Origin of the sequence: Jeotgalicoccus marinus DSM 19772 (genome assembly GCF_000425825.1) — a bacterium.
GTDB lineage: Bacteria > Bacillota > Bacilli > Staphylococcales > Salinicoccaceae > Jeotgalicoccus > Jeotgalicoccus marinus.
Window position 1 is genome coordinate 1 of sequence record NZ_AUEE01000005.1, and the last position, 115343, is coordinate 115343.

Here is a 115343-nt window from a genome sequence, read left to right on the forward strand (position 1 = left end):
TCTTTTACAATATGTAAAAGGCACCTATTGACATAAAAGGTCCGAGGGGGAAGGTTCAGCGTAGTTGTTATGCGTTGAAATCTTTCTCTTCGGCTCTTTTTTTATTATTTAGGAGGTATTTATCGTATGAAAAGGATCGATGATTTGAAAGCTGGTGTTGCAGTTATTATTTTGAATGAGGAGAACCAAGTTTTGTTGCAAAAAAGGTCCGATGTAGGACTTTGGGGTATTCCTTCAGGACATATAGAAATAGGGGAAACAGTTTCTGAAGCAGCTATTAGAGAAATAAAAGAGGAAACCAATTTAGATATTAGAATTAAAAAGCTTATAGGTGTGTACTCTGAGCCTGATTCTCAGGTTTTTACTTATCCAAATGGAAGAGTAGTGCATTTTATAACAACTTGTTTTCTTGCTGAAATTACTGGGGGTGAACTACGATGTAATTCTTCTGAGTCACAAGAAATTCAATTTTTTGAACAACAAAGTTTACCAAGAGACTTATTGAAAATGCATCCTCAATGGTTAAATGACGCCCTTGCCAATGATGACTTAGCTTTTATTCGTTAAAAAGTAAATCCTTGTTAAGTTAACGGGGGGGGAATAGTAAAAAGAGGGGTTCAGATAAAAAATTCCACACTATTTTCCGATTACCCTATTTTAAAAACATTTCTATGCAGATACAATATATGGCTTGAACAACCATAAAAACCGCCGGAGCTCATCGCCTGGCGGTTATACATAATTTAATTTATTGAATATCTATCATTTAACTTATCAGTATGAGCTTTGAACACTTCTTCTAAAGAAATATCGTATTTATTTGCGATTACAGATACATTCGCGAGGACATCACCAAGCTCTCCAATTAATTCGTTTCTATTTTCTGCGTAGGACTCTTTCTCTTCATCCGGTCGATCTCGACCGATTTCTAAAGAGCGGATGGCTCTAGCAACTTCTCCGGTTTCTTCAGCAAGAAAGCCAATTCTTATAAAAATATCTAGATCTGACCATCCACGACTTTTATAATATTCTTCCACCCATTGTTGAAATTCAGTAGCGTTCATCTGTATTCCTCCCAATAATTATTCGATTGTTATTATAACAAAAGAGAGATTATAGATAATATTTAACCTGAGTCATTTAGGAAGAGGGGTTATTTTTGTTTCTGTATCTAAACAACAGAATACATGTTCCGTCTTACAAATTTTTTACATATACATTAAATTATATGTAAGGAGCTGTAGTGAGATGGATAAATTTATTTTTATTGACGATTCAGGTCAATTATCTAATAACGAAAGACATGAATATTTTATATATGGATGCTTGTATGTAGATGGTCCTGATGCGATTCAAGAAGCAAAAAACAAGGTAAACGCATTCTGTAGAAAAAGAAAAATTAAAGGCGAAATTAAAGGTTTCCATTTAAGTGGTAAAGATAGAAAAAAGTTACTCCAAATCCTCGGTGAAATTGATGGGATAAAACAGTATTTTGTTATGACAAAAAATAGTGAATTAAAATTCGTGAACTTCAAAGATCCAGCATCTGTTAAAAGGCATAAACAATATTTAATCAGAAGAATGATTGAAAAAGTCTTTAGAAAAGAAACATTCACAAAAGAAGATGTGGTGCATTTAAGGATAGATAATGAAGTGTTTAATAGTGAAGCAGGATTGGTAGATTTTGAACATTATTTAAACAAGTATTGGTCAAAACTGGGTGAATTTTATAGTCAGCAATTTTATTGGGATTTTATGCCATACATATTATCGCAGTTCAAAGTAAAATATCTAGATTCAAAAGATGACAGGATGATTCAGTTAGCAGATTTGATAGCTAATACAAAATACAAAAGATTTAAGGATAATCCTAAGTGCGGGTCAGAATACTTAAAAACAAAATATTGCTTAAAACTTCCAGATAAGGCAGTATATAATAGTCCTAAAACCAGAAGAAGAAAGATAGAAAATTGATAAAAATACAAAAGAGTGATATTATTTAATTAACGGCATGATGTCCGTTTTAACAGTAAGTAGGTCGAAAAGATTCTAAGCGTATGTTAAGTACGTGACCCTTATTGGTAAGCCTCTTCGGAGGCTTATTTTTTATCTTTACACATAGAACATACGTTCGATATAATTACTCAAGAGGTGATTATATGGACTATCGTGAGTTCCCACAATCTGAGCTGAACAGTAACATTCCACAAGGCAGAACTATGGTAAAGTGGGCACCATTTGCGACCATGCCTGAGCAGTATGAGAATGTAGACAAGATGATTGAGTCACAACTCCACATGCCAGAACCTTCATTAACCGAGGACTTAATGCAGGAGTTAGAGTTGAAGCTACGTAACTTATTAGACTGTAATGTTGTATTGCGTTACTGGAGTGGTGGTTATGAGCACCAGATCGAGTGCAAGGTAGAGCATATAGACGACTGGAGTAGAGTGGTTACAGTGAGTAAAGGGGCTAACTTAATATATGTAGAGTTTAAGCATATATACGAGGTTAGAAGGTATGATTGGATATAAAAAGACCTGCCTACTCAGACAGGTCTTTACTAATTCATCTGTTACAATTAAAACTTTAATATTCTTTTGAGGTTTGATTCATCAGCTTTTCAAAATCAGTATCACTAATATTTGATTGTGTAAGTGTGATTAAATGCCCGTCAGGATCTTTAACAGTCATTTCTTTTGCATTCCATGGTTTCTCCTCTAATTGAGACACAATAAATTTCTGTGAAATACTTTGTGCTTTATCTTCAATGTCGTTGATTAATATATTTAAATATATTGAATTACCAACTTCAAAATCAGCACTAGAAATTAGCATTAAGTCCTGATATTTCTCAAGTCTTAAATGATTCATAAGCACTTCGTTTTTGTCGTTTCTAAATTTAAAGACACTTTTAAAACCGAGTGTTTTCTCATACCATTTCTCCGACTTCTCCATATCTTTTACCAGTACTTTGTTAAACATTGGCATTTGATAAAATTCCATTTTTATCACCTCCTCATAAATTGATTATAGAGGCTGACGTAACGTAAAGGTCAACGCAGAAATTGAAATTCACCTAATTTATCGAATTCTTTAAAATTCGTTTATATGAGCAAATGTGGTATAATGAAGATGTAAACGATCAAGCTATTTATCTACTCGGTTTATAGCTAAGTTGCAAGTTACTTTAAAACTTGATACTAATGTAAGACATAAGGGCTTACCAGTTGGCAGGTAACAGAAAAACCTGACGTTTAAATTGGAGAGTCCCTACCATAAGTGGGAATTGTAAAATATACAAAAATAGTGTACATGAACAAAAGCCACCTGGGAAGAGGTGGCTTGATCATTATATATTCATTTATGTTAGAATGTTCTATAAATTAAAAGAATGAAATGATAAATATTAATGAAGAAAGTAGAGGCTTTTAATGATTCAATCAATTAATCACGTTACATATTCTGTATCAGATATTAATCAATCTATTATCTTTTATAAAGACATTTTAAAGGCAAAAATTTTAGTAGAGAGTGATAAAACAGCCTATTTCATATTAGGTGGCTTATGGTTAGCATTAAATGAAGAAAAAGATATACCTAGAAATGAAATCCAATACTCGTATACTCATATGGCTTTTACTATTGAAGAAAGTGAATTTGATGAATGGCACCAATGGTTAAAAGATAACAATGTGAATATTTTAGAAGGACGTAAAAGAAATACAAGAGATAAAAAATCAATATACTTCACTGATCCAGATGGACACAAGTTAGAACTACATACAGGTACATTACAAGATAGGTTAGATTATTATAAAGAAGAAAAGCCACATATGAATTTTTATGAATAGAATGAAAGATATAGAAGAAACAATTCAAGAAATAAACTCCATGTCAATATTATGTCAATCTAGCCTTAGAAACGTTGATATGGTGGGAAAGAATAATCCCTCCCAGGACGCTAATTATAAATCAGAAAACCCTTACGCCCTTAGTGGACGTAAGGGTTTTTTGATTTATAAAATTACTCCTGTAAATTTTCATTAATTATTGACCTGTTGTATAATTAGTTACATAAGCTGATATAAAAGAGAGTGGAGGGATTTTGGTGAAAACTGCAAAACTGTCAGATATACGTAAAAGAAATGCAGAAAGAAGAGAGCGTGGACTTCAAGCAGCCAAACGTGTTAATCCTAGCTACTACCCGGGAATGCGTGCATTCGATAAACCACGAAATAATCCAGAGAAACAAAGAATTCTCGAAGAGCTGCAGGAGAGAGAATATGACCTACAGCATAAGTGAGGCAATGAAGGTGGAGAACAGAATGGGAATAGAAACAGGTACCGGTAAGGCATGATTTAATGAATCACGAACAAAAAGGTACTTCATAGAAAGAAATTGGAAATCAGGCGATAAAATTTTGGGGTCAATACTAATGAACCCTAGTCGTGCTGATGCAATAAAAAATGATGCAACTATAGAGTTGTTAATAGACTATGCAATAAATAACCACTATGACGGAATGTGCGTTGTAAATATCATACCGATAATAGAACCAGACTCAACAAAATTATCTGATGTTCAAGTCGTTTTTGAAGCAGTAAAAGATGATGAGCAAAAAGAGGCTTTCATGTATATGTTAAATAAATGTGAGGATGTATATGTAGGTTGAGGTGGTAAAGGAAATAAATATTTCCACTATCTATTTGAAGGCAATAATTCAGAAGAAATTAAAGAATTAAAAGCAGTCTTTAATAAAAGTAAATTTTTTGCGACATATTTGAGTGCAAAAGGATATCCATTCCATCCCAAACAACGTAATAAAAACACACTAAAAAATAATTCAGACCTCATTGACGTAACAACTCAAATAAAACACATGATTCCTTAATTTATAATGTCAATTTGAGTATCTTATTAACAAACAAAGTATCATTATACAATCAGATATAAATAAGACCTGCTTACTCAGTCAGGTCTTTACTAATTGAGAATGATACAAATTATACACTAATACTCCTTTGAAGTTTGATTCATTAATTATTCAAAATCAGTATCAATAATGTTTGATTGTGTTGTAGGTATTACGAAAAATACTGGTTTTTTGTATGCGAATGAAGGCATTCGTTGTAATGGTATCGCACCCGGTGGTGTGGAAACCAATATTGGCTCATCAATGAAAAATATTGATGAATTTGGAGCTAGACGTCAACAACTCACAGGTGCATTGATGCCTCGCATGGATAAATCAGAAGAAATTGCAAATGTTGCTTTATTCTTAGCATCAGATGAATCAAGTTTTGTAAATGGTACAGTGATAACAGCTGATGGTGGTTGGGCCTCATCATTTTAATACTATAAAAAGTTAAGTATAAAGCCCTGTTAATGATTATCTTGTTTAACAGGGCTTTAGTGTTTCTATTGAATTTTATATTCTACATAAAAATTAATTGTAATTAATGTCTAATCTTATATCTTTCAATAGGTGAGCAATACTTTTAGAGAAATATAATCAAGAAACTTTGACTGATCATTAATAATAGTGATATTTATATTATCAATCAAAGAGTGTGGATATTGATAAAACTACAAAACTGTCAGAGATACGTAAAAGAAGTTCAGAACGAAGAAATAGTGATCTTCAAGTAGTCAAACGTATTAACCCTAACTACTTTCCGGGAATAGTACATTCGAGACAAAACTTGTAAAAATCCAAAGAAACAAAGTGTACTCGAAGACTTTAGACGCGAGGACATGACTTACAAAGTAAGTAAATTTTGAGTTAGAAAAAGATACTAAATGAAAATATAAATTTATCAGTTCTTTTTAATATATAATTAATTAAAAGATAGAGTCAATTATTTCAAAACTTTTATTTGTACTATTTAGTTTGAATCGACTTGTAGACACATTCATATGATCTCAGTATACTTACGAAACCATATTTTACAGATTGATAGTTACTTTATTACTATTTTGGTGGTTTAACATTTAAATTTTCGATTCTAATGATTATTTTACTTTTCAGAGTTATTCCATTCATTGGAAAGTTATATCTATTTTCCACATTGACTTTATATTTATTGTAATATGCTCTTCTAATAATATCTTCCGACTGTTCTACTGGAATGACATCATCCTTTATGCTTGGATAAGGAAGTTTTAATTCGAAATACATTCTGAAAGGTTCCTCAGGTCGACCTAACATAAAGAAGCGTGTTGGATTAACATGATAAGTTTCTTCTTGTTTTATTTTATCAACGAAATATCCTCTTACTGTTGTTCCTACAACAGCTTTTTTAGTTAATAACCACCATCTCTTCCTCAGAAATTGTAGTAAATTCTCTTCAAAAGGAATCAGCAATATAGCTGATGCAAAGGCTCCTAAAATAAAAGAAGCTCCAGCAACTGAAAACTGAATAATTATAATAAAGAAATCTTGCTTCATATTCATACTCCCTTTTACTCACAAGATAATATGAGACTCTTTAAATAGCATTTAATATGAAACTACAGAATTGCGTTTAGTTGTTTTAAACATTATTAAGAACTTAACGATTCTATAAGTTTGATGCTTTCTCTATACTGATACGCTTCAGCTTCCATTTCAAATCTAACTGTATCATTGTGTTCTTTCAGTACTACATCTTTGATATCTTCTAAAGAAACATTAAAGAATTCTTTTCTAGGATTAATTCTGTTAACTTCTTGTTCTTTAAAGTGTTTGTGCAAAGTATTTTCTAACTTTGGTGCATCTTCACTGAATATAATTGCATGTATATCAAACTCGAATGGTACAGAAGCACTACTTAATTCTTTGATTCTATCTCTTGGTTCTAGCCTACGAGTAACACCTATCTTATAAATATTTTCTCCGAAAGAACCAACATTACTAATGATATAAACATAACCTGCACGTGTATTTTCTAGGCGTTTATTAATATTAACTTTATCGTCCTGTAAAGCTTTGAGTTGTTCTTGTAATTGCTTGATTTTATCAGCATATATTGCTTTCTCTACATCGTTACTTGTACCTTGCATATATTTTGTGAGTTTCTCAGTTTCGTTTTTAAATTGATTTTCTTCTTTTTGTAACTTTGTCAGAGCATTGTTTAATTCTTTTTCAGCTTTTTGTTCTTCTGCAATTCTTTCTCTTTCTTCTTTACGTATTTGTTTTTCTTGTTCTAAAGCAATATTGTATTGCGCAATCAAGCTTAATTGATCGAGCTTATTCAACAATATTTCTTCGTTGATTTTTACGTTATCTATCTCAAATAACTTATTCAGTTGCTCGTAACTTTTAACAAGTTTATTGTGACTACTTTCTATATTCTTATGTGTCATTTTACTGAAAATATAATCACATTCTACATTGAAGTTTCTCAGTATCTGTCGCTGCTGAGACTTGTGTTCTCTCTTATTAAGTATTTCGTCATCATTAATTAGTGGCATTACATCTTTGATTTCTTTTTCTTTAAGTTTCAATAAGCTAAGTTGAGTTTTCAATTCATGTGAAGAGGGTATTTCTTCATAATCAGAAAAAGGCATTATTAATTTTTCATTATACTCCTTCAAAATTGGACTTGCAGATTCTTTTGTAGAATCTATTATGCCTCTATAATAATTGTATTCTTCCTTTATTTTATTTAAATAATATCTTTCTTCTTCAATATTTTTTTCTATTATACTTTGATCTCTCTGTAATTCTTCTAATTTTCTGTTGTATGTACTTGCTACTTTGCCAAATTCTGTCTCATTAATATTGATGATGTTATTTCTAATATTTTCCACGAATCTAAGTAGATTTTCTGGGCCATTTACAGAAGAAGAAACAAGCATATGGCCACGTTTGTATACTAAACTTAGGGTAGCGAAATTATTGTTCTTAACAATTTTCATATTTTCAATAACTTCATATGAAAAAATCTCTTCAATGTGTCCCAATAATTTTTTAAATACTAATATTACCCTTTGATCTGTGGCGCATATTAGTCCATCTTTATATCTAACTACATTTCTATCTGAAGTAAAGGAACCAATTATATTCGTATATGACTTTATTACTTCATTTGGTCTAAGTATTTTGTTGTTTACTATAGTCATCTCTTTGGAAATAGATGAAGACATAACACAATCCTCCTATAATTCTAATATTTGTAAGTTGATACCATAAATAAAAGGCATTAGCCCTGATTAATTAACACATTCCAAGAGTTTTAAAGATTAAGTATCATGATTAACTATTTTAAAAATACAATATCTAAACTTACTTTTACTCCTCCTAACATGTATCGTTTATACTTATATTATAAAGTATTTAAACAATAAATCTATATATTTCGAAAAGTAAATATTTTTAATGAATAGTATTCATTATAAGATACGATAAAATATATATAAGTAATGTCGAGTGATTCCAATTGTATATGAGTAATATATAGAAAGAAGGTGATGGAAATGATATTAAAGCAGCTGAATGATTCCATTGATTATATAGATGAGAATTTAACATCCAATTTAAGTTTAAGTGAGATTTCAAATTTTGTGGGATTGCCCGGACAGCATTATAAAAAATTATTCATTTTTCTTAGTGGCATGAGTTTATCTGAATATATAAAGAAGAGAAAACTGCATTTTGCAAACATTGATTTATTAAACAATGAAGCAGTAACAAGTGTAGCAACTAAATATAGCTACTCAGTTGATGGGTTTACAAGAGCTTTTAAATCCTGGAGTGGGTATCTGCCTTCTCAAATAGCTGAGGAACAAGTTTTAATTTCATTTCCTAAGCTTTCCTTTTCAATAAGTACAAAAGGAGGAACAGACATGAAAACGAGAATTGTCGAACAACCTGCATTTAAAATAGTGGGTGTTCAAAAACGCGTACCTATGCAATATGAGGGTGTTAATAAGGAAATAGAAAAATTAGCACAGAGTATTACGGAATCACAAAGGAAAGAAATGCATGATGTACAGAACATTGAACCGAAAGAAGTGGTGAATGTTTCGTATGATGCAGATGAAGATTTTATCAAAGAAGAAGGCGATTTAGCCCATATGATCGGTGTCTTGACGACAGTAGATAATATAAGCGATCAGCTTGATGTCATTAATATCGATAAAAGTAAGTGGATCGTCTTTGAAAATGAAGGTGAATTTCCAAAAGTTCTACAAGACACTTACGCAAAAATTTATTCAGAATGGCTACCAGAATCAGAATATGATTTAGCTGATATACCGATGTTTTCTTTCACTAAATTTAATGAAGATAATAAAAATGTCGCTTATAGTGAAATATGGGTAGCAGTTAAAAACTAAGTATAAAATCTCTGACAGGGCGTATAAAAACGTCCTGTTTTTCTTTTGAAATACAACGAATTGTGATGAATGTATGATTTAATATCTTGATTTTGATGTATGATGAGTGTGGTTAATATATATAAATGACCATTAGAAGGAGATATGAAATAATGGTTGAATCTGTATTATTTACGAAAAAAATTATAGAGACAGTGGGATTACCAGAAATAAATACGATTGAAACTGAACCATTTAATACTGAATATGAAAGCTGTAATTTTTATATTGGGGAACAAAAATATAGAAACAGAATGGCTAAAAAGACAGAAAATAAAAAAGGTTACTTTGTAGTATTTTGGACGAAGGATAAGAATAACAAGAATCGACCATATACTTGGGAAGAAACCCCTGAAAAGTTAATAGTGACAGTATTGGATCAAGATAAAAAAGGACAATTCATTTTTCCTAGAGAGGTGCTACTAGAAAAACAAATAATTAGTAAGGATAATATTAAAGGTAAAATGGCCATGAGAGTATATCCTTCATGGGAAGATGAATTAAATAAAACTGCTATGCGAACACAGAACTGGCAAAATGATTACTTCATTGATTTCAATAGTTATGTTAATGAGGAGAAAATAAATATATTATACTAATTTATCTCCAAAATTTAATTACCTAAATTTACACTATTAATCTAAATCTACATGAATATTTCGCTTTCTAAATAAATTTTCAATGGTATAATAATATACATTATATTGAAAATGAGGGAGCAGATTGTTAGGATTTTTTCTGTTTTTAGCAGTTTTAAGTTTTATTATTTCATATGTGGTTTATGGAGTGTATCTGGCTACATTGTATGAAAACAAAGAGCCATATATGGAAAATGGTCAACTTAGAGATGACAAAAAGTTGATGTTAGGTGCATCTATTTTTTGCATTAGTTTTAGTATTATTTTCCTATTATTGATCACTTTGATTTCATCAAGCGTAGGAATGCAAGATTTTTGGTTAGCTTTATTACTATTTGTTTTAATCAGTTACATAACGAGTCTACTTACTGCTAGACGTCAAAAGAATAAGCAAAAACAAAATAATTTTAAGAGAATTAACCGCAATAGTTTAATTCTGTTAGTCACATTATTCATATTCTTTGGTGTGACAGACGACTCAATCGAAACTTCTTCAAATGAGTCAACAGCTGGTGAAAAAGTAGAGAATACAGAAGGTGTCGATGATGAAGTAACACAAGAAGATAGTGATGATGAACAAGAAAGACAACGAGAATTAGAAGAGAAAGAAAAGGAAGAAGCTGAAGCACTCGCAGCTAAAGAAAAAGCTGAGCGTGAGCAAAAAGAGAAAGAAGAACAGCTTGCTAAAGAGAAGGCTGATAAAGAGAAAGCCGAGAAAGAAAAGGCTGAAAAAGAAGAACAAGAACGATTAGCTGCTGAGAAAAAAGCAAAAGAGCGAGAAGAAAAGGAACGACTTGCAAAGGAAAAAGCTGAAAAAGAGACAAGTAAAGAAGGATTAATTCCTGTTACCCTTTATAGGGTAGTGGATGGAGACACAGTAAATGTACTAAATGAACAAAATGAAGAATTGAAATTAAGACTGTTGCTTATTGATACACCTGAAACTGTGCATCCAAATAAACCCGTTGAACCATTTGGTCCAGAAGCTTCAGCTAGGCTAACTGAACTACTCAATTCTGGAGAACAATTATATATCGAGTATGATGAAGGTGCAAAGACGGATCATTATGATCGAGAATTAGTTTATTTATATGTTGGGGATACTAATGTTCATGAAGTTCTGCTAGAAGAAGGATTGGCAAGAGTCGGTTACATTTATGAACAACAAAAATATTTAGACGAATTTAGAGCTGCTGAACAAATTGCCAAAGATCAGCAAATTGGTATTTGGTCTATACCAGGCTATGTCAATGAAGGTGGAGAAGGGTTTAACTCAGAAAGTGAAGAGGAAGTCGTGAGTGAACCTGCTGTTGAAACTAGTCCAAGCAATAGTGATTCGACGACAAATAATGCGATAACAGCACCACCAGCAGATACTGGCGGCGGACAGTTCTTTAATAACTGTACTGAGTTAAGGGCAGTTCATCCGAATGGCGTTTCAAGTGATCATGCAGATTACCAACCGAAGATGGATAGAGATAAAGACGGCTGGGCATGTGAAAGATAATTAGTAGGAGAAGTTTGAGGATGGTAATCTACAAAATTGTAGAAATGCATCCTCATCTTTTTGTTATTCACAATATAATATATAATGAATGTTTATTAAATATATAAAATCTAGAATCGAGGAAAATCATGTTAAGACCTGTCTTATATATATTAGCAATCGTTATCGCTAACTTTATTACCGCTTATTTTGCACCATTAGTTTTAGGCATATTCATCATACCGTGGGGGACAGTTTTCGTAGGACTGACATTCGTCTTTAGAGACTTAGTACAACTACAATTCGGACGAAGAAAAACATATTACATCATTGCTATTGGATTAGGTATATCCATACTGATGTCCATATTTTACGGAGATATGTTACCAATCACGATTGCATCAAGTTTGTCATTTGTTTTATCAGAAGTGGTTGATACAGAAATCTTTACAAGATTTAAACTCAGCTTCTACAACAGAATTATGTTATCTGGAATATTAGGTGGACTCGTTGATAGTGTTGTGTTTATTTTAATTGGACTATCACCATTGTTTACAGGCATCCTAACTTGGGAGCAAGTGCCATATGCAATGCTCGGTCAATTAGTATTTAAGACGTTGTCACAGTTAATCACACTGGCTATTATTCATTTTGGATTTAGAGGCATTAAGAGAGAAGCGGATGAAAAGCTTTCTTATTCATAGTTAGATAAGCCCTTGAAGTAAAACTTCAAGGGCTTATCTTTATATGTTTAGTATTGAGGTTGAGAATAGCTGAGCCTGACCTGAAATTTCAACAGTATCTTCATAATTAAGTACAAACTAATGTCCCACCGCGTTTTGATGTTTGATAAGCTACAATATCTTTCTTTCCTAATTTATGTGCCCATAACGGTACGAGATGACAGTGCCCTGATCCACACACCGGATCTTCTGCTACACCAAGTTTTGGTGCAAAAGTACGAGACACACATTATGACAAACGGACTGTCATTATACATGACGACCAATACAAAGAATCAATCCAAATCACCTACCAGGGTCTCCAAGAGGATCTCGATAAATACCTAAACTCATAACAATCGCAATAAGGGTGTGACTTTTTACGACATTAGTGTTATTGTATATAGCTCGTAAGCAATATTGAATTGTGTTATTATAATTGTCGAAAATGATGAAAAATATATTCATTATGATTCAACTGTGAGGAGACTTATCATGAGTAAATTTGATGAACAAATACTAGTCGTAAATAGAAATACTTTATTTGATAACGAAGAAAATGCGTTTAATGGTTTTATCTCTAAGGATGATAATCGTTATAAGAATATCGTTAAACAGTTCTCAGAATTCCAAGTAAAACGCCGCGGGGATATGGAAGAGGATCCGTCTTACAAGCAGTTGATCAGCTATTGTATTATTGCCAATCAAGGCGAAACCCTTGTCTACAAACGCTTAACGGGTGGCGGTGAAGAGAGACTGCACGGCTTGTTATCGATTGGTGTTGGTGGCCACATGAACGATGTTGAAGATGTTTCTACTATTGAAGATAAACTTCGCATTAACGCGTCACGTGAGTTAAACGAAGAGGTTGGTTTAACTGAACAGGATGTAAAAAACATTGAAATTCACGGTTTAATCAACGATGATGATAACGAAGTAGGCAAGGTCCATATTGGGTTAGTTTTAAAAGTTGAAGTGGATAAGGAAAAAATCGTCAACAAAGAGGCGGATACGATTGAATTGAACTGGGTAGAAAATGATTTGTTGGAAACGATGTCTCCATATGAATCATGGAGTGAATTAATTATACGTGATGCCTATGGACAATAAGATATCGACACACAAACGTTTTATTTCAAAGTTCGAGCGTGATTTAAAGTCTTATTTTGATCAAGGTGAAGATAATCAGTACGTCCAAACTTATCGGAAATATATTGAATTGACAGAGCCTAGTGATTACTTAGAAGAGTTATATTATGAGGCGCTATTAAACTTAGATGCTTATCACAGTGTCATTGATCATGCACTTATGAGAATGAACCGCGGCTTAGGAAATTATGAAACTCACATGGATTTCATGCTAGAGGCACTGACAGGTATGGGACGATTCCAAGAGGTTATTCAGTATTGTGAACAGCTTTTAAAGGAAGACTTACCACATGAGTTTAGACTCTTAGTTCAACAGCGTCTCGGTCATGCGCGTCATGAATTAAATGTCTTCTACCGTGAGCCTGTCAAAAGAGATAAGGTAACAAAAAAAGAATATCAAGGTTATGATTTCATCGATAAGATTGAGTTTTTAGAGGATATTACTGAACTTACTGATATCTCATATAAATCTTTAATCTTAGACGAGATAAAAACCGAAACTGAGCCGATGGTCTACACTCAAATGCTCTTATATTTGCGGAGCATAAACGACAATGATAAGCTGAAAGTTAAGAAATTTAATATTTCAACCACTGTCGTACCAGCGAAACTACCGAGCTTAGAAGATTTTTACTTGGTGAATGAAGTTTTAGACGAACTATATGATATATTGGATGCCACAAATCCATCTATTAAGGATGCAGCAGAAAACATGCTGTATGGACATCTCTTATATATCTATCCGATTAAACCAAAATTCACAAACCACGAACTGGCGCTTGCTTACGCGCAATATCTACAGGAAATGCTTGGTCAAGAGAGTGTAGAACAGGCAGAGCAAAAGGCGATAGAGTGGATTGAAAAAATTGATAGATTTATGCTTGAAAATGAGCAGTAATTCAATGATTTGAAACAACTTAAGTATATGTTATAATATACTGGTTAATTGAAAATAACGACTTGATGGAGGAAATTGTATTATGTCTCAAACATGGGAAAAGCAAGAAGGAAATGAAGGAATTTTAACAATCACGATTCCTAGTGAAGAATTAGACACTGCTTTAGATGCAGCATTTAAAAAAGTATCCAAGGATATCTCTATCCCTGGTTTCAGAAAAGGTAAAGTACCACGTCAAATGTTCGAAAAACGTTTTGGTGTAGAATCACTTTACCAAGATGCTTTAGATATTCTTCTACCTGAACACTACACTAAAGCTGTTGAAGAAGCTGGAATTAACCCAGTTGCTCAACCAGATGTAGATGTAGAGCAAATCGAAAAAGGTCAAGACGTTATTCTTAAAGCGACAGTTACAGTTGAACCTGAAGTTAAATTAGGTGAATACAAAGGTCTTGAAGGTGAAGAAATCGACACTGAAGTAACTGACGAAGAAGTTGACCACCAAATCGATCACATCTTAACTGAGTACTCTGATTTAGTAGTTAAAGAAGAAGGTACTGTTGAGAATGGTGATATCGCGACAATCGACTTCCACGGTTTCGTTGATGGTGAGGCTTTCGAAGGTGGACACGCACACGATTACGAACTAGAAATCGGTTCTAACTCATTTATCCCTGGCTTTGAAGAGCAAATGGTAGGTATGGAAATCGGTGAAGAGAAAGACGTTACCGTGACTTTCCCTGAAGAATACCATGCTGAAGAGTTAGCTGGTAAAGAAGCTGTCTTCCAAGTTAAAGTCAGCGCACTTAAACAAAAAGAAACACCAGAATTAACTGATGAATTTGTGAGCGAATTAGAAGGTCGTGACGCAAACACAGTTGACGAATTAAAAGCTGAACTTAAAGAACAAGTTCAAAAACAAAAAGAAGAAAATGCTGAAGTAACATTAAAAGAAAGCTTAGTTGCACAAGCTGCTGACAACGCTGAAATTGATGTACCTGATGCAATGGTAGATACTGAAACTGATCGTATGCTACAAGAATTTGAAGCTAATCTTTCACAACAAGGCTTAAACCTTGAACTATACACTCAACTGTCTGGTCAAGATGAAAACGCCCTACGTGAGCAAATGAAAGAAGATGCTTTAAAACGCGTTCGTACGAACTTAACGCTAAGACAAATCGCTGAAGATGAAAACATTGAAATCACACAAGAAGATGTTGACAACGAAGTGAACCGTCTTGCAGAACAATTCGGTATGCCAGCTGATGATGTTAAAAAAGCTTTAGGTGATGCATCTATGATTAAAGAAGATGTCAAACTACAAAAAGCATTAAACATCTTAGTTGATAACCGTAAACAAGCTGAGTAAATTCTAATATAAAAATAGAAAGAGAAGCTCTGCACTTTAGTGTGGAGCTTTTCATCAATGTGCAAGTCAATTGATTTACCGCTATTTTTCTAGTATATTTACTTGGAACTTAAGAATGAGGTGTATATAAATGTTTAAATTTAACGAAGACGATACTGATCTTACTTGCTCATTCTGCGGTAAAGATCAAGAACAAGTCAAAAAGTTAATTGCTGGTAGTGGTGTGTACATTTGTAACGAATGTATTGAACTCTGCTATGAAATCATACAAGAGGAATTGAAGTTAGACGATACAGCGGTCTTCGACTACATTCCAAAACCACAAGAAATCTTAGAAGCATTAGATGAGTACGTTATTGGTCAAGTTAACGCGAAACGTGCCTTAAGTGTGGCCGTGTACAACCACTACAAACGTATCAACAATGCGAGTGAAGAAGAAGTGGAAATCCAAAAGTCTAACATTGCTTTAATTGGTCCAACAGGTAGTGGTAAAACCCTACTTGCTCAAACACTTGCACGTACTTTAAACGTTCCATTTGCCATCGCAGATGCAACAAGTTTAACTGAAGCAGGTTACGTCGGCGACGATGTTGAAAACATTCTACTTCGTTTAATTCAAGCTGCTGACTTTGACATTGAGCGTGCTGAACAAGGGATTATCTATGTCGATGAGATCGATAAAATCGCGCGTAAGAGTGAAAACACATCAATCACTAGAGATGTTTCTGGTGAAGGTGTACAACAAGCCTTACTTAAAATTTTAGAAGGCACAACAGCAAGTGTGCCACCACAAGGGGGCCGTAAGCACCCTAACCAAGAGTCTATCCAAATTGATACGACAAATATCCTCTTTATTTTAGGTGGAGCCTTCGATGGTATGGAAGATATCATTAAACGCCGCCTTGGTGATAAGGTAATTGGTTTCGGCGGAGCATCTGAAGATTTTTCTGATAAGGATGCACTCTTAGCTAAAGTAAGACCAGATGACCTACAAGCTTATGGTCTTATTCCTGAATTCATCGGCCGTGTACCGATTATTAGTAACTTAGAAGAACTTGATGTTGAAGCATTGAAATCAATTCTTACTGAGCCTAAAAATGCCTTAGTTAAACAGTACACTCGTATGATGAATATCGATGATGTGGAACTAGAGTTTGAAGAGGATGCGCTCAACGCAATCTCAGAACTTGCGATTGATAGAAAAACTGGGGCTCGTGGTCTTCGTTCAATCATCGAAGAACGCATGGTCGACATTATGTTTAAAGTACCTTCTAATGATGACATCAAGAAAGTTGTTATCACTAGAGAAACGATAACTGATGAAAAAGAACCAGAAGTATATGATGAAAATGGTAAGGCCATTGAATCAGATAAGAAAAGTGCATAAATAATTTGAGGCTGTCGTCATAGACAGCCTTTTTTAAAGGAAGTGAACACATGAAAATTAATCCAGCTAATGTTGATATCATTATTTCAGCAGTGTCTAAGGCACAATATCCAGAAACTGGACTCAAAGAAATCGCACTTAGTGGCCGTTCTAATGTTGGTAAATCTTCATTTATTAATGCAATATGCGGTAGAAAAAATGTCGCAAGGACATCTTCAAAACCAGGTAAGACAATCACCTTAAACTTTTACAATGCAGATAATAAGTTCGTCTTTGTTGACGTTCCAGGTTATGGTTATGCCAAGCAGTCTAAGAAAGAGCGTGAAAAGTGGGGCGGAATGATAGAAGAATACCTCACTGAGAGAGAAAATCTCAGCTGTGTCGTGCAACTCATCGACCTCCGTCATCCACCGACACAAGACGATATTTTAATGTATGACTTCTTGAAGCATTATGAATTACCTGTGGTTATTGTGGCGACAAAATCGGATAAGATCGCCAAATCACGTCTGCAAAAACATATTAAAATTATTAAAGAAGACCTAGAATTAGAAGATGGGGATACAATTATTCCATTTTCATCTGTAAATAAAGAAAAACTACCTGAAATTATGACATCTTTAGAAAACTTCATCTAGAAGACTTGAAATATAGGTAGATTAGAATTATTGTAAATAGTGAGATGATTTATTCGTAAAACTGTGTATATACATTTTTACTAGAGTTTTGAGGGGGCAAGACCGTGCATATTATTGCATTAAGTTTAAACTATAAACAAGCGAGTGTAGAGGACAGAGAAAAAGTAACGTTTCAAGATAATGAAGTCGTTGAAGCATTACATGCACTACGAGATCAAAAAAGTGTCTTAGAAGCGACGCTTTTATCGACGTGTAACCGTACAGAACTTTACGTTGTAAGTGATCAGGAGCATACGGGTGCTTATTATACGAGAAAATTCCTTGCAGACTGGTTCGGTGTGGACTATGAGCGCATTAAAAATATGACTGAACTAAAAGTTCAAGATGATGCTGTTAGACATTTGTTTAATGTAACAGCAGGCTTAGATTCGATCGTACTCGGGGAAACTCAAATCCTTGGGCAGATTCGTGATGCCTTTTTAAGAGCGCAAGAAGAACATACGACAGGTACAATCTTTAACAAGCTATTTAAAGAAGCGATTACGGTTGCTAAACGTGGACACAGTGAAACAGATATTTCTAAGAATGCTGTTTCTATGTCTTATGCTGCAGTGGAATTAGCAAAACGTATCTTCCAAAATGTTAAAGAGAGTAAGGTACTCGTAATCGGTGCTGGTGAAATGGCTGAAGAATCACTATTAAACCTTACATCTAACGGTATTGAAGACCTTGTTGTGATTAACCGTTCAATTGAAAAGGCTGAGAAATTAAGTCAGAAATTTAATGGTAGAGCGGATAGTTTAGCGAATCTAGAAAAAGAATTGAAGAGTGCTGATATCGTGATCTCAAGCACATCTTCTACTGATTTTGTAATTGATAAAGAAATGATGGACCGAGTAAATGAAACCCGCAACGGTTCACCACTGATTTTAATTGATATCGCTATGCCTAGAGACATTGACCCGGCCATTGAAAGCTGTGACAATGTATATATGTACAACGTTGATGATTTACAAGGACTCGTTGATTCAAATCTTGAAACAAGAGAACAAGAAGCAGAAAAAATTAAGGCAATGATTGACGGTTCAACTGCTGAGTTTGAAGACTGGTTACAAGTTCAAGGTGTGGTCCCCGTCATTCAAGCAATGCGAAAAAAAGCATTACAAATACACAGTGATACTTTTGAATCCTTAGAACGTAAGTTACCAGAAATGTCTGAACGTGAACGTACTGTAGTTTCAAAACATATGAAGAGTATCATTAATCAAATGTTAAGAGACCCAATTATCTTCACTAAAGAAATCGCTGGTGATAAAAATAGAGATGACAAGCTTGAAGACATTCAAGCGATGTTCCATATTGAAGAAGAAGTTAAGGCTCAACGTCTAGAAGCTGACCAAAAACAAAGACAAAAGTTACGTGCACGTAAAGAAGAATTGAGACTTAACTGGTAAGGTGGAATTTTATGGACATAATGTTCCGTATACAAGAAATTATCTTACTGCTATATTTCATTAGCCTTTCTGCACTGTCATATGATTTATTTACTAGAAATCGACAAGTCAGAAAGGCTTCTCTGTATGTTATGACACCTGCTGTCGTACTGCATGTTATTTCAGTGATACAACTCGGTATTAGCTTAAGAAGAATACCTATTCTGACTTTTTCTGAAGGTATCTTCACCTTAAGTCTAGTGTTGATTTTAATCGGTATTGTACATCTTTATAGGGTGAAAAGTGAGTTTGTGTTCATGTTTTACTTATTGATTACAACATTCTTATTAACGTTCTACACATTCTCACCTCTGAACTTTAGTTCTACAGCCTTGACACTAGATGTGGTGAATGAATTGTTAATTGTCCATGTGGGCAGTGCCTTATTAGCCTATGTAATGTTCTTTATTGCAATGGTGCATTCAGTCATATATTTAATTCAAGAACGAAATTTAAAAAAGAAAAAATTCAATAGAACTTTCTTCTCATTGTTCAGTATAGAAACGGCCAAAAAAGTAATGGTTAGATTTGCCCTTATTGGTGTTATCTTACTGACGATAAGTATTATAATAGGAATTGTATGGGGCTTACAGATACTAGGGCCTCTAGTATTTTCTGACTTAAAGGTGATCGGTACATTTGTCGTCATCGTCATTTATGGAATAATTCTCGCACAGATGCGATTAAATCATGATGCGTCCAAGTTTGCAGTCTACAGTACAGCAGCCTTTGTTCTCGTCATGTTGAACTACCTGGTTATTTCGGAGTTCTCAGATTTTCATCTTTGGTCAATATAAGGAGCATATAAATTATGAGAAAACTTGTAGTCGGTTCACGTCGTAGTGGTTTAGCTATGACACAATCAAAGCAATTTATTAAAAAATTACAGGATAAATTCCCGGATCTTGAAATTGAAATTAAAGAAATCGTCACGAAAGGTGACCAAATTGTCGACGTTCAATTATCTAAAGTCGGTGGTAAGGGACTCTTCGTTAAAGAGATTGAAGCTGCCTTAGAAAACAAGGAAATCGATATGGCCATCCACAGCCTAAAAGATGTTCCGAGTGAGCTACCAGAAGGCTTTACGATTGCTTGTGTCCCTGAACGTGAGGACATGAGAGATGCTTATTTATCGAATGATAAGGTTACATTTAAAAACTTAAAACCTGGTAGTGTAGTGGGGACATCTTCACTCAGACGTGGTGCGCAATTAAAAGCGATGCGTGATGATATTACAGTCAACTGGGTAAGAGGAAACATCGATACGAGAATTAAGAAGATGGAAAATGGCGAGTACGATGCCATTCTACTCGCTGCAGCCGGTCTTAAACGTATGGGTTGGAGTGATGATGTGGTCACTGAATACTTTGAACCTGAAGAGTTCATACCAGCCATTGCCCAAGGTGCTTTAGGCATTGAAGTGCGTGAAGATGACCATGAATTAATTGAAATGCTTAAGAGCGTTCATTCAGATGAGGCGTCACTTTGTACAACGGCTGAGCGTACCTTCTTAAAACGTATGGACGGTTCATGTCAGGTGCCAATTGGCGGTTACGCGACAGTCGAAGATGGGGAACTATATTTAACAGGATTAATCATGTCTGAAGATGGTAACGAACGTTATCTAGTGAAAAAATCCCATGAAGACCCTGAGACTCTGGGTAACTTAGTTGCTGATGAGATGGAAAAAATCGGTGCTAAAGAAATCATTGATATGATTAACGAGAACAATGAGCAGTAAAAGTACAGTCTGTGTCACCCAAATGTCTTGTCAGCTCGATGAGAATGACTTAAGAATTATTCACCGTCCACTGATTACGACAGAAGCTTTGGACTTTGATCAGAAGTGTCTCGACACTGACTACGATTTACTGGTGATGACGAGTAAGAATTCGGTGAAGTATCTCTTACCTTATATGGATTCGCTTAAAGTAAGACGCATTGCTTCAATTGGTAAAAAAACAACTGAAGCCTTGGCTGACGCTGGGATTACGGTAGACTTTGAACCTGACGTCTATACTCAAGAAGGTTTTATCGAAGAGATTAACATTTCACCAGGGGATAAGATCCTCTATCCAGCGAGTCTAAACAAAAGGCCTAAGTTAAGGGATTATATGATAGATCAAGGTGCGATTGTTACTGAAATCGACCTGTATTATCCGAAGGCGAATACTGATTCTGTTCAGTGGATCAGTAATCATTTAGCTCATATCGATTTTCTTACCTTATCATCACCATCCGCGGTCGAAGCACTGATGACTGACCTTGAAGCCGACGCTTTAACAGATACAACAGTCATTGCTATCGGAGCAGTGACCAAAGAACGTTTAGATAAATACAAAGTACCAGCAGAAACACCAGAACATGAAACATTAGATCATATGATAACTTATATTAAGGAGCGTATTCGTGATGAATTTTGACAGACATCGCCGCTTAAGAAAAAGTGGCTTCATGAGAGATATGGTGCGTGAAACAACACTATCAGTAAATGATTTGATTTACCCGATCTTTGTTGTTGAGAAGCCAGATGTAAAAAAAGAAGTACCTTCAATGAAGGGTGTTTACCAGATCTCGCTAAATCTCTTAAAAGAAGAGTTAGATGAGGTGGTTAAACTCGGCATTAAAAGCGTTATCTTCTTTGGTATTCCGAATGAAAAAGATGCTGAAGGCACAGGTGCCTATCACGATCACGGTATCGTTCAAGAGGCATGTCGCATGTCAAAACAACATTACCCTGAGCTGTTAGTGATCTTAGATACATGTCTTTGTGAATACACAGACCACGGTCACTGTGGCTTAATTGACCCGGTAACTAAAGATGTTGATAATGATTCAACGCTACCACTACTTGTACAGACTGCCGTGTCACAGGCAAAAGCCGGTGCGGATATTATTGCACCATCAAACATGATGGACGGTTTTGTGAGTGAAATCAGACAAGGCCTAGATGAGGCTGGCTATAGTCACATTCCTATTATGAGTTACGGCATTAAATACGCTTCTAAATTCTACGGACCATTTAGAGATGCTGCGGAGTCGACGCCATCATTTGGTGACCGTAGAACGTATCAAATGGATCCGGCTAATCGTCTTGAGGCCCTCCGTGAATTAGAGAGTGATACCCTAGAAGGTGCGGATATGATGATTGTTAAACCTGCACTGTCTTATTTAGATATTATACGAGATGTCAAAAACAATTCTAATTTACCGATTGTTGCTTATAATGTCAGCGGTGAATATGCAATGACACGTACAGCAATTGATATGGGCTTAGTCGATGAGGCAGTGATTGCTGAACAAATGATCTCAATGAAACGTGCCGGTGCGGATATGATCATTACTTACTTTGCTAAAGAATTAGCTGAAAAAATCAATAGAGGAGAGATATAAATGTACGACAAGTCAAAAGCACTATATGATGACGCAGTCAAAGTGATGCCGGGTGGCGTTAACTCCCCAGCACGTGCTTTTAAGTCCGTCGGTGACCATCCATTATTCATCGACCACGCCAAAGGAAGTCGTGTGTATGATGTTGATGGCAATGAATACATTGATTACTCCTTGAGCTTTGGACCATTAATTTTAGGTCATGCGGATGATCAGGTTGTAAAAAGTCTCCAAGAAGCAGCGGTTAAAGGAACTTCATTCGGTGCGCCAACTGAACTAGAAACGAAAATGGCGAACCTCGTGATTGACCGTGTACCATCTATAGAGATGTTACGTATGGTTTCTTCAGGTACAGAAGCGACACTTGCTGCGCTTCGTTTAGCACGTGGTTTCACAGGTAAAAATAAGATTCTTAAATTTGAAGGTTGTTACCATGGACATAGTGACTCTCTATTAATTAAAGCAGGTTCAGGTGTGGCAACATTGGGTCTACCAGATTCTCCAGGTGTACCAGAAGGTACGGCTAAAAATACAATTACTGTACCTTATAATGATGAAGCAAGCTTAAAAGAAGCTTTTGAAAAATTTGGCGATGATATCGCTGCAGTGATTATGGAACCTGTTGCAGGTAATATGGGCGTTGTACCGCCAAAAGAAAATTACTTACAGTTTGTTAGAGATATTACAAATGAATATGACAGCCTCTTAATCTTCGATGAAGTCATGACTGGATTTAGAGTTGGCTATAATTGTGCTCAAGGATTCTTTGGTGTCACGCCAGATTTAACATGTCTTGGTAAGGTTATTGGTGGTGGCTTACCAGTCGGTGCTTACGGTGGCCGTAAGGATATTATGGAAAGAATCGCGCCAGTTGGAGACATCTATCAGGCAGGGACTTTATCTGGTAATCCATTAGCTATGACTGCAGGTTATGAAACCTTAAGTCAGTTGAATGAAGAGAGTTATGAGTACTTCAATGAACTTGCAGACCAATTAGAAAGTGGCTTAAAATCAGTATTCGATAAGCATGAACAAGCGATTACTGTAAACCGTGCAGGTTCAATGATAGGCTTCTTCTTAACAGACCAAGACGTTGTTGATTTTGATTCTGCTAATACATCTGATTTAGAATTATTTAAAGATATGTACCAAGCACTCCTCAGTGAGGGTGTTTACTTACCACCTTCACAATTCGAAGGCATGTTCTTATCAACGAAACATACAAGTGAAGACATCAAACAAACCTTACAAGCATTCGATAATGCATTAAGTAAAGTTAAGGGTAAATAATTTAGAATTTGTGCTTCATCACTGAATAATTATGTGTATAATAGTAGTGATAGAATTAATTGGGGGGTAAAAGAATATGAGTGACAAAAAGCGTCCGACTGGTAAAAAGGTTGATGGACAGCCTCGCTACATCGACAAAAATGAAACAGGAAATACGAAAGGTACTGCAAACCTTTACTGGTTAATTCCGGTAATCATTGTTGTGCTCATCATTCCAGTTATGATTTTCCACCTAGGTGGCGGTGGTGGTGAAGAAACCGCATCTGAAGGTGAAAGTACTGAAGAAACAGCAGATTCTGGTGAAGAGTCAGGTGGCGAAGAAGGTGCTGAGTCTGAAGAAGGCGGCGGTGAAGAAGCTGCATCAAGTGGTGATGCAGATGCCGAAGGTATCGCTCGCGACAACTGTGCATCTTGTCACGGTGAAGACTTCTCTGGTGCTATGGGACCTGCTTTAGCAGGAACTTCATTAGCTGAAGATGAGTTCCAAACAATTGTCCGTGAAGGTCAAGGTTCAATGCCTGCTTTCAGTGAAGATCAAGTAGCAGAAGAAGAATTAACAGCTTTATATCAATTCTTTAGTGAACAATAGTGTTTATATAGACAAACTCATTATTTGAGTTTGTCTTTTTTCATTTTAAGCAAGTTACTGTAAATTTACATATTAATAAGTTATTATTATTAATGAATAAGTTATATATAAGGTGATGTTATGAAGTTTCTTCGACTCTTGCTGCTCATTCTTATTGCGGCATTGATTTCATTGGGCCTTTCTGCTGTTGGTATGATCCTACCTTGGCTGTTCGGTTCAATGATTGCAACCATACTCTATATTAGATTAGTTAAAAAAGAACTGTTTTTCCCACCTTGGCTAGGTAACCTCGGTGTCATGATCATGGCAACTGAGATCGGCTCAACCTTAACCTTAGATGCCCTAGGTGATATGAAAGATGATCTTTTAAATATCTTTTTAATGACAATCTTCGTATTACTACTCAGCTTAGCGCTCTCACGCTTCTTCATTTACTTAACGAAAAGTACACCTGAAACTGCCATCTTAGCATCCGTACCTGGTGCCTTATCTCAAATGTTGATTATGGCAGAGGAAGAAAAGAATGCAGATATTCTATTGGTGACATTGACTCAGATGTCCCGCATTGTCTTAATCGTCTTGATTGTACCTTTTGTGGCAGGCTTGTTTGCTGGTTCAAATGATATACCTTTAGCGACGACATCTGTAGATTATGTCACATCTGTTTTTACTTATCCGATGCTCATTATTCCTGTAGCGAGCATACTTTTAATTTATATTTTCGATAAAGTACGCTTCCCAGCGAGCCTGATGCTTGGACCTATTATTGTCATGATTATTTGGAACTTAACGACGGGTATTGAATTTTCTTTGAATATTCAATTTATTAATGTGGCACAAATACTCTTTGGTATTAGAATTGGTCTACAAATTGCTTCCTTGATTTCACAGCTCAGTAAGCGATTGATTTTTTCCATCTTACTGCAAAACTTAATGCTGATTTTTGGTACAATGTTTATCGTTTTTATATTCCAAATTTTTACCTCACATCAGTTCAACGACTTATTCTTAAGTGCGGCACCAGGTGGTCTTGGTCAAATTATTGTTATCGCCATTGAAACAGGCGGTAATATTCCAATGATCTCGTCCTACCATATCTTTAGAATATTCTTCATTATTATCGTTGTCGTACCGATTGTTGGTTACTATCTAAGATACTTGAATAAACGCCGTCATAGCAGTTAAAGCCGCTTGACAGTTTCAAATTATTCGCATAAGATTAATCTATAATATTTAAGTGCAGAAGAGTATTCTGCTGCGGGTGTTAAGAGAGTAAACGGCGGTGTGAGTTTACCGAAGCAGTAGGTGAAAGTAGTCTGTGTTCAGTTTCGTGCGAAAGGAAATCGACTAGTGCGAGACGTGTGATGAGCGTTAATCATCAATTGAGATGCAGGCGAACTCGCCTGAATTTAGGTGGTACCGCGGAACTCCGTCCTATTGTTAGGACAGGAGTTTTTTTGTTTTTTAATTTAAAGGAGTGATTATATGGAAATGTCAACGAAGTACAATCCGACTGAAGTTGAAAAAGGCAAATATGAAAAGTGGGTGGAAGCTGGCCTATTTAAATCAGATGTAGCGAGTGATAAGGCACCATTTTCTATCGTTATTCCACCGCCGAATGTCACAGGTAAGTTACACCTTGGACATGCTTGGGATACGACTTTACAAGATATCATTACACGCATGAAACGCATGCAAGGTTATGATGTGCTTTACTTACCGGGTATGGACCATGCGGGGATAGCCACTCAGGCTAAAGTAGACGCAAGACTCCGTGAATCTGGCATTAACCGTCACGACATCGGCCGTGAGAAATTTTTAGAACACTCATGGAACTGGAAAGAGGAATACGCGAGTCATATTCGAGCACAGTGGGCGAAACTTGGACTCGGACTCGATTACGACAAAGAAAGATTTACCTTAGATGAAGGTCTGTCTAAAGCAGTTCGTAAGACCTTTGTAGACCTTTATAACAAGGGCTTAATTTACCGTGGTGAGTATATTATTAACTGGGACCCGGAAACACAGACTGCATTGTCTGATATCGAAGTCATTCACCAGGATATTGAAGGGAAGTTCTACCACGTTAAGTATCCTTTAACAGACGGTTCTGGTTTCTTAGAAATTGCGACGACACGTCCAGAGACAATGCTCGGTGATACGGCAGTTGTTGTTCACCCGGATGACGAACGTTATCAGGACTTTATTGGTAAAACTGTAGAGCTACCTATTGTGGGTAGACAATTACCGATTATTGCTGATGACTATGTTGAAAAAGACTTTGGTTCAGGTGCCATGAAGGTCACGCCTGCCCATGACCCAAATGACTTTGAAATTGGTAACCGTCATGATCTTGAACGAATTAACGTCATGCATCCAAACGGTGTTATCAATGAACTTGGTGGTCAATATGAAGGTATGGATCGTTTTGAATGCCGTAAACAACTAGTGAAAGATTTAGATGAGGCAGGTTACCTCATTAAAGTTGAAGACCATATGCACTCAGTCGGTCACTCTGAGAGAAGTGGCGCGATTGTTGAGCCTTACCTATCCACGCAGTGGTTTGTAAGCATGAAACCTCTAGCAGAAAAGAGTTTGAATAACCAGGACACAGATCAGCGTATTGATTTTGTCCCAGGACGTTTTGAACATACTTTTAATGGCTGGATGGAGAACATACGTGACTGGGTAATCTCACGTCAACTGTGGTGGGGTCATAGAATTCCTGCCTGGTACCACAAGGAAACAGGTGAGCTTTATGTTGGTATAGAGGCGCCTGCTGACTCAGAAAACTGGGAACAGGATGAAGATGTATTAGATACTTGGTTCTCAAGTGCCTTATGGCCGTTTTCTACGATGGGTTGGCCAGAAGATACGGCTGACTTAAAGAAATATTTCCCAACGAATGTATTAGTGACAGGCTATGATATTATTTTTTTCTGGGTCGCGAGAATGATCTTCTCATCACTTGAACATACAGGCCAAAAACCGTTCTCTGACGTACTTTTACACGGACTTGTGCGTGATGAACAAAACCGTAAGATGTCGAAATCACTCGGTAACGGTGTCGATCCAATGGATGTTATTGAAAAATACGGTGCCGATGCACTCCGTTATTTCCTAGCGACCGGTTCAACACCTGGTCAAGACCTCCGCTACAGTGATGACAAGGTTGAAAGTATATGGAACTTTATAAATAAGATTTGGAATGCTTCAAGATTCTCACTCATGAATATCGGTGAAGATTTCGGCATAGAAGATATTGATTTAAGTGGTGAGAAATCACTAGCAGATAAGTGGATCTTAACGCGTCTAAACGACACGATTAGAGACGTAACACGTCTATCTGATGACTATGAGTTTGGTGAAGTTGGGCGTCTCTTATATAACTTTATTTGGGATGATTTCTGTGATTGGTATATCGAGATGGCAAAAGTACCGATGACTTCAGGTAGTGATAGTGATAAGCATATGACACGCTCAGTGCTTCTTTATACGCTGGATAAAATTCTGAAGATGTTACACCCGTTCATGCCGTTTGTTACAGATGAAATCTACCAAGCGATTACTAAAGATGAATCGATTGTCGTGAGTGACTATCCTGTCGTTGATGAGTCTTTAAGCTATGATGATGCGAAGTTAGAGATGGAACTACTCGTTGCCATCATTAAATCTGTTAGAACGACGAGAAATGAAGTGAACACGCCATTATCTAAGCCAATCGACATTAATATCGAGGTAAAAGATGAACGGAGACGTCAGGCGGTTGAGCGTAACAAACATTATATTGAGCGCTTTACGAACCCTGAGACTTTATCGATTAGTGATTTTATAGAAAAACATGACGATGACAAAACGGACGTTGTCAAAGGTGCGACAGTTGTCTTACCACTTGCGGGCTTAATCGATAAGGAAGAGGAAATCGAAAGACTAGAAAATGAACTGAACCGTTTAAATGGTGAATTGAAACGTGTTAAAGGTAAATTATCTAATGAGAAGTTCGTAAGTAATGCACCAAAAGACATCGTTGAAGCAGAACGACAAAAAGAAGCCGGCTACCAGAGTCAGTATGATGAAGTTGAAAATAGACTCTCTAGCTTGAAAGGTGAGTAAAGGCCGATGAATTATCAAGACAGCCTACAATGGATACACGAACGCACAAAATTTGGTATTAAACCTGGCATCAAGCGTATGGAATGGATGTTAGAACGATTTGACCATCCTGAGAAAAACATTACCGGTGTGCATATTGTCGGAACGAATGGTAAAGGCTCGACGCTGTCGTATATGAGAAATGCACTTAATCATAACGATTACAGTGTCGGAACCTTTACTTCACCTTATATAGAAGTGTTCAATGAACGCATTTCAGTTGATGGCTCACCGATATCTGATGAAGATATTGCTGAACTTGCCACACTTGTTCGTCCAGTCAGTGAAGCGATGGTAGCTGAGACGGATCTTGGGAATGCAACAGAATTTGAGATTATTACTATGATGATGTTTGTTTACTTCGGTCGCCTACACCCAGTGGATATCGTCTTAGTTGAAGCTGGACTCGGTGCGACCAATGACTCGACGAACGTATTCTCGCCAGTGATGACCTTACTAACCAGTATTGGACTCGATCACGTGGATATCTTAGGCGATACCTTACTCGATATTGCGAGAGATAAGTCAGGTGTGATTAAAGCAGGCGTTCCTTTAGTCTTCAACGTTAAAGATGACGCTTGCCGTGATTATATCTATAAGGTACTCGATGAAAAGAATGCTAAAGGTGTTGAACTAGAAAGAGACATCATTTTGACGACTAATGGCGAAGAATTTAGCTTTAAATATGGACGCTATGATTTCGATGACATTAAACTCGATATGATCGGTCGCCATCAACAAGAAAACGCGTCGATTGCTATTGCAGCCTTGTTAGAAATGCAAGAAGCGGGTGTGGTGAGTTTAGACGTCAACAAGATGATTACTGGTGTTGAACGTACTTACTGGAGCGGTAGAATCGAAAAGATTTCCCACTCACCCTTAGTGATAATGGACGGTGCCCATAATAATGAAGCTGTCGATGCCTTAGTTGCAACCATGCGTGAATCTTATAGTGATAAAAAAATCACTGTACTCTTTTCAGCAGTCAAAGGTAAGCCCTTAGACAGCATGGTATCTAAAATCGGCATGATCGCTGATACATTTGTCGTAACAGAATTCGACTTCTTTAAAGCCGAAAAAGGTGACGTATTGTTTGTTGCCATCGAGCATCCAGATAAGCACTATGTCGAAGACTATATGGAATATATCCGAAATTTTTCTGGGGACTTGCTCCTCATTACAGGTAGCTTGTACTTTATCAGTGAGATTAAACAACAATTGAAGTAGTTTTTGAGTGCCCACCTTATATGCGTATTAGGTGGGTTTTTGTTTGGGTTGTTAGGGAAGGGGGCTTACCGGCTCTCTGTGGCCCCGACAGCGGCCCGTCATTATGCCCACTACCAACAACCATCACCCCCAAAAGCAAAAAAACCTGGCAGGAACACCCTATAAAAGGGGATCCTACCAGGCCTCAATTAGTCAAAACTTAAAGTGATGGTCCATTACCATCGTTTTTGTTGCCTTCAACGGCTTTAAGAGAGTCTCTCATTTCACGTAGTAATACAAGTTGCTCGTCTTCTGCTTCTTCTTCAACGAAGCGGTTACCAGATAGTTTGTTAACCACTTTAACGAATACGAATACTGCAGCACCGATGATGATGAAGTCGATGATTGCTTGAATGAACACACCGTAAGTAATACCCATGTAGCTCCATTCTGAAGCAAAGTCTGTGTTACCGAAAATCAACGCGATAGACGGCATGATGATGTTGGCAACGAGTGCCTCAACGATCTTACCGAAGGCAGCACCGATAACAACTGCGACTGCAAGGTCTAGAATGTTACCACGAAGCATAAAATCTTTAAATTCTTGCCACATAAAATAGCCTCCCTAGATTAAATTAAAATAAAAACAAGTGAATCGTAATAATACAGGAAAAATTATCATCAAGCAAGTTTATATTTTCAATTTTATGCTATTTTAACAAAAAATCAATGAGCAATTTACTTATAATGATTTATTATTAATGATATTATAATAAATAATAATAACTTAATTAACTGTTAGCTTATTCGTATCATTAGATTATGTTCATGCATTTACTTTATGAATATATTCAGTATACAATTAAGATGACTAAATTTAGAGGGGGCTTTTAATTATGTCAAATAACGTAAAGGAACATTCCCGCAGCACTTTATCGGTTAATGGTAAGGACTACACTTACTATAGCTTACAGTCACTCGTTGACAACGGCGCAAGTCAGTCACAAAATTTACCTTACTCAATCCGTGTGCTACTGGAATCTGTCTTACGTCAATATGACGGTAAGGTGATTACTGAAGATCACATCGAAGCATTAGCAAATTGGGACAAAGGGGATATCAAAGGGAAAGAGGTGCCTTTTAAACCTTCCCGTGTTATTCTTCAAGACTTCACTGGTGTACCAGCAGTTGTCGATTTAGCTTCATTACGTAAAGCCATGGACGATGTTGATGGGGACGTCCAAAAAATCAACCCTGAAGTACCAGTAGACCTAGTCATTGACCACTCAGTTCAAGTTGATGAATATGGTACTTTAAACGCACTTCAAAAGAACATGGAGCTTGAGTTCCAAAGAAATATGGAGCGTTATGAATTCTTACGCTGGGCAACGAAGGCATTTGATAACTATCAAGCAGTACCACCAGCAACGGGTATCGTTCACCAAGTGAACTTAGAATACCTTGCAAATGTCGTTCATAACAGAGAAGAAGAGGGTACGAACGTACTTTATCCAGATACACTTGTTGGTACAGACTCCCATACAACAATGATCAATGGTCTTGGTGTACTTGGTTGGGGTGTTGGTGGTATCGAAGCTGAAGCAGGTATGCTTGGCCAACCTTCATACTTCCCAGTACCTGAAGTAATCGGTGTACGTATGACGAATGCTTTACCTGAAGGGACAACTGCAACGGACTTAGCACTTCGCGTAACAGAATTGTTACGACAAAAAGGTGTGGTTGGTAAATTTGTAGAATTCTTCGGTGAAGGTGTTACAGCCTTACCATTAGCTGACAGAGCAACTATTGCCAACATGGCACCTGAATACGGTGCGACATGTGGCTTCTTCGCTGTAGATGAAGAAACGTTAGACTACCTTAAACTTACAGGTCGCGACACTGAACACATCGACTTAGTTAGAGCATATCTGAAAGAGAATAATTTATTCTTTGACCCTGCAGTAGAGCCAACTTACACAGATGTTGTTGAACTTGACTTATCTACAGTTGAGCCATCACTTGCGGGACCAAAACGTCCACAGGACTTAATTAATCTTTCTGATATGAAAGATGAGTATAGAAAATCTGTCACTGCTGAAAGTGGTAACCACGGTCATGGTTTAACAGAAGAAGAGTTTAACAAAACAGCAACAGTGAACTACAATGACGGTGACTCTGAAGAACTGAAAACAGGGGACTTAGTCATTGCAGCGATTACGTCTTGTACAAACACATCTAACCCATACGTTATGTTAGGTGCTGGACTCATTGCTAAAAAAGCAGTTGAGAAAGGTTTATCTGTACCGAAGTACGTAAAAACTTCACTGGCACCTGGTTCAAAAGTTGTTACAGGTTACCTAGCTGATTCAGGCTTACAACCTTACCTTGATCAACTCGGTTTCACACACGTTGGTTACGGTTGTACAACATGTATCGGTAACTCAGGTCCATTACGCCCAGAAGTGACTGAAACGATTGTAGATAACGACATGCTCGTTTCATCAGTACTATCTGGTAACCGTAACTTCGAAGGTCGTATTCACCCGCTTGTTAAAGCGAACTACCTAGCATCACCACAACTCGTTGTTGCTTATGCTTTAGCAGGTACAGTAGATATCGATCTTAGAAATGACCCAATCGGACAAGATAAAGAAGGTAATGACGTATACATGAAAGATATCTGGCCGTCAATTCAAGAGGTTAGAGATACTGTAATGTCTACGGTCACACCTGAACTATTTAGAAAAGAATACGAAACTGTATTTGATTCAAATGAAACATGGAATGAAATTGATGTAACAGATGCACCATTATACGATTTTGCAGATGAATCGACTTACATTCAAAACCCTTCATTCTTCCAAAAATTATCCAAAGAAGCGGGTACAATTGAGCCGTTAAACGGCCTACGTGTACTTGGTAAATTCGGGGATTCAGTCACAACGGACCACATCTCACCAGCCGGTGCAATCGGTAAAGATACACCAGCAGGGCAGTGGTTAATTGAACAAGGCGTATCACCTAGAGACTTTAACTCTTATGGTTCACGTCGTGGTAACCATGAAGTGATGGTACGTGGTACATTCGCGAACATCCGTATTAGAAACCAAATTGCATCAGGTACAGAAGGTGGCTATACAACTTACTGGCCAACAGGTGAAGTGATGAGTATCTATGATGCATCACAAAACTACCAAAAAAATGGTACAGGCCTTGTAGTCATCGCTGGTGACGATTACGGAATGGGTTCAAGTCGTGACTGGGCAGCTAAAGGTACAAACCTACTAGGCGTTAAAGCAGTTATCGCGGCAAGCTACGAACGTATTCACCGTTCAAACCTAGTGATGATGGGTGTACTCCCTCTACAGTTTGTCAACGGAGAAAATGCTGAAGATCACGGCTTAGATGGTTCTGAAACATTTGATATCAATATTGATGAATCCGTTACAGCTGGAGAAATCATCGATGTTGTCGCAACGAAAGAAAACGGCGACAAAGTGACGTTCAAAGCAAAAGTACGCTTTGACTCTGAAGTAGAAGCAGATTACTACCGTCATGGTGGTATCCTACAGCTTGTACTACGTAACAAAATCGCATCGTAAGTAAAGAGAGGCATAAATTAAGTCCATCAGAACTTATTGTTCTGATGGACTTATCTTTCTTTTACATAAATGTAATCTTCGGTTCAGTTTTACTTTTAATACGTTTCATATTGGGTATATGCTTAACTATGACAACGATGCCGAGGATGATACCAAAGATGATCATAAACCAATCTGAGGTAAACATGACACCAATTAATAAGGCGAGTGCTGCAAATACACTCGATAGGGAAACGTATTTCGATAGTTTTAAGGTAATTAAAAATGTTGATACTAACACTATAAACAGAATTGGGTTCGCAGCAAGTATGGCACCACCACCCGTTGCAACAGCTTTCCCACCTTTGAATTTTAAAAAGATAGAATAGACGTGTCCGAGTGCTGCAACGACACCGTAAATCACGACAGGAAAGTCACCAGTCACATCGACGAGCATGGCGACCCAAACTGGAATCGCACCTTTTAAAATATCGAGAATAAGGACGACAATTCCTGCCTTTTTTCCGAGGATGCGAAAGGTATTCGTTGTACCCACATTACCGCTGCCATGTTGTCTTAAATCAATGTTGTAAAATAATTTACTGATAATTAGACTGAACGGAATTGACCCAAACAGGTAGGAAAAGATTAATAAAATAAGAACTGTATACAATAGATTATCCCCTTTTTATTATCAGGTACTAACAGTTTACCATATATCTTTAAATTATCACATAATTATATAAAGTTACCATTAATATTATTATGTAAACTAATGACAAAACATTCTTGCAAAATGTTTGGATTTACGTAAAAATAGATAAGTAGATTAATTTAACGAACATACGTTTGTATTGTTTGTAGGAGGATACAGACTTGGCTAAAGAAACCGGATATAATGATGAATCCATACAAATACTAGAGGGACTAGAAGCAGTAAGAAAACGTCCGGGTATGTACATCGGTTCAACCGATACGAGAGGACTACATCACCTGGTATATGAGATTACGGACAATGCTGTTGATGAGATTATTAACGGCTACGGTGATGAAATCAATATTACAATCAATAAGGACGAAAGCATTACAGTTAGAGACAATGGCCGTGGGATACCAACAGGTATGCATGCTAGCGGTGTACCGACTGCTGAGGTCATATTTACGGTACTACACGCCGGCGGGAAGTTCTCTTCAGGCTCCTATAAGTCGTCAGGGGGACTACATGGTGTAGGGTCTTCTGTTGTAAATGCGCTCAGTGAACACTTAAAACTCCGTTCATTTAGAAACGGTAAAATATATGAGATTACTTTTAAAGATGGCGGCAAGGTCGACACGCCATTAAAAGAAGTCGGTAAGACAAAAGAGACAGGGACAGAAGTCACTTTTAAAGCAGATCCTGAAATCTTTAAACAGACGATCGCCTTTAACTTCGAAACGATTGTTGAAAGAATGCGTGAGTCTGCCTTCTTAACTCGTGGGCTTAAAATTACCATTAATGATAAAAGAACTGATGAAGAAGAAATATTCCAATATGATGATGGTCTGAAATCATTCATTAGCTTCTTAAATGAAGGTAAGGATGACATTGGTGAAATCGTCATGTTTGAAGGGACTTATAATGAAATGGTCGCAGAAGTTGCCTTTCAGTTTAACGACCAATACTCTGAAACAATCTTCTCCTTTGTCAATAACGTCCGTACTAAAGACGGCGGTACCCATGAGGTCGGTTTTAAGACCGGTTTCACTCGAGTCTTTAATGAATATGCCCGTAAAATTGGTGAGTTAAAAGATAAGGATAAGAACCTAGAAGGCTCTGACATTAGAGAAGGTCTAACAGCCGTCATTTCGATTAAACTCCCAGAACACCTCCTACAATTTGAAGGACAAACGAAAGGGAAGCTTGGTACGAGTGAGGCGAGAAACTTACTGGAGACACTCCTTACAGATCAACTCCCATACTTCTTAGAAGAGAACGGGGCCTTATCGACTCAACTTGTTAAGAAGGCAATTAAGGCAAGACAAGTAAGAGAAGCTGCCAGAAAGGCACGTGAGGATGCGCGTAGTGGTAAAAAGAACAAGAGTAAGGATACTTTACTATCTGGTAAGTTGACACCCGCACAAAGTAAGAACGCCAAGAAAAATGAATTGTTCTTAGTTGAGGGTGACTCTGCAGGTGGCTCAGCCAAACAAGGTCGTGACCGCCGTTTCCAGGCGATCTTGCCGCTACGTGGTAAGGTCATTAATACTGAAAAGGCGAAATTTGAAGATATCTTCAAAAATGAAGAAATTAATACGATTATCCATACGATTGGTGCGGGTGTCGGTAATGATTTTAAAGTAGAGGACTCAAACTACGACAAGATTATTATTATGACCGATGCAGATACGGACGGTGCCCACATCCAAGTCTTACTCCTCACTTTCTTCTTTAATTACATGAGACCACTGTTTGAAGCAGGTAAGATTTACATTGCCTTACCACCACTCTTTAAGTTAGAGAAGAAGGGTAAGAAAAAAGATGTCCAATACGTGTGGACTGAAGATGAACTAGAAGTAGCTCAAAGAGAGATGGGTTCAAATGTTGAACTCCAGCGCTATAAAGGTCTCGGTGAGATGATGGCTGAACAGCTATGGGAAACGACTATGAATCCAGAGACACGTACTTTAATTCAAGTGCGCATTGAAGATGAAGCCCTGTCACTTAAACGTGTGACGACACTGATGGGCGATAATGTAGAAATCAGACGTAAATGGATCGATTCAAACGTCTCCTTCACCCTAGAAGAAGGTACAAGTATCTTAGATAATCAAGATGTAGAAAAATTAGCAGAAAGTGATGAAGACTATGGCAGAGCATAATCCATTACAACAATTAAAGCTAGAAGATGTTATTGGCGACCGCTTCGGACGCTATAGTAAGTACGTCATTCAAGACCGTGCTATTCCAGATGTAAGAGATGGCCTAAAACCGGTACAAAGACGTATTCTTTACGCGATGTATAAAGAAGGAAACACTTTCGATAAAAACTATCGTAAGAGTGCGAAGACTGTCGGTAATGTGATTGGTAACTACCACCCACATGGTGAGAGTTCGATTTATGATGCCATGGTCCGCCTTGGCCAAGACTGGAAGATGCGTGAAGAGTTAATTCTGATTCACGGTAACAAGGGGAGTGTCGACGGTGACCCTGCAGCAGCCATGCGTTATACAGAAGCAAAGCTTGCTGAGATATCAGGAGAGCTCTTAAAAGATTTAAATAAGAACACAGTGCCTTTTATCGATAACTTTGATGATACAGAAAAAGAACCTGCGGTCTTACCGGCGAAGTTTCCAAACTTACTCGTCAACGGTGCAACAGGGATTTCAGCGGGTTATGCTACTGATATTCCACCGCACAACTTAGCGGAAGTGATCGATGCGACCTTAAAGGTGATCGATAAGCCGTCAGCAACAATCGATGAACTCATGGAATTTGTTAAGGGACCAGACTTCCCAACAGGTGCCATTATTCAAGGTAAGAATGAGCTGAAAAAAGCTTATACAACTGGTAAGGGACGCGTCGTCGTTCGCAGTGTGGTCAATAAGGAAGAAACAAGGGGCAATAAGGTACTGATTGTCATCACTGAAATTCCTTTTGAAGTGAACAAGGCGAACTTGGTTAAAAAGATGGATGAAATCCGTGCAGATAGAAAAGTGGACGGTATTATTGAAGTCCGTGATGAGACGGACCGTGAAGGTCTAAGAATCGTCATTGAAGCGAGAAAAGATGCCAATATCGATGCGATTATCAATTATCTCTATAAGAAGACGGATTTACAAGTCTCATATAACTTTAATATGGTGGCAATATCCGACCGTGCACCGAAGTTGATGGGCTTAAAAGATATTTTAGAAGCTTATATCCGTCACCAAGAAATCGTTATTACTAACCGTTCGAAATATGAGCTCGAACATGCTCAAAAACGTATGCATATTATCGAAGGCTTAATCAAGGCGCTATCAATCTTAGATGAAGTTATTAAAACGATTCGTGAATCTGAGAATAAGAGAAACGCCAAAGAAAACTTAATTGAACGCTATAGTTTTACAGAAGCTCAAGCTGAAGCCATTGTCATGCTACAACTTTACCGTTTAACGAATACGGACGTTGTAGAGCTTGAAACGGAGCAAAACGAATTAGAGTTTCAAATCAACCAATTAAATGAAATTTTAAATGATCCAAAGAAACTAAAAAGTGTGATCAAGTCTGAACTTAGACAGATTAAGAAAAAATATACTTCAGAGCGTTTAACTGTCATAGAAGACGAAATCCAAACGATTGAAATTTCTAAAGAGCAGTTAATTGCTAAAGAAGAAGCAGTTGTCTCACTGACTAAGGAAGGCTATGTCAAGCGAACAAGCATCCGTTCTTATAATGCCTCTAATTTCGATGAAATTGGTATGCGTGAAGGTGATAACGTTTTGTTCTCGACGTTCTCAAATACACTAGAACAACTGCTCATCTTCACTAATCTTGGAAATTATATGATTATCCCGGTCCATGACCTTCAAGATATTAGATGGAAAGATATGGGACAACACCTGTCATCCCGTTTCAATTTAAAATCGAATGAAGCACCGATTTATGCGATGACCTTAGAGCAGTTTAGTCAAGATATTAATGTGGTCATGTCGACAAAATCCGGTCAGGTGAAACAGACTGCTTTAAGTGAATTTGAAGCTTCGAGAATTTCAAGGCCAATCGTTAACATGAAACTTAAAGCGAATGATGAAGTCATTGATGTGTCCTTGGCAAAAGAAGCACAAGATTTATTATTTATTACATCTAAAGGTCTGTCATTAAGATATGCCCTAGACCAAGTATCTGAAACAGGACTAAAATCTCAAGGTGTCAAGGCGATGAATGTTAAGCCTGATGATCATCTCGTTTTAGGTCGTGTGATTCCAAATGAGGGTAATTTAATTACGGTATCAAACCGTGGTGCGGTTAAACGAACGAAATTATCTACCTTTGAACATGGTAATCGTGCCCAAGTTGGCTCAATGTTGTATAAAGATATCAAGTCAAAACCACATGTAATTATCGGTGCAACCATTGTAGAAGATGGAAAGAATGTTAACATAGACTTATTAGCAGATGATCACAGTCATAGAACAAAAGCCAATGAAGTGCGAATCAGTGGTAAATATTCTAATGGTTCTTTCGTCGTCGATGAGGATACTTTCGGTCAGGTCAAACGCGTACATTTCTCTCAAATAGAAGAAGAGAAAAAATAAAGGGGAGGAATTGAATGCAAGACTTTTTAAATGTTTTTGAACAAGCAGTCAATTTTTTAAATGATTTACTGTGGCAAGAGGTCTTAATTGGACTATTAATTATCGCTGGACTATATTTCTCATTTACAACGCGTTTTGTCCAGTTTAGATGGTTAAAAATTATGTTTTCTTCACTCGGTGAAAAACGAGCGAAGATGCCAGACGGAACGAAAGGGATTTCCTCATTCCAGGCCTTTACAATCAGTGCGGCCCAGCGTATTGGGACAGCGAATATCGCGGGTGTCGCAACTGCTATTGTGGTCGGTGGTCCTGGGGCAGTATTTTGGATGTGGATTGTCGCACTCTTAGGTGCAGCATCAGCATTCTTTGAAGCGACACTTGCCCAAGTGTATAAGGTTAGAGATTCAGAAAGTGGATTTCGTGGTGGCCCGGCCTACTATATGACAAAAGGTTTGAATCAAAAGGGTATTGGCTACATATTTGCGATTCTCATGACCATTACTTTTGGTGTGGTCTTTGTCATGCTACAGTCAAACACCATTGCCAATGCTTATGATGAAGCCTTCAACGTAGATACTTGGCTGTCCGGTGTCATCGTTGCAGCAGTCGTTGGCTTAGTAATCTTTGGTGGAGCCAAATGGATTGCCAATGTCGCAACTGCCATTGTGCCGATCATGGCAGGACTCTATCTTTTACTGATTACCATAATTCTTGTTATGAACTATGACATGATTATCCCGATGCTACAAACGATTGTTATGAATGCCTTTGGTTTAGAAGAAGTCTTTGGTGGTGCTTTAGGTGCGGCCATTATCAATGGTTTCCAGCGTGGACTCCTTTCCAATGAAGCGGGTATGGGTTCAGCACCGAACGCAGCAGCATCAGCTGCCGTTCGTCACCCAGTTCAACAAGGACTGATCCAGTCCTTAGGTGTATACTTCGATACAATTATCGTCTGTACAGCAACAGCCATTGTAATTTTAATGTATACAGACTTAAGCTTTGGTGCCGATGCACCCCAAGGTATCCAAGTGACTCAAGCAGCGATGGACCAACAATTCTTCGGTTACGGTGGAACGATCATTGCAGTATTTATCCTATTATTTGCCTTTACGACAATTCTAGGAAACTATTTCTATGCACAAAGTAACTTAAGTTTCATTGTGGATAATAAGAAAGTAACGACCGCATTTAGAATCATTGTGACTATTATGACTCTAGTCGGTGCAGTTTTAGGTGTTCAGCTCGTGTGGACCTTAGCTGACCTCTTCATGGCCTTCTTAGCCATTATTAACTTAATGATGGTGGTTGCCTTAAGTCCGCTGGTGTTTGAAGTCATGCGGGACTATAAGGAACAAAAGGACCGCGGAGAATCACCGATTTTCTATGCGAAAAACATCACCTACAAACTGCCTGATGATAATCAGTGGGGCAATGAGGATTATAGAAAAGACGAAGATGATAAGTAAGAACATGAGCCAACCGACAAAAATCGGTTGGTTCTTTCTTGTCTAGAAAAATTGAAATATGGTAAGGTAACTATTATGTCTAAAGACGAATGAGGAATAGTAATGGAACTTTGGAACTTATATGATAAGGATCGAGTATTAACAAAAGAGACCATGGTCAGAGGAGACGAAATGAAAAAAGATACGTATCATTTAGTCGTTCATGTGGTCATTATTAATTCAGAGAATCAAATGCTGATTCAACAACGCCAGTGGGATAAAATTGGCGCACCCGGACTCTGGGATATCACAGTTGGGGGCAGTGTACTAGCTGGGGAAACGAGTCAGGAAGGTGCCAGCAGAGAAATTAGTGAAGAATTAGGTATCGAGCTTGATTTAAATCAAAGACCCCACCTTTCAGTGACCTTTGACCATGGCTATGATGATATATACATCGTCAATCAAGAGGTAGAACTCGATTCACTTAAGATACCAAATGATGAAGTCCTAGATACTAAGTGGGCTTCGATTGATGAAATCTATGAGATGATCGATAACAAAAGCTTTATAAATTACCGTAAGAGCTTAATTCAATTGTTATTTGATATGCGCTATTCTTACGGTGGTAAAAATGACTAGATAGGAGAGAAATCATGACTAAATGTGCGAGTTGTAAGAAACAGTGGACTGGGCTCTTGTTGTTTAAGGGGCATTTTGCTTCTCAGAACGGGGTAGAGTGTGACTACTGTGGTAAGACACAATATGTATCGGAAAAATCGAAAAAAAGAATGATTATTCCTCTATTACTTGTTACGGGAATGTTGCTAATTGGACTCTTTGCACCACCATCAATTACTCAATATTTCTGGGTCTACATTACGATTACGGGAGTGACTTTAATTTATATGTATGTGAGTTTGGAGTTAACGGATATCCCACCAGAGCAATAGGCTTTTCTTTTTCTGTAATTTTGATATACTTCTGTAATACTTATATAAAGAAGGTTAGCGTATGCAACAAGTGAGAATCGGCACAAGTATCTACTTGAATTATATTTTACTGGGCATGATTAATTTAATTATCGCCTTACATATGAGTTTTTTAACGGAACAGTTGAATACCGATGCAGCTGCGATATCAGCACTTATTTCTGCCATTGGTATCGGGAAACTGATTGCGCTTAGCTTTGCAGGTAAACTATCCGATAGTCTCGGTCGTCGACCGATGATTATTACAGCATGTTTAATCTACGTAGTCTTTTTATGCGCCATACCCTTTGCACCGACCTACACCATTGCATTTATGTTTGCACTTTTAGCAGGTATGGGAAATTCTATATTGGATACGAGTTCATATCCGGCACTAATCGAAGTGTTTAAAAATCGAACCAGTTCAGCAACGGTCTTAGTTAAAGCCTTCATGTCTGTTGGGTCAACAATCTTACCATTAATGATCACATTCTTTATGGCTAGAGATATGTTTTACGGTTATACCTTTTTCATTATGGCAGCAGTCTTTCTCTTTAATGCGATTCATTTAATGAGTGTGAAGTTCCCTGAAGCGAATGGGGGATATTTACCACCGAAGAAATCGACGCATAGACAAGTGAAACTAAAACCAAAGACGGTCTTCATGGAAAAACCAAAATTTTTACGTGAAGGCATTACAGTTATTGCGATTGGCTTTACGTCAGTCGGTCTGTTTCTTATCATCCAAACTTGGTTAGCGACATATGTAGAAACGATCATTGGTTTAACAGAATCAGAGGCAATCAATCTACTAAGTATTTATAGTCTAGGTGGCTTTGTTACGGTAATTATTTTAGCGACCTTACTCGATAGAGTGTTTAAACCTGTAACAGTACTCATAATCTATCCAGTCATTGCGATTGTTTCATTAACATCACTTCTAGTCGTAGAGAACTATATTATTCTGCTTATTATCGCCTTTATGCTTGGACTATCGACATCAGGTCTGTTCCAGCTGGCAGTGACACTGATGGCACAGTTCTTCCCCGAGAAAAAAGGAACAAGTACAGCCTTTGTGACCTTGTCATCAAGTATTGCCTTCATTACCTTACCGTATATTACGGGGCTCTTAAATCGACATATTACTGTATCGTCAATATTTATATTTGAGATTATGATCGCAATCATAGCAGTAACCTTAGCAATATTTATATCGTATCGTTATAGAAAGATTTTTAATTCAAGAACCACAGGGAAAATATTGTGGCGTAATCCGTAAGGAGAATATCATGGTTAAGTTTTTTAGTATTGTGTTGATCATATTAGGCACTGCATCGTTTATAAATGTATTGATGAATCTATCTTCAAGCATACTTATGTCAGGTGTCTATTTGGTTGCAGCGATTATTTTACTGTATGTAGGAAATCAGATGTATAGGAATAGTGGGAAAGAAGAGTAGGAAAGAATAAAAGATAATAGACAAAAAGGAAGCAACCTAAAAACATAAGTTTTTAGGTTGCTTCTATTAGATTATGCTACCTCTAGAACAATCCTCTAAAGAATTCTACGATACGATCCCAGAAGTTTCTGAGAGCTTCCATAAATGAATTGACCTCTTCAGAATCCGCAATGTCACGGCCTAATTCAGATGCACTGTCTTTAGCATCTTGGAATGAATCACTTGATGTAATTCTATTCAAAAGATCTTCAGATGAATCCACTAATCTCTGTGCCTCTTCACCTGTGAAAATTCCTGAGTCTTTAATACTGTTAAAGATTTCAACTAAACGATCGATTTGTTCCTGACTTAGTAATCCCTCTAAACCATTTTCTGCAAGTTTCTCATCAAGAATCGAACGAATTTGTTCTTCACTTACTTCACCATTAAAGTTGTTGATGATCTCAACTTTTACTTCAGTGATTACTTTGTTTAATTGAACTTGTGTAAAGCCTTCTACATTACTATTCTCATTTGTAATGTCAGAAATAGCATCCAATTCATCCTGAGCATTTTGAGTTTTCTCAGGGTCAATCTCCTCACCTTGAGCAGCGTATGCTTTGTAAACACCAGCTAAGGCACTCTCACCAGTTACATCTTGAGCAGCCGCAATCGTGACATCCGCATCAGTAATGCCTGAAGTTAATAAGGCGTTTTGATAAGTTTCTTCAGAGATCATCGTTATGTTACCCAGTGACTCATCAATATTTATATTTAAGCCGCTACCTTCAGACGTTTGTTGTATACGAATACTCGACATTAAGACACTATTGTCATAATTTTGATTTACGTACTGACTGACATCCTCACTATATACATAATCGATGATATCAGAATCACTCGCGCCGAGTAGATCTGCAGTCTGTTCTTGTAAACCCGTATCAGATTCTAAAGCAGCACCATATACTGTCACAGCATTATCCCATTCACTTGCTGCATTGATATTCTGTGATGTAAATGGAATCAATACAGATAGTGATACGACTGTGAGTACAAGTAATTTTTTAATCATTGTGTTAACTCCCAACTGTTTTAATTTTTCATGCTACAGAACTAGCATTGTAATCATTTTACCAAGTAATTATTAAAGGAAAATGAAAGTTACATAGAAATATCCAGATAGGAAATTTACAGAATTTTTACAAACTAATTTTAGAATTGACGTTTTTAGATAATATTAATAAGCTATACTTAAATTAAAATTGAAAATTTACAAGGGGTGTAATGATGAGAGCATTTTTGTTAATGGCACTCTTATTTATACTTACCGCATGCAGCACAACGGAAGGTAGCACAGACGAAGCGACAGAAGACACAAGCCAAACAGAGGGAACTGAAGCTACTAATGATAATGAATCTGAAGATACAGATGAGAGTACTGATGAATCTTCAACAGAAGAAGATAGTGACTCAGAGAGCGATTCAAGTGAATCAGAAGACAACACTGAGGAAGATTCAGCATCAAGTGAAGCAGCAGAAGAAGAAGATATCGAAATTTCTTTAGATTCAGTTCTTGAAGAAGAAGAGGGCACAATGGTTGACGCTTCTAGAGAGGAACTTGAGGATGAGTTAACAACATTTATAGAAGATAACGATGGTGAAGTAACAGATGAAATGGTCTATGAAAAATTAATAGAAATGCTTGGTGGTCACCCAGATGTTCAAGAAGGTATCGAGTATTTCCAGGACTTTTCAGCTGAGCTTGTTGATTTAACAGATCAACCTGGTGGTTTGAAAGTTGAAGATGGTGAGCTTTCAATGAGAAATAACGTATATATTTTAATGGACAATAGTGGCAGTATGGCGGATGAAATTGATGGCACGACGAAGATGGATGCAGCTAAAGAATCAGTGAACCAGTTTGTTGAAGATATGCCGAATGGTACACAAGTGAGTCTAATCAATTATGGATTCTCAGAAGAAGATAATTCATGTTCAGCAGTTGAAGAAACATTTCCAATTGGTGAGTATAATGAAGCTGAATTTAATGATGCTCTAGGTCAATACGGAAGTGAAGGATTTACACCACTTGCCCTTGCTATTGAAGAAGTCGGTAAAGTGATTGAAGAGAGTGAAGCGACTGGTAGTCATACAATATACGTTGTAAGTGATGGTCAGGAAACTTGTAATGGAGACCCTGTTGCTGCTGTACAAGATCTACCTGAAGATGAGAACATTGAAACAGTGTTAAATATAATTGGCTTTGACATTCAAGATGATGAAGTTCAATCATTGGTAGATATCACTGAGGCTAACGGTGGGGAATACCTATCTGCAACGAATCCTGATGAATTGTCTAGAGTATTAAAACAAGAAAAACTAAATCTCTTTATAAAATATAGAGATTGGTCGAATGAGAACTTAAAAAATATTACTCAAGCAAGTAATGACAAAATGCTAGACAAAACACAAGTATACAATGACGCAGCTACAGCAAACCGTGAAGTTAGTAAATAGTATTAACGGGGTTTTAAATGATGTTTCACAAAGTAGTTCTCAGGAATATCGATATCCAGAAGCTAGAGAAATGGCAGATGAGAGATATCTCTTGGTGAGAGATTTCTTAAGTGAAGCTTATGACGAATCAAGTGAAGATGTAGAGGCTGAAAAAGAAAAACTCCAAGAAACTGTCAATCAAGAATTTGAAGAAATTGAGAGTGAATATAAAGAAGACGCAGAAGAATAGTTATAGTCCCACTAAGTTAAATCAACTAACTTAGTGGGATTTTTGTATGTAATTTGTAGGCTGATTAAATCTGTTTTCACTTTATAATATAAGTAAGATGACGTACAATTAGTTCTTAAGAAAAGTTTAGGGGCAGTTAGTAATGGACAATGAGCAGATGAGAAGATCCGATAAGAAAGAATATAAAACTGTTAAGAAAACAAAACTTAGAAAACGAGGATTTGTTTTCCTTGGTGCAATTGCCTTAATAATAATTATTGCTTTATATATAGTGTTTTCCTATAGATCAGGTTTAAATATTGCTAAAGAAAATGGTGTCGAAACAGAATCAGAAACGTTTGACCCAGTGGACAATAATGATGGTAAGAAGACAATTCTCATCGTTGGTAAAGACCGTATGGATGAAGGTGCAGAACGTACGGATGTCGTGATGATAGGTCAATATGATTATATGAAAAAAGACATGAAACTTGTGTCACTGATGCGTGATATCTATGTAGAAATACCAGGCTATCAAAACTATAAAATAAATGCGGTCTATTCATTAGGTGGTATGGAACTCTTAAGAGAAGTCATTTCACGTAATTTTGGACTAGAAGTAGAAGAATATGTGACCGTAGATTATGAAGCATTTACCGATACTGTAAATGTGATTAACCCAGACGGTATAGAAATTGATGTTGAAAAGGACATGTCAGAAAAAATTGATACGACACTTCATAAAGGTGTTCAACAATTAAATGGGCAGGACTTACTTGCATATGCAAGATTTAGAAATGACGAAGAAGGTGACTTTGGACGTGTGAGACGTCAGCAGCAAGTCCTGTCTGCAATTAAAGATGAAGTTGTCAGTGTAGGCGGTGTTGTTAAACTGCCTAAAATCATAGGAACAGGCATGGGTTATGTTGAAACATCAATGTCCAACAAAGAAATGTACAGAATGATTGCGAGCTTCCTAGTAAGAGGCGATAAGGATATTGATTCAATGACCTTACCTTTAGAAAATACCTATCAATTTATGGATACCAGCTATACTGGAAATGTCATTGATATGGACTTTGAAACGAATAGTGAAGAGTTAAAGAAATTCTTAAATGGTGAGCAAGAGGATTTCTAATAATTTATTTAGATATCTATGTATTACACTATAAGTATTTTAATCTGTAATTCATTAGAACTTATGATACCATGATTACGCACTTAAATAATTTGAGTGATATTAGGAGGCCTCAATGAAAATAAAAGGCGTAATAATTATACTAGGTATATGTTTAATAATGATTCTTGTTGTGTTTACTGAGAGCCTCAATCATAGTAAGACAGACACACCAAAACAAGCTGATGTAATAATCATGCTCGGTGGTGGAGACAAGGGACGCATGCAAAAGGCGGCTGAACTGTATCATGATAACTATGCTGATTATGTCATTATTTCACCAGTAAGAAAGCACATTTACCCACAAACTATAGAATTTGCAACAGAACTAGGAATACCCGAATCAGCAATTATAGAAGAACATGATGCAACAAGTACCTATACAAACGCAACCGAAACCTTAAAACTAATGGATGAATACGAATTCGACAGTGCCCTCGTCGTTACAAGTGACTACCATCTTAAAAGATCTAAAATGATATATGATAGAGTAAACAATAATAAATTCGACTTATCTTACATCTCTGCTCCAAATACAGACGGAAAAGAATGGCACGAGCGTGGTAATACAATGAGTCTGTGGTTTAGTGAATTCTACAAACTCTGGGGCTACCGACTCGGACTATACAACTTTATAGATCAAAGCGATCACGACGAACAAAATCCTAACATCCAAAAATGATGTTAGGATTTTTCATTGGGTTTCGGTTTTTATCGATTAAATTTTAACACACCGAATCATTAGACTTAGGAACCGACAATCCAAATAAAGGTCTAAGATATAAAGCTAAGAAGGTACCACCAATAGCAACAATACCCCAAATATAACCATGAAGACTGAAGGAAGCAATACCACCAAAATAAGCCCCAATATTACAACCAAAAGCTAAACGTGCACCATAGCCCATCACCAGCCCACCAATAACAGAAGCCATAAAATTACCCTTAGTCATCTTAGTGAACTTAAACAATCCACCAGCAGCAGACGCAATAAAGGCGCCTAAAATTACACAAATATTAAGGATAGTCGTCGTATCAGCAAAAATTGACGCCTGTAAAGCAGTCGCCGCTTCACCTTGCCAATATCCCCAACTCGCAACATCAAAACCAAGAATTTCCGCAATTTTAGAACCCCATAAAGCAAAAGCAGAAGTAATCCCCCATGGCTCACCACGAACCATTAAAGTCAAAGCATTTAATACAGCCAACACCACAGCCGCCACCATCATTGGCCAAGACCCTCTAAAAACTCTCTTCCAACCATGAGTAGACGGAACCGTCGCTGCCTTAGGCGCATCTTTCTTTCTCTCAACTACCTTACTTATAAAAGCAATCAATCCAAAGATAAGTAAAGAAACGATTAACGCACCACCATAACCAAGATCAGTAGATGTTGCTAAAGAGAATGTTCCCATTGATGGTAAATCCTCAGTCCAGAACGGTAAATGCGCCGCTCCAATCGTAGTACCAATAATGAAGAAAATTAAGGTAATAAACATAACCGAACGACCAGCACCAATATTAAATAAAGTACCAGACGCACAACCATTACCAAGCTGCATACCAATACCAAATATAAAAGCACCAACGATTAGACTCACACCGACAGGAGAAACATAACCCTTTACCTCAGCACCAAAAAATGAAACCCCAAACGCTAAAATCGGCGCGAAAAGTAAGGTCGCAGTACCCAACATAACCATATGTGCACGGATCGCCTCACCATTACCTACAGACATCAATCGTCGAAAAGCAGAAGTAAAACCAAAGCGAGAGTGAAACAAAGTATATCCCAATAATAATCCTATAATCAGTAGTATCGGTTGAACTACATCTTGAGTTATTGCTAAATATATAAATAAAACCAAACTCACTAAGACACCACTAGTAATCAACCATTTTTGTGGCGGATTTAAAGCTTTCACTTGAGTTTTAGTATTTTTGTTAATATTGCTTACCGTATTTATATTAGAAACCAAGAACAACACTCCTATTCCTACTTATTTACTATGATTTCGTCAGTATAAGAGGGAAGTGGATGTTTGTCAAAGAAAATAATGATACTTATTCAAATTTCACTCTTGATTTACGGAAAAATTCGTGCTATATTTACTCTACTGAACGTTTAGTATAGTAAAATAAGAGGTATAAAAATGAAGAAAAAAGATCAATTACTCATCAATGCAGCAAGAATCGTAAACGAAGAAGGTATTCAAAAACTCACCATGAGCTATCTAGCAGAGGCATCAGAAATCACTAAGGGTGGCATACTTTATCATTTTGAAAACAAGGAAGAATTACTCTACAAAATGAACGAAAAAGTCATCAATGAATTTGAAGACAGTATTCGTGGTTATAAAGCAAACTTAACAGGTCCATACCAATACACTAGAGCATACGCCTTAGCAACTATGGATTACTTAACAGAAATAGAGAATATTCTATTACCTGCAGTATTCATTTCTTCCCACGAAGACAAAAGAAGTAAGGCATATTGGGAAGATACAATTAAACGTTGGGATGAAGCTTTTGAAAATGATCAAGGGGATCAAAATAAGATACTCGAACTCAGAATGATTTGTGACGGAATTTGGTTTACTTTAACCTATAACATCAGCAGTGAATACAAAGAGAAGATGGAGACAGTTGTTAGCAACTATATTCAGTCACTAGAAAAGGAAGTGAATTAAATGCCATACATTTATTTATTAGGCGCAATTTTATCAGAAGTTTTCGGTACAACCATGATGAAATTGACAGCAACAAGTGATAACAAACTCTATATTGTCGGCATTGCAGGCGGTTATATACTCGCGTTTTTCTTACTCTCACTCTCATTAATCAGCTTACCATTAAGCTTTGCCTACGCCGTTTGGAGTGGGGCAGGTACTGCATTCACGGCCATGGTCGGATATCTAGTATTCAAAGAACAAATCACAAAAAATGCACTCATCGGTATCATTTTAATTATTGCCGGTGTTGTGCTGATGAGAGTATAAGGAGAGAACTATGAAATACTTTTTAATATTAACTACATCGATCCTATTTGAAGTATTCGCAACATCCATGCTAAATCTATCTCAAGGCTTTACAGTTTTAGCTCCGACGATTGGTATGTTTATTGGTTACGCCGCATCATTTACCTTATTAGTGATATCCTTAAAAGGTATACCACTTAGCATTGCCTACAGTGTTTGGGCAGGACTAGGCACGGTCGTTACAGCTATAGTTGGTATATTCTTATTTAATGAAGTCCTCACTTTAATCAATATTAGCGGTCTAGCTATTATTATAGTCGGGGTTGTCATTATGAATATGTCTAAGAAAGAAGAGAGTGGAGCAGACGGTGTAGTTTAAGTTCAAATAGATTTAGACTTTCACACACTAACCCCGAGTTGCTGGGAAGAACAACTCGGGGCTTTTTGTGCTTATCGCCTAATCTTTCCTTTGTAATTCAAGCCAGTGCTTGAACAGTTGGACGATACATCCAACGATGACCGGTCCAACAAAATATACAAAAATAGCGTCCATGAACTCCACCCCCTCCCGGAACATATTTCGCCCGGGAAGAATAGGCGATATAATAATTATAACAAAAATAGAACGTGTGTTCGATTTTTTGGCAGGATTTTTTTATTATAAATTAATGTTATTATTGTTCTAAAAGGAGGAGTCGAATGACCTATTCTTTTCAAGGTATCGATCATGTACAAGTTGCAGCACCAAGAAATCAAGAAGATGAAGCGAGAGCATTCTATGGTGACAAGTTAGGATTTCAGGAAATCAAAAAGCCTGATCTCTTAGCCAAAAGAGGCGGCGTTTGGTTTCAGGTCGGTCAACACCAATTACATGTCGGTGTAGAAAACGATTTTCAGCCTGCTAAAAAAGCACATCCTGCCTTTGAAGTTAAAAATATAAAAGACCTAAGAAGTAAACTGATGGAACAAGGTGTAAAGATTAGAGAAGATGATAACTTAGAAGGCGCAGAAAGATTCTATCTTCATGACCCATTTGGTAATAGATTAGAATTTTTAGAGTGGTTATAATTTTATATTAGAACGATTGTATGAAATAAATACTTCAAACTGGTAATATAATTCTGCATATGTTAAATTATAGGTAACAAAAATAGTGTACATGACTTCACACGAACCACCAAACGCTGGGAAGAGCGTCTGGTGGTTTTTTTGTGTTTTAAATTTTATTTAATATTATAAGTGATATAACTTATTAAACATTAAGATCCATGCTAAAATAGAACATATGTTCTTTATAGGAGGGTCTAAATGTATCAATTATATAACTATAATCTATGCCCACAGCGTCATATTTTCTGTGTAGATTTAAAAAGCTTCTTCGCCAGTGTATCTTGTATATTAAAAGGCTTAGATCCTATGAAGGTAAAACTCGCTGTCGTCGGAGATACGAAAAGTATTGGCTCTGTTGTACTCGCAGCGACTCCAGAATTAAAAAAGATTGGCATTAAAACAGGATCTAGATTATTTGAAATTCCTTCAAGAAGTGATATTTATATCATCAATCCATCTATGAAAATATATCTAGATTACACCAAACGCATTACAGAAATTGCTTTGAAATACGTTGCACCAGAAGACTTTCATCAGTATTCAGTTGATGAGTTCTTTATGGATGTCACTCATAGCTACAAACTCTTTGCAGATAGCCCAAAGGAACTTGCTAAACTTATAAAAGATGAAATCTATGAAGAAACAAAGATTGGTTCTGCCATTGGTATCGGCGATAACATGTTACTTAGTAAAGTCGCCTTAGATATTGAAGCCAAGCACATGCCAGATGGTATCACAGAATGGCGTTATCAAGATGTTCCAGACAAACTATGGGATATAAAACCACTGAGTAAGTTTTGGGGCATTAACCACAGAAGTGAAAAGAAACTCAACCAACGTGGCATATTTTCTATAGGAGACTTAGCAAAATATCCCCATACTCATTTAAAAAGAGACTTCGGTATTGTTGGTGTGGACTGGCACTTACACGCTAATGGTATTGATTTCAGTCAGATCAGTAACAAACATGTCGTCCATTCACCATCCATTGCGAAGAGCCAAATACTCATGAGAGATTATCAATTCGAAGAAACCTATGTTGTTTTGTTTGAACATATCGATGAAGTCGTCCATAGAATGCGTTTGATGAAACAACTTGCAAGAACCGTGGCTTTTACACTCGGTACCAAGGGCGGTCATATATATAGAAAGCAATTTACCATTAAAGAAGGATCTAACAACGAAATGGATATTATGAAATTGGTTTGGAAACATATCAACAGAATCGCCGATCCCTATGAACTTTACAGAACCATATCAGTCTCACTATCGAACTTTATACCAGACAGTGCCAAGCAGATTTCACTCTTTCAAGACCCAGACAAATTATTAAGAGAAGAAGCCCTAATGAAGACCATAGATGCTCTAAAAGAAAAATATGGACAACTGTCTATTATGCGAGCCATTAGCTGTACAGAAGCCTCTACCTTGAAATTGAGAGAAGGTTTGATTGCGGGACATAAAAGGTAGAGGGATAATTTAAAAAATTGAAGGAGAGTGTACATATGAAAGATGATTACACTTATGTATCTATGGAATTAAATACACAGGTCAATACAGATTTAAAAATTATTGAAGGGAAAGGAAAGATTAGAAGCTATAATGATGATGACACATATGAAGATATAGGGTTCTTTACAGTATCTATAATGAATATATACAACTTGACTGAGACGAATTTATTTGATGTGTTTGATTCTGTAAATGATGCATTAAGTATATATGAGTATCTTAAGCCACAAATTGATGATAATGATTTTGAAATTGAAGGAATGAACTGGGGATCTTTAATGGTAATTGGTATGATGAATGTCAACAAAAATCACAGAAATAAAGGTATTGGTTCGCAAATATTAAAAGAAATATTAGAGTGGGGTAAGATTGCTGATATGGGTTGTATTATCCTACAAGCCTCAGCATATGAGTCGGAAAAAGAGAATAAGTTAAATGAGTCGAAAAGATTAAAAGAGTTTTACGAGAAAAATGGTTTCCTAGAGTTATCAGAAGACCCAGATAGCCAAGGTTTTTTAATGTACTATGATTTTACTCATGTTTAAGAATTTAAAAAGTTGGCCCCCTTCTTCTATTTTATCCTCATTAGGTTTAATAAAGACCGGAAAGGTAATTATAAGAGATAGAAGGACAGTAAGGAAGTGATGATATGCGGATTACGATATTGATATTATCTATCATCAATTTAATATATTTGATTACCACATTTGCTGCCGATCAGCCTAATAATAATTACCTATCACCACTAGGCTTACCATTCTACATCGCAATTGTTTTAGCACTTTTAAGTGTTGTGATTTTACTCATCAGCAAAACAGGTGAAGGAAGCGCTAAAAAATTAAGCCTCTCTACGATAGGGATTAATATTATTGGAATATTCCTAGTAAGAATATTATTTTTATAGAACTAGGCTAGATGATTATACGTAATAAGACCTGACCTTCAGTGCTGAAAGTCAGGTCTTTATATTTTCAGAGTCATACTTATTTAATCGCTGTTTAGTTTTATATGCATCTGTAAAAGAAAGTAAAACTAACATCCAAAAGACTGGATGGCTGATTCTAAAAAAACTTTCAGTGGAGACGGGAAATACGATATTTAATATAATCACTAATGCTACAACATAGATCGTAGTAATTCTTTGGTATAAATAGGTTTCTTTTAGGTCTTCATACTCTGTCTGACGAAAACTTATAAAAATCGACAGTCCAATTAATCCTAAAATAATTATGAGAACGAAAGACCTACTTAAATTTATAGGCAGTATACTAGAGTAGAAGTCGAGAATGATAACACCAGTTGCAAGAATTGGTACTATTATCCTTAAGTATTTATTCATATAATATCATCCTATTAAACGTTTAAAAATAGTGCTTTAGGTTAATAACAAATAATGTAATTTATATACAAATAACCATTTTAGGGATGGAAAAACAATAAATGTGGAGGTAGAACGAGAAGATGAAACGTTTGGGTAGTGTGATGGTCGTACTAATGCTTGCTGCATGTAGTGGAGATAGTGAAGAAACTGAAAATCAAGAAGCGGTAAGTCTTGAGGAAGACAACCAAGAAGTTGTAGACAACGAAGCGGATGAACATGAAGTAGAAGATAATGAAACAGACACAGCTGAAGAAGAAACGTCAACAGAATCAGAAGCTACAGAAGAAACTGATGAGAATGACGATACTGAAATCGCTGAAACAGAAGACGACATGGAAACGGAAGAGAGTAATCGTGAAGTTGCTGAAACACCAGAGTTTACTGCACGTGAATTCAGTGAAGAAGAAAAACAGGCTATGAATGATGAGTTTTACAACTGGGCAGTCGAACGTGCTGAAATTGGTAATTTGGCTGTAACGGATTATTACTTTGGTCACGGTGCAGCTGGACATGGTGATTGGTATGCATCCACACCACATGGAGATGTTCAAGCACAGGATTTAGATAACCCTGGCTTTGATGCTTTTGATATACACGCAGTAGGTGGCGTAGTATTTTACAATCCCTTAAGTGGTGAGTATGGTGCGGACGAAAACACAGAAGTAGAAAGTACTGCATCCGGTTATCAGACCATGGCAGTAGATGACACAAATATTCACAAGTATATGCTTGCAGATAACGGTGTAGTCTATGAACATATTTCTGCAAAAGAAGAAACCAGTCTGTCTTCTGGATTCGGTGAATACAACGATGATGGTACACGAGGAGAATATACACCAACTTCAGGATTTGAAGTCTCCGGCGACCAAGAGGCACAAAATGAATGGCAAAGAATACTAAGTGAGTATCAATAGACAGTTATTCGTATTATAGGAAGAGGAAAGAAGATATTCTTCAGAATAATAAAAAACAAAATATATCCAAATGGAGGAGTACAAATTGCATAAAAGTTTCAATGTTGATTATTACAAATCTATATATGAAACAGATAATGAAGATGTTTTAAGATCATTTATAAAGGTTTGTGATCATAAATATATTAGAAAACGAGACGATAAAATAAATCATGAGTATCAAGATTTATACAATTTTCTAGAATTACTTAGTACTAAGCTGACAAGTGAGGAAAAGAATGGTTATTTCTTAGGATATAGAATTGATAATAAAATAGATGAAGAATTTGATTTATTAAGATTTAGTGAAAAAGCAATACTGAACGTTGAGTTAAAGACAACCTATCCCAAAAATGGTTTAGAAGACATAACCGATCAATTAAAAAGACATAAATTCATATTGAGTATTTTAAAGAAAAAGGTTTACTCATTTATGTATGTAGCCTCAGAGCAAGTACTTTATAATTTAAATGAAGACAATGTATTGGTAGAGACGGATTTTGATACTTTGGCTGAAATGATAGAAGCAGAGTTTATAAATATAAATGAGTTAGAAGGAATAGATGTAAATAAATTTATAGTATCGCCCTATAGTAACCCGGAGTCATTTAGTCAACATTCTTACTATTTAAGCCAGCATCAAAGAGATATGAAATTAAAAATTATGCAATCTAAGAAACAGAGAATATGTATTGAAGGTGAAGCAGGAACTGGAAAGTCACTTTTACTGTACGACATTGCCAAAGAATTGAGTGATAAAGGTAGTAAAGTATTGATGTTATTCTGTGGTAACCTAAACAATCATGAATACCTTACTGAGGTATTTGGATTTACAGTGAAGCCAATTAAAAGTTATCAGCTGTACATAGAGGACTTTGATATAGTTATGATAGATGAGGCTCAAAGAATATATAAGGAGCAATTAGACAGCATACTAGAATATAAAGAGAAAGATATATATTTTGCTTTTGATCATAGACAAGTACTTTCAATAGAAGAAAAGGCTAGAAAAATCTTTCAGAAGTATAAAGACAATCCGGAATTTGATTTTTATAAATTAAAGAATAAGATACGAACTAACCATGAAACGATTGCATTTATAGAAAAGGTATTAAAGACCAATGTGAAACATCATGAGGATTATGATTATAACAATATTGATATTTCGTATTTTAATGATAAAGAATTAGCGAAAGATTATATTTTAAGCTTGGAGAAGAAGGAGTATGTATGCATAGAGCTTACAGAATATGTAACAAAATCATCAGGTAAAGTTAAAAGGAAGAACGTTAGAAATAATTCTTTGAAAATTCATGATGTAATTGGAAGAGAGTATGAAAAAATAACAATAATTATAGATAAGTACTTCTATTATGATGAAGATGGTTATCTACGTTCAAACTATAGTGAATACTATCCTTATCTTGAAGTTGAGGGCATATACCAAGCTCTAACAAGGTCTAAAGGTAAAGTGACTCTAGTTATAATTAAAAATCCAGAAGTATTTATAAAAATCCAAGAAATATTAACAAGAAAAATAGATAAAGAATCAAAGTGAAATAATTATATTTGAAATCGTGATAAAATTAAATAACTTGATGAACTTTACTAAACCAATGAGTGGAGAGAGTTAATACTTTCGACTATTATAATCGAAGTGCAAACATAAAGATCAAGCCATTCACTATACCAAAGACCAGTGATAGCATGGTTCCAACTAAGACATACTCACTTTCTTTTCTAACAGATTCGCTGGATTTACCCCCAGAGAAGCGGAGAATGGATTTTGCCGCAACTAAGAGTCCTAAGGCTGTGTATTGATTCAACATTACAAATGCGATCGTTAATAATCTTTCACAGTAGCCGATCGTCATTCCAATACGGTCGGTTTCTGTATTTTTCTCACCAGATAAAATCTCTAAGATGATTTTTATAAAGAAGCCGCTGAGTAGATAGAAAATAACACCAACAATAATTAATAAAGTCATCATTTGCCCCCTGACCCGGTAATATCACGTAGCTGATCTAAAAGCACTTCTGAGCTAAGTGAATAGGTAGATTTTACATAATCAATAATCTCAACTAATTGCTTCACCCGTGACAGTTGGACATGTTTAGAAATCGTCGCCACAGACTTATTTGTCTTTGCAGCAATATCCTTTTGACTCATACCTGTTAAATAATACTGCAACACTTCTTGCTGACTTTCAGTTAAATCCCTAAAGATATCCGTCGCATACATTAAGGCAATTTCTATACCTTTTGTCATATGCGGACTTGCAAAATCCTGCATGTTAGATTTCTTTATAGATTGAAGCGACTCTCGAACCGTTTTAATAGACGGATGATTCCAATGCTCAGGATTACCCTCCGGAAAAGGAATATCCACACTATGGAAGCTACACTTTATAGGAAAACCCGAAGCGGGCCATAGAACTTTGACGTAAAGCGACAAAAGGGCAGTGTAATGCTCAGTATCAGAGAGTATGAATAACTCATCACCCATGCGATAATTAACGTATATTTTATTTTGATTTGTATTTAATTCTTGTAATTTTTCCTCGATAAAAGCAAGATGATCATAAATTTCCGCTGGGGCCTTAGTGCTATTAGACACATCCATAATCAACATAGATAAGATAGGAACCATCTCCTTAAACTAGTAAAGATAGTATATATCAATTAGCCTAAAAAAGCGAATTTTATATAATTCGTTTAAATGTACGAAATATAGCAAATAAAATGGAGGATATAAATGGATAATATAAATAGTATTGATTTGATTCCGACTATTATTACATCATCAGTGGCGATTATGGCAGCTATAATAACAGCAAAATTAACCACACATTTTGACCATAAGAATTTTATGAAAAGAGAAGAAGAACAAAGAAATTAAATTGACCTTAGTCTAAATTTTAGCTGTTATCTTTCATACAGATAGCAGCTATTTTTATCGACTAAAATTATGCCTAAACTTAACGATTTTAGGGAATTCGTTTAATAAGGTAAATTTGATTTTGCTTTGAGATGAAACTACTTGTGAAATCTGTTACTATATTAGAGATTAAGAATTGATGAACGGGAGTGCCATTATGCAATTTACAGAATTAAGTTTAGCTGAGTTTAATGACTTTACGAGAGAGAACTTCAGTCATTTCACTCAAACTGAAGAGAACTACCAATTAAAAGTAGACAGTGGCATCGAGACTTATTTAGTCGGTGTGAAAGATCAAGGCACAGTAAAGGCAGCGTGTTTAGTCACTTTAACACCAGTAATGAAGGTATTTAAATACGCATATACAAACAGAGGACCAGTTTTAGATTATAGTGATGAAGCGGTATTCAATACATTTTTTGAAGGACTCACAAACTTCTTAAAACCGAAAAAAGTATTATATCTTAGAGTTGACCCTTATGAAGTGATTAACAAACGTAATCACGAGGGTGAGATTATCGAAAGTATGGAAAACGACTATATCTTCGATAACTTTAAAGCACTCGGCTATAATCACGACGGCTTTAGAAACGGCTTCGACCCGATTGTGCAAGTGCGTTGGCATTCTGTCTTAGATTTAACTGATAAAGACGAAAAACAAGTTTTTGATGACATGGATAACCTAAGACGAAGAAACATTAAGAAGGCTGAGAAGCACGGACTACACATTAAATATTTAGACTTAGACAACATCGATATCTTCCGTAAATTTATGAAAGATACATCAGAAATGAAATCCTTCTTTGATAGAGATGACAGCTTTTACATTGACCGTAAGAAGTACTTTAAAGACCAAGTCTTGATTCCAATGGTTTACGTAGATCTTGAAGACTATACTGAGTCCATTGCTAATGACAAAACTAAGATGCAAAAGAATATAGATAAGGCACAAAAAGCCTTAGACAGAGATCCAGACAACGAGAAAAATCAAAACAAAATTAAGAATCTAACAGAACAAATTGAAAACATAGATGCGAAGTTACAAGAAGGGGAAGAACTCCTACAGACACATGGAAAAGAATTGCCACTATCCAGTGCCTACTTCATTGTTACACCACACGAAGTAACTTACCTTTCCGGTGGAACAGACAATGACTTTAGACACTTTGCGGGATCATATCTCATTCAGTGGACAATGATTAAATATGCATTAGACCAAGGTATAGACCAATACAACTTCTATGGAATCAGTGGAGATTTCACTGAAAATGCCGAAGACTATGGTGTTATACAATTTAAGAAAGGCTTTAATGCGGTCGTTAATGAGTACATCGGGGACTTTATTAAACCAATCAACGGACCAGCTTACAAAGCCTATCAAGCAATTAATAAAATAAGAGGATAGAATTGGGAGCAGCGTGAAAATTACTTTTCACGCTGTTTTTTGGTAGAAGAGAGATTTCATTGACTTATAAGATGAGTATATTGGTAGATGTCCCACGACATTGTCCACTAAACAGCACTTTATCATGCCTAAACTTATCTCATACTGTGATATAGTTGAATTAAAGCATATAAGAAGGTAAAATATTTTATTGATTAAAAGAAGACTTTTAAGAGAGTGTGAAATTATGAAATTCTTGGAACTTACTGATGAGGAATATCAATCTTTTATAGAGGAAGGGCATGAGTCAGCCTTCTTCCAAATGATAGAGAATAAAAAGAACCGTGAAATGGATGGGCAAGAGGTAAAATTAGTCGGTGTGAAAGACGATAGTGACAAAGTCATTGCTGCTTGTCTATTCACCTTACAGCCAACGGTAATGGGTAAGTATTTCTATTACTCTAACCGTGGACCGGTCTTAGATTACCACAACCTCGACCTCGTTAAATTCTTCTTTGAAGGTTTAACGGATTATTTAAGTAAAAATAAATGTTCTTACGTTAAAGTCGATCCAAACTGGATCTACAAAAAGTACGACAAGGATGTTAATGAAAAAACGGATTATGAACCAAAAGATGATGTCATCGAGCTTTTAGAGTCTCTTGGTTATGCACATGAAGGCTTCACACGTGGCTATTCTAAAACATCTCAAGCGCGTTGGATGAGTGTCCTAGATATGTCTCCATTTAATAACGAGCAGGAATTGATTAAATCATTCGATTCCCAGCGTAAACGCAATATGAAAAAGGTTCAAAAGTATGGCGTAGAGCTTAGATTCTTAGAAGTGGATGAGATTGATAAGTTTGTGAAGCTTTATGCTGATACTTCTGAACGTCAAGGCTTCTTTACACACCCTGATCCAAAACGCTATTTCTCAAACTTTAAAAAAGCATACGGAGACAAGGTTTTAATTCCATATGCTTATATTGAGCTAGACAAATATGTCGCTAATTTAACGAGTGAATTAGAAGATGTTGAAGGTCGTTTAGTTACCATGCAAGCTAAAGAAAACAAAAACGATAAAACACTCAACAAGATTAAAGAGTTAGAAAAACAAGTAGCAAACTTAACGAAAGATTTAGAAGAGGCTAAAGTCATTCATGATAAGGAAGGCAACGTCTTAGATCTTGCTGCTGGAATCTACTTTGAAACACCTTATGAACTCGTTTATAATTCAGGTGCGAGTACGTCTGAATACCCACAGTTTGTTGGACCATACAAGATGCACTTAGAAATGATGAAGTATTGTATAGACAATAATATCGACAGATATAACTTCTATGGTGTCAGTGGGGACTTCTCAGAAGACGGGGAGGACTATGGTGTGTATAGATTTAAGCGTGGATTTAACGCTGAAATTGAAGAACTTGTAGGTGACTTTGTAAAAGTCATTGCACCATTCCAACACAACGTTTATAAAGTGAAAGCAAAACTCGGACTCAATAAGTAAAATAGAGAAGGGTTGGTCCAGAAATGGAAGTAAAACCAATATCAGAACAAGAATTTAAAACATTTCTTGAGGATTATGATGGTCATATGCACTATTTTCATGACGAAATGTTCTATGATTACATTTCGAAGGTTAATGAGACCCATCTCTTAGGGCTCTTTGACAATGAAACAGTCATTGGTGTATCCATGCTGAGTGCGACATCTGTCCTAAAGAAATTTAGACTGTTTACATCCCACACTGGGCCTTTATTACAAGATTTTTCTAATGATAAGTTAGAATTTTTCTTAAAAGAAATTGACCAGTATGCAAAGAAAAATGGTGCACTGCAAATGATTCACTCGCCATATACGGTCTATCAAATGCGTGACCATGACGGAAACATAATAGAAGATGATAGCCGAAATAATCACGATATTATTAAAATCTATGAAGACTTAGGCTATAACCATCACGGTTTTACAACAGAGCTCATCACGGAAGAACTACTGAGATATCAAGCAGTAATCGATGTCGATAAGCCTCTAGATGACATCTTAAAACAGATGGACACAACAACGCGTTACAATACCCGTCAAACTGAGCTTATGCCTCTAGAACTAAGACTTTTAGAAGAAGATCAGTACGATAAGTTTATCGATATCTATAAGGAAACAGAAGAAAGAATCGGTTTTGATCCAGTGCCAAGAGAGAAGGTTAAAAACCTCTTAAATACTCTTAAAGACCGTATGTTTCTAGTCTTAACCCATGTCAATGTGGATAAATATCTTACTCAATTAGAAGCTGAACGCCAAGAAGAACTTAATAATATCGCTGAAATTGAAGAAAAAAAAGCAAATGGTACAGCAACAAAACGTGAGAAAAAACGTATTAATGAACACAAAGAACAATTGGCAAGTAAAGATAAGCGTATAGAAAAGATGGAAAGCTTCAAGGCAGAATTCGGCATAGAACTCGATCTATCCGTTGGTATGTATTATTACAATAATCAAGAGATGGTGTATCTGTTTAGTGGCAGTTACCCAGAACTATCCTTCTTTAAAGGAACGAATTTTGCTACTTGGGAAATGATTAAAAAAGCGAAAGAATTAGGTCTGAAACGCTTTAATTTCTTCGGTTTAACTGGTGATTTTACAGAAGACTCCAAGGATTACGGTGTGTATAGATTTAAGCGTGGCTATACACCATATATAGAAGAACTACCAGGTACCTTTGATAAGGTGTTTAATAAGCCTGTTTATTTATTAGCAAAAAAATTAGGAAAAATATAGCTTGAAAACCAGAACTGAAAAGTTCTGGTTTTTTCTATATAAGTGTCTAAAAGACATTTAAGTGGGTAAATGTACACTGAATATAAATAAGGAGGCATTATTGTGGATTCATCACAACCAATTAATATTGAACTTTGTGAACTAAAAGAACAGCCAAATCGTGCATTTGAGACCGCAGAGAAAGAAAAACGCGTTGTACATGTCATGGATGGAGATCAATTAACTGGTGTATTAATGAGTAAAGCACAATACGAATTTGCCTTGGATGAGATTGAGTCATTGTACGATGTAATTGATGAACTCACTGTAAGTGATAGTATTGCAAACTCAGATGAGAAAACATTTTCAGTAGATCATGATGACTTTGAAAGAATAAAAGATATGCAATTGCATGAAGAATGGGATTAAGTGTTAGATTTGAGATATTTAATCCCTTTTTTTAAAATTCATATTAAAGTTTACATAACATATATTATAGGAAGCTATGTGTTTATCAGAATAGAACCCCTTTTCATGTGATTATGATGTTTAATATTTTATATTTCGGATAAATAATATATGTAAGATGATGATTGATTAAATTTTAGGAGGTTTTAAATATGGCACCATTCTTTAAAGTTTATCATGACGATGAAAGAATTCAGGAAGATATCAATATCTTAAAATCAAACAAGATTGATAAAGAAAATATCTATGTATTAACACATGATGACGATCGTACAGATCGTATTGCAAAAAATGCTGAAGCCAACACGATTGGCGCAAAAGAACAAGGTTTAGCTGACGCAGTTAAATCTACTTTTGAAAAACAAGGCGACGAATTAAGAAATAAATTCGAAAGTATCGGATTTTCTAAAGAAGAAGCATCAGAATATGAAGCAGAATTAGACAAAGGCGCAGTATTCCTAATTGTCACTGAATCATATGGTGTAGACTTAGAAGCACTAATAGGATAAATGTTTAAAGCCATATCCCCTACTTTTTGGGATATGGCTTATCTGATTAAGTTACTATTGTTCTCCTGTGAATCCATTACCTGCTTCAATATCAATCAGCCAATGCCGTTTTAACATAAATGCACGTTCGGTTGCTGCTGTAGCGGCGATAATCGCGACAGCAAAGTTTTCCCAAAGCGACAGAGAAATCGGCGATGTAAAGGTACCAATATTTTCAGCCACCCACGGAATTTCTGTTAGTGTTTCTGTCAACTGTAATACAGTTAATACAAGTGAAAATAACAGGATAATTATTGCTAGTATACCGATAAAATTACTGATAACTGGAAACCGCTGATGAAACCCTCTTCTAAATCCTCTTACCGAGTTTTTATCAGGATAGACTGTGAAAATCGCATCTTGATTAGAAACATAATTAATTTTATTGATACCACTCGTACTATTTTTAACTTCGATCATGCCATCATCAACTGGAAATACAGCTGGGAGTTTAGAAAAAGCAATGTGCCTTCCTTCTTTATATAGGTCTACTGAAGGTTCTTCTGAAAAATATCTAGATTTTAAGGCGTAGTAAGTCGTGTTCCTATCCGCTTTATTGGTAATTTCTAAGTGAAACAACGAATGCGTAAATATATTCCAAATTCTATAAGGCTTCAAAAGATGACCATCGCCCGCTTTTACTTTCTTCATCTGCTTACGTCGTCTACTTTTCTTAGTTAAACCAAGCATAGGAAGCACCCTCTTATAAAATTTCTATACCCACGAAAAATACCCATAAACACTGAATAATCAGCGTTTACGGGCTTTTTCTTCTTCAGATTCTCTCAATACTCTTTCTGCTTCTCTAATCTCTTTAGCTTTTCTTCTATTTCTTTTCGCCACCCACATAGATACTGAAATAACTAACGATAAAACTGCTAGAAACGCTGCATATCCAAGTAGTGGTTGCCATTCTAAGTTAGAATAGAAGTTCGGTAAGATGAAAGCTAAGGCCCCCATCACCACGAAAGTTATAATCGGCATAATATAATATTTTTTTGGTAAAAATCCAACAAGAATACTTAAAACAATAACTGCTAATAAAGAATAAATATAAAACTGTACATCATCTATCATATTATCACCTCTTGTGTTTAATACCCCATTATTTAAAAATCATTCATATTTCATAAGTTATACAATATTCACAATTTTATGTATAATATATAATAGCAACAAAGGAATAATAACGGGAGATGATTTAATGACAGAGTTACAAAACAGAACAGATGTCGATGTGAATTATACTTGGGATTTATCGGTTATCTTTAAAGATGACGAAACTTGCCAGGCTGCCATCGAACAAGCACGTAAACAGATCGACGACTTTCAAAAGAGTCACCAAGGACAAGTGAATACTGTAGACAATGCAATCAAAGCCATTGACGACTACCGACAAATTTTAGAGGCGAATGTATTAATCGGTACATACTCAAACCTACGATTATCGGAAAATCGCGGTGACGAAGCTGCACAAAAACTGGGTGGTTTGACGGGTAACCTCCAAACCGACTTAAGTTCAAAAACGAGCTTCTTAGTCAGTGAATTACTTGAGCAAGATGAATCATTTTTACAAGAAATTGGTCAAACTAAGACAGAATATAAACACTATATAGATGATTTACTACGTTCTAAGCCCTACCAATTAGAAGCCAACGTTGAAAAAGCACTCGCATCTTTCTCTTCTGTATTTGCGGGACCTTATGATTTATATCAAAAAACAAAATTACTAGACATTGATTTTGGTACCTTCACTGCTAATGGTGAGGAATATTCTTTATCTTACCTAGCGTTTGAAGGTGGATTAGAATCCAATCCTGATAAGGAAGTTCGTCGTCAGGCATTCAAAAAATTCTCAGAATCGTTAAGACAATACCAAGAAACGACGGCTGGAACTTATGATATTCACTTAAAACGTGAAAAAGCAGAAGCAGACTTACGTGGTTTTGACTCTGTGATTGATTACTTATTACACAGACAAAAAGTTGATCGTGAATTATACGATAGACAGATTGATACGATTACAGAAAAATTAGCCCCACATATGCGCCGTTATGCGAAGTTACTAAAAGATGTTCACGGCCTAGACACTATGAAATATGAAGACTTAAAGATTCCGTTAGATCCAGAATCAGAGCCAGAGATTAGTGTAGAAGAATCAAGGAAATATATTTTAGATGCCCTTGGTATTATGGGTGAAGATTATACAGATATGATCAACAGAGCCTACGATGAACGTTGGATCGACTTCGTTCAAAATAAAGGGAAATCAACAGGTGCTTTCTGTTCTAGTCCATATGGCAGTCATCCGTACATTTTAATCTCATGGTCTTCTTTAATGGAAGAAGTATTTGTCTTAGCCCATGAATTAGGTCATGCGGGTCACTTCAATAATGCGAACCGTGCACAAAATATTTTTGATACAAGACCATCGATGTACTTTATCGAAGCGCCAAGTACGATGAACGAGATGTTGATGGCCAATCACTTATTGAAGAATTCTGAAGATCCTGCATTTAAACGTTGGGTCATCAGTTCAATTATTTCAAGAACTTACTATCATAACTTTGTCACTCACCTACTTGAGGCAGCTTATCAAAGAGAGGTTTATAAGCGTGTTGATAATTATGAGACAGTGACTGCATCGACTTTGAATCAATTAAAACGTGAGGTCATTGAGAAGTTCTGGGGTGAAGATGTTGAAATCACTGAAGGTGCTGAATTGACTTGGATGCGTCAACCACACTACTATATGGGACTTTATCCGTATACTTATTCAGCAGGATTAACAATTGCAACAGAAATGTCCAAACGTATTTTAAACGATGGCCAACCAGCAATTGATGATTGGTTAAATGTGCTTAAGACGGGTGGTAAAGAAGACCCAGTAGAATTAGCGAAGATGGCCGGCATTGATATTACAACTTCTGAACCATTAGAGAATACAATTGCCTATATCGGAGAACTCGTTGATCAATTAGAAGCGTTGACTGAAGAAATCGGTAAATAATTTATAGAGTATGAAATCCTTTGATGGATTTCATACTTTTTTATTATATATGGATTGTTACGTGCCGTCGTGGAATTGACGACGGCACATAAATGAGAATACGTGCCAATAGCAGGTCACAATGGCGCAAAAAGAGAAATACGCGCCAATGAGCAACTCATAATGGCGCGAAAAGGCAAATACGTGCCAATGAGCGGATCACAATGGCGCAAAAAGGGGAATACGCGCCAATGAGCGGGTCACGATGGCGCAAAAAGAGAAATACGCGCCAATGAGCAAATCACAATGGCGCGTACGTATTCTCGAATCAATATATTTACTTATCCTTCAAGTGTGTCATGCCGTTAACAAACTCGATGCGTCCTTCTTTCAATAATCCACCTAAAGCGCGTTTGAACTGACCTTTAGATAAGTTGAAGACACGTTTGATGTCTTCGGGTGAACTTTTATCGTTAAATTCCATCATGTCATCATGCATCTGCATGTATTCGACGATACGTTCTCCGTCAGTACCTAGACGTTTATAGGATTTTTCTAGGAAGGAGCCGTTGACTTCACCTTTTTCATTAATGCCAATCAGTCTAAAGGAGACTTCTTGCCCGAGTCGAGGCTCTTGCTCTCTTTCACTCTCGTGAACGAAGACCTTGTAGCCTTCATCCGAAATCAGGAAGGTTCCGACTTTCAGTAAACGGTACGGACGCCCTTTTAACCACTTGTTACCGAGTGATTCATAGTCCTCACGAGTTAATTTCTGGAACTTTTCACTTACTTCTGTTTCAGTAATTAGACGGCCGTACAACTGATCATCTGCCTCAACACGAATCGTCGCATAGACCATATCATCGACAGCTGGCCAAACTTCCTTCATACGTGGTAAGTCAATCCAAGGAATGAGGATTTCACGTGGTGAGCCAATGTCTAAGTATGCCCCATCACGATTGACTTCGCTCACTCGTGCGTAGCCGAATTTGTCGGCTGTAATGCTCGGGATTTTAGGTGTTGCGAAGAGTTCACCTGAGCGGTTCGGATAGATAAAAACCGGTACTTCTTCGTCAATATCATAATCCAAGTCTCCTTCGATTTCTGAACGGTTCATGCGGATATACTTTTCATCTTCAGTTACAAGATGATAGGTCGAGCCTTCTTTTTTGATTACTTTTAAAAATTGTACTGTACCTGATATTTTAGTCATTTTAAGTCCTCATTTATTTCACAAATTGTTTTAAACTATTAAGTTCTATTTTAGCAATAGCCTCATTGGTTTCAAAGGTTAACTATATTCCAATAATATCATATTTATGGTATCATCGCTTATGAATGTAAACTTTTAAAACGAATGTTTAATATAAAGGAGAATGCACATGCTGCAAGTAAGCGACGTGAGTCTGAGATTTGGAGATAGAAAGCTTTTTGAAGATGTAAACATTAAATTCACACCAGGGAATTGCTACGGATTAATCGGTGCAAATGGTGCTGGTAAATCTACATTTCTTAAGGTATTAACTGGTGAAGTTGACTCAGATGGCCACGTAATTTTAGGACAAGACGAACGCATGGCGTTCTTAAGACAGGATCACTTTGGTTATGAAGACACAAGAGTTTTAGACGTTGTCATGATGGGCCATGAGAAATTATGGAATGTCATGAACGAAAAGAATGAAATCTACATGAAACCTGATTTTTCAGATGAGGACGGTATTAGAGCGGCTGAACTTGAAGGAGAATTTGGTGAAATGGGTGGTTGGACTGCAGAAAGTGATGCAGAGTCCCTACTCCACGGCCTTGGAATTCCTCACGACTTAGTTGATAAGAACATGTCTGAACTTGATAATACACAAAAGGTAAAAGTGCTTTTAGCTCAAAGTCTATTCGGTAATCCTGATGTACTGTTACTCGATGAGCCGACCAATGGTTTAGACATTGAAGCGGTACAGTGGTTAGAAGAATTCTTAATCGATTTTGAAAACACTGTAATCGTCGTATCCCACGACCGACACTTCCTAAATAATGTATGTACACATATTGCGGATTTAGACTTTGGTAAGATTAAAGTCTATGTTGGAAACTACGATTTCTGGTATCAATCTAGTCAGATGGCCCTACAAATGGCCCAAGACCAAAATAAGAAAAAAGAAGAAAAGATTAAGGAACTAAAAGACTTCGTTGCTCGGTTCTCTGCCAACGCTTCAAAATCTAAGCAGGCAACCAGCCGTAAGAAGATGCTTGATAAGATTGAACTTGAAGATATTCAACCTTCATCTCGTCGCTATCCATTTGTCAACTTTACTGCAGGTAGAGAAATCGGTAATGAGCTCTTACAAGTTACTGGACTCTCCTACTCTATTGACGGTGAAAAGGTACTTGATAACCTATCATTTACTTTAGCACCTTATAGTAAAGTCATATTAACAGGTGGATCAGAATTACAAAGAACGACCCTACTTCGTATTTTAGCTGGAGAAATTGAGGCTGATGAAGGCGAAGTTCGCTGGGGTGTCACAACATCACAATCTTATTTCCCTAAAGATAATTCTGAGTACTTTGAAGGTGTGGACTTAAGTCTTGTTGAATGGTTGCGTCAGTATGCACCACCAGAAGAACAGACTGAAACATTCCTAAGAGGCTTCTTAGGTCGCATGCTCTTTTCTGGTGAAGAAGCGAAGAAAAAAGCGAGCGTATTATCAGGGGGAGAGAAAGTACGCGCCATGCTCAGTAAGATGATGTTATCTCAAGCTAACGTCATTCTACTTGATGAGCCAACAAACCACTTAGACTTAGAAAGCATTACTGCGGTCAACGATGGCTTGAAGAAATTTAAAGGTTCTATGATCTTTACATCACACGATTTAGAGTTCATCAATACAATTTCAAACACAGTCTTAGACATCTCTGACAACAAGGCAATCGTTAAGGAAATTGGTTATGAAGATTACCTTGTAGAAAAAGGAATTATCAAGAAATAAGAACTTTCTGTTTACTTTGAATATTACCTTATGTATAATGACATCTAACGACAAAAACTAAATATTATTAAGATGAGGCGCATCAATCATGAGTACTCATATACTTAACTTCTGCGAAAGTGTATATGACTAAAGGGTGAGATGCCGAAATGAATGGTAGAAACGCAGCTACCACTCGTTGGATTCGTAGGTTAAGAGCTAAGGATTTGTCATTATTTTCACGGATAATGGAGTGCATCACTTGTATATAAATTTTAAACAAGTCTGGTCACCCAGGCTTGTTTTTTTATTTACATTTTTGATTGTACTTATAAAACTAGGAGGCATGTTATGAAATTAGCAGTAGTTGGTGCAACAGGTGTTGTAGGTACAAAAATGTTAGAAATGATTGAGCAATATGAAATCCCTTTTGATGACTTGGTCTTATTTTCATCCAAGCGTTCAAGTGGTAAAGAAGTTGAGTTTAAAGGACAAACTTACATTGTCGAAGAATTAACGGAAGATAAAACAAAGGATGGCTTTGATTATGTCGTCATGAGTGCAGGTGGGCGGGCGAGTGAAAAGTTCGCCCCACTTTTTGAAGACAATGGCGCAATCATTATCGATAATTCAAGCTTTTGGAGAATGAAGGATGATATCGATCTCATCGTTCCAGAGATTAATGAGCCTAGATTAAATAGAAAGATTATAGCGAACCCGAACTGTTCAACAATTCAATCTGTCATTGCCTTACAACCACTCTACGATATCTTTGGTATCAAGCGTGTCCATTACGCAACTTACCAATCAGTATCTGGTTCAGGTGCAGGTGGCATTAGGGATTTAGAAGAAGGTGCAAAAGGTGAAGCACCGACAACATATCCGAAACCAATTTATAACAATGTGATTCCTCAAATTGATGTTTTTTTAGAAGATGGTTATACAAAAGAAGAAGTCAAAATGATTGATGAAACGAAAAAGATTCTTGGAAATGATGATATTCAGGTCACTGCAACTTGTGTGAGAGTACCGGTGATTTCAAGTCACAGTGTTCAGATTAATGTGACGCTAGAAAAGAGAGCAACAGAAGAAGAAGTTAGGAATGCTTTTAGAAACGTACCACACATTGTCTTGATGGATCATCCTAAAAATGGTGTCTACCCTACACCGTTTGAAGCATCCCATCAAAATGAGATTTACGTCGGTCGTATTAGAAAAGACCCAACGCTCGAGAACACCTTCCACGTATGGTGTGTCGGAGACAACTTACTTAAAGGTGCCGCACAAAACACAGTTCAAATTCTTAAAACGCTAATCGATAATAAATAAGGAGCGGATATATATGACCCATATTTTTGAAGGTATTGGTGTTGCAATGACCACCCCATTTTCGAATAATCAAGTGGATTATGAAGCATATAAAAATCATATTGAATTTTTAATCGAGCACAACGCACAAAGTTTAATTATCAATGGTACAACAGGAGAATCCCCTACCCTTTCAGATGATGAAATCAAAGGACTATTAAATACAGCGATTGAAACAGTCAATGGTCGTGTGCCAGTGATTGCAGGGACCGGAACAAACTCTACAGAGCGTTCAATCGCCCTATCGAAATATGCTGAAGAAGCGGGTGCTGACGCAGTCATGTTAATTACGCCTTATTACAATAAGAGTAATCAACGCGGTTTAGTGGCACACTTCACAACGATCGCAGATGCCATTAACATTCCGATTGTCTTATATAATGTGCCGTCCAGAACGAACTTATCAATTGAACCTGAGACGGTACTAGAACTCAGCCAACACAGAAATATAGTCGCTTTAAAAGATGCTGTTGGTGACTTAAACTACACAATTGAGGTCTTAAACTTAGTCGATGAAAACTTTGCCCTCTACAGTGGTAACGATGATAATTTCACAGACTTTACAGATCTTGGCGGTAAAGGTTTAATTTCAGTAGTCGGCAATGTGATTCCAAAAGAATTACAAGATGTCTACGAGCGTCAAACCAATAATGACCGTGAAACCGCAAGAGCACGTTTTAAAGATTTAATGCCGGTCATCAATGCTGTACAAGTAGACGTCAACCCAATCCCAGTTAAAGCACTCACAGCAGAACTTGGTTTTGGTCAATATGAACTAAGACTTCCACTCTTACCATTAGATGAAGCAGTTAGACAGACTGTTGTTGATGTTTATCAAAGTTACAAAGAAGGTGTCAGAGTATGAAGATACTCTTGATTGGTTACGGGACGATGAATCAAATTGTTAGTCGTCTCGCTAAGGAAAAGGGACATGAGATTGTCGGTGTGATTTCATCATCGACAGATATCTACCCTAATTTTACGAGTATTGATGAAGCGGGTGCAGATGTTGCAATTGATTTTTCAAATCCTGAAAGATTGATTCCTTTGATTTCAGAAGACTTTAAAACCCCACTCGTCGTTGCAACGACAGGATCTAAAGAAGAGATTGTCAGCTTACTAAAAAAGAGAGCTGAATCGTCTCCTGTGTTCTTTAGTGCCAATATGAGTTATGGTGTAAATGTCTTAAATAATTTACTTAAAAAAGCCTTAAGTGAATTGAATGACTATGACCTAGAATTAGTTGAGCGTCACCATAATAAAAAGGTCGACGCGCCGAGTGGTACTTTAGTTAAACTGTTAGATACAGCACTTGAAGAAAGACCTGGGAGCTATCCAGTTTACGATCGATCCAGTGCTAGATCACCACGCAGTAAAGAAGAGATTGGAGTTAGTGCCATTCGCGGTGGTACGATTGTCGGTACCCATGACGCAATATTTGCAGGTCATGATGAGGTTATTGAACTGAGACACACCGCCCAGTCAAAAGATATCTTTGCAAACGGTGCAATCAAGGCAGCAGAGGCTTTGATTCATAAAGAAAATGGATTTTATAACTACAACAATTTATTTTAAGGAGAAATTTACACATGGAGAAATTTACAGCAGAAGAACTTATTAATTACATTTCAGAGGCAGAGAAAGAAACGCCATTAAAGATATATATCAATGGAGATTTTTCTGATGTCACTTTTGATGCGTCATTTAAAGTATTTGGTACGAATGAATCTAAAACAATTTTTGCCGACTCAAAAGATTGGCAAGCCTTTTACCCTTCAATTGAAGACAAGGTAACGGACATTGTCGTAGAACAAGATCGTCGTAACTCAGCCATTCCACTCATGGACCTAACGAATACAAATGCACGTATTGAACCCGGTGCTTTCATTCGTGAACATGCAGTCATCGAAGATGGTGCGGTAGTCATGATGGGTGCTTCTATTAATATTGGTGCTATCGTTGGTGAGGGTACAATGATTGATATGAACGCTGTTTTAGGTGGCCGTGCGACGACAGGTAAAAATGTTCACGTCGGTGCTGGAGCAGTACTTGCTGGGGTGATTGAACCGCCAAGTGCCTCACCTGTTGTCATTGAAGACGATGTATTAATCGGTGCGAACGCTGTAATTTTAGAAGGTGTTACAGTCGGACAAGGCTCAATTGTTGCAGCTGGGGCAATTGTTACTGAAGATGTACCTGCAGGTTCAGTCGTTGCAGGCACACCGGCAAAGGTCATCAAACAAGCAAGTGAAGTGACTGATTCAAAAAAAGAAATCGTTCAAGCACTCAGAAAGTTGAAATAAGATGACGATAGTATCAAATGAAGAACTAGAGTTTGTTATTAAACATAGAAGACATTTACATCAACACCCGGAGCTCAGTATGGAGGAATTCGAGACGACTGAATATATTATCAGTGTTCTTGAGGCACTTGATGTGCCCTACTACCGAGTGCTAGAGACCGGTGTGATTGCTGAGTTAAAAGGTAATAGTGATAAAATCCTTGGCTTTAGAGCTGATATTGATGCCCTACCAATTCAAGAAGTCAATGAAGTTTCTTATAAGAGCACAGTTGATAATGTAATGCATGCATGTGGCCATGATGGCCACACGACTGCCCTCTTACTCTTTATAAAGCGGATGAAAAAAGTGTTTGATCAAGGGAAATTAAAACACAATTGTGTCTTTATTTTTCAACCGAGTGAAGAAAGTAACGCAGGTGCAAATCTTTTACTTAAGGCATGGGAGAATAGACCGGAATTTGATGCCATATTTGGCATTCATTTAATGCCAGATGAACTAGAAGGTACAGCGCACTATAGGGATGAAGAATTAACTGCGAGTGCGAATGAGTTCCACTTTACAGTTGATGGTACAAGTGCGCACGTGGCTCAAAAACATCAAGGGCGTTCTGCACTTGAGGCAATCATTAAAATTGCCAATGAAGTTTCAAATATTCAACAGTTCCACCTGGATGGTTTAAATAGAAATATTGTACACATGGGTGAACTACAAGCAGGAGAAGCAATTAATACAGTACCAGCTAAAGCTTCTCTTAGAGGAACAATACGTACTTATGAAGAAGCGGATTTAAGTCAGATTAAAACACAGATGGCTAAAATAAAAGAAGCTTCTGAGCTACTCTACGGTGTGAGAACAGATTTAGCATATAATAGTGGGTATCCTGCGGTAAGAAATAATGGAAGTCTTAAAAGTTTAGTAGAAAAATCCTTATCGTCAATCGGCATGGAAGTGAATGACATGGAAAAACCTTACTTATTCGGTGAAGATTTTTCATTCTACGGAGAAATCGCACCGGCGTATTTTGTTTTTATCGGTTCGAGAAATATCGATCAAGGTTTCGTTACAGGACTACACACCAATACTTTTAACTTTGATGAACGTGTCCTGATTGATGTAGCGAACTACTATGAAGCAATTTTAAATCACTATTAACGGTCAGGAGTGGCGAATATGGGCGGTGTATTTCAAGTCGATCAGGCTGAATTTATTGAACAAGCAAAACAATTTCAGCTAGAGGGTCAAACAATTGCAGTTGTAAAAAATAATGCATATAACTATGGTTTAGACTTCGCGGTAAAGGCCTTTGCCATAGCAGGCATAGATTATTTTGCAACGACTTCAATTGAAGATGCAATTTATATCAGAAAAATTTGTGGGCAGAAGGTTAATATCTTTCTCCTAAACCCGACAACTGATTTTAAACAGGTCAAACAGCATCGACTTGAGATTACCCTACCTTCTCTTGACTATTATATGTCCTATAAGCATGACTTAGTGGACATTGACTTACATATTGAATTCGAGGGACTATTTAAGCGCTCAGGATTCGCTAAAATCAATGAGGTCGAAGCATTTTTAAACGATGCAAAAGCGAATGATTTTGACTTAAATATTAAGGGACTATGGACACATTTCGGTTATGCCGATGAATTTGATGGTGTATACGAAAAGGAAAGACAGCTATGGCTGGATTTTGTAGAAGGTGTTTTTGAACTCGGGATTCATCCATCCGTTGTTCATGCACAAAATAGCGCGTCATATATGCGTGATGGTCTGTTTAATAATCATAGTCATGTTCGATTAGGTATCGGCTTATATGGTTCTAAACCATTTGAATCATTAGACAGTAAAGACTTCATTCAAAGTGTGTCTGTCACTGCCCCAATTGTCCAAATTAGGCAATTAAAAGCGGGTGAATCACTTGGTTATAGTAAAGCATTTACGGCGACTGAAGATTGTAAGGTCGCTATTGTTGATATCGGCTATGGTGATGGTATTTTAAGAGAAAGAATTAAACATGGCTGTGAAATTGGTGGTCGTTCATATGAGATTGTTGCCTTGATGATGAGTCACATGGCAGTCTTGGTTGATGATCACGTTAAGACGCACATGCCGGTTTACTTATATGGTAAGAGCCAAAGAATCGACCACTTTACAGCGCTAGGAGTCGGTGCAAACTCAGAACAACTCGGTGCTTTTAATTACAACTCGATGAGGAGAGAAATTATTTATGACGACTGAATACGAAAACGGACAATTAATGATGCGAGGCCATAAAATCGCAGACCTTGCAAAAGAATATGGCACGCCGTTAATAATCTACGATGAAGATAAAATGACTTCAATGATGAATCAATATCATCAAATTTTTAAAAGTCATCAAGTCCCCTACTCAATTTCCTATGCCTCTAAAGCATTTTCAAGCATTCAGATGATCAAACTCCTAAAGCGTCAACAAATGGAATTGGACGTTGTATCAGTTGGAGAACTCTATACTGCAATAGAGGCAGGCTTTCCAGTAGAAGATATTCACTTTCATGGTAATAACAAGACGCCATTTGAAATCGACTATGCGATTAAAGCTGGTGTACGATTTTTCATTATCGATGCGATAGATGAAATTGGCTTGATTAATGAGCTGGCTAAAGACCTATCTGAAACCGACCGAATCAATGTCTTAATTCGTATCAATCCAAGTGTTGAAGTCAATACACACGAGTATATTTCAACCGGCCAAGAAGACAGCAAATTTGGCTTATCCTTATCGAACGGTGCAGCTAAAACGGCGATTGATTTGATTCAGAAAAGTGATCATTTAAGCTTTAAAGGTCTACACTACCATTTAGGCTCACAGCTGTCAGAGAGTCGACCGTTCATTAATGCGATTACCAATGTCTTTACTTGGCTAGATGAAGAAGATATTAATATTGAAATCTTAAACATGGGCGGCGGTTACGGTGTGAAATACACACAAGATGATGTGCGTTTTCCGATAGAGTCCGGATTTGATGAGATATTAACGCATTTAAAAGAAACTTTGGAAGCTTCTAATCGTCCAGTGCCTCACTTAATGATAGAACCAGGTCGTTCTATTACCGCAGAAGCTGGGCTTACAGTATATGAAGTGGGTACTATAAAAAATATCCATGGTATTAGTAAGTACGTATCCATCGATGGAGGTATGAGTGATCATATTCGTACGCCCCTTTACGGTGCAGAATACGAAGTTATTCCAGTAAAACTTAGCGATGATAACGCACAAGTCTCAACACATGTCGTCGGTAAATTATGTGAATCCGGTGATGTTATTGGTAAGCACAAGATATTACCGCACGACTTAAAACGTGGGGATTTCCTGGCCATTAAGTCAACAGGCGCCTACCATTACTCCATGGCTTCGAACTATAATCAAATGCAAAAACCAGCAGTGATTTTTGTTAGTGATTCAGGTGTTCGAGAAGTCATTAGACGTCAAAGTTTACCACAGTTAATAGAAAATGATGTGCGATGATGTCACACCTCCAAATTGTTAAATTTGGAGGTGTTTTTCTGAGAACACTGAAGATTTGTTGAACAAATACGATCTCGCCTTTCGTATCATCATGAGCATACTACTCGTATACTCTGCGATTAGTATATTCTCGTCAATTATGGGTGGATTGCTTGGGTTAGTGTTGTTGGAATGGTGAAGAGATATCGACATACCCATTCTATTGAGTTGGAATGGTGAAGAGATATCGACATACCCATTCTATTGAGCTGGAATAGTGATGAGATATGGACATTCCCATTCTATTGATTTGGAATGGTGATGAGATATGGACATTCCCATTCTATTGATTTGGAATGGTGATGAGTTATCGTCATCACCATCCACATGAGTCAGAATGGTGATGAATTATCGACATCACCATCCACATGAGTCAGAACAGTGATGAGGGTCTGTCATCACCATCCAATCAACTTTCTCACTACTTTTCAGTTAATTCATCTATTTAATATGGTTTTTATACCTAATATTAAAGTTGGGTGATTGAGTTGCCATATCAAAATTAAAGTATTTTAAGGTATAAGTGCTATGATTACCCTTTTTGTTTTGGAAACAATGCTCTAAAAGTACCCGCCTTACTACATCTGCGGAAATTTCATAATCAATAAAGGCCATCAAATCGTTTCTGGTCATTTCTTCTTTGTAGAACAAGAATTTATAGTCGCTCATTGCTCTCAGAAGATGCGTTTCATTACTTTCAATTGACCCACACTTATTACAGACAAGATGAAATCTTTTTCTATTTAAGTTAAAGTGACCACATGATCCGCAGTAAAGACCGATTTTTATGCGGGTTTTATCAGTTGAAGGGTTGAAATATGGATTTTCTACTGTATATTGGCTGAGCAAACGAGAAATGTAGTCAGCCTTATTCCCTAAACGCTGGCTTGAACGATTGAGCTGTCGGAAGTATTCACGCATGCCAGAGCGTAAAATAATCTTATTACAGTTTGAAGAATCATCGGTCCGTAGCACTAACGAGTCGTTAGGAAATACCAACTTCCCACTTATATTAAAATCACTCTGCCCTGAATTTCTTAGATCCATTAATTTTCCTAGTGACCGGTTGAGTTGACTAAAAGCATCGTTTGGCAATTGATAGTTATTATTGAACCAAGTGCCATTTTCAATTGTGTAATTCCCAGTAAAATTTTTAACTTCGTTACTAATAATGCCTTGGTCAGTGATGATAAGCGTGTCGTACTGGGTACAAGAATTACCAATCTGAAGATAAAGATCTCGGTATATGTACAAGTAATCATTACCCACACGGTCAAAAATCCTGTCATACAGGCACTCACCTTCATAACCCTTTATAGCATTTTTGTATTTAACATCCTCACTTTTCGTTAATTTAACACGTCAATTCAAGGCTTCATAATGTAGTAATTTATGGGGTTTATTTCTACTATTTATAAAAATTACTATCCCTCCTAAAAGTCCATCTACTCTAAATATACGAAAAAAAAGCAGCTTTTCTTTTTTTCGGACAAGTTTATACAAATTTTATAAAATTACTTAAGTTTTCACCTCTCTTAACCGATAAAAGTTAAACTTCCCCAAAAATTTATTTCAATAAGTCTTACTTAAGTAAATAAGCACAAAAAAATAGGACCCCAATAATTGGGATCCTGTAGTTTACAAATTATTCTAATGAATCAATTTATAATTATAGTTTAGCAACGTTAGCAGCTTGTGGACCGCGGTCGCCTTCAACTACTTCAAATTCTACTTCTTGACCTTCTTCAAGTGATTTGTAACCTTCTTGGTTAATAGCTGAGAAGTGTACGAATACATCGTTTTCGCCTTCAACTTCGATGAAGCCGAAACCTTTTTCTGCGTTAAACCATTTTACTGTACCTTGTTTCATTAATAAAATCCTCCAAAAGACGTTAATTATCAATAAGCATAACTTACTGATAATTCATATTATACAAGAAGGATTGTTATATTGCAATCTCATTTTCAGGACTTTTCTTTAATTGTCTTCATAGTTGAAAAATTCATTATTTTTAGTCATCAATGGCGTATAGTAAATTTGCATATCTTCTTCGCAGTCTTCGCAATACTCTATATCACAAGCATTGAAAAAAGCAATAATATTATATTTTCCTGTTATATGGCTATTATACTTTTGTTTCATCTCGCCGATGATTGTATTGTATGTGTGCAAGAGATTATTTAAGTCAGTCGCCTGATACCGTTTGATGATATCTTCTTGCCAACCATCAAATAGCCACCAACCTTCATAATCAGCCTTTATGATTACAACTTCATACATGTTTAAAACTCCATTTCACTAGCCTATCGTTGAAATCATTATAAACGCGAATAATTAGCATTATCAAGCATTACGCTTTATAATTGTAATAAATAGCCACATTTTATTAAGGAGTTTTGAACGATGAAAGGTAACTATTCTCATTTCATTGCTTCTGTGATCGCCGTACCTATAGGACTGATTACCTGGGTACTCTCCTCAAACATATTTGACATTCATATGTTTCTCGATGTAGTGCTAGGTATAGGTGGTTTTGGTGCATCCTACCTCCCCTCACATCGAATCGCTCACAATAAGCATTTAGAAGAAATAAACTTAACGAATAGTGAATATAAATATATCAAGAGCCAGTTACATCAGGTTGATGAACAGATGAAAAGGCTGAGATCCAGCTATATGAATATTCGTTCGATCAAAGATGCAAAATTAATTTTTGAAATCAATAGAATAATTAAAACAATCATATCTTCAGTTGAAGAAGAGCCTCGGAAGTTTTATCGAGGTCAACAGTTCTTTCACTCTAACTTAGAGTCTGCAGTTAATACGATTGAAAAGTATTTATATTTATATAAGATGCCGGGTAAATCTAAAAATGAACGTATCCAATTACATGAAACCCGCCTTTCGCTATTAGAGCTGAAAAGAACTTTACAATCGAATTTATCTTACATGAATCAAGCGAGTTATAATGATCTCGATATAGAAAGAGAAATTATTAGAAGAAATGCATCGAGATCAAAAAAACGCCAAGCAATGTTAGGTAACAAGCTTGATAAGGAAAAAGTAAATCTAAAACGTGAAGAAAAAGAAGAAATACTATATCGAGGTGAACAGAATGACGGAAGATAACTTAAAAAATGAACTATTAAAAGACCCATTTAAAAGTATAAATGAACCTGGTGAACAGGATGACTTCGTACTCCAAAAGGAAGTTCAACCAGAGACAAATAGTCAATCTAATTCAGTACTGACGACTTTTCAAGATCAGTTCTCAGAAGAGGATTTAAAGACAATCAAAGACATCAAAAACAAGATTCAACCGCTTGATAACGATGCCTTGATTACTTACGGTGCGAATGCACAGCAGGCAATGTCTAAGTTCTCTCACCAAATGTTAAATGAGGTTCAATCAAAAGATGTTGGGCCGATCGGTGATACGCTTGAAGATTTGATGAAGAAGCTTAAAGAGATTGACCCTGAAGAGTTAACGAATGAAAAAAGTAACATCTTTAAGCGTATGTTCGGTAAAGTCAAACGCTCAGTCAATGAGATGATCTCAAAACACCAAAGTATTGCTTCACAAGTAGATCGTATCTCAATCCAACTTGAACATGCTAAAGAAGTATTGGTTAAAGATGTGAACATGTTAGATGGTCTTTATAACCAAAACAAAGATTACTTTGATGCCATTAATATTTATATTGCAGCGGCTGAACTTAAAAAAGAAGAGCTTGAAAATGAAGAGCTACCAAGACTTAAAAAGAAAGCAAATGAATCGAATAACCAGATGGATGTTCAAGATGTGAATGATATGATGCAGTATGTAAATCGTCTTGAAAAACGTATACACGATTTAAAACTGTCTAGACAAATCACATTACAATCTGCACCTCAAATTCGTATGATTCAAAATATTAATCAGACCTTAGCGGAGAAAATTCAGAGTTCAATTTTGACTTCTATTCCATTATGGAAGAATCAAATGGCGATTGCCCTGACCCTACTTCGTCAAGAATCGGCATCTAAGGCACAACAAGAAGTGACGAATACAACCAATGACTTATTAACGAAGAATAGCGAAATGCTTAGACAAAATTCACTGAGAACAGCAACTGAAAATGAACGTGGTATTGTAGATATTGAGACATTGAAACTGACTCAGGAGAATCTTGTATCCACAATTGAAGAAACATTAAAAATTCAGTCCGAAGGTTCACAGAAGCGTAAATCAGCTGAGGCTGAACTTGTAACAATGGAAAAAGAATTGAAGGAACGACTCTTACAATTAAAAGATGAATATAGATATTAATTAATAACTATAATAATCGACACAAAAATGGGAGCTAGCAAAATCGCTAGCTCCCGTTTTTTATGTTTTAAGAGTACTCTACTCTTGGTTTATTCAGTGCGATAACATAACCAAGAATGTAACCGACAATCATGAATGGTAGCCATTCAAAACTTGCACTAAACAGAGGTAATACTTCTAGCCAATCCATTGTCAGCCATCCGTTTCGGTGAATAACTGAAAGAATAGAAAGAATTGCAACTAATAATACTGGAATTTGCAAACTCAGTTTTGGTGATGGTACAAAGTATGTTAGCACTAGTAGGACGACTGTTGTCATTGCAACAGGATAAATAATCGACAAAATTGGAACGCTTGTTGCAATAACTTGGTCTAGACCTTGGTTGGCAAGACCAAATGAAATAAGTACGAATAAGACAACCCATACTTTGTAAGGTACTTTAGGTAAAATGCTATTAAAGTAGCCAGATACAGAAACTATCAATCCAGTTCCAGTAGTTAAACAAGCTAAGAATACTATAGTACCTAATAAGATTGGTCCAAAAATACCAAAAATATCAGAACTCATGAAAGTCAGTAAGAACGTACCTAAGTTTTGGTCATCAACAGCTGCCCCGCCGAGATCAACTTTGTTCGCTAACCAACCGAGTGAGATGTATATGACACCTAGTAAAATCGCTGCTAGAAATGCTGACTTGATTGTGCCAAACAGCAAATCCTTTCTATTGGTAATTCCAAGTTGACGAATAGAATTTAAAACTAAAACACTAAAGGCAATTGCTGCGATTGCATCCATTGTTAAATATCCCTCTGTGAAACCAATAGAGAAAGGTGAAGTCGCTTCAAATGTTTCATTTGCAGGATTAATTGGATTATTAAAATATGCAATACCTGCAAAGATAATTAATAAAACAATACTGATTAATAGTAAAGGTGTTAATACTTGCCCAATACTATTAACGAGTGAGCCTGGTTTAATACTAAGTAAAAATACGATAATAAAGTACACAAGTGAAAATATTAATAACCATAATCCAGTATTTTCACTCAAGAACGGTACTACTGCCATTTCATAAGCTGTTGTTGCTGTTCTTGGAATGGCAAAGAATGGTCCAATCGTTAAATAAATAACAACTAGGAAAATTACTGCAAATGCTGGATGTATATTTTTAAGAGACTCTCTATATCCATCTTTTGAAATTGAACCAACAATGACACCTAAAAGTGGTAAACCTACCCCAGTTAAGACAAAGGCAATAATTGCTGTCCAGAAATATTCTCCGCTAGAAAAACCGAGAGCAGGTGGAAAAATTAAATTACCTGCGCCAAAAAACATGGCAAACAGGGTGAAACCTACCATTATGACTTGCTTCGTACTCATATGCATCCCTCATCTAAAAACTAGTATGCAATTAGTCTACACTAGAACGTATAAAAAATCTATGAGTTATTTAAATTATCTGAATTATTTTCTAAGAAAAGTAAGTTTTGTAATATCCAGCAGGCTTTCCTGAATTGTCTATAACAAAAATATATTCTTCAGTTTCGTTAATGACTCTATACTCCTTACCTACAGTTAACATATCAGAGACTTTAAACTTTTCTGCATCTGTATGTTTAACTGTGACAGTACCTAGATTATTATCTTGCCAATTTTCTTGAATCATATTATTCCTCCTATAAAAAAGAAAAGGTATCCCTTGGATACCTTTATCTTTAAAAGTATTTAATAAATTAACCTTCTAGTAACAGGTCTTCTGGATTTTCGATTAATTCTTTAACAGTTTTTAAGAAGCCAACTGATTCTGCACCGTCAATGATTCTGTGGTCATAGCTTAATGCAATGTACATCATTGGGCGGATTTCAATGTCATCTCCAACCGCGACAGGACGTTTTTGGATTGTGTGCATACCTAAGATTGCAGCTTGTGTACCATTGATGATTGGTGTAGACATTAATGATCCAAATACCCCACCGTTAGTAATTGTGAATGAGCCACCTGACATTTCATCAAGAGAAAGTTTCTTCTCTCTCGCTTTTGTTGCGAGGTCAGCAATATCGTTTTCAATTTCAGCAAATGTTTTTCTATCTGTGTTACGTACTACCGGTACAACAAGTCCTTCTTCTGTAGATACAGCAATCGATACATCAAAGAATTCTTTATAAACTAAGTCTGTGCCATCAATTTCAGCATTTACAGCTGGGTACTTACGAAGTGCGGCTGTTACAGCTTTAGTAAAGAATGACATAAAGCCAAGTTTAGTACCATCATTACGTTCCATGAATGATTCTTTTTTGCGTTTTCTTAATGCCATAACATTCGTCATATCTATCTCGTTGAATGTTGTTAACATTGCAGTATTTTGAGAAACATCTAATAGACGTTTAGCAATGGTTTGTCTACGGCGTGACATTTTTTCACGTCTAACTGGTTTTTCAGGTGTTGTATTTTTTTTCGTCTCAGCTTTAGGTGCTTCTTCTTTTTTAGCAGCAGGCTGACTTGAAGCTTGACCGTGATTTTCAACATCTTGGCTACGTACAAGACCGCGTGGATCAGCAGCATTGATGTCTGAAAGGCTAATGCCTTTTTCACGTGCAAGTTTTCTAGCAGATGGTGTGGCAACGATTGTACCATCTTCAGTTTTCACAGTTGTTGTTTCTTCTTCTTTTTCTTTAGGTGCTGAAGTAGATTCTTCTTTTGCTTCAGCTTTAGGTGCTTCTTTTTCTGAACTTTCTTCTTTTGCAGGTGCACCACTACCTTCACCGACTACGGCAATGACTTGACCAACTTCTACAGTGTCACCTTCTTCAGCTTTAATTTCTGAAATGACACCAGCTTCTTCACTGACAATTTCTACGTTTACTTTATCAGTTTCTAATTCAAGGACGTTTTCACCTTTTTCTACACTGTCGCCTACTTGCTTAAACCAAGTAGATATAGTTCCTTCTGTAATTGATTCTGCTAATTCAGGCACGATGATTTCAGCCATTTATATAATACCTCCTATTATTTTAAAGCGTTCTCGATGATACTTTGTTGTACTAGTTTGTAAGATCCACCGTTACCTTCGGCTGTTGAAGCACTTGGTTTTCTTCCTACATAATTTAATGTCGCTTTAGATGGTACGATATCGAGCAAGTACGGTAGAACGAAGTGATATGCACCTTGGTTTTGTGGCTCTTCTTGAACGAAGCGTACTTCACTAAGATTCGTTAAGCCAGATAAGACTTCTTTAATTGCCTCGCTTGGGAATGGATATAGCTGTTCAAGTCTAATGATGAGTAATTCATCGTTAGGTGATTCGTTTTTCGCTTCTGCTTCAAGTATATCTACAGCGACTTTACCACTTGCAATTACAACAGTTTTAACTTTAGTTTTCTTGTATTCCGGAACAATAATTTCTTTGAATTGACCGTTTACAAATTCACTTACAGGTTGGCTCGCTGTTGAGTTTCTAAGCAAACTCTTAGGTGACATTACAACGAGTGGACGCATTTTTTCAGTGTTCAAGTATTTCGCTTGTCTACGTAAAATGTGGAAGTAGTTTGCACTACTAGACAAGTTAACCACTGTCATATTATTTTCTGCACATAGCTGTAAATACTTCTCTAAACGTGCAGATGAGTGTTCAGGACCTTGTCCTTCTTGAGCATGTGGTAGAAGTAAAGTTAAGGCAGTTCTTTCACCCCATTTAGAGTGGGCACTTGACATAAATACATCAAAAATTGCTTGGGCCATGTTGGAGAAATCTCCGTATTGTGCTTCCCAAATTGCCATAGCTTCATTGTTCTCAACGTTGTAACCATACTCATAAGCAACAACCGCCATCTCAGTTAATGGTGAGTTATAAAGTTCAAATGATGCTTTAGAATCACTGATGTTGTGAAGTGGTGTATGTCGTTTACCTGTCTCTGGGTCATGTAAAACAGCATGACGTTGAGCGAATGTACCACGTTCTGCATCTTCACCTGTAAATCGAATTGGCGTACCGTCTTGGTTAATTGTTGCAAATGCAAGGGCTTCAGCATGTGCCCAGTCAACAAGTGCTGTGTCGTCTTCAAATGGTTTCTTACGACGATCTAAAACATTACCTAATTTCTTAAGTGGTTTGAAGTCCTCCGGGTATGTTAACAGCTCTTCATTGATCTTCGCTAATCTCTCTCTAGAGATTTCAGTTTCTTGATCATTTGACTGTCCTTCTAAGATTTCATCAGGTGTCTTGATATCTTTAGTGACAATCGTATCATCTTTGTTGATCTTGTCATGTTCCGCTCTTAATTCATCTTGAATTGCTTGCATAATCGATTCTTTGTCTTCTTTTGTTAAGACACCCTCTTCAACAAGTTGATCACCGTAAAGATTATCAATAGTTGGATATTCATGAACTTCATTATAAAGTTTAGGGTTTGTTGTCATTGGCTCATCCATTTCGTTATGACCATAACGACGGTAACCAATCAAATCAATTACAAGGTCTTTTTTGAATTTCTGACGATATTGTATTGCAATATCAATGACGCGTAAAACATATTCCGGGCGGTCAGCATTGACGTGGAATACTGGCATATCAAAGCCTTTAGCGATATCAGATGCATATAGTGTTGAACGTGCATCCCACTCCTCTGTTGTAAAGCCAATACGGTTATTCGTAATGATGTGAAGTGCCCCGCCAACCGTATAGCCTGCGAGGTTTGATAAGTTCATTGATTCAGGGTTAACACCTAGTCCAGGGAAGGCTGCGTCACCATGAATGATCACACCAAGTGAATTATCAGTATCATGTACTGCTTTACCACTTTGGTTTGTTGAATCTTGTTGTGCGCGCGTACGTCCTTGGACAACGGGTCCAACAATCTCTAAGTGTGATGGGTTATTAGCAAGTGTAACAGTCTGTGTAATTCCTTTGTCTGTTCTTGTTTTCACACCACCTAAGTGATATTTAACATCGCCCATCCAACCATTCGTCAATTCTAGTGAACCGTCTTCTGGTAAGAATTTCATTGGGTCGGTAGACATAAATTCACTTAACATCATAGCGTAAGGTTTTTGTAATGTATGTGTGAGTACATTTAAGCGACCACGGTGTGCCATTCCAATTTGTAGATGTGGAATATTTTCATCCGCCATGCGTTGTAATAAGTGATCTAACATGGGTACAAGTGAGTCTACACCCTCAATAGAAAAACGTTTTGCACCAACAAAGTTTTTGTGAAGGTATTTTTCAAATCCTTCTGTTTTAACAAGTTCTTTAAACAGATGAAGTTTTTCTTCTTCTGATAAATTCACTTCGCCTTCACTTTCAATAGCGTTTTGTAACCATTCTCTTTCCTCGCCATTGTTGATGTGCGTATATTCATAAGATAAAGGAGACGTGTAAACCTGTTCTAAATAACGTGCTGCATCCAAGGCATTATCGAACTTATCAGCCATCGCTTCTGATACGATACTTGCTGGTAGAGCTTCTAAATCCGCATCCTGGAAGCCGTATGCATTGAAATCAAAATCTGGTGCATTATCAATTTCTGGAGCATATACTGGATACACATCGGCTTTTAAATGACCATATTGACGAACGTCGTTTAGCCATTGTAAAATCCCTTTAATCTTGTCTTGTCCTGCAGCAGATAACTGCTTGCCGTCCTGACGAGTATTACCTTCCTGATCAGTTGAAATGTTATCAAAAAGATACTTCATTTCATCTGATACTGAATCTGGGTCATTCTTGTACATGTCAAAATATTCAAGAATTAAACCAAGATTTGTACCAAATCTAAGTGGTGCATTCTCAAATTCTCTTTCTTGCATTGTACTGCCACCTCGTTTTATTTTTTTAATACTCTTTATACCTAAACTTTACCATTTTGTGCCTCTTCTTTAAAGCACGAACATTGATAAGTGTAAATTTAATCTCGCTTATTTTTGAACTTTTGGAAATTTGATATGAACAGTGGTCGATTGACCTTCAACACTAGAAATCCAGACCTGTCCACGGTACAATTCTGCTACTTTTTTAGCAATAGAGAGACCGAGTCCATTGCCACCTTGTTGACGACTTCTTGATTTATCAACGCGGTAAAAACGATTAAACACTTGATCGATTTCATCTTTAGGAATACCGATTCCACTATCGCTTATTTCAATCAATACATCACCCTTATTATCAACTTCAGTTGATACTGTGATATGTTTGTTTTCTTTATCGAATTTAATGGCATTATCTAAGAAGATAATGAGCATCTGTTCAAAGTGATAGTTGTTGATAGGATACATAAGATTCGCCTTAGTAAAGTCGGTTGTAAACATGTAGTCTGGATGCACTTTTCTAAGGCTTGATAAACGACTTTCAATCTCATCATTAATGTTAACCAAATCGGGTTGTACATACTCAGAACCTTCATTTTTAGTCAGTAGTAATAACTCTTCAACTAGACGATTGATTCGCTTTAATTCATCTATAGAGATACCGAGTGACTCATCGAGTACTTCAGGATTATTTCTCCCCCATCGATTGATCAACTGTAGGTGACCCTGAATAATTTGTAGGGGTGTTCTAAGTTCGTGTGAAGCATCTTCAACGAATTGCTTTTGCTGATTATAGGATTCCTCTAGGGCATCCATCATATTATTAAAGGATTCAATCATATAGTCTGTTTCAACAATATTCGTTTTTAGTTCCAAACGTTCAGCAAAGCCTTGGTTTTCAATCTTTTTCAGTTGATTGGTAAATCGACCGATGGGTTTAACCATCTGGATTGAAAAGAAGTAAGAAATAACAGACGTAAACGTGATAGATAAGAACCCGATAATTGTTGCGATGAACAGCATCATTCGAATAATTGTATTATACTCATTGAGCGGATGGATGACTGCAACATAGCCATGCCAAAAATCAGATTGAATCATCTGAGATGCAACTAAATAATCATCCCCCTCAATACTTTTCTCATTAATCAAAGGGTTGTCCGATTGCTGGAAATCCAATTCAAAATACAATTCAGAACGCGCTGGCCATCTGTATACTTCCTCACCACTTAATGTATATAAAGCCATCTGTTGGTTGTCAATTAAGCTAGAGTATATGTCTCGCTCAGTAATGGTATTAAAAGCTTGATTGGCATAGAGCGTACTCACATCATCCAATGCCCTTGAAACAGATCGGTATTCTTGATCTTTTAAATAAACACTCGTGGCATAAATTAAAAGTGAACTAAATAAAAGATAGGTAATTGTAATGATAAGTATAGATAATTTTAGCCACTGGGAACGTAATGATTTGTTCGTATTCATTGTCGAATCACGTAACCGACGCCACGAACCGTTTCGATAACCTTATCCTTCTCGAAAGGTTTAAGCTTGTTTCTCAAATATCTGATGTATACATCGACGACATTGGTCTCAACTTCACTATCATAGCCCCAGATAATATCTAAAATCTGTTCTCTTTTCATAACAATACCAGTGTTCTTAGCAAGTAAATAAAGTAACTCATGCTCAGTTTTTGTCAGTTCAATCGGCTGATCATCAATCGATACAGTATAGGCGGTTGTATCGATTTGGATGCCATGTAATTCAACTGTGTCATGGTTCACTTCAACAGATTGGTTTCTACGCATTATCACGCGAAGACGCGCCAGTAACTCTTCTATTTCAAAAGGCTTAACAATATAATCATCTGCACCATAGTCTAGGCCGACAACCTTATCATAGGTCTCCCCTTTTGCTGTAATTATAATAATCGGCGTATTCTTCGTTTTTCTTAATTTACGACACACTTCTAGTCCATTCAGCTTTGGTAACATTAAGTCTAAAAGAATGGCATCGTAATCATTATCATAAGCAAGATTAAAACCCTCTTGACCATCATCTGCAATCGTTACTTCATAGCCTTCATGGCTTAATTCTAATTCGATAAAACGTGCTAAATTCGTTTCATCCTCTACTACTAATATTTTCGGCATCTTTACCCACCTCATTTTCTATAATATTATCATGAAAATGAAAACTAAAGAAATATGAGCATCAGTCATAAATACATATACATAAAAGTAAAAAAAGGGGCTGGGACAAAAACTCTGAATATATAGGGAAATAATAAATTATAATAGAAAAGCCGGACGTTAGACTTCTAGGGGAATAGCATCTGCGTGAGACTACAGGCTCACGCGATGCCCCAGAAAAGCTAACGTCCGGCTTATTATATGAAGGGAATTGTTTTGTCCCAACCCCTTTTTTACGATATAAAGATTAACTCACTATAGTAGATGGCGTTTCCATCATATAGCTCTGTTGTTTAATTAATAAGTTCTTTTTAACTTCAGGCCATTCGTCATCGATAATTGAATAGATAATCAGATTTCTAGGAACACCGTGTAGTGCACGTTCCTTTCTTATAATGCCCTCTTTTGTAAAACCAATGCGTTCGATCGCTTTGTTCGAACGCTCATTTCTTTCATCTGCTCGTACTTGAACCCGCATGAGGTTCAATACCTCAAAACAATATTCGAGTAATAGGAATTTGCTGTCGGAGTTAATGAAGGTGCGCTGGGCTTTAGTACCAAACCATGATGCACCGATTTCACAGCTCTGACGCTCGTAATCAATATGTTGGATTCTCGTTGAGCCAACGACTTCTCCTGTAGATTTTAAGACGACAACAAAGGGAATTGTATTCATCTCACCACGTAAGTCTATGGCACTTTGAATCCATTCACGCATTGTTTCTTCTGTAGTCGCTTGAAAAAGCATATAAGTCCAAATACTGTCATGGTTTATTGCCTGTAATTCTTCTGCATGACTGAGTTGCATCGGAAGAAGTCTAATTCTGTCGTTTTCAAGTGTGATGTTTTCATATAAATTTATCACCATAAAATCACCTGCCGTCTTAAAATATTTCTAAAGCAAATCAATTATAATTCCCCTACTCACCTTTAGCAATCAAAAAAATTACGGCTCCGATCTTAAAATCGAAGCCGCTTTTTAAACTTGTTGTGCATGAGCGCACTGGTGCCAAAAACAACGGCAAGACCGATGATGACACCGGCTAAGACGTCGGTTGGATAATGGACACCGAGGTAAACTCTTGAAGACGAAATCATCAAGATGAAGGTAGCGCAAATGGTCATTAATAGCGCCTTATTATTTAAATTTGTTTCTTTTATGACGTGAGCAACGGAACCAAAAAATATGGTGGAACCGACTGCATGGCCGCTCGGAAAACTGAAACCTGAGATTTCAATTAATCTTAAAAAGCTTGGACGTTCTCTATCAAAAGAATTTTTTAATACTGGGATTAAAACTGTTGAAATCAACATTGAAATAATGAAAAACAGTGTATGAATTTTAAGTTTATACAGCATTAAGATAGAAATCATTATTAATGACATAACAATCATAGATAAAAGTTCACCAAGCTGAGTAAAACCTAGCATTAATGCTGTGGTAATGAAGCTTTCAGAGGCATAGATAAATTCATAGACTTCTCGGTCGATCCAGCGGCCGAGCCTAGACTCATGGAATATTGCTATGACACCAAAAATTAAAGTGAACACTAAAAATAAGGATATTTTCTTTTGTCGGCTCACTTCTCTGCCTCCTCGATTAGCTTATCTGCGAATTCACTTGGTTGATAAGCGTGTTTAAACTGTGTCATTTTAATCGTAATTTCACTGTAATTCTCATCGATGTGTGTCAATTTATTTTGTAGGTCGTCTAGATTTAAATCATCTTCTTCAATTACTTCTGCATAGCCATGCTTTTTAAAATGCTTGGCATTTTGGATTTGATCCCCACGACTTTGATCTAAACCAAGTGGAATTAAAACCATTGGTTTTTTAGCGAGCAGAAATTCAAAAATTGCATTTGAACCTGCTCTTGAAATTACAACATCAGAAATTGCGAGTAGATGCTTTAAATCCTCATCTGCATACTCCAGTTGAAGGTAGCGATCATGCTTCACACTGTCGTTTTTGTTTCCCTTACCCGTAAGGTGAATAATTTGATATTTGTCACACAGTGTCGACAAGTGACTCCATACAAATTCATTGATTTTCTTTGAACCAAGTGAGCCACCCATTATTAATAGAACTGGCGTTTGACTTGTGAAATGGCTGATCTCATAGCCAGTTTCGTTATTACCAGTATTCAGTTCTGTTCTTAATACTGGTCCTAAGTATTCTGCCTTTACGTCAGTGAAATGACGTGTTGTTTCTTCAAATGTACAGAAGACCTTAGTTGCAAATTTACTTGCAATTCTATTTGCTAATCCAGGTGTTAAGTCGGATTCATGTATATAGACAGGGACATCTTTTGCCGCTGCTGCTAAAACGACAGGGACTGAGACAAAGCCGCCCTTAGAAAAGACGAATAAGGGTTGTTCTTGTTTTAAGATTTTTTTTGCATCAGTCACACCTTTTAAAACTTTAAAGATGTCTTTAAGATTCTCAAAAGATAAATAGCGTCTTAGCTTTCCACTTGAAATTTCATGGAATGGAATATTAGTGGTGCCAATAATTTCTCTTTCTATTCCTTTTTTAGAACCGATGTAATGTGGATCTATCCCTCTTTCTATAAGTTCAGGAATAAGTAATTTATTGAGCATAACGTGCCCGACTGTTCCACCACCAGTGAGCATTGCTTTTTTATTTGTAGAAACCATAAGCGCCTCCATAATACTTGTTAATCTTAACTTTAAACTATTTAGATAAGCTCTACAAGAAAAATTCCGTACAAGATTATTGTACGGAATTTAGTCTTATTCTTCTGTCTCTTCGCTATCATCTCTAAGGTTTTGTTCTTCCTCTTCAACAACAGGAATGTGTGTGGCATTATTTCTCGCTTCTTGTTCAATTTCCATAATAGACATGTCGCTATTAATGTAATCAATTAAATAGTTGAGCTGAGCATCCTCTTCTTGGATGAGTGATCTAACATCTGAAATAATACTTGTTGTTGTTTCGCCAGTTACGATACCGTCTACTGGTAAATCGTTGGCATTTTGATAGGCTTCAACCTGACTTGTAAGTTCTTCATCGAAGGTCGAATTAAATGTTGAAATATCATAGCCGAGTGCATCAAGAGCGACTTTAATAGACAAGATTTTCTCATTTGTTTGACCTTCAGTGAACACTTCATCTTCAGTGAGCAGTTCGATTCTGTAGTGATCAGGTGTGATCAGCTCAATATCCGGTGTAATACCTTCATCTTGTACCCATGTCTTATTCGGTGTTAGCCATTTAGTATTCGTATATTTCAACATGGAATTGTCTTTAAATTCACTCGTTCTTTGTACGACACCTTTACCGAATGACGTTGTACCGACTGTTTTAATGTCGATTAAGTCAGATAGTGCACCTGTAAACACTTCTGAAGCACTTGCTGAACCTTCATTGATGAGTACATAGACTTCATCGAACTGCTCAGCATTCGGATTCTTTTCATTCTCTGTGAGGAGTTCTTGCTGATTACCTTGATTATCTTCAAGGTAAAGTGCAGTGGTGTCCTTATCAACGAATTGGTTAATTAGTGTCACTGCTTCGTTTAAGAGTCCACCTGGATTATAACGGAAGTCGATAACGAGTTCTTCAACCCCATCTTCTGCAGCTTGATTAAAGAACCTCTCAAACTCTTCAGTCGTGCCTTGTTGGAATCTGTTAACAGAGATGTGCCCGACACCTTCAATTTCTTCATACGTTACACTATCAATGTGTATAGTATTACGGGTAATGGTGATATCACTTGGACTAGCTTCACCGCGTTGGATCGTTAAGGTGACATCTGTTCCCTTTTCTCCACGAATCAACTGGACAGCCTCAGTTGTTGTCATACCTTCTATTGACTCCCCATCAACTGCAAGAATCTGATCGCCTGGTTCTAGACCTGCCTCTTCAGCGGGCGACCCTCTCATTGGACTAGAAATTAAGATTTTGTTGCCTTCTTGCATGATTTCAGCGCCAATACCTTCAAAGTCACCTGTAATACTTTCTTCAAATTCTCCAGTCTCGTCGATATTCATATATTCACTATAAGGGTCATCTAAACCTTCAACCATACCTTTAATTGATGATTCAATTAGAGCATCTTGATCAACATCTTCATAATAGTTTTCAGTTAAAGTGTCATAGACATTATATAGCTTGGCAAATTCAGTACGCGTATCAGTGCCAACGTTAACTGCGCGCTCTTGGTTATTAGACATCGCGACAGCTGTAATCACTACGCTGATTATAATCGTCGTCAGTATAATAACGATAAACCAAAAGACATTAATCTGTAGAGATTTAAGCCTATGGCCGACATTCTTTTCATTGTTTTCTTCGCTCAACTTATGCACCTAATTTCTACTACGTATATTACTCATATATTATCAGTTTCTTTCATCAAATAAAAGAAAGAACAGTGAAATCACTGTTCTTCGATAAATGGTACTGCTGCATCAAGTGCAACTTCAATCATATCGTTGAATGTTGTTTGTCTTTCCTCAGCAGTTGTTACTTCTCCAGTTATTAAGTGGTCAGAGATTGTTAAGATTGCTAACGCTCTTGCTTTGTACTCTTGAGCGATTGTAAATAAGGCTGCTGACTCCATCTCAACTGCAAGTACACCGTAATCTGCAAGTTGTTTTGTGTCAGTCTTAGTATCATAGAATGAATCGGCAGTATAAACGTTACCTACCTTAACATCTAATCCACGCTTTTTAGCTTCATTGTAAGATGTTAATAGTAAGTCAAAGTCTGATGTTGGTGCATAAGAAACATTGTTGAAAAGTTTAGCATTTTGATAAGAATCTGTCGTTGCACTTTGGGCAATGACAACATCTCTAACTTTTACTTCTTCTTTAAGGGCACCAGCAGTACCAACACGAATTAAGTTCTTAACACCGTATTCACGCATAAGCTCGTGAATGTAAATAGATATAGATGGGACACCCATACCTGTACCTTGAACTGAAATTCTTTTACCTTTGTATGTCCCGGTATAACCGAACATGTTACGAACTTCGTTATAGCAAACAACATCTTCTAAAAATGTTTCAGCAATATACTTTGCACGTAATGGGTCACCTGGTAGTAAAATAGTGTCTGCAATATCGCCTTGTTTTGCATTAATGTGAATACTCATCTTGTCATCTCCTTAAGATTTTAGCCATTCTTTATATTCAAAAAAACTTTCATCGAACGTATCTAATGATATATGAAGATAAGGGTTCTTTTCAAGATAATCTGAAATTTCTCCGTAATCTTTTGAGTGCTTGGGAAATGATAGATCTTCTGAAATGTGTGTTGCAAGTTTACCGATGTCCGTTTTTGCACCCACTTCAGTTTTCATATATTGGTAATATGAGCGATCTTTCATCTATTTATTTTCTTCCAACAAATTGACAAACTCACCGTAACCTTGACTCTCGAGCTCACTTTTTGGAATGAAATCAATTGCCGCTGAATTAATGCAGTAGCGAAGTCCACCTGTTTCCTTTGGACCGTCAGGAAAGACATGGCCTAGATGTGAATCAGAGCTCTCACTTCTCACTTCTGTACGACGCATACCAAAAGAAGTGTCTACATGTTCAGAAACATCCCCTTCATCAAGAGATTTAGAGAAGCTTGGCCAACCACATGATGAATCAAATTTATCTTTAGATGTGAATAGAGGTTTTCCACTTAACTTATCTACATAGATACCTTCTTCAAAATGCTTCCAGTATTCATTTTCAAATGGTGCTTCCGTTCCATTTTCTTTCATGACCTGACGTTCTAAGTCAGATAATTCTTCTACACTTTTTCTTGCCATTATTTTTCACCCCATATATTTTCTATAAATCCTTGGCGACCAGATCCTTTATAATACGCCTTGTAGTGACCTTGGTTTTTCTTGTAGAAGTCTTGGTGCTCCTCTTCTGCTGGATAGAAGTTTTTATAAGGTAGCACTGGCGTTTTAATTGGGCCAGGGAAAATGTTTTGTGAATCGAGTTCTTCTATGACTGCTTCTGCAGTTTCCTTTTGTGCTTGATCGTGATAGAAGATTGCTGGTCTGTACTGTGGACCTCTGTCTCCAAACTGACCGTTAGTATCAGTCGGATCAAATGTTTTAAAGAAGATTTCTAAAACTTCTTTATAAGAAATGATAGAGTCATCAAATTCAACTTGAACAGCTTCTACGTGATCTGTTGTTCCTGTTGAGATTAATTCATATGATGGATTTTCTTCTTCACCGTTAGAATAGCCTGATGTAATCTGTTTCACACCGTCCCACTGATCAAATGGTTTAACTAAACACCAGAAACATCCGCCGGCTAAAGTTGCTATTGTCATAATGTGCCTCCTAGAAAATGTTGTTAATTGAAAAATACCATGTGTCGGCTTCATAGTCTATTTTGTCGACTTGTAGGCTGATGCCAAAATACTGTTCAAAGATCTTCGTATCAATGATAAGTTCTTTTTTACCATCCGCCATGGTGATCCCTTCAGGTAAATCTAAAAAGGTCTTAAGTGCAGAATATAAGGTGTCTTCACTTAAGGGTAAATCCGCTAAGTTTAAGTCTGTTAATGGAATGACAATGTTGTCGCCATCAACAATTGGTGCACCTCGAACTGATGAGCGAATGGGAATGCCTAAGACCCGAGATTCAATATTGACCGTTACCCCTGATGTGTCTATTTCAACATTAAAGTTTTCATAGGGTAGATTGTCATTGATTAGTGTTTCTATTGTTTGGTTCGGTAAGATGAATGTAAGTGCTTGAGGCGAATTTTCTGTTCCCGTCAAATCACTTTCCTCATAGTCCTGGTTAAAAAATGAGGCGACAATGACAACGATAATTAGGTTGATTAAAATTAGCGTAAAGAATAATATCATCCATAGTTTGTGCTTCATACTTTACCTTCTCACAAGATGATAAAAGGTATGAGGATATATATTCTTATCATCTACTACGCCTTTTTCTTCGTCTTTAATTTCCCAATCATTCATATTATAATTCGGGAAAAATGTGTCACCGCCGAAAGTCTCATCAATGACTGTGACATACATCTCGTCAACTATATGCATGGTTTGTTCGTAGATGGTTGCTCCACCGAAGATAAATACTTTACCAGGAAGTTTTTCAATCTCATCAATGTGATGAATGATTTCAACACCATCTCTTTGATAGTTTTTATCAGAAGTTAAAACGACATTTGTCCGATTTGGTAAGGGTCTCCCTAGAGTATCGAATGTTTTTCTTCCCATGACGATAGTTTGATTGGTTGTCAGCTTCTTAACATGCTTTAGGTCATTTGGCAGTGACCAAGGCATGTCGCCATTAAAGCCGATAACATTTTGATTAGCGTGTGCAACAATTAATGCAACCATAGTGCCTCCTAAACTGCAATCGGCGCTTTAATAGCCGGGTGCGATTGATAATCTATAATTTCTAAGTCTTCATATTCCAAGTCAAATATTGATTTGTCAGTGTGAATGACAAGTTTTGGAGGGTCATAGCTCGTGCGTTCAAGCTGTGTATTGACTGCTTCAAAATGATTAGAGTAGATATGGGCATCACCAATTGTGTGAACAAACTCCCCAACCTCATAACCCGTTTCACGAGCAATTAAACAAAGCAGTAAGCTATAACTGGCAATATTAAACGGTACCCCTAAAAATACATCGCCTGAGCGTTGATAGAGCTGTAAGCTTAACTTATTTTCACTGACGTAAAATTGGAAGAGTGTATGACAAGGCGGCAGTGCCATCGTGTCGATTTCAGCTGGATTCCATGCACTGACAATATGACGTCTCGAATCAGGTTTAGTTTTAATCCCCTCAATCAAATTTTTGATTTGATCGATGACGACGCCGTCTTTGCCTTCCCAATGACGCCATTGTTTACCGTAGACGTTACCTAATGTGCCGTATTTTTGGCTAAATTCATCATCGTTTAAAATACGTGCTTTAAATTTCGCCATTTCTTCATCATAAACTGCTTTAAAGTCCGGGTCTTTCAAGGATCGGTGTCCAAAGTCAGTCATATCTTCACCATGATAATCATTAGACTCTACATAATTTTTAAAGGCCCATTCATTCCAAATATTATTATTGTATTCAAGTAAATACTTGATGTTCGTATCGCCTCTTAAGAACCAGATTAGCTCTGTTGCAAGTAATTTAAAAGATACTTTCTTGGTCGTTAATAAGGGAAACCCTTCACTTAAATCAAAGCGCATCTGATGACCGAAAATTGATTTTGTACCTGTATTTGTGCGATCATTCTTAGTCGTTCCCGCATCTAGTATGCGTTCGAGTAACTGGTGATAAGCTAGGTCAAAGGAATTCATAAAACCACCCTTTTCTTTTATAGTTTAATTCTATATAATTAATATTAATGAATGAGTAAAACAATTAGTTTGGAGTGCTGAAGATGGAAATCTTATTTACAATTGGTTTATCTTTACTAGCATTATACATGATTAGTATGTGCATTTACGAATAAGTCATTCTAAAAGTGTAAAAAAGGAAAGGGAATATTCCCTTTCCTTTTTATTTTGCACAATGTGTATCAAAAGCGTCTTTGATGTCTGTCATAATATCTTCGATAGCTCTGTTCTCTATATCTGAACGACCTAAGAAACTTACGAGTTCCTGTCCTTTAAATAAGGCCATAGATGGACTCGATGCAGGTTCATCTATATACTCTCTTAGCGTTTCAGTTGCAGGTCTTTCTTGACCAGCGAAAACTGTTGCCAAACGGTCTGGCTTAATCGGATTTTGGCTGGCAACTGTTACTGCTGCTGGACGCGCTAAACCTGCTGCACAACCACAAACGCTATTAATCACAACAAAAGTGGTCGTATCATCAGTTGCGTCTTTCATATATTGATCTACGTCCGATGGCTCTAAGAGTTCAGTAAAATCATAGTTCGTTAGTTCTCGTCTCATCGGTTCTGCTATTTCTCTCATGTAAGCTTGATATGCATCCATACTTATCTCTCCCTGTTCTGCATTTGTTTCCACACACTGCCGAGTGCTGACTCGCCTTGTTCGATTCTCGTAATCGCCATTTCTATTTGTAATCTGACGTCATATTGAGGGTCGTTTTGGTGTGTCCTTAAAATAGGTAGACTTGATTCATCACCGGTCTCATAGATAAACATCGCTGCACGCCAACGGATGATCGGGCTTTTGTCATTTAGGGCTTGGTACATATCATCTAGCCCTTCTTTAAAGCCTAAATCACTATAAGCATCTGCTGCCGTACGTCTAACAGGAATCGCTTTGTCTTCTATTGCTTTATTTAAATAAGGCAAGGTGTTTTTAGACTCAATCATCGCCAAGAGGCCAACCGCCATACGACGTACTTGAAGCTTTTCATCTTCTAGCGCATAAGCTAAAAACTCATAGTCACTTTCATCTGGTGTGTCGTAGTGATTTAACATATACAGACGAGTTTTCCAGTCCGGTGCATTTTTAAAGTCATCTATTGATACTTTAAAGTATTTTTTCGGTTCTGGCTGAATTTTTGCTTGAGCCTCTTTAATTAATTGATCAAGTCGCACCATAGGGTAGAGCGCATCCATTTCTTCAGTCAACTCATCAAGGACTGCTTCGCTCGTACCATATCTGACTTGTAAATCTACCCACTTACGGCCGAAGATAATATTGTCTTCAGGAAGTGTCGCTTGTTCAACCGCCTGTGTAAATTTTTCAGATAAAGCACGACGATGTTCCTCACCATCATTTATTTTTAATTGATAAGGAATATTTTTAAACATGAGCACCTGAGCGGTCACTTCACCAAAGTTAGACTCAGGTGTTAGGCTTTTTTTGAATCACTATCCGAGCCTTCGTTAAATACCGCTTCAATTTGTGGAATTAAAGTGTCCCAATCCACTTTAGGACTCTTATCTACTGATATGAAATCCATAGCATGAAAGACGCTCGTCACATCTTCTAATTCTAAAACACGCGCAATAAAAGCTGGCGTATCCTCTGTGATTTCTCTATACGTCGATGATTTCATATCGTCTTTCGGTTCACTTACAGTAATTTTCATAGTATTTGGACTTGGTGTTGGTTCTATTCTTACAATTTCCATATTGTTGCCTCCATCTATAATTTGTTACCTTGCATTTTCATTTCAATACCCACTGAGCATTCACTGATACAAAATGCATGAGCACTGGCCTTGCTGCCTTCCTCACGATTTCTTTGTTTAAGCAGGCAGCCTTTACAATATCTTTTCTCTAAGTAATTAATTTTTTCAAGTGCTTCTGTGTTCATTGTCATACCTCATTACTAAAATTCGCTAGTGACATACTTCTACTTAATAATTATAGACTTTTCTTCTCTTTATATAAACGGTCTTTTGCAATTTGATCTGCTCGACTGTTTTTCTTTCTCGGTGTATACGAAACGATAAACATATCCATATGTCGTGTCAATCCAATGACCTGATCAAAATAAAATTTAAATACTTTATTTTTGACGAAGTTTTTATCGAACGAATCAACAATAATTTTAGAATCAGTATAAACGATTAGTGAGGTAATTTTAAGTTTTAAGGCTTCTTCTACTCCAAAGGCCAAACTTGCCCATTCCGCTTGGTGGTTATCCATCTCTCCTAAGAATATGGAGGCACTGTGGTCAAGTTTTTCACCCGTAATCACAATGCCACCCGCTGAGAGCTTTGGCGACATACTAGCAGCAGCGTCAATATACATGATTGCCATAATTATACTAACTTCAATGAACCTAAGTATTTTTCAGTGATTCTTAGGTCATAGTCCTTGAGTACTTTAATCGTTTGATCTTCATCATAGATATACTGACTATTGGCTAGAAGCTGATCCATTTTTAAAGGCACATTCTTAATGATTTCAGCAAGATGAAGAGACATATTTAGTGACTCTAAGTCAGCCTGTATTTTGTCTTGCATTTTTGGTGTGAGTGTATCAAGTGTGTTTAGAAGATTTTCAACTGAGCCATGTGTCTGAATTAATTTTAAAGCTGTCTTCTCTCCGATACCCTGAACTCCTGAATAGCCGTCGCTCGTATCACCCATCAAGGCTTTCACATCAATAAACTGCCGTGGGTGAATGCCGTACTGTTCTGTAAAAGTCGCCATATCGTAGTGATGATACTCTGTATAGCCTTTTTTTGTTAAAAGTATTTTATTGGTGTTGTTAATTAACTGTAGAAGGTCTCTATCTCCACTGACAATAGTTAAGTCATCTATATGTGTAGAGACCGTCCCTATCACATCATCGGCTTCATATCCGATGACGCCTTCTTGATGAAAGCCGAGGTCGTGCATGACGTTTTTAATCAGATCGAACTGGGGTTTTAATTCCTCAGGCGGTGCTGGACGGTTTGCTTTATAACCATCGAACCACTCATTACGAACTGATTTTGAGCCCATATCCCAGGCGATGATCACATTTTTTGCACCGGTAATTTCTAAGAGTTTAAAGGTATGTCTCAACATGCCTTGTACACCGTTTGTTGGTTGGTCTTTACTGTTATACATGAATTGATTACGAAAGCTCGTAGCAAAAAAATGTCTAAATAAGAGTGCCATGCCGTCGATGATGATAGTTTGTCCAGTCATTACTTCACTCCTTTATTATTAAATCAGTAAGATTACTATAAAGTGTTTGATCGACTTTATAATCTTCTTCTGAAATTTCTTTTACAGGTTCTCTTAGCGCTTTATAAACTTGAGCTTTTTCATCCATAAATTGCAAATCCAGTCGTTCAAGATAGTCTTTTGTTAAGGAAACCATATCACCTTCAAGTGCCTCTATATTAATACTCGCACTTAAGTCCTTCGCTAAATCGAGTAAGGTATTTCTAAAGCTTGATGTATCCTTACGGTTTTTATAGAGTGCCTTTTCATATGATTGAAGCACAGTTTCGTCAATTTGAATTTTGGGTTCATCCGCATATGCGGTGTCTATTGATAATGAACCCGCACTACCAAATTCACCGAGACGTTCATTAAACTGTGTCAATTTTTGATTTGTTAAATTATCTGCTTGTCTATAAATCGCATTAAAGACAACGCCAGTTTCCAGTGTTAAATAGCTATCGATATTTTTACTAACCAAGGCAGAATGTTTACTCAGATAGTGCTTATCTCTCATCTCAGAAACTGTAATTAAACCTTTTAGATGATCATAAACTTGAAGTTCTAAACGTTTTGGTAGATAAGTTAAGATAATATCAATTTCTTGCTTTAATACTTTTATAAATTGCTTGGCGCTCAAGCTTTCTATCTCTGACTTTAGCGCATTTCTACCTTCAATAATTCTTTGGCGCTCTTGTCCACTATCTTCAAACTGTTTAATATTACTAGCAACAGTATTGATTAACTGATTTGTCATTTCACTTAATGTTCTTAATTGAACATTCCTTGCTTGTTGATCAGCGATTTTTCTGATGTCAGTTTTCGCTAGATCGAAGTCGTGATCACCAGATTGGATCGCTTTTTTAGAAGACACAGGATATATAACATGTTTAATCTGTAATTTATTTAAGGCATTCGCCATATAGTCGATGACTTTTTCCTTGTCGTCTTCTGACTTCATAAGATCTACCGCGTTAATAATAAAAATCAGCGGGAAATCTTCCCCTTTTAATGATTGAACATATTTCAAGAAGGTTTCGTCTGAACGTGAAAATACATGATTGTAATAAGAAACATAAATAATCATATCACTTTGACTGATGATATCTCTTGTTTCTGATGTATGTCTTTGGTTGATTGAATTGATACCTGGTGAATCAATGAGATTATAATGCTTAGTAATTTCATTAGGAATAGATACATTTGCTTTATGAATGAAGGTGGCATCCTCATCATTACTAATCATTTCTATTAAGGTATCTGTATCAAAATCTTGCTTACTATTTAGAATAGGTTCGTATTGATCGTATTTATTTAATAAGCCTCTAAGTAAGGGTTTATAAGTTTCTTGAACTTTATCAATGTTTGCTTTCATCCATTTTTTATAACCCTTTACTGTGTCATGTGTTTCACCAGATAAGGTTTGTAGTGTTTCAGTGAGATCTGCTTCTGACTTCATCTCCCCTGAACTCGACTTGTTATCGTTGATTTCTGTTATAGTCGCGGTCGTTGGATTCGGACTTGTTGTTAGACGGGCCTGACCCAGTAAGGCATTAATAAAGGTCGTCTTACCCGCACTAAAACCACCAAACACACTGATATTCGCCTTGCCAGTTTCTATTCTATGCACTTTATGATCAATTAAGTGCTTAAAGTTGTTATAGCGAGGTAAATTTTCTAGTTGTTGACTCACTTGTTTAAAATAATCAACTGAACATGTTTCATTATTATCGACAGTAAAATTATTATGTCTACTTTCTATATCGTCTTGAACTATATCTGTTGAAGTATCAATTTCGATTTCTTCTGTTAGATTCAGCTTATCTAATTCGTCATCCATATGAATATATAGATGCTGGTAGTTTTTTGTTGTAAGAGATTCGAGTAATTCAAGCAGTTGTTTGACTTCGACGTACAAAGATTTTTCATGTTCTAGTGTAGAAGATGCTTTTGTCTCCCCCATATTCTCAATCGTTAGTTGAGAGAGGTGGCTTTTTGCTTTTGTTGATACTTCTCTTTCTAAAGTAGATTTCAATTTGTCAAAGTAGTTTTTAATATAGCTCTGGTTTAAGGAAATATTTTCATCTTTTCCAAGTAAGTCGCTATGCCACTCATATTTAAAGGGTGGACCACTTAAGCCGAGTGTTTTATAGAGATTGTTCACATTGGCGTTGATTTCTGTATCGATAACTTTCTGGGTGACTTCCTTTATATCATTTACAGATGTATTTAACATCTCTTCTTCTTTTTTCTTTTTACCAAATAGTCCTGTAGGTTTCTTCTCACCTGCTTGTATCTTTAAATATTCTATGATGGTATCCTTAACTTGATGGGGAAAAATATAAGCGTCTTTCACTAGCTTTCTTACATTATCCTTAACATGGTCTTCTAATACTGCTTGGTCGGATCTTAAATCGTCCAAATGTGCTTCGTTAATTTCTTGTTCCAAGTAATGGATTCGTTCTTTAGCACGTTCAAGGTTTAGTGGACGATCCGTATTCAAATTATGTTCAACCGCGTCTATCTTGTCTTCTAAGTATTCAATCTGTTTCTGTTCGATATTATGCATAATTCTCTGGTCGTATCGTTCGGCCATTTCCTTACGACTTTCTATTTCTTTAATATAAGTTTTTAAGTTGTCAACCTGGTTATAAGGTGTGTCGTATATAGATGTAGTAAAAATGTGTTCAGGATGAATGTCCCAATTATCTAGTGTACTTTTTACACGACTTAGAAATGTATCTAAAGTCAGTTCATGGTCATCATGCTTATCAATCTGATTGATGATGAGACATAGTGGAATGTTCAATTCCTGTATCTCTCTCAGGAGTTTTAAATTATGTTCACTTTCCACATGATTATATTCCACAGTAAAGAAGATGACATCGCTGTTAAGTAAAAAACGATTGGCAGATTCTTCGTGGCTACTTGTGTTAGAATCTACACCTGGTGTATCTTGAAACACTGTATTTATGTTGAAATCATCATGTTGAACGTCCATTGTAATTGCTTGGATATCTAGATCTAGAGTGTTGAGAATTTTTAACTCATCATAATCATTTACTGTTGCATATTGATATTGATTAATAAAAGCCTCAATCTTATTATCTTCACTGATTTGAACACTGACTGTGTTACTTGTCGTTGGTACCGGTGATGATGGTAAAATATCCATACCAATTAAATGATTGATTAAGCTTGATTTCCCCGCAGAGTAATGGCCAATAAAAGAGAATACTAGTTGTTCGTTGTATGTCTTTTGTATGGCATGATCAATTTGAGATACAAGTACATCATTATCTGATTTTAGTATTTCTTTTTTTAACTTATATAAACGATTTAGTGTTTCTTTTTCTTCCCCTTGTGCTGACAACGATTACTTCACTCCCCAGTATTGGTAAAAGGTTGTTTCAATATAGCCATTAAATAATTTTCTGCGTTTTGTCGCTTTCTTCCCTACGATTTGTTCAAATTCTTTATTTGAAGTCATTAGATATACATTTAGGCTTGGGAAATTAGTCATTAGTTCCCCTATTTTGGCGTACATTTGTTCAACGGCTTTCGCCTCACCAATGCGTTCACCGTAAGGTGGATTGGTAATTATTTGTGCATGCTCATCAACATGATCTAAATCATGTATGTCTAATACGCCAAAATGAATATCATCATCTAGGCCGACTTCTTCTGCATTTTTCTTAGCAATCTTAATCATATCGCTGTCGATATCAGTCGCATATATTTTAACTTCCTTATCGTAATCCGCTTGTTCTTCACATTCAGTGCGTAACTGTGTCCATAAGTCTTCAGGGATAATATCCCATGATTCACTATCAAAACTGCGGTTAGAACCTGGTGCAATATTTCTTGCCATCATCGCTGCTTCAAGCGCAATCGTTCCTGAGCCTGTAAATGGATCGTAGAGTGTATTTGTACCATCGTAGTTTGCAAGTTTTAACATGCTTGCAGCGAGTGTTTCCTTGATTGGTGCTTCCCCTTGCCCGACACGATAACCACGTTTATGTAGTGCATCACCACTAGTATCAACAGTAAGAATCGCGCGGTCTTTTAGTATATTAATATCGATTTTATATCTTGGTCCGTCTTCTGGTAGTTTCCCCGTCATTTTAAAGGCATCCTTTAAGTGTTCAACAATTGCCTTCTTCGTGATTCTCTGCACGTCAGGTACACTATATAAAGTCGACTTATGTGAACGTCCTGTTACTGGGAACATTGCATTAGGCCCGAGCACATCGGATAGTGGCAAAGCTTTAACCTTCTCGAATAGTTCGTCAAAGGTCTTGACCTCGAAGTCTCCAAGGATAATTCTAATACGGTCAACAGTACGTAACTTTAAGTTGGTTTCTACAATGGTCTTCTCATCCCCATTAAAATAAACACGTCCATTTTCTAATTCTGTTGAAAGCCCTAAAGATTTAATTTCTTCTGAAACCACTTTTTCAAGTCCCATCGGTGTATTAACAATAAATTTAAAGTTCATATAAGAAGCTCCTAAAGTTTGATTTGTCTATATTATAGTATGAAAATAGGCATAAAAAAAGCTCTCCTGTTCGGAGAGCGTCTAGTCCGGTTTCTCTATAAGCCATGTTCTGTACCGCTGTGCTAATAGCGTGCACTAGTATACACTCGCACATTGGTGATAATCATCTGTCTATATTATTTAAAAATAATATCTCTCCGTCAGTTGAATTCCTGTTGGAAAGTGCTCCTACCTAATTTGGATTGCTCACTCGAGGGGTTTACCGCGTTCCACCTTCAGCATTTCTTTTGAAGTTCGTCACTGTGGCACTTTTAAAGCTACTCTATTCATATGATAAAATCACTTAGAATATTTCACAGCCGTCAAGATATAAATATCATTGCCCAGACTTATTGTTTCGTCTGGCACGAACACTACGATCATCTCAGATCGTGTGAGCATGGACTTTCCTCTATACATCAAAATGCATAGCGATTATCCGAGTTACCGTTCATTTACTTGCTGTTTACTTTTCTGATTTACCAAATACCTGTTTTTCAAGACTAGATAAACGTTTTAAAATATCGATTTGTTGACTCTGCCCACCAGAACCTTGAGTTCTAGAATTGGTTGCTACCCTCACACGAAGATCTTCAACCTCTTTTTTTAGACGAGCGTTTTCTTCTTCTAATTTCTTAATGTTGTTATTCATGTCTGCCATTTTTTGATAGTCGCTGATGACATCATCAAGAAAACTATCTACTTCGATCGGTTTAAAACCTCTCACCGATTTTTCGAATTCCTTTTCGAATATATCTTTAGCAGACAGCTTTAGCGTATAATCACTCATCTCTTACACCTCTCAACTATCATATCTATCGTTGACGAAATAATTAATATCGTCAAATTGTATTCTTTCAATATTATACTGATTCTTCTCATTTAATTCAAGCATAAGACTAAATATATATTTTAAGTTTGTCTCTGTTTCACTATCATAGACAATATAACCATAGTCTGTATGTTCAGTAATAAAGGCATTAATGGCTCTAAACATTGATGGGTCCTTATAGGGCCGGTCAAAGATGAATTTATGGAAATCAGCGTGTGCTAAAATATTATTGAGTTCGATCTTATGGCTTTCAGAATAGCGGTCATCAAATTCATGAAATGGCTTTAAGACGCCGAGCTTAATATCATAGTCTTTTTTTAAGTCTATAATTTCATTGGCTGCGTACATTTCTATACCTGTGTATCCTTGAATAATAAACCATTCAGCACCTTCCTCAATTAAGCGAATAATTGAGGACCTAAGAAAGTCTCTTAATACTTTTACTTCAGGTTGACTATCCTTAAAGATACCGAGTTCATAATGCCGGTAGCCTGTAATGAAAACTCTCATATTAAACCTTCTTTATGGGCATGGTTAATCCACATATTTATATATTTGTATTTTTCATGATACAGCTTTAAACTAAAACGTGAAATATGACAACTCATTAAGAGTTCCATAAGCTCTTCAAACATTGTATTTTTAACCTTTTCAGTTAAACGCTGATCAGTGTTGAAGTTTTCGATGTTATAAGCAAGCTTTTTATTTTTATCGAGAAAAGGTTTGATGTCTTGGTCGAAATCGAAGACTTCTCCTTCCCTGCTGAGTGCATAACGTCGATTGAGTTCATATAAAAGATGACGATAGTCTTCGAATGTATACTCACTTGACAATCCTTTTTCACCACCTATAATAATGAAATGTTAATCAAATTCTAATAAATATATTATAATTAGTATATATAATAATAGTTTGGAGTGCGAATAAATGAAATATCCTCAGGGCATTAAAGCACGTCAAAAACCAAAATCAAATGACAAAGTGTCTTATGGCCAACGCGGGATGACCTTAGAGAAGGATATTGATAAGACGAATCAGTATTATTTGGATACGAAAAAAGCGGTTATTCATAAGAAGCCAACACCGGTCCAAATCGTTAATGTTGATTATCCTTCTAGAAACAAAGCAAAGATTACTGAAGCGTATTTCAAGGTTCCGTCAACTAGTGACTATAACGGCATATATAAAGGGAAATACATCGACTTTGAAGCGAAGGAAACTCGTAATAAAACACGCTTTCCTTTCATTAATATACACGCCCATCAAGTCGAACATATGAGAGCGTGTCATAATACCGGTGGCATTGTCTTTTTAATTATTAAGTTTACAGTCTATGATGAAGTATTTCTTTATCCTTTTGAACATTTTGTCAAACATTGGGACAACTTTATGGCTGATGGACGTAAATCAATACCTTATGAAGATATTAAAAATGAGAGTATTTTACTACCAATAAAATACAATCCGCGTTATGATTATTTAGCTGCACTTGAAGAATTTTATAGTGAAATGGAGTAATATATATGGAATCGAATTTTAAAAGGAGCAAAGACCCGAAAAATAAAGATAAGAATCGGTCTAAAAGCTCATCTAAATCATCGATTATAAAAAAGGTACTATTATATGGTGGACTGATTGCATTAATTGGATTAGTTATCGGTGCAGTCTTATTTGCCTACTACGCTTCACAGGCACCCGCCTTTAGTGAAGAAAAGTTAAAGGACCCTGTCCCAGCGGAAATATACGACCGTAATGATAATTTAGTCACCACCTTGCATACTGGACAAAAACGGGAGTATGTCAGCATTGAAGATGTACCTGACCACGTGACTGATGCCGTCTTAGCGATTGAAGATAATCGTTTCTATGAACACGGTGCGATGGACTTTGTTAGGTTGGGTGGTGCAGTCATTTCTAACTTTACAGATGGCTTTGCCTCTCAAGGTGCGTCAACAATTACACAACAAGTAGTTAAACGTGCCTTCTTAACTGAAGAACAGACGCTAGAACGTAAAGCTCAAGAAGCATATTTAGCCTACCGACTTGAACAAGAGTATTCAAAAGATGACATTTTAGAGATGTACTTAAACAAAATATACTATTCAGATGGTATATACGGTATTCGTACAGCAAGCCTCTACTACTTTGATAAGGAACTTGCAGATTTAAACTTAAAAGAAGCGGCGTACTTAGCAGGTTTATCTAACCTGCCTAACGTTTACAACCTTTACGTTGATCCAGAAGCCGCACAGTCTAGAACAGAAACAGTCCTATACATGATGTTAGAACATGAGAGAATTACACAAGAACAGTATGATGAAGCGATGAACACAGACTTAACAGCAAACTTAGTTCAACGTGATGAGTCAGATCGAGCCGTTGCTGAAGAAGAAGATCCTGAATATGTATCTTACATTAATTACGTTAAGACAGAAATCCAACAACATGATGAATTTAGAAACAGAGATATCAATGAAGTCTTAAATAGTGGAATTAAGATCTATACCAATATGGATTCTGAAATTCAGTCGTATCTACAAAATATGGCTAACAATAGAAACTATTACTACAATGAGAAGTTCCAAAGTGATGACTTTAATCTAGCATCAACCATCTTAGATACAAATTCTGGTGGCTTAGTAGCAATGACTGGTGGCCGTGATTACCAAGAAGTTGTGGATCAAAACTTGTCATTAGTTCAACATAATGTCGGTTCAACTATGAAACCATTCTTAAGTTACGGACCTGCAATTGAGCATATGGACTGGGCAACAAATCACCAACTTCAAGATGAACAATCATACAACCCTGAAGATAGTCCAAACAACACGGTATATAACTATGACAATCAAGGACACGGTAATGTCACTATGAGAGATGCCTTGAGACAAAGTTTCAACGTCCCAGCAGTTAAAGCCTTTGAAGCGGTTCAGGAAGAAGCGGGTAACGATGTCCCTAGAGAATTCGCAAAAGAAGTTGGTTTAGATTACGATACTAAGCTTGACGGTGAATACACAGTATCATTTAATGATGTACTCGGTGGTGGAGAATCACGATTCAGTCCCCTACAGATGGCACAAGCCTATGCAACTTTAGGTAATAATGGTGAATTCAATGAAGCACAATCCATTCGTCACATCGTCACTGATGAAGGTGAGACTGTCGAGTTTGAAAATGAATCCCATCAAGCCATGAAAGATTCAACAGCTTACATGTTAACAGATATGTTGAAAGATACTTTTGCAAACAATGGTAGTGCAGACTACATTCAAATGAATGGCCTAAACATTGCAGCGAAAACAGGTACAACATCACTAGATACTTCCATACTTGAAGAAAATGATCTGCCTTCAAACAGTGCCAAAGACGCTTGGATTGTTGGATATACACCAGAATATACAATGAGTGTATGGACAGGATTCGATAATGCCAATGCAGGATATTCAGAAGACAAGCTCTTTATAGGAACAGATGAACACATTACACCACAGTGGTTCTTTAGAGATATTATGCAGTACATTAGTACATTTAATGGCCAGGACTTTGAACAGCCAGACTCCGTCGAACAGATTAATGGTAACGAGCTTGCTGTTGCAGATGCGAGTGGCGGTGGATTATTTAACAGAAATAATAACTCAAATAATAACTCAAATAATAATTCAAACAGTAACTCTAATAGTAATAGCAATAATGATAGCGATAGTAACAGTGATTCATCAGGCGGTGCCTGGTCTTGGCAATATAACGAAGATGGGGAAATTGAAACTGAAGGTGACGTGCCAGAAGGTGAATTACCGGATGATGCAGAACTCGCAGAACCATCTGAAGACAGCGGATCTTCAACGACTGAAGAAGAACCAACTGATGAGGAGACCGAATCAGAATCAAGCAGTGAACCAGAACCTGACTCTGAACCTGCGGCAGAATCCGAATCAAATTCATCATCAGAAGAAGAATCCACTACTACAACTGAAGAGGAAGAATAAAAAAACGCTAGACTCTTTTCTGAGAGTCTAGCATTTTTTATGGGTGCGTGTATGAAGTGGTGATGAAGAATGCTCATCACCAACCAAACACAAACCCCGTAAATATCACGACTACTTTACCAGACCTTTTTTCAAGCGTTTTTGCCCTTCTCTACACTCTTCTAAGAGCGGACACTCATGACACTTAGGTGCCCTGGCTAAACAGTGGTATCGTCCAAAGAAGATGAGTTGATGATGGGTCTTACTCCATCTTTCAGGCGGAATTTTGCGCATTAAGGTCTCTTCTACTTCTAAGGGTGAATCTTTATAACGTGCGATGCCTAAGCGTTTAGAAATGCGTTCGACATGGGTGTCAACAGCAATTCTTGGTGTGTCAAAAGCTACAGATAATACAACATTTGCAGTCTTTCTACCCACACCTGCTAAGGAAATTAGGTCATCGTAGTTATTGGGAATTTCTCCATTGAATTTTTCGATTAAGTCTCTGCATAATTTTTGGATATTTTTTGCCTTATTACGATAAAGTCCAATCGTCTTTATATATGACTCAATTACTTCGACGTCGACTGCTAAATAATCTTCTGGAGTTTTAAATCTTTCAAATAAGCCTTTAGTCACTCGGTTTACACCAATATCTGTCGTCTGTGCACTAAGTAAGACTGCAATCGTCAACTCGAAGGGGTTCGTGTAGTTTAATTCTGCTTCTGCCTCTGGAAACATCTCCGCAATCACATCGATCATTTCCATTGTCTTTTTCTTACTCGTTGTCAAGTCTTTCCCCCCGATCTAGCCATGAAATTACAGGTAAGCCTGTTCCTTTTTGGTCTTCACTTTTTGATGTACTTAGTAAAATTCGTTCAACATATTGCAGCGATGTAATATTCGATTTATATGCCACGTCTACAGCATTCATTATATCTTCAACTTGATAATTAGAATCATTAATCCAACTGTTTAGACGCTGATACTCATTTGGACTAATCGTACGGCCATAGAGATTTTCTATATAGTCGAACATTTCTCTTAATGATTTTTCATCTTTTTGTGGTGCTTCAACAGTGTTATAAATAAAATCTTCTAAACGCTTGTATAAAGGTTCAAAGTTAAAGCGTTCAACATAGCCATCTTCTTTTTTTATGGTCTGGAGTTCGATGCACTTTTCTTTAATTAATAATTGAATAATCCGAGTGAGTTCACTTTGATTTAGTGTGGTGCCCTTAATCAGTTCACTAAATTCAGGGGCTTCGTCTGTCTGACGATCATTTTCAATCATCTTTATTAGGATAATTAAACTTTGTTCGTCTAATCCTAATTCACTATAGTGATCAAGTAAGATTTTGTTTACCGGAACTGTAATGTATTTAATATAAGATTGTTCCATAGAATAATCTCCAATCATATAAAGGAGACATTAGCTGTGCTAACGTCTCCGTGTCATTTATGGGTATAGACGGTTTAATAATCTTGGGAATGGTGCGGTTTCTCTAACATGTTGAACACCTGAGAACCATGCAACTGCACGCTCTAAACCAAGACCGAAGCCTGAATGCGGCACACTACCATATTTACGTAGATCTAAGTACCATTCATAGGCGTCTAGGTTTAAGCCTGAATCGATGATTCTTTGTTTAAGTTCATCGTAGTCATGAATACGTTCACTACCACCGATAATCTCACCGTAACCTTCTGGTGCAATTAAATCTGCACAAAGTACTGTACGTGGGTCTTCAGGGTTAGTACTCATATAGAAAGATTTAATTTCTTTTGGATAATTTACGATAAAGACCGGTTTCTCAAAGCTGTTTGCAATCTCAGTTTCATGTGGAGAACCGAAGTCATCGCCCCACTCAATATCATCAAATCCTTTTTCGTGTAAGAGGTCAATGGCCTCTGTATAAGTGATTCTAGGGAACGGTGCTTTGATTTTTTCAAGCGCTGTAGTATCACGTCCAAGAGCCTCTAAATCCAGTTTACAATGCTCTAAAACATTTTTAGCTAGATATTCAACATATTGTTCTTGAACAACTAAGCTATCCTCGTGATCATAGAACGCCATTTCTGGTTCAATCATCCAAAACTCAATCAAGTGACGACGCGTTTTAGACTTCTCAGCACGGAAAGTAGGACCGAAAGTAAAGACTTTACCATGCGCCATTGCAGCAGCTTCAGCGTACAACTGACCACTTTGTGAAAGGTATGCATCTTCATCAAAGTATTTAGTATGGAAGAGTTCAGTTGTCCCTTCTGGAGATGAACTTGTTAAAATTGGTGGATCAATTTTTTTAAAGCCATTTTCATAGTAGAAGTCATAAGTACTTTTGATAATTTGATTTCTAATATTCATTACAGCATGTTGTTTTTTAGAACGTAACCATAGATGTCTGTTATCTAGTAAAAACTCAGGCCCATGTTCTTTTGGTGTAATTGGGTAACCATCTGCACTTTGGATAATTTCAATACGAGAAACTTCCATCTCATAGCCAAAACTTGAACGGTCATCTTCTTTAATTACGCCAGTCACATACATAGAAGTTTCTTGGTTTAAACCTTTAGCAAGGGTAAATAAATCTTCGTCGTTCGCTTTTACGACGATACCCTGCATGAATCCAGTACCATCTCTTAATTGTAAAAATTGAAATTTACCTGACCCACGTTTTTGGAGTAACCATGAGCCGATTGTGACTTCTTGACCCACGTAGTCTGGTGCTTGATTAATTGTTATTTTCATTCTTACCATCCTTAGACTGTCGTTTTTTTATTAATAAATGTTTTAATTCTTTCAATGCCTTCATTGAACTTTTCTTCAGAGACTGAATAGCTAATACGTGCATAATCTTTTGCACCAAAAGCTGCTCCAGGCACAATTGCAACGTATTGGTCTGTTAAAAGACCTTTAACAAAATCATCTACACTGTCATAACCACACTGACTTGCAATATCTTTTAAATAAGGGAACAAGTAAAATGCCCCTTCTGGTTTGATACAGCGAACGTGTGGCACTGTCATGAGTTTTTCATAAGCATTGTCACGACGCGCTTTAAACGTGCTCACGTAATCATTTTTAAAGTCGTCTGACATGTTATATGCCTTAATCGCAGCATATTGTGAGGGTGATGCCACACTCGTCGTAGATTGGGAAGATAAATCCCCTAATGCTTTAATAACATTCAATGGGCCACAAGCGTAGCCAATACGCCAACCTGTCATCGCATGTGATTTACTAAAGCCATTTACGATAATCGATTGCCCTTTAATTTTCTCGCTTAAACTCGCAATCGAAATATGTTCACGCTCATAGGCCAAGACTTCATAAATCTCATCGACCACTACTATTATATCAGTATGTTCTAAAACATCTACTAAGGCCTGTAGTTCCTCTTTACTGTAGATGCCCCCTGTTGGGTTATTAGGTGAGTTTAAGACAATCATTTTAGTCTTTTCAGTGATATGTGCTTTTAAAAGCTCAGGAGTCAGTTTAAAGTTTGTGTCTTCTGTTGTTTCAATTGTGACAGGCTCTCCGCCCACCATTTTAATCTGTTCAGAATATGATACCCAGTAAGGTGCGGGTAGAAGCACTTCATCAGTCGGATTTAAAGTAGCTAAAAAGATATTAAATAACACTTGTTTTGCGCCATTACCTACGTATACCTCGTCTGGAGTATACTCTAGATTATTATCTCTTAACATTTTGTCTGCAATCGCTTGTCTCACTGCTTTAATACCGACAGAAGCTGTATATTTTGTATGGCCATCAAGTGCGGCTTGATGGGCAGCTTCGATGACTTCTTCAGGTGTATTGAAGTCGGGCTCACCTGCAGATAAGCTGATAATATCATAGCCATCAGCTTTTAGTTTTCGAGCTGTGTTTGTAATTTCAATCGTTTGGCTCGGTGTAAGCGACTTAACTTTCTCGGATAATTCCATCTTGCGGCAGTCTCCTAACAATTCGTTTTCCTTATTATAAATCAAAAAGCAATGCTTTAAAAGATGTCCGATCATCATGGATAATATTTTTCTCAGGAAAATATTTTAAGAAAGCATTCTTATATGGTTTATTTATTATCCTATCATCAAAGAGCATGAGAATACCCTTATCTTCTTCACTACGTTTTAATCGACCTGCAATCTGTCTAAAGTGAATGACAGCCTCTGGTAAATCTTCAGAATAGAAATGTGAAAAGCTGTCCTGGTTAGGCACTGGGAATGGTAATTTAGTCAGCATGAGTGTCTTATCTTTTTCAGATACTAAGTTGACCCCTTCTGTAAAAGTGTAGGTCCCTAATAACAGGCATTGGCTAAGCTGATTGTACTGATTGAGTAATTTTTCATTATTAGAACCACGCGTCTGTTTTAAGACAGGAATCTGATCAAATAAACCGACTTCCTCAGTATAGCTGTAGACCTTTTCTAGTAGTTCGAAATTAGAGAAAATAACAATGAGTTTACTGTTCGTTTCACTTAAGTACAGGGATAGGTAATCCAGAATATCGATAACATAATCAGGATTGTTCATATCGTAACTGCTGATGTCGTTTGGAATGAATAACTTTATGTCATCAAACATTTCGGTATTATCCATTATTGTCGTATCATATTCGTGATCACCAAACCAATATTTCAAATGCTTAAAACTGCCATTTACTTCTAGAGTTCCTGATAATAAAATCTGGCTAGGAATCTTAGTTAAAGCACTTGCTAATTCATCCAGTACGTCAGTTCTAATTTCAACTTCTGTACGTGTCGGATTGGCATGAGTTTCTATATGACAGTCATCGTATATAATCGCATGCTGAAGCCTTTTTAATGATTGTTCAAAGAAATGCATGTGATTATATAGTGCTTGGTAGTTCTTCGTACCTCTTATTGTACTTAAAAATAATTGTGTATACTTAATGATGCTTTCTAAGGTCTCACTCGCTTTTTTAATCTTACTTTTAGAAAAATGCTTAAATAATTCATCAATTTGTCTATGCAAATTGACGACAATATCTTCTAGTAAATATAGGGATACGGCTTTATTATCTTCAGCATAGGAACTTAATAAGCGAGATTGACTCAACTGTCCGATTTGACCAATAAAAAACTTCATCTCACTATAAGTATATTTTCTTCTTTCTTTTAAATCTAAGGCAGATTTTAACTGATGCGCTTCATCGATTATTAAGGCATGTACATCATACAAATTATTAATACAATCATTAAGGAAATAATGGTTCGTCACAATAACAGGCACTCTTTTAGCATTGTTTAAGGCACGTTTAAAATAGTAGTGTTGCTTATTGTCACCATTCTGGATGCGCATCGTATCGTAGTATGATTTTTCGGGTCCACGTAGATTTAACTCAGATAAGTCACCTGTTTTCGTAGATAGCAACCATACCAAAATGCGCATTTTTAAAAAACAAATTTCTGGATTATTATCTTCTGATTCTAAGAGTGCAGAAAAAGCATCTAAATCAATATAATTATTTCTTCCTTTTAATAAGACAAAGGGCGCTTCTAATGAAACAACACTTCTTAGACGCGTTATTGAAGACTCTATTAATTGGTTTTGTAATATTTTTCTCGATGTGGAGACGACGACTTGCTGATGATAATTTGAGTAATAACAAATTGCTGCAATTAAAAAAGCATCACTTTTACCAAGACCAGTGTAGGCTTCAATGGCATGAAACTTCTCATTGACTAGACTATCGTAAATTAATAAAGATAAGTCATATTGATCTTGGCGGTAGTCATGATTGGTTTCATGTAGATATTTTTTATATAGCTCATCTACAGAAATCGGTTTAATATCATGTGTGTTTAAAGTAAAGTCCTTGATATAAAACTGCTTATAACTGACGATGTCATCTCGATCGTTGTCTATATTAAGACTTAAGACATTAAAGAGTAAATCAGTAATATTAGTGGGTAAAGACTTCGTTAAATGATAAATCGTAATCAGCGTTTGTCGATGTAGATTTAGAATTAAGTCAAATATCTTAATCAGAACTTTAGCAGTTGCTAAGGCATCTTCGTCTGCCCTATGTGCCTGTGATAATTTTATATCTAAAAATTCAGCGACTAAATGTAACTGATACCCAGGAACTGTAGGCAGAAAGATTCTTGAAAGTTCGACCGTATCTATTTTATAGGTTGGGTTATATTTAATACCACATGCCTTAAATGCAGTCTTTAAGAAATTGAGATCAAAATCTACATTATGTGCAACAAAGACTGAGCCCTTGAGCATGTCCCTAATTTCCCAAGCGATATCTTGAAACTTAGGGGCGCCAATCAACATATCAGGCGAAATACTTGTGAGTTCCCGAATAAAGGGTGATATGGTCGTTTTATCACTTAAGAAAGTATTGTATGTGTCCACAATCTCATTGTTTCTCACAAAGACAATACTAAGTTGAATAATCTTATCTTTTTGTAGGTTGTTACCGGTCGTTTCTAAGTCTACGACGGCAAAAGTTTTATTTAACATCATATCACCAAATT

The 115343-nt window shown here is 36.6% G+C and carries 118 protein-coding genes, 1 other RNA gene, 1 pseudogene, 1 riboswitch and 1 other annotated feature (1 of these 122 running past the window's edge); of the genes and pseudogenes, 67 read left to right on the plus strand and 53 right to left on the minus strand.

Features of this window, described 5'->3' with window-relative positions; translation table 11 throughout:
- The first annotated feature begins 126 nt into the window (after window positions 1-126).
- Window positions 127-567 (plus strand): NUDIX domain-containing protein, encoded by a 441-nt coding sequence (locus H624_RS0102670; RefSeq protein WP_002476233.1) that lies wholly within the window; start codon window positions 127-129, stop codon window positions 565-567.
- Between the two features lie 176 nt (window positions 568-743).
- On the opposite strand, the gene H624_RS0102675 is transcribed toward H624_RS0102670, so the two are convergent.
- Window positions 744-1064: a MazG nucleotide pyrophosphohydrolase domain-containing protein gene (locus tag H624_RS0102675; protein ID WP_026866212.1), complete on the minus strand. Its 321-nt coding sequence runs from the start codon at window positions 1062-1064 to the stop codon at window positions 744-746.
- 184 nt (window positions 1065-1248) lie between these two features.
- Here H624_RS0102675 and H624_RS11510 point away from each other — a divergent pair, with 184 nt between their 5' ends.
- Together H624_RS11510 and H624_RS11515 are read left to right on the plus strand one after the other, a co-directional pair.
- Entirely contained in the window at window positions 1249-1974 is a 726-nt protein-coding gene (locus H624_RS11510) for a DUF3800 domain-containing protein (protein WP_051220448.1), read from the plus strand.
- Window positions 1975-2159: 185 nt separating this feature from the next.
- Window positions 2160-2534, plus strand: coding sequence for a YolD-like family protein (locus tag H624_RS11515; protein WP_051220449.1), 375 nt, complete (start codon window positions 2160-2162; stop codon window positions 2532-2534).
- A gap of 55 nt (window positions 2535-2589) precedes the next feature.
- Here H624_RS11515 and H624_RS0102690 read toward each other — a convergent pair whose 3' ends face one another.
- The gene (locus H624_RS0102690) at window positions 2590-3006 is read right to left on the minus strand and encodes a VOC family protein (RefSeq protein ID WP_026866213.1); all 417 of its coding nucleotides are present in this window, start codon (window positions 3004-3006) and stop codon (window positions 2590-2592) included.
- A 428-nt stretch (window positions 3007-3434) separates the two neighbouring features.
- On the opposite strand from H624_RS0102690, the gene fosB reads away from it, so the two are divergent.
- From fosB to H624_RS0102715, 5 genes and pseudogenes are all read left to right on the plus strand, one after another.
- Window positions 3435-3854 carry a FosB/FosD family fosfomycin resistance bacillithiol transferase gene (gene fosB / locus H624_RS0102695; RefSeq protein WP_026866214.1) on the plus strand — a complete coding sequence of 140 codons (420 nt, stop codon included), beginning with the start codon at window positions 3435-3437 and terminating at the stop codon, window positions 3852-3854.
- The gene (locus H624_RS12665; protein ID WP_026866215.1) at window positions 3847-4050 is read left to right on the plus strand and encodes a hypothetical protein; all 204 of its coding nucleotides are present in this window, start codon (window positions 3847-3849) and stop codon (window positions 4048-4050) included. The genes fosB and H624_RS12665 overlap by 8 nt, the downstream gene beginning before the upstream one ends.
- Window positions 4051-4111: 61 nt before the next feature.
- A complete protein-coding gene (locus H624_RS0102705) occupies window positions 4112-4306 on the plus strand; it encodes a hypothetical protein (RefSeq protein WP_026866216.1) in 195 nt (64 codons plus the stop codon).
- A gap of 85 nt (window positions 4307-4391) precedes the next feature.
- Window positions 4392-4676 (plus strand): DUF1643 domain-containing protein, encoded by a 285-nt coding sequence (locus H624_RS0102710; protein WP_084145685.1) that lies wholly within the window; start codon window positions 4392-4394, stop codon window positions 4674-4676.
- A gap of 402 nt (window positions 4677-5078) precedes the next feature.
- Window positions 5079-5357, plus strand: a pseudogene (locus tag H624_RS0102715) (SDR family oxidoreductase); the annotation flags it as partial.
- A gap of 618 nt (window positions 5358-5975) precedes the next feature.
- On the opposite strand, the gene H624_RS0102720 reads toward H624_RS0102715, so the two are convergent.
- Together H624_RS0102720 and H624_RS12670 are read right to left on the minus strand one after the other, a co-directional pair.
- Window positions 5976-6452: a hypothetical protein gene (locus tag H624_RS0102720; protein ID WP_026866219.1), complete on the minus strand. Its 477-nt coding sequence runs from the start codon at window positions 6450-6452 to the stop codon at window positions 5976-5978.
- A 95-nt stretch (window positions 6453-6547) separates the two neighbouring features.
- Window positions 6548-8131 carry an SNIPE associated domain-containing protein gene (locus H624_RS12670; RefSeq protein ID WP_169515931.1) on the minus strand — a complete coding sequence of 528 codons (1584 nt, stop codon included), beginning with the start codon at window positions 8129-8131 and terminating at the stop codon, window positions 6548-6550.
- 330 nt (window positions 8132-8461) lie between these two features.
- Between H624_RS12670 and H624_RS0102730 the strand changes: the two genes are divergently transcribed.
- The 4 genes from H624_RS0102730 to H624_RS0102745 all read left to right on the plus strand — a co-directional run bounded on the left by H624_RS0102730 (window position 8462) and on the right by H624_RS0102745 (window position 12189).
- Window positions 8462-9322, plus strand: a complete 861-nt coding sequence (locus tag H624_RS0102730) for an AraC family transcriptional regulator (RefSeq protein WP_211220882.1) — start codon at window positions 8462-8464, stop codon at window positions 9320-9322.
- Between the two features lie 152 nt (window positions 9323-9474).
- Entirely contained in the window at window positions 9475-9960 is a 486-nt protein-coding gene (locus tag H624_RS0102735; RefSeq protein ID WP_026866222.1) for a MepB family protein, read from the plus strand.
- A 226-nt stretch (window positions 9961-10186) separates the two neighbouring features.
- Window positions 10187-11506, plus strand: a complete 1320-nt coding sequence (locus H624_RS12170) for a thermonuclease family protein (protein WP_211220884.1) — start codon at window positions 10187-10189, stop codon at window positions 11504-11506.
- Between the two features lie 128 nt (window positions 11507-11634).
- Window positions 11635-12189, plus strand: coding sequence for a VUT family protein (locus tag H624_RS0102745; RefSeq protein WP_026866223.1), 555 nt, complete (start codon window positions 11635-11637; stop codon window positions 12187-12189).
- 106 nt (window positions 12190-12295) lie between these two features.
- Here the strand turns inward: H624_RS0102745 and H624_RS12325 are convergent, their stop codons facing one another.
- A complete protein-coding gene (locus H624_RS12325; RefSeq protein WP_245570555.1) occupies window positions 12296-12454 on the minus strand; it encodes a PhzF family phenazine biosynthesis protein in 159 nt (52 codons plus the stop codon).
- A 248-nt stretch (window positions 12455-12702) separates the two neighbouring features.
- Here H624_RS12325 and H624_RS0102750 point away from each other — a divergent pair, with 248 nt between their 5' ends.
- The 15 genes from H624_RS0102750 to H624_RS0102820 all read left to right on the plus strand — a co-directional run bounded on the left by H624_RS0102750 (window position 12703) and on the right by H624_RS0102820 (window position 29792).
- Complete coding sequence (locus tag H624_RS0102750; RefSeq protein ID WP_026866224.1) at window positions 12703-13317, plus strand: NUDIX domain-containing protein; 615 nt, start codon at window positions 12703-12705, stop codon at window positions 13315-13317.
- Entirely contained in the window at window positions 13307-14254 is a 948-nt protein-coding gene (locus tag H624_RS0102755; RefSeq protein ID WP_026866225.1) for a hypothetical protein, read from the plus strand. The genes H624_RS0102750 and H624_RS0102755 overlap by 11 nt, the downstream gene beginning before the upstream one ends.
- An 82-nt stretch (window positions 14255-14336) precedes the next feature.
- A complete protein-coding gene (gene tig, locus H624_RS0102760) occupies window positions 14337-15626 on the plus strand; it encodes a trigger factor (RefSeq protein WP_026866226.1) in 1290 nt (429 codons plus the stop codon).
- Window positions 15627-15756: 130 nt separating this feature from the next.
- Window positions 15757-17013, plus strand: coding sequence for an ATP-dependent Clp protease ATP-binding subunit ClpX (gene clpX, locus H624_RS0102765; protein WP_026866227.1), 1257 nt, complete (start codon window positions 15757-15759; stop codon window positions 17011-17013).
- Between the two features lie 50 nt (window positions 17014-17063).
- Window positions 17064-17651: a ribosome biogenesis GTP-binding protein YihA/YsxC gene (yihA, locus tag H624_RS0102770; protein WP_026866228.1), complete on the plus strand. Its 588-nt coding sequence runs from the start codon at window positions 17064-17066 to the stop codon at window positions 17649-17651.
- Between the two features lie 104 nt (window positions 17652-17755).
- Complete coding sequence (hemA, locus tag H624_RS0102775; RefSeq protein ID WP_026866229.1) at window positions 17756-19105, plus strand: glutamyl-tRNA reductase; 1350 nt, start codon at window positions 17756-17758, stop codon at window positions 19103-19105.
- An 11-nt stretch (window positions 19106-19116) separates the two neighbouring features.
- Window positions 19117-19941 (plus strand): cytochrome c biogenesis protein CcsA, encoded by an 825-nt coding sequence (gene ccsA / locus H624_RS0102780; protein ID WP_026866230.1) that lies wholly within the window; start codon window positions 19117-19119, stop codon window positions 19939-19941.
- Window positions 19942-19955: 14 nt separating this feature from the next.
- Window positions 19956-20885: a hydroxymethylbilane synthase gene (gene hemC, locus H624_RS0102785; RefSeq protein ID WP_026866231.1), complete on the plus strand. Its 930-nt coding sequence runs from the start codon at window positions 19956-19958 to the stop codon at window positions 20883-20885.
- Complete coding sequence (locus H624_RS0102790; protein ID WP_026866232.1) at window positions 20875-21567, plus strand: uroporphyrinogen-III synthase; 693 nt, start codon at window positions 20875-20877, stop codon at window positions 21565-21567. Before hemC ends, H624_RS0102790 begins: the two co-directional genes overlap by 11 nt.
- Window positions 21557-22537, plus strand: a complete 981-nt coding sequence (hemB, locus tag H624_RS0102795) for a porphobilinogen synthase (protein WP_026866233.1) — start codon at window positions 21557-21559, stop codon at window positions 22535-22537. Before H624_RS0102790 ends, hemB begins: the two co-directional genes overlap by 11 nt.
- On the plus strand, window positions 22538-23824 hold the full coding sequence (gene hemL, locus H624_RS0102800) for a glutamate-1-semialdehyde 2,1-aminomutase (RefSeq protein WP_026866234.1): 1287 nt from the start codon (window positions 22538-22540) through the stop codon (window positions 23822-23824).
- Window positions 23825-23900: 76 nt separating this feature from the next.
- Window positions 23901-24413 carry a c-type cytochrome gene (locus H624_RS0102805; RefSeq protein WP_084145687.1) on the plus strand — a complete coding sequence of 171 codons (513 nt, stop codon included), beginning with the start codon at window positions 23901-23903 and terminating at the stop codon, window positions 24411-24413.
- Window positions 24414-24533: 120 nt separating this feature from the next.
- Window positions 24534-25598: an AbrB family transcriptional regulator gene (locus H624_RS0102810; protein WP_026866236.1), complete on the plus strand. Its 1065-nt coding sequence runs from the start codon at window positions 24534-24536 to the stop codon at window positions 25596-25598.
- A gap of 41 nt (window positions 25599-25639) precedes the next feature.
- Window positions 25640-25853 (plus strand) — a binding site (T-box leader).
- Window positions 25854-25898: 45 nt separating this feature from the next.
- On the plus strand, window positions 25899-28526 hold the full coding sequence (locus tag H624_RS0102815) for a valine--tRNA ligase (protein ID WP_026866237.1): 2628 nt from the start codon (window positions 25899-25901) through the stop codon (window positions 28524-28526).
- A gap of 6 nt (window positions 28527-28532) precedes the next feature.
- Window positions 28533-29792 (plus strand): bifunctional folylpolyglutamate synthase/dihydrofolate synthase, encoded by a 1260-nt coding sequence (locus H624_RS0102820; protein ID WP_026866238.1) that lies wholly within the window; start codon window positions 28533-28535, stop codon window positions 29790-29792.
- Between the two features lie 199 nt (window positions 29793-29991).
- Here H624_RS0102820 and mscL read toward each other — a convergent pair whose 3' ends face one another.
- Window positions 29992-30384 carry a large conductance mechanosensitive channel protein MscL gene (gene mscL / locus H624_RS0102825; RefSeq protein WP_026866239.1) on the minus strand — a complete coding sequence of 131 codons (393 nt, stop codon included), beginning with the start codon at window positions 30382-30384 and terminating at the stop codon, window positions 29992-29994.
- Window positions 30385-30667: 283 nt separating this feature from the next.
- Between mscL and acnA the strand changes: the two genes are divergently transcribed.
- Window positions 30668-33373, plus strand: a complete 2706-nt coding sequence (gene acnA, locus H624_RS0102830; protein WP_026866240.1) for an aconitate hydratase AcnA — start codon at window positions 30668-30670, stop codon at window positions 33371-33373.
- Between the two features lie 61 nt (window positions 33374-33434).
- Here the strand turns inward: acnA and plsY are convergent, their stop codons facing one another.
- Entirely contained in the window at window positions 33435-34025 is a 591-nt protein-coding gene (gene plsY, locus H624_RS0102835; protein WP_026866241.1) for a glycerol-3-phosphate 1-O-acyltransferase PlsY, read from the minus strand.
- A 203-nt stretch (window positions 34026-34228) separates the two neighbouring features.
- On the opposite strand from plsY, the gene parE reads away from it, so the two are divergent.
- The 7 genes from parE (at window position 34229) to H624_RS12520 (ending at window position 42506) form a co-directional block, all read left to right on the plus strand.
- Window positions 34229-36211 (plus strand): DNA topoisomerase IV subunit B, encoded by a 1983-nt coding sequence (parE, locus tag H624_RS0102840; RefSeq protein WP_026866242.1) that lies wholly within the window; start codon window positions 34229-34231, stop codon window positions 36209-36211.
- Complete coding sequence (gene parC, locus H624_RS0102845) at window positions 36198-38630, plus strand: DNA topoisomerase IV subunit A (protein WP_026866243.1); 2433 nt, start codon at window positions 36198-36200, stop codon at window positions 38628-38630. Before parE ends, parC begins: the two co-directional genes overlap by 14 nt.
- Before the next feature lie 14 nt (window positions 38631-38644).
- Window positions 38645-40099, plus strand: a complete 1455-nt coding sequence (locus H624_RS0102850; RefSeq protein ID WP_026866244.1) for an alanine/glycine:cation symporter family protein — start codon at window positions 38645-38647, stop codon at window positions 40097-40099.
- Between the two features lie 102 nt (window positions 40100-40201).
- The gene (locus H624_RS0102855; RefSeq protein WP_211220883.1) at window positions 40202-40717 is read left to right on the plus strand and encodes an NUDIX hydrolase; all 516 of its coding nucleotides are present in this window, start codon (window positions 40202-40204) and stop codon (window positions 40715-40717) included.
- 14 nt (window positions 40718-40731) lie between these two features.
- Window positions 40732-41028, plus strand: coding sequence for a TIGR04104 family putative zinc finger protein (locus H624_RS0102860; RefSeq protein WP_026866246.1), 297 nt, complete (start codon window positions 40732-40734; stop codon window positions 41026-41028).
- Window positions 41029-41089: 61 nt separating this feature from the next.
- Window positions 41090-42325 (plus strand): MFS transporter, encoded by a 1236-nt coding sequence (locus H624_RS0102865; protein ID WP_026866247.1) that lies wholly within the window; start codon window positions 41090-41092, stop codon window positions 42323-42325.
- 10 nt (window positions 42326-42335) lie between these two features.
- A complete protein-coding gene (locus H624_RS12520) occupies window positions 42336-42506 on the plus strand; it encodes a hypothetical protein (RefSeq protein WP_156889130.1) in 171 nt (56 codons plus the stop codon).
- 82 nt (window positions 42507-42588) lie between these two features.
- Here the strand turns inward: H624_RS12520 and H624_RS0102875 are convergent, their stop codons facing one another.
- Entirely contained in the window at window positions 42589-43557 is a 969-nt protein-coding gene (locus H624_RS0102875; RefSeq protein ID WP_051220451.1) for a DUF1002 domain-containing protein, read from the minus strand.
- Window positions 43558-43772: 215 nt separating this feature from the next.
- Between H624_RS0102875 and H624_RS12175 the strand changes: the two genes are divergently transcribed.
- The 4 genes from H624_RS12175 to H624_RS11530 all read left to right on the plus strand — a co-directional run bounded on the left by H624_RS12175 (window position 43773) and on the right by H624_RS11530 (window position 47069).
- Window positions 43773-45002 carry a vWA domain-containing protein gene (locus tag H624_RS12175; RefSeq protein WP_051220452.1) on the plus strand — a complete coding sequence of 410 codons (1230 nt, stop codon included), beginning with the start codon at window positions 43773-43775 and terminating at the stop codon, window positions 45000-45002.
- Window positions 44986-45231, plus strand: a complete 246-nt coding sequence (locus tag H624_RS12525) for a hypothetical protein (RefSeq protein WP_156889131.1) — start codon at window positions 44986-44988, stop codon at window positions 45229-45231. The genes H624_RS12175 and H624_RS12525 overlap by 17 nt, the downstream gene beginning before the upstream one ends.
- 142 nt (window positions 45232-45373) lie before the next feature.
- Entirely contained in the window at window positions 45374-46348 is a 975-nt protein-coding gene (locus H624_RS0102890; protein ID WP_026866249.1) for an LCP family protein, read from the plus strand.
- Window positions 46349-46463: 115 nt separating this feature from the next.
- Window positions 46464-47069, plus strand: coding sequence for a YdcF family protein (locus H624_RS11530; RefSeq protein ID WP_051220453.1), 606 nt, complete (start codon window positions 46464-46466; stop codon window positions 47067-47069).
- Between the two features lie 43 nt (window positions 47070-47112).
- Here the strand turns inward: H624_RS11530 and H624_RS0102900 are convergent, their stop codons facing one another.
- Window positions 47113-48354, minus strand: a complete 1242-nt coding sequence (locus tag H624_RS0102900; RefSeq protein WP_051220466.1) for a YeeE/YedE family protein — start codon at window positions 48352-48354, stop codon at window positions 47113-47115.
- Window positions 48355-48540: 186 nt separating this feature from the next.
- Here H624_RS0102900 and H624_RS0102905 point away from each other — a divergent pair, with 186 nt between their 5' ends.
- From H624_RS0102905 to H624_RS0102915, 3 genes are read left to right on the plus strand one after another with little or no spacing between them, the layout of a single operon-like run.
- Window positions 48541-49077, plus strand: a complete 537-nt coding sequence (locus H624_RS0102905; RefSeq protein WP_026866251.1) for a TetR/AcrR family transcriptional regulator — start codon at window positions 48541-48543, stop codon at window positions 49075-49077.
- Window positions 49078-49386: a DMT family transporter gene (locus H624_RS0102910; protein WP_026866252.1), complete on the plus strand. Its 309-nt coding sequence runs from the start codon at window positions 49078-49080 to the stop codon at window positions 49384-49386.
- 10 nt (window positions 49387-49396) lie between these two features.
- On the plus strand, window positions 49397-49744 hold the full coding sequence (locus H624_RS0102915) for a DMT family transporter (RefSeq protein ID WP_026866253.1): 348 nt from the start codon (window positions 49397-49399) through the stop codon (window positions 49742-49744).
- Window positions 49745-49822: 78 nt separating this feature from the next.
- On the opposite strand, the gene H624_RS12530 is transcribed toward H624_RS0102915, so the two are convergent.
- Window positions 49823-49918, minus strand: a complete 96-nt coding sequence (locus tag H624_RS12530; RefSeq protein WP_152023464.1) for a type I toxin-antitoxin system Fst family toxin — start codon at window positions 49916-49918, stop codon at window positions 49823-49825.
- A 146-nt stretch (window positions 49919-50064) separates the two neighbouring features.
- Here H624_RS12530 and H624_RS0102925 point away from each other — a divergent pair, with 146 nt between their 5' ends.
- The 6 genes from H624_RS0102925 (at window position 50065) to H624_RS0102955 (ending at window position 55879) form a co-directional block, all read left to right on the plus strand.
- Entirely contained in the window at window positions 50065-50433 is a 369-nt protein-coding gene (locus tag H624_RS0102925; protein WP_026866254.1) for a VOC family protein, read from the plus strand.
- 240 nt (window positions 50434-50673) lie between these two features.
- Window positions 50674-51945, plus strand: coding sequence for a Y-family DNA polymerase (locus tag H624_RS0102930; protein WP_026866255.1), 1272 nt, complete (start codon window positions 50674-50676; stop codon window positions 51943-51945).
- A 35-nt stretch (window positions 51946-51980) separates the two neighbouring features.
- Window positions 51981-52532 carry a GNAT family N-acetyltransferase gene (locus tag H624_RS0102935; protein ID WP_026866256.1) on the plus strand — a complete coding sequence of 184 codons (552 nt, stop codon included), beginning with the start codon at window positions 51981-51983 and terminating at the stop codon, window positions 52530-52532.
- Window positions 52533-52636: 104 nt separating this feature from the next.
- Window positions 52637-52891 (plus strand): hypothetical protein, encoded by a 255-nt coding sequence (locus H624_RS0102940; protein ID WP_026866257.1) that lies wholly within the window; start codon window positions 52637-52639, stop codon window positions 52889-52891.
- Window positions 52892-53448: 557 nt separating this feature from the next.
- Entirely contained in the window at window positions 53449-54282 is an 834-nt protein-coding gene (locus H624_RS12180; RefSeq protein WP_051220454.1) for a hypothetical protein, read from the plus strand.
- Window positions 54283-54367: 85 nt separating this feature from the next.
- Window positions 54368-55879: a DNA/RNA helicase domain-containing protein gene (locus H624_RS0102955; protein WP_026866259.1), complete on the plus strand. Its 1512-nt coding sequence runs from the start codon at window positions 54368-54370 to the stop codon at window positions 55877-55879.
- Window positions 55880-55967: 88 nt separating this feature from the next.
- Here H624_RS0102955 and H624_RS0102960 read toward each other — a convergent pair whose 3' ends face one another.
- Both H624_RS0102960 and H624_RS0102965 read right to left on the minus strand, forming a co-directional pair.
- On the minus strand, window positions 55968-56309 hold the full coding sequence (locus H624_RS0102960) for a hypothetical protein (protein WP_245570558.1): 342 nt from the start codon (window positions 56307-56309) through the stop codon (window positions 55968-55970).
- Entirely contained in the window at window positions 56309-56938 is a 630-nt protein-coding gene (locus H624_RS0102965; protein WP_166626720.1) for a helix-turn-helix transcriptional regulator, read from the minus strand. The genes H624_RS0102960 and H624_RS0102965 overlap by 1 nt, the downstream gene beginning before the upstream one ends.
- Window positions 56939-57076: 138 nt before the next feature.
- Here H624_RS0102965 and H624_RS12535 point away from each other — a divergent pair, with 138 nt between their 5' ends.
- From H624_RS12535 to H624_RS0102995, 6 genes are all read left to right on the plus strand, one after another.
- Complete coding sequence (locus H624_RS12535) at window positions 57077-57220, plus strand: hypothetical protein (protein ID WP_156889133.1); 144 nt, start codon at window positions 57077-57079, stop codon at window positions 57218-57220.
- 196 nt (window positions 57221-57416) lie between these two features.
- Complete coding sequence (locus tag H624_RS0102975) at window positions 57417-58664, plus strand: aminoacyltransferase (RefSeq protein ID WP_026866262.1); 1248 nt, start codon at window positions 57417-57419, stop codon at window positions 58662-58664.
- 226 nt (window positions 58665-58890) lie between these two features.
- Window positions 58891-60153: an aminoacyltransferase gene (locus H624_RS0102980; protein WP_026866263.1), complete on the plus strand. Its 1263-nt coding sequence runs from the start codon at window positions 58891-58893 to the stop codon at window positions 60151-60153.
- Window positions 60154-60176: 23 nt separating this feature from the next.
- On the plus strand, window positions 60177-61424 hold the full coding sequence (locus H624_RS0102985) for a peptidoglycan bridge formation glycyltransferase FemA/FemB family protein (RefSeq protein ID WP_026866264.1): 1248 nt from the start codon (window positions 60177-60179) through the stop codon (window positions 61422-61424).
- 102 nt (window positions 61425-61526) lie between these two features.
- Window positions 61527-61832, plus strand: a complete 306-nt coding sequence (locus tag H624_RS0102990) for a hypothetical protein (RefSeq protein ID WP_026866265.1) — start codon at window positions 61527-61529, stop codon at window positions 61830-61832.
- Between the two features lie 191 nt (window positions 61833-62023).
- A complete protein-coding gene (locus H624_RS0102995) occupies window positions 62024-62380 on the plus strand; it encodes a YflT domain-containing protein (protein ID WP_026866266.1) in 357 nt (118 codons plus the stop codon).
- Window positions 62381-62434: 54 nt separating this feature from the next.
- On the opposite strand, the gene H624_RS0103000 is transcribed toward H624_RS0102995, so the two are convergent.
- Complete coding sequence (locus H624_RS0103000; RefSeq protein ID WP_026866267.1) at window positions 62435-63109, minus strand: hypothetical protein; 675 nt, start codon at window positions 63107-63109, stop codon at window positions 62435-62437.
- Between the two features lie 60 nt (window positions 63110-63169).
- Window positions 63170-63496, minus strand: a complete 327-nt coding sequence (locus H624_RS0103005) for a hypothetical protein (protein WP_026866268.1) — start codon at window positions 63494-63496, stop codon at window positions 63170-63172.
- Window positions 63497-63623: 127 nt separating this feature from the next.
- Between H624_RS0103005 and pepF the strand changes: the two genes are divergently transcribed.
- Window positions 63624-65429 (plus strand): oligoendopeptidase F, encoded by a 1806-nt coding sequence (gene pepF, locus H624_RS0103010; protein ID WP_026866269.1) that lies wholly within the window; start codon window positions 63624-63626, stop codon window positions 65427-65429.
- 316 nt (window positions 65430-65745) lie between these two features.
- Here pepF and H624_RS0103015 read toward each other — a convergent pair whose 3' ends face one another.
- Window positions 65746-66621: a CvfB family protein gene (locus H624_RS0103015; RefSeq protein WP_026866270.1), complete on the minus strand. Its 876-nt coding sequence runs from the start codon at window positions 66619-66621 to the stop codon at window positions 65746-65748.
- A gap of 169 nt (window positions 66622-66790) precedes the next feature.
- Between H624_RS0103015 and H624_RS0103020 the strand changes: the two genes are divergently transcribed.
- The 8 genes from H624_RS0103020 to lysA all read left to right on the plus strand — a co-directional run bounded on the left by H624_RS0103020 (window position 66791) and on the right by lysA (window position 75554).
- Window positions 66791-68392: an ABC-F family ATP-binding cassette domain-containing protein gene (locus H624_RS0103020; RefSeq protein WP_026866271.1), complete on the plus strand. Its 1602-nt coding sequence runs from the start codon at window positions 66791-66793 to the stop codon at window positions 68390-68392.
- A gap of 64 nt (window positions 68393-68456) precedes the next feature.
- Window positions 68457-68638: riboswitch (Lysine riboswitch) on the plus strand.
- 84 nt (window positions 68639-68722) lie between these two features.
- On the plus strand, window positions 68723-69700 hold the full coding sequence (locus H624_RS0103025; RefSeq protein WP_026866272.1) for an aspartate-semialdehyde dehydrogenase: 978 nt from the start codon (window positions 68723-68725) through the stop codon (window positions 69698-69700).
- Window positions 69701-69713: 13 nt separating this feature from the next.
- Complete coding sequence (gene dapA / locus H624_RS0103030; RefSeq protein ID WP_026866273.1) at window positions 69714-70604, plus strand: 4-hydroxy-tetrahydrodipicolinate synthase; 891 nt, start codon at window positions 69714-69716, stop codon at window positions 70602-70604.
- Window positions 70601-71314: a 4-hydroxy-tetrahydrodipicolinate reductase gene (gene dapB, locus H624_RS0103035; RefSeq protein ID WP_026866274.1), complete on the plus strand. Its 714-nt coding sequence runs from the start codon at window positions 70601-70603 to the stop codon at window positions 71312-71314. Before dapA ends, dapB begins: the two co-directional genes overlap by 4 nt.
- Before the next feature lie 14 nt (window positions 71315-71328).
- Entirely contained in the window at window positions 71329-72042 is a 714-nt protein-coding gene (gene dapD / locus H624_RS0103040) for a 2,3,4,5-tetrahydropyridine-2,6-dicarboxylate N-acetyltransferase (protein ID WP_026866275.1), read from the plus strand.
- A 1-nt stretch (window position 72043) separates the two neighbouring features.
- Window positions 72044-73195, plus strand: a complete 1152-nt coding sequence (locus H624_RS0103045) for a M20 metallopeptidase family protein (RefSeq protein ID WP_035855848.1) — start codon at window positions 72044-72046, stop codon at window positions 73193-73195.
- An 18-nt stretch (window positions 73196-73213) separates the two neighbouring features.
- A complete protein-coding gene (locus H624_RS0103050; RefSeq protein ID WP_026866277.1) occupies window positions 73214-74284 on the plus strand; it encodes an alanine racemase in 1071 nt (356 codons plus the stop codon).
- On the plus strand, window positions 74274-75554 hold the full coding sequence (lysA, locus tag H624_RS0103055) for a diaminopimelate decarboxylase (protein WP_026866278.1): 1281 nt from the start codon (window positions 74274-74276) through the stop codon (window positions 75552-75554). Before H624_RS0103050 ends, lysA begins: the two co-directional genes overlap by 11 nt.
- A 480-nt stretch (window positions 75555-76034) precedes the next feature.
- Here the strand turns inward: lysA and H624_RS0103060 are convergent, their stop codons facing one another.
- From H624_RS0103060 to H624_RS0103070, 3 genes are all read right to left on the minus strand, one after another.
- Window positions 76035-76910 (minus strand): nuclease-related domain-containing protein, encoded by an 876-nt coding sequence (locus H624_RS0103060; RefSeq protein WP_084145693.1) that lies wholly within the window; start codon window positions 76908-76910, stop codon window positions 76035-76037.
- Window positions 76911-77262: 352 nt separating this feature from the next.
- Window positions 77263-77463 (minus strand): cold shock protein CspA, encoded by a 201-nt coding sequence (gene cspA / locus H624_RS0103065; RefSeq protein WP_026866280.1) that lies wholly within the window; start codon window positions 77461-77463, stop codon window positions 77263-77265.
- 108 nt (window positions 77464-77571) lie between these two features.
- Entirely contained in the window at window positions 77572-77874 is a 303-nt protein-coding gene (locus H624_RS0103070; RefSeq protein WP_026866281.1) for a DUF1033 family protein, read from the minus strand.
- Between the two features lie 123 nt (window positions 77875-77997).
- Here H624_RS0103070 and H624_RS0103075 point away from each other — a divergent pair, with 123 nt between their 5' ends.
- Both H624_RS0103075 and H624_RS0103080 read left to right on the plus strand, forming a co-directional pair.
- Window positions 77998-78723, plus strand: a complete 726-nt coding sequence (locus H624_RS0103075; RefSeq protein WP_026866282.1) for a 5-bromo-4-chloroindolyl phosphate hydrolysis family protein — start codon at window positions 77998-78000, stop codon at window positions 78721-78723.
- Window positions 78710-79903 (plus strand): toxic anion resistance protein, encoded by a 1194-nt coding sequence (locus H624_RS0103080; RefSeq protein WP_026866283.1) that lies wholly within the window; start codon window positions 78710-78712, stop codon window positions 79901-79903. The genes H624_RS0103075 and H624_RS0103080 overlap by 14 nt, the downstream gene beginning before the upstream one ends.
- Before the next feature lie 67 nt (window positions 79904-79970).
- On the opposite strand, the gene brnQ is transcribed toward H624_RS0103080, so the two are convergent.
- The 29 genes from brnQ to H624_RS11550 all read right to left on the minus strand — a co-directional run bounded on the left by brnQ (window position 79971) and on the right by H624_RS11550 (window position 105701).
- Window positions 79971-81284, minus strand: a complete 1314-nt coding sequence (gene brnQ / locus H624_RS0103085; protein WP_026866284.1) for a branched-chain amino acid transport system II carrier protein — start codon at window positions 81282-81284, stop codon at window positions 79971-79973.
- A gap of 91 nt (window positions 81285-81375) precedes the next feature.
- Window positions 81376-81570: a DUF6501 family protein gene (locus tag H624_RS0103090; protein WP_026866285.1), complete on the minus strand. Its 195-nt coding sequence runs from the start codon at window positions 81568-81570 to the stop codon at window positions 81376-81378.
- A gap of 67 nt (window positions 81571-81637) precedes the next feature.
- Window positions 81638-82894: a 2-oxoglutarate dehydrogenase complex dihydrolipoyllysine-residue succinyltransferase gene (gene odhB / locus H624_RS0103095; RefSeq protein ID WP_026866286.1), complete on the minus strand. Its 1257-nt coding sequence runs from the start codon at window positions 82892-82894 to the stop codon at window positions 81638-81640.
- 17 nt (window positions 82895-82911) lie between these two features.
- Entirely contained in the window at window positions 82912-85710 is a 2799-nt protein-coding gene (locus H624_RS0103100) for a 2-oxoglutarate dehydrogenase E1 component (protein WP_026866287.1), read from the minus strand.
- A gap of 108 nt (window positions 85711-85818) precedes the next feature.
- Window positions 85819-87192: a sensor histidine kinase gene (locus tag H624_RS0103105; RefSeq protein ID WP_026866288.1), complete on the minus strand. Its 1374-nt coding sequence runs from the start codon at window positions 87190-87192 to the stop codon at window positions 85819-85821.
- On the minus strand, window positions 87189-87863 hold the full coding sequence (locus tag H624_RS0103110) for a response regulator transcription factor (protein WP_026866289.1): 675 nt from the start codon (window positions 87861-87863) through the stop codon (window positions 87189-87191). The genes H624_RS0103105 and H624_RS0103110 overlap by 4 nt, the downstream gene beginning before the upstream one ends.
- Before the next feature lie 286 nt (window positions 87864-88149).
- The gene (locus tag H624_RS0103115; RefSeq protein WP_051220456.1) at window positions 88150-88770 is read right to left on the minus strand and encodes a GNAT family N-acetyltransferase; all 621 of its coding nucleotides are present in this window, start codon (window positions 88768-88770) and stop codon (window positions 88150-88152) included.
- A 92-nt stretch (window positions 88771-88862) separates the two neighbouring features.
- Window positions 88863-89486, minus strand: coding sequence for a phosphatase PAP2 family protein (locus tag H624_RS0103120; RefSeq protein ID WP_026866291.1), 624 nt, complete (start codon window positions 89484-89486; stop codon window positions 88863-88865).
- Entirely contained in the window at window positions 89483-90559 is a 1077-nt protein-coding gene (locus H624_RS0103125; protein ID WP_026866292.1) for an undecaprenyldiphospho-muramoylpentapeptide beta-N-acetylglucosaminyltransferase, read from the minus strand. Before H624_RS0103125 ends, H624_RS0103120 begins: the two co-directional genes overlap by 4 nt.
- Window positions 90560-90655: 96 nt before the next feature.
- The gene (locus H624_RS11540; RefSeq protein ID WP_240921832.1) at window positions 90656-92233 is read right to left on the minus strand and encodes a S41 family peptidase; all 1578 of its coding nucleotides are present in this window, start codon (window positions 92231-92233) and stop codon (window positions 90656-90658) included.
- Window positions 92234-92304: 71 nt separating this feature from the next.
- Entirely contained in the window at window positions 92305-93021 is a 717-nt protein-coding gene (gene deoD / locus H624_RS0103135) for a purine-nucleoside phosphorylase (protein ID WP_026866293.1), read from the minus strand.
- A gap of 12 nt (window positions 93022-93033) precedes the next feature.
- Window positions 93034-93255 carry a YozE family protein gene (locus H624_RS0103140; RefSeq protein WP_026866294.1) on the minus strand — a complete coding sequence of 74 codons (222 nt, stop codon included), beginning with the start codon at window positions 93253-93255 and terminating at the stop codon, window positions 93034-93036.
- Window positions 93256-93690, minus strand: coding sequence for a peptide-methionine (R)-S-oxide reductase MsrB (gene msrB, locus H624_RS0103145; protein WP_026866295.1), 435 nt, complete (start codon window positions 93688-93690; stop codon window positions 93256-93258).
- Complete coding sequence (gene msrA / locus H624_RS0103150; RefSeq protein ID WP_026866296.1) at window positions 93690-94211, minus strand: peptide-methionine (S)-S-oxide reductase MsrA; 522 nt, start codon at window positions 94209-94211, stop codon at window positions 93690-93692. The genes msrB and msrA overlap by 1 nt, the downstream gene beginning before the upstream one ends.
- A gap of 10 nt (window positions 94212-94221) precedes the next feature.
- On the minus strand, window positions 94222-94773 hold the full coding sequence (locus H624_RS0103155) for a DUF2140 family protein (protein WP_026866297.1): 552 nt from the start codon (window positions 94771-94773) through the stop codon (window positions 94222-94224).
- Window positions 94774-94776: 3 nt separating this feature from the next.
- Window positions 94777-95250 carry a dihydrofolate reductase gene (locus H624_RS0103160; protein ID WP_026866298.1) on the minus strand — a complete coding sequence of 158 codons (474 nt, stop codon included), beginning with the start codon at window positions 95248-95250 and terminating at the stop codon, window positions 94777-94779.
- A gap of 8 nt (window positions 95251-95258) precedes the next feature.
- Window positions 95259-96212: a thymidylate synthase gene (locus tag H624_RS0103165; protein WP_026866299.1), complete on the minus strand. Its 954-nt coding sequence runs from the start codon at window positions 96210-96212 to the stop codon at window positions 95259-95261.
- A 202-nt stretch (window positions 96213-96414) separates the two neighbouring features.
- Window positions 96415-96855 carry a BrxA/BrxB family bacilliredoxin gene (locus H624_RS0103170; protein WP_026866300.1) on the minus strand — a complete coding sequence of 147 codons (441 nt, stop codon included), beginning with the start codon at window positions 96853-96855 and terminating at the stop codon, window positions 96415-96417.
- Between the two features lie 2 nt (window positions 96856-96857).
- Window positions 96858-97646 carry a virulence factor gene (locus H624_RS11545; protein WP_342664964.1) on the minus strand — a complete coding sequence of 263 codons (789 nt, stop codon included), beginning with the start codon at window positions 97644-97646 and terminating at the stop codon, window positions 96858-96860.
- A gap of 41 nt (window positions 97647-97687) precedes the next feature.
- On the minus strand, window positions 97688-97969 hold the full coding sequence (locus tag H624_RS12925) for a NifU N-terminal domain-containing protein (RefSeq protein ID WP_342664965.1): 282 nt from the start codon (window positions 97967-97969) through the stop codon (window positions 97688-97690).
- A 14-nt stretch (window positions 97970-97983) separates the two neighbouring features.
- The gene (locus H624_RS12330; protein WP_084145695.1) at window positions 97984-98154 is read right to left on the minus strand and encodes a zinc-finger domain-containing protein; all 171 of its coding nucleotides are present in this window, start codon (window positions 98152-98154) and stop codon (window positions 97984-97986) included.
- 50 nt (window positions 98155-98204) lie between these two features.
- Window positions 98205-98603, minus strand: a complete 399-nt coding sequence (locus H624_RS0103185; protein ID WP_026866301.1) for a ribonuclease HI family protein — start codon at window positions 98601-98603, stop codon at window positions 98205-98207.
- A gap of 2 nt (window positions 98604-98605) precedes the next feature.
- A complete protein-coding gene (locus H624_RS0103190; protein ID WP_026866302.1) occupies window positions 98606-99481 on the minus strand; it encodes a 5'-3' exonuclease in 876 nt (291 codons plus the stop codon).
- Between the two features lie 4 nt (window positions 99482-99485).
- On the minus strand, window positions 99486-102872 hold the full coding sequence (locus H624_RS0103195) for a dynamin family protein (RefSeq protein ID WP_026866303.1): 3387 nt from the start codon (window positions 102870-102872) through the stop codon (window positions 99486-99488).
- A gap of 3 nt (window positions 102873-102875) precedes the next feature.
- Complete coding sequence (locus tag H624_RS0103200) at window positions 102876-103997, minus strand: THUMP domain-containing class I SAM-dependent RNA methyltransferase (RefSeq protein ID WP_026866304.1); 1122 nt, start codon at window positions 103995-103997, stop codon at window positions 102876-102878.
- A gap of 93 nt (window positions 103998-104090) precedes the next feature.
- Window positions 104091-104483: RNase P RNA component class B (gene rnpB / locus H624_RS12335), an RNA gene on the minus strand.
- A gap of 19 nt (window positions 104484-104502) precedes the next feature.
- Window positions 104503-104826 carry a cell division regulator GpsB gene (gene gpsB / locus H624_RS0103205; protein ID WP_026866305.1) on the minus strand — a complete coding sequence of 108 codons (324 nt, stop codon included), beginning with the start codon at window positions 104824-104826 and terminating at the stop codon, window positions 104503-104505.
- A 12-nt stretch (window positions 104827-104838) separates the two neighbouring features.
- Complete coding sequence (locus tag H624_RS0103210) at window positions 104839-105378, minus strand: SLOG family protein (RefSeq protein WP_026866306.1); 540 nt, start codon at window positions 105376-105378, stop codon at window positions 104839-104841.
- Window positions 105375-105701, minus strand: a complete 327-nt coding sequence (locus H624_RS11550; RefSeq protein ID WP_035855857.1) for a DUF1798 family protein — start codon at window positions 105699-105701, stop codon at window positions 105375-105377. The genes H624_RS0103210 and H624_RS11550 overlap by 4 nt, the downstream gene beginning before the upstream one ends.
- Window positions 105702-105795: 94 nt before the next feature.
- On the opposite strand from H624_RS11550, the gene recU reads away from it, so the two are divergent.
- Window positions 105796-106386 carry a Holliday junction resolvase RecU gene (gene recU, locus H624_RS0103220; RefSeq protein ID WP_026866307.1) on the plus strand — a complete coding sequence of 197 codons (591 nt, stop codon included), beginning with the start codon at window positions 105796-105798 and terminating at the stop codon, window positions 106384-106386.
- Between the two features lie 5 nt (window positions 106387-106391).
- A complete protein-coding gene (locus H624_RS11555) occupies window positions 106392-108854 on the plus strand; it encodes a transglycosylase domain-containing protein (protein WP_051220458.1) in 2463 nt (820 codons plus the stop codon).
- Between the two features lie 111 nt (window positions 108855-108965).
- On the opposite strand, the gene nth is transcribed toward H624_RS11555, so the two are convergent.
- The 6 genes in view from nth to H624_RS0103255 are tightly spaced (at most 57 nt apart) and all read right to left on the minus strand, a layout consistent with a single transcriptional unit that may run on beyond the window.
- A complete protein-coding gene (gene nth, locus H624_RS0103230; RefSeq protein WP_035855942.1) occupies window positions 108966-109601 on the minus strand; it encodes an endonuclease III in 636 nt (211 codons plus the stop codon).
- 10 nt (window positions 109602-109611) lie between these two features.
- Window positions 109612-110235 (minus strand): DnaD domain protein, encoded by a 624-nt coding sequence (locus H624_RS0103235; RefSeq protein ID WP_026866309.1) that lies wholly within the window; start codon window positions 110233-110235, stop codon window positions 109612-109614.
- A gap of 57 nt (window positions 110236-110292) precedes the next feature.
- Window positions 110293-111582: an asparagine--tRNA ligase gene (gene asnS / locus H624_RS0103240; RefSeq protein ID WP_026866310.1), complete on the minus strand. Its 1290-nt coding sequence runs from the start codon at window positions 111580-111582 to the stop codon at window positions 110293-110295.
- 11 nt (window positions 111583-111593) lie between these two features.
- Window positions 111594-112778: a pyridoxal phosphate-dependent aminotransferase gene (locus H624_RS0103245; RefSeq protein WP_026866311.1), complete on the minus strand. Its 1185-nt coding sequence runs from the start codon at window positions 112776-112778 to the stop codon at window positions 111594-111596.
- Window positions 112779-112812: 34 nt separating this feature from the next.
- A complete protein-coding gene (locus H624_RS0103250) occupies window positions 112813-115332 on the minus strand; it encodes an exonuclease domain-containing protein (protein ID WP_245570562.1) in 2520 nt (839 codons plus the stop codon).
- Window positions 115333-115341: 9 nt separating this feature from the next.
- Window positions 115342-115343, minus strand: partial view of a biotin--[acetyl-CoA-carboxylase] ligase gene (locus H624_RS0103255; protein WP_026866313.1) — a 2-nt sliver only. 961 nt of this gene lie beyond the right edge of the window; only 2 of the gene's 963 nt are visible here; its start codon lies off the right edge, out of view; only part of the stop codon is in view: it crosses the right edge, with 2 bases visible at window positions 115342-115343.

Excerpts from the sequence above, each read along its gene's own strand:
- H624_RS0102670 (WP_002476233.1), top strand. The coding sequence starts at position 127 with ATGAAAAGGATCGATGATTTGAAAGCTGGTGTTGCAGTTATTATTTTG.
- H624_RS0102675 (WP_026866212.1), bottom strand. The coding sequence starts at position 1,064 with ATGAACGCTACTGAATTTCAACAATGGGTGGAAGAATATTATAAAAGT.
- H624_RS11510 (WP_051220448.1), top strand. The coding sequence starts at position 1,249 with ATGGATAAATTTATTTTTATTGACGATTCAGGTCAATTATCTAATAAC.
- H624_RS11515 (WP_051220449.1), top strand. The coding sequence starts at position 2,160 with ATGGACTATCGTGAGTTCCCACAATCTGAGCTGAACAGTAACATTCCA.
- H624_RS0102690 (WP_026866213.1), bottom strand. The coding sequence starts at position 3,006 with ATGGAATTTTATCAAATGCCAATGTTTAACAAAGTACTGGTAAAAGAT.
- fosB (WP_026866214.1), top strand. The coding sequence starts at position 3,435 with ATGATTCAATCAATTAATCACGTTACATATTCTGTATCAGATATTAAT.
- H624_RS12665 (WP_026866215.1), top strand. The coding sequence starts at position 3,847 with ATGAATAGAATGAAAGATATAGAAGAAACAATTCAAGAAATAAACTCC.
- H624_RS0102720 (WP_026866219.1), bottom strand. The coding sequence starts at position 6,452 with ATGAAGCAAGATTTCTTTATTATAATTATTCAGTTTTCAGTTGCTGGA.
- H624_RS12670 (WP_169515931.1), bottom strand. The coding sequence starts at position 8,131 with ATGTCTTCATCTATTTCCAAAGAGATGACTATAGTAAACAACAAAATA.
- H624_RS0102730 (WP_211220882.1), top strand. The coding sequence starts at position 8,462 with ATGATATTAAAGCAGCTGAATGATTCCATTGATTATATAGATGAGAAT.
- H624_RS0102735 (WP_026866222.1), top strand. The coding sequence starts at position 9,475 with ATGGTTGAATCTGTATTATTTACGAAAAAAATTATAGAGACAGTGGGA.
- H624_RS12170 (WP_211220884.1), top strand. The coding sequence starts at position 10,187 with ATGGAAAATGGTCAACTTAGAGATGACAAAAAGTTGATGTTAGGTGCA.
- H624_RS0102745 (WP_026866223.1), top strand. The coding sequence starts at position 11,635 with ATGTTAAGACCTGTCTTATATATATTAGCAATCGTTATCGCTAACTTT.
- H624_RS0102750 (WP_026866224.1), top strand. The coding sequence starts at position 12,703 with ATGAGTAAATTTGATGAACAAATACTAGTCGTAAATAGAAATACTTTA.
- H624_RS0102755 (WP_026866225.1), top strand. The coding sequence starts at position 13,307 with ATGGACAATAAGATATCGACACACAAACGTTTTATTTCAAAGTTCGAG.
- tig (WP_026866226.1), top strand. The coding sequence starts at position 14,337 with ATGTCTCAAACATGGGAAAAGCAAGAAGGAAATGAAGGAATTTTAACA.
- clpX (WP_026866227.1), top strand. The coding sequence starts at position 15,757 with ATGTTTAAATTTAACGAAGACGATACTGATCTTACTTGCTCATTCTGC.
- yihA (WP_026866228.1), top strand. The coding sequence starts at position 17,064 with ATGAAAATTAATCCAGCTAATGTTGATATCATTATTTCAGCAGTGTCT.
- ccsA (WP_026866230.1), top strand. The coding sequence starts at position 19,117 with ATGGACATAATGTTCCGTATACAAGAAATTATCTTACTGCTATATTTC.
- hemC (WP_026866231.1), top strand. The coding sequence starts at position 19,956 with ATGAGAAAACTTGTAGTCGGTTCACGTCGTAGTGGTTTAGCTATGACA.
- H624_RS0102790 (WP_026866232.1), top strand. The coding sequence starts at position 20,875 with ATGAGCAGTAAAAGTACAGTCTGTGTCACCCAAATGTCTTGTCAGCTC.
- hemB (WP_026866233.1), top strand. The coding sequence starts at position 21,557 with ATGAATTTTGACAGACATCGCCGCTTAAGAAAAAGTGGCTTCATGAGA.
- hemL (WP_026866234.1), top strand. The coding sequence starts at position 22,538 with ATGTACGACAAGTCAAAAGCACTATATGATGACGCAGTCAAAGTGATG.
- H624_RS0102805 (WP_084145687.1), top strand. The coding sequence starts at position 23,901 with ATGAGTGACAAAAAGCGTCCGACTGGTAAAAAGGTTGATGGACAGCCT.
- H624_RS0102810 (WP_026866236.1), top strand. The coding sequence starts at position 24,534 with ATGAAGTTTCTTCGACTCTTGCTGCTCATTCTTATTGCGGCATTGATT.
- H624_RS0102815 (WP_026866237.1), top strand. The coding sequence starts at position 25,899 with ATGGAAATGTCAACGAAGTACAATCCGACTGAAGTTGAAAAAGGCAAA.
- H624_RS0102820 (WP_026866238.1), top strand. The coding sequence starts at position 28,533 with ATGAATTATCAAGACAGCCTACAATGGATACACGAACGCACAAAATTT.
- mscL (WP_026866239.1), bottom strand. The coding sequence starts at position 30,384 with ATGTGGCAAGAATTTAAAGATTTTATGCTTCGTGGTAACATTCTAGAC.
- acnA (WP_026866240.1), top strand. The coding sequence starts at position 30,668 with ATGTCAAATAACGTAAAGGAACATTCCCGCAGCACTTTATCGGTTAAT.
- parC (WP_026866243.1), top strand. The coding sequence starts at position 36,198 with ATGGCAGAGCATAATCCATTACAACAATTAAAGCTAGAAGATGTTATT.
- H624_RS0102850 (WP_026866244.1), top strand. The coding sequence starts at position 38,645 with ATGCAAGACTTTTTAAATGTTTTTGAACAAGCAGTCAATTTTTTAAAT.
- H624_RS0102855 (WP_211220883.1), top strand. The coding sequence starts at position 40,202 with ATGGAACTTTGGAACTTATATGATAAGGATCGAGTATTAACAAAAGAG.
- H624_RS0102860 (WP_026866246.1), top strand. The coding sequence starts at position 40,732 with ATGACTAAATGTGCGAGTTGTAAGAAACAGTGGACTGGGCTCTTGTTG.
- H624_RS0102865 (WP_026866247.1), top strand. The coding sequence starts at position 41,090 with ATGCAACAAGTGAGAATCGGCACAAGTATCTACTTGAATTATATTTTA.
- H624_RS12520 (WP_156889130.1), top strand. The coding sequence starts at position 42,336 with ATGGTTAAGTTTTTTAGTATTGTGTTGATCATATTAGGCACTGCATCG.
- H624_RS0102875 (WP_051220451.1), bottom strand. The coding sequence starts at position 43,557 with ATGATTAAAAAATTACTTGTACTCACAGTCGTATCACTATCTGTATTG.
- H624_RS12175 (WP_051220452.1), top strand. The coding sequence starts at position 43,773 with ATGAGAGCATTTTTGTTAATGGCACTCTTATTTATACTTACCGCATGC.
- H624_RS0102890 (WP_026866249.1), top strand. The coding sequence starts at position 45,374 with ATGGACAATGAGCAGATGAGAAGATCCGATAAGAAAGAATATAAAACT.
- H624_RS11530 (WP_051220453.1), top strand. The coding sequence starts at position 46,464 with ATGAAAATAAAAGGCGTAATAATTATACTAGGTATATGTTTAATAATG.
- H624_RS0102905 (WP_026866251.1), top strand. The coding sequence starts at position 48,541 with ATGAAGAAAAAAGATCAATTACTCATCAATGCAGCAAGAATCGTAAAC.
- H624_RS0102910 (WP_026866252.1), top strand. The coding sequence starts at position 49,078 with ATGCCATACATTTATTTATTAGGCGCAATTTTATCAGAAGTTTTCGGT.
- H624_RS0102915 (WP_026866253.1), top strand. The coding sequence starts at position 49,397 with ATGAAATACTTTTTAATATTAACTACATCGATCCTATTTGAAGTATTC.
- H624_RS12530 (WP_152023464.1), bottom strand. The coding sequence starts at position 49,918 with ATGGACGCTATTTTTGTATATTTTGTTGGACCGGTCATCGTTGGATGT.
- H624_RS0102925 (WP_026866254.1), top strand. The coding sequence starts at position 50,065 with ATGACCTATTCTTTTCAAGGTATCGATCATGTACAAGTTGCAGCACCA.
- H624_RS0102930 (WP_026866255.1), top strand. The coding sequence starts at position 50,674 with ATGTATCAATTATATAACTATAATCTATGCCCACAGCGTCATATTTTC.
- H624_RS0102935 (WP_026866256.1), top strand. The coding sequence starts at position 51,981 with ATGAAAGATGATTACACTTATGTATCTATGGAATTAAATACACAGGTC.
- H624_RS0102940 (WP_026866257.1), top strand. The coding sequence starts at position 52,637 with ATGCGGATTACGATATTGATATTATCTATCATCAATTTAATATATTTG.
- H624_RS12180 (WP_051220454.1), top strand. The coding sequence starts at position 53,449 with ATGAAACGTTTGGGTAGTGTGATGGTCGTACTAATGCTTGCTGCATGT.
- H624_RS0102960 (WP_245570558.1), bottom strand. The coding sequence starts at position 56,309 with ATGACTTTATTAATTATTGTTGGTGTTATTTTCTATCTACTCAGCGGC.
- H624_RS12535 (WP_156889133.1), top strand. The coding sequence starts at position 57,077 with ATGGATAATATAAATAGTATTGATTTGATTCCGACTATTATTACATCA.
- H624_RS0102975 (WP_026866262.1), top strand. The coding sequence starts at position 57,417 with ATGCAATTTACAGAATTAAGTTTAGCTGAGTTTAATGACTTTACGAGA.
- H624_RS0102980 (WP_026866263.1), top strand. The coding sequence starts at position 58,891 with ATGAAATTCTTGGAACTTACTGATGAGGAATATCAATCTTTTATAGAG.
- H624_RS0102985 (WP_026866264.1), top strand. The coding sequence starts at position 60,177 with ATGGAAGTAAAACCAATATCAGAACAAGAATTTAAAACATTTCTTGAG.
- H624_RS0102995 (WP_026866266.1), top strand. The coding sequence starts at position 62,024 with ATGGCACCATTCTTTAAAGTTTATCATGACGATGAAAGAATTCAGGAA.
- H624_RS0103000 (WP_026866267.1), bottom strand. The coding sequence starts at position 63,109 with ATGCTTGGTTTAACTAAGAAAAGTAGACGACGTAAGCAGATGAAGAAA.
- H624_RS0103005 (WP_026866268.1), bottom strand. The coding sequence starts at position 63,496 with ATGATAGATGATGTACAGTTTTATATTTATTCTTTATTAGCAGTTATT.
- pepF (WP_026866269.1), top strand. The coding sequence starts at position 63,624 with ATGACAGAGTTACAAAACAGAACAGATGTCGATGTGAATTATACTTGG.
- H624_RS0103015 (WP_026866270.1), bottom strand. The coding sequence starts at position 66,621 with ATGACTAAAATATCAGGTACAGTACAATTTTTAAAAGTAATCAAAAAA.
- H624_RS0103020 (WP_026866271.1), top strand. The coding sequence starts at position 66,791 with ATGCTGCAAGTAAGCGACGTGAGTCTGAGATTTGGAGATAGAAAGCTT.
- H624_RS0103025 (WP_026866272.1), top strand. The coding sequence starts at position 68,723 with ATGAAATTAGCAGTAGTTGGTGCAACAGGTGTTGTAGGTACAAAAATG.
- dapA (WP_026866273.1), top strand. The coding sequence starts at position 69,714 with ATGACCCATATTTTTGAAGGTATTGGTGTTGCAATGACCACCCCATTT.
- dapB (WP_026866274.1), top strand. The coding sequence starts at position 70,601 with ATGAAGATACTCTTGATTGGTTACGGGACGATGAATCAAATTGTTAGT.
- dapD (WP_026866275.1), top strand. The coding sequence starts at position 71,329 with ATGGAGAAATTTACAGCAGAAGAACTTATTAATTACATTTCAGAGGCA.
- H624_RS0103045 (WP_035855848.1), top strand. The coding sequence starts at position 72,044 with ATGACGATAGTATCAAATGAAGAACTAGAGTTTGTTATTAAACATAGA.
- H624_RS0103050 (WP_026866277.1), top strand. The coding sequence starts at position 73,214 with ATGGGCGGTGTATTTCAAGTCGATCAGGCTGAATTTATTGAACAAGCA.
- lysA (WP_026866278.1), top strand. The coding sequence starts at position 74,274 with ATGACGACTGAATACGAAAACGGACAATTAATGATGCGAGGCCATAAA.
- cspA (WP_026866280.1), bottom strand. The coding sequence starts at position 77,463 with ATGAAACAAGGTACAGTAAAATGGTTTAACGCAGAAAAAGGTTTCGGC.
- H624_RS0103070 (WP_026866281.1), bottom strand. The coding sequence starts at position 77,874 with ATGTATGAAGTTGTAATCATAAAGGCTGATTATGAAGGTTGGTGGCTA.
- H624_RS0103075 (WP_026866282.1), top strand. The coding sequence starts at position 77,998 with ATGAAAGGTAACTATTCTCATTTCATTGCTTCTGTGATCGCCGTACCT.
- H624_RS0103080 (WP_026866283.1), top strand. The coding sequence starts at position 78,710 with ATGACGGAAGATAACTTAAAAAATGAACTATTAAAAGACCCATTTAAA.
- brnQ (WP_026866284.1), bottom strand. The coding sequence starts at position 81,284 with ATGAGTACGAAGCAAGTCATAATGGTAGGTTTCACCCTGTTTGCCATG.
- H624_RS0103090 (WP_026866285.1), bottom strand. The coding sequence starts at position 81,570 with ATGATTCAAGAAAATTGGCAAGATAATAATCTAGGTACTGTCACAGTT.
- odhB (WP_026866286.1), bottom strand. The coding sequence starts at position 82,894 with ATGGCTGAAATCATCGTGCCTGAATTAGCAGAATCAATTACAGAAGGA.
- H624_RS0103100 (WP_026866287.1), bottom strand. The coding sequence starts at position 85,710 with ATGCAAGAAAGAGAATTTGAGAATGCACCACTTAGATTTGGTACAAAT.
- H624_RS0103105 (WP_026866288.1), bottom strand. The coding sequence starts at position 87,192 with ATGAATACGAACAAATCATTACGTTCCCAGTGGCTAAAATTATCTATA.
- H624_RS0103110 (WP_026866289.1), bottom strand. The coding sequence starts at position 87,863 with ATGCCGAAAATATTAGTAGTAGAGGATGAAACGAATTTAGCACGTTTT.
- H624_RS0103115 (WP_051220456.1), bottom strand. The coding sequence starts at position 88,770 with ATGGTGATAAATTTATATGAAAACATCACACTTGAAAACGACAGAATT.
- H624_RS0103125 (WP_026866292.1), bottom strand. The coding sequence starts at position 90,559 with ATGGTTTCTACAAATAAAAAAGCAATGCTCACTGGTGGTGGAACAGTC.
- deoD (WP_026866293.1), bottom strand. The coding sequence starts at position 93,021 with ATGAGTATTCACATTAATGCAAAACAAGGCGATATTGCAGACACTATT.
- H624_RS0103140 (WP_026866294.1), bottom strand. The coding sequence starts at position 93,255 with ATGAAAGATCGCTCATATTACCAATATATGAAAACTGAAGTGGGTGCA.
- msrB (WP_026866295.1), bottom strand. The coding sequence starts at position 93,690 with ATGGCAAGAAAAAGTGTAGAAGAATTATCTGACTTAGAACGTCAGGTC.
- msrA (WP_026866296.1), bottom strand. The coding sequence starts at position 94,211 with ATGACAATAGCAACTTTAGCCGGCGGATGTTTCTGGTGTTTAGTTAAA.
- H624_RS0103155 (WP_026866297.1), bottom strand. The coding sequence starts at position 94,773 with ATGAAGCACAAACTATGGATGATATTATTCTTTACGCTAATTTTAATC.
- H624_RS0103160 (WP_026866298.1), bottom strand. The coding sequence starts at position 95,250 with ATGGTTGCATTAATTGTTGCACACGCTAATCAAAATGTTATCGGCTTT.
- H624_RS0103165 (WP_026866299.1), bottom strand. The coding sequence starts at position 96,212 with ATGAATTCCTTTGACCTAGCTTATCACCAGTTACTCGAACGCATACTA.
- H624_RS0103170 (WP_026866300.1), bottom strand. The coding sequence starts at position 96,855 with ATGGATGCATATCAAGCTTACATGAGAGAAATAGCAGAACCGATGAGA.
- H624_RS11545 (WP_342664964.1), bottom strand. The coding sequence starts at position 97,646 with ATGTTTAAAAATATTCCTTATCAATTAAAAATAAATGATGGTGAGGAA.
- H624_RS12925 (WP_342664965.1), bottom strand. The coding sequence starts at position 97,969 with ATGGAAATTGTAAGAATAGAACCAACACCAAGTCCAAATACTATGAAA.
- H624_RS12330 (WP_084145695.1), bottom strand. The coding sequence starts at position 98,154 with ATGAACACAGAAGCACTTGAAAAAATTAATTACTTAGAGAAAAGATAT.
- H624_RS0103185 (WP_026866301.1), bottom strand. The coding sequence starts at position 98,603 with ATGGCAATCATGTATATTGACGCTGCTGCTAGTATGTCGCCAAAGCTC.
- H624_RS0103190 (WP_026866302.1), bottom strand. The coding sequence starts at position 99,481 with ATGACTGGACAAACTATCATCATCGACGGCATGGCACTCTTATTTAGA.
- H624_RS0103200 (WP_026866304.1), bottom strand. The coding sequence starts at position 103,997 with ATGAACTTTAAATTTATTGTTAATACACCGATGGGACTTGAAAAAGTG.
- gpsB (WP_026866305.1), bottom strand. The coding sequence starts at position 104,826 with ATGAGTGATTATACGCTAAAGCTGTCTGCTAAAGATATATTCGAAAAG.
- H624_RS0103210 (WP_026866306.1), bottom strand. The coding sequence starts at position 105,378 with ATGAGAGTTTTCATTACAGGCTACCGGCATTATGAACTCGGTATCTTT.
- recU (WP_026866307.1), top strand. The coding sequence starts at position 105,796 with ATGAAATATCCTCAGGGCATTAAAGCACGTCAAAAACCAAAATCAAAT.
- H624_RS11555 (WP_051220458.1), top strand. The coding sequence starts at position 106,392 with ATGGAATCGAATTTTAAAAGGAGCAAAGACCCGAAAAATAAAGATAAG.
- nth (WP_035855942.1), bottom strand. The coding sequence starts at position 109,601 with ATGGAAATGATCGATGTGATTGCGGAGATGTTTCCAGAGGCAGAAGCA.
- H624_RS0103235 (WP_026866309.1), bottom strand. The coding sequence starts at position 110,235 with ATGGAACAATCTTATATTAAATACATTACAGTTCCGGTAAACAAAATC.
- asnS (WP_026866310.1), bottom strand. The coding sequence starts at position 111,582 with ATGAAAATAACAATTAATCAAGCACCAGACTACGTGGGTCAAGAAGTC.
- H624_RS0103245 (WP_026866311.1), bottom strand. The coding sequence starts at position 112,778 with ATGGAATTATCCGAGAAAGTTAAGTCGCTTACACCGAGCCAAACGATT.
- H624_RS0103250 (WP_245570562.1), bottom strand. The coding sequence starts at position 115,332 with ATGATGTTAAATAAAACTTTTGCCGTCGTAGACTTAGAAACGACCGGT.